The sequence below is a fragment of the Exiguobacterium sp. QJM3NY_9 genome (assembly GCF_056173545.1).
The window spans coordinates 2,334,070-2,449,412 of the sequence record NZ_CM149679.1 but is presented as its reverse complement, the minus strand read 5'-3'; the positions used below and the strand labels follow the sequence as shown (position 1 = coordinate 2,449,412).

The following is a 115,343-nucleotide window of genomic DNA, read 5'->3' as shown; positions in this document are numbered from 1 at the left end:
TATCGTAAGAAATTTAGACAATTCCGTCAAATCTTTTTCGAGAATAAGGTTTACCTATTGTACGAAAGGGAATTTTATTATTATCGCATACATAAAGGAGGAATCAGCATGAAACGAATCGCAATGACAGGACTATTAATTGGGGCATGTCTGATTCCGGTGACGGCCTTTGGTGCGACGAACGTCTCTTATCAAAAAGGGATGGTTCAAAACAAACAGCTTGGTTATACCGTCAAGGCGACAGAAACGCTGAAGAAAGCAATCGCGCAAGACAAAGTCGAGCTGATCAAAAACAAGACGGTCAAGACGAAGTACGGTACCGTGACACGAAGCGGAACGTTTTCGCTCTACTATAAGGTGAAGGGAAAAGATCAGTTGCTCGTCAACTTGAACTACGAACCGAAGAAACTGTCGAAAAAACAGTTCGACCGTCAAGTCGGGTACGGCACGTATCTTGGGACGAAGGGCAATAAAACGTACTATTATGTCCAACCGACGGAAGCCGTTAAAGGTGCGGTCGGGAACAAAACAATCGAACGCTTGATCACATACCACGTTCCGCGGATGATGAAAACATTTAAACTGCAGTAAGCATTAGCTTTTGCTAGTGCTTCTTTTAGTGGTTCGCTATAGTAAAGGTTGAGGTGAAGAGAGATGGAATTTACAGTAACGAAAGTCTTACAAACGACAGATGTCTTGCAACTTGAGAAATGTGTCAACGATCATGATGGAATTGAATTGAAGGTGGCGGCAGATTATGTCGGCGAGAATGATTTTGCTGTCTACGACGGCTCAAAATTGATTGGCTACCTGCAAGCCTTCGCGTATCTACCGACAGAATGGGAAGTCAACGTCTTCGTTGATCCCGATTACCGGCAGCAAGGGATTTTTAAATTGCTCGTCGAAACGGCGGCTGGCGTAGCGCGCGAAACGGGCGCGGAAGCCTTTACGTTCGTCATTGATGATGCAAGTCAATCCGGTAAAGCAGTCTTGGGCAAGCTTGGGGCAGAGTACCGGATGACGGAATACAATATGGTGCTGAAAAAAGCGCAATTGTTCTTAAAAGCAGATCCTGATTTCGAATTACGCGAAGCGACGGCATCGGACCGTCCGTTCATCGTCGAGACGCTCGGACAGTCGTTCGGAAATACAGCGGACGAGGCAGAAGCGATTTATCAAGCGATTGAGACAGAGGATCGCGTCACGTATGTCGGTGTCACGAACGGTCTGCCGGTCGGTGTCGTCCGTGCATATTTAGCATCCGAGACACAAGCGAGCATCCATGCGTTCGCCGTTCGTCCGGAAGCGCAGGGCAATGGCTACGGGAAGAAGATGTTGAAACTGATGGTCCAAGCGATGTTCCGGACAGGTCGGACGCAGCTTGAACTCGATGTCGAGACGGATAACGCCCGCGCACTGGATCTCTATAAAGATGCTGGGTTCGTCGTCGGTCGCGGTTATCAGTTCCACGTGCTTGAATTATAAGAAGGTTGAACGAAAGTCCACGGGAGTGGGCTTGTTTATGTAATCGTTATAAAAGGCATAGGCGTTTGGGTCTTACTACTCTTTTAAAAAATAGGATGTCGTATCCTATCGTCCGTTGGCGCGCTTTCCTCGGGCGGAACGCAAGCCGCGATCGACTTGCAGCCGACCGGGTCTTGCCTGTTCCTGACGGAAGGGACGAGCCCTTCCTTTTCCCGTAGGAGTCGCGCCCGGACGACGGAAACTGTTTTGTTAGGAATCCAGTGATAAGGAGAGAAGGAAACCACGTAAAAAAATAAGTTCATAATCTAAAGGAAGTCTGAAACCTCTCCCGTGTTTTGTCGTATACTAGACATATGGAAAAATAGAGGAGGCGACGACATGAATGATCGACAGGAATCATTACGGACGTTGAAGTGGGTGTCAGGTGGTTTAGAGGCCATCCTCGGGATTCCGTTTCTCGGTGGATTGATTGTTCTCGGGTCAGGGTATAACGCGTTATGGTTGATGCTTGCGTTCCACATCGTAGTTGTGGTGTTGACGGCACGGGCCGGCAACGTCTCAAAAGGGAACATCGTCGGAATCGTCGCGTCAACAGTCGGTGTCATTCCGGTCGTCGGGATGTTGTTGCACATCGCAGCGGCGATCACGATTTTACTCGACGCGGCATTCGGGAACCGGATCATCACGCGGACACACGTCGAGCGGGTCGAACCGATTCGTCCCCGTCCGGTCCGGAAAGAACAGGAGAAACAGGAAGATCATCCGTTTTGAGCACTTTTGATTGACAGTGAAATCCGAGCCGTGTAAAGTAAAGACCAAGTTAAGCCATATCAAACAAATCAACGACGCGGAGTAAGTACCGTCAACACTGCCGACAAAGCGAGTCAGGAAAGGTGAGAGCCTGACGCGGTAAGCTGATTAGGGAATGGACCGCTGAGAGCCTGTTGAACGATTGCAGTAGACAGGACGGTTGCCCCCGTTACAGGGCTAGCTGGTTGTTGGACCAGCGACAAGAGGAGACATTTGTCTCAACTAGAGGTGGCACCGCGCGGATACAGGCGTCCTCTATGCAGCAGCTTTTGCTATGCATAGAGGACGTCTTTTGTTTTACGTCAAGGAACGCCGAATCATCCAACGCACATTATCTTTAGGAGGAATTTTTTATGAAAAAGACATTGATCGCGGCGGCAAGCACGGCGTTCCTACTCGCAGGATGCTCGACGACAGACACAGAACAGGCAGCACCAAACGAAAACGAAAAGAAAGTCCTGCACACGATGGAAAGTTATGATCTCCTGTCGGTTGACCCGGCAGATGCGATCACGTCGAACATCTTCAACCAGATTTATGAAGGACTGTACCGCTTCGATGAAAACAATGAACTCGTCCCGGCAGCTGCCGCGTCACACAGCGTATCGGAAGACGGTAAAGTCTATACGTTTAAGCTTGACCCGACGGCGAAATGGTCTGACGGAAAACCCGTTACGGCAGAAAACTTCCGCTATGCCTATGAGCGCGTCATCGAGACGAACTCACCGTTTGCGTACTTGCTTGAGCCCGTCAAAGAAACGAAAGTCATCGACGACGAAACGTTACAAATCGAACTGAAACGGCCGACGCCGTACTTCCTCAGCATGACGACGTTCGGGACGTACATGCCGGTCCGTGAAGATATCGTTGAAGCACAAGGCGACAAGTTCGGGACGGATCCTGAGACGAATGTCTACAATGGACCGTTCACGTTCAAGAAGTATCAAGCGGAGCAAGGCTACACGCTCGCGAAAAATGCTGACTACGCCGACCAAAAACAAGTCAAGATTGACGAAGTCGACGTCAAAATCATCAAGGACCCGATGCTTGCGATCAACTTGTTTGAAACAGGCGAACTCGATGTCGCACCGCTCAACTCGGAAAACGTCATCAACTATAAAGATAAAAAAGAGTACAACACGTTCAGTGATTCACGGATGTTCTTCATCCGGATGAATCAAAAAACGGATGCTTTGAAAGACAAGCAGACCCGCCAAGCGATTGACGCTGCTTATAATAAAGAAGCGTTGACGGAAACGTTACTCGGAAACGGTTCGTTACCGGCCGATTATATCGTCCCGCAAGAGCTTGACCCGCAGTACGATAAAACACGTCAAATCACGTCATCATTCGACGAAGCGAAAGCGAAGAAAGTCCTCGAACCGCAAAATCTAGAATTGACGATGATCATCGAGGACGATGACGTCTCGAAAAAAATTGGGGAGTATATCCAAGGAACGTTGAAGCGTCAAAACGTCGACGTTAAACTCTTGCCACTGCCGAAGAAGGAACGTCTTGCCCGTGAAGGACGAGGGGACTACGATTTATCACTCGCGAGCTGGGCACCGGACTATCAAGACGCGACGACATACTTGAACTTGTTCATGACGGGAAATCCGTTCAACATGATGGATTACTCGAACAAAAAATATGACCGTCTCTTGCAACAGGCAGAAAAAGAACTCGATCAAAATAAACGGTTGGAACTGTTGAGTCAGGCTGAATCGCTGTTACTCGACGATCAAGCGATTTCGCCGGTCTACCAACGCAAAAACGCCTTCTTGCAAAACACGGAAGTCACGCACCTCGCCCGACACAACGTCGGGACAGACATCTCGTATAAGTACGTTGAAATTGATCGTAAGTAAAACATCAGCCGTTCGCCTTGTCATGTTCAGATGACAAAGCGGACGGTTTTTTTGTTTCAGGAAGAGTTTTTCTAAACGGGTATTGTCATGTTGCGCTTCCTTACCTCGACGCGTCTTCCAAGCGGCAATCTTCCGCATCGTTTCACTGCAGGGTTGCGACTGATTGATGTTAGCGGTTTAAAGCGATTCAAGACGGAATGTGTTCTAAACCGTCTGGATGACTGGATTTCCGTCACGCTATTCCCTAAAAAGCGTCACGTTTCGTTGACTCCTACGGGGAAAAGTGCGTTTTTAACGCACTTTCAGAGGCAGGTAAGCCGTTGCTCATTGTCCGTGAGGATCAAGGAGCAACGGCTTGCGCCTCGCCCGAGGAAAGCAACGAAAAAAAGACGCTCGTTATTACCTGATGTTCCTTTGTCTACACGCTGCTGTACTAATTTGTCGTTGGCATAAATCAAATTATTATTTTGTGACAAGTAAATCATTTAACTGACTTTGAAATCAGGTCAATTCTATTAAAGCGTTCTCATGTCTTGCCGATAAGGAGAATGTTGAGAAAAGAATCAGGAAGGGAAGTTACGGATATGAGCAAGTTACGTAGCAATTTAAAGATTCGGTTATTTGTATGGGTTCTCTTGATTTCAATCATTACAGGCGGAATTTCTGCCCAGCTGACATTATTCCTCTCGCGTGGAGTCGACGTCGCGGAAAATCAGGCGATTTTATTTGGAGCGGGTATCGGATTAGTCTTGTCGATTCTCGGATCACTGTTGATTCAATTGATTCTCCGTCAGCCGATCAAAGCAATCGAAAAAGCGACACAAACGGCACGCGAAGTCGCGAACGGGAACTTTGATGTGGATTTCGAAGAAGCGAAGCGTGGTGACGAAGTCGATCAATTGATGCATGAACTTGAAGTGATGGTAGTACATATCCGCAAGCAAGCGACACAGATGGGCAGCTCAAGCGATAAGCTGACGGCATCAGCCCAGGAAATTGCGGCAGCTGTCCAGGAAGGCAACGCGTCAGGTGAAAGCATCCGGACTGCAATGGCGGAGCTGTCGACGAAGATGAACGAAAACGTCGATCAAGCCTACCTCTCGATGGATGCACTCGGTACGGTCAAACGAACGATGGATGAAGTCGCAAAGGAAATGAATGAAGCTTTGAAATCAGCGACTGTCATGCAGGCAGAAGCTGAAAACGGTAAGACACTCGCGACGGATTCCGTTGAAGCGATGCATATGATTTCTAGTAAGATGGAACAATCCGCGACACTGAACGGGCGTTTGACGGATATGACAGGTGAAATTTCACGAATCACGGACGTCATCAGTGACATTTCAGCACAGACGAACTTACTCAGTTTGAATGCCTCGATCGAAGCAGCACGTGCCGGAGAAGCCGGTCGCGGTTTCGCCGTTGTTGCGGCGGAAGTCAAGAAGCTTGCTGAACAAACAGCGACGTCAGCAAAAGAAATCACCGACTTGATTTCTGGTGTGAAACGTCTCGTCAACGATACAGCGAATGCAATGACGGACGTCCAAAAAGAAGTCGCGACCGGTGTCGGACTCGTCGAACAAGCAGGGTCGTCATTCGAAGAGATTCACCATTCGACAGAACATGTTTATTCACGCGTTAAATCCGTCGATCAACTTGTCGTAAAATCGGACAAAGAAATCGATCAAGTCGGTTTGACGACGGCGAATATCCTGGCGATGGTCGAAGAAGCGTCAAAACATGCAGAACAAGTTTTACAAGCTTCAAGCCATCAGGCAGCATCACTCAGTGAAGTCAACGGTGCGATGGAAGAGTTGGTCGCAGTCGCAGAACAATTGCAGGAAGAAACAGGAGCAACGCGTCTCTAATATAAGAATCGCAGGCGGAAGTCCCGTCTGCGATTTTTCTTTTGAATTTTTTTTATTTTTTTTGAGAGAAACTGTTAAACATTTCGGCACGGCGACGATATATAGAGTGGAAGCAGTCATCGACTACAACCACCGCGCTACTCTTGGGCCGGCCAGGGGGCGCATCTCGGCGAAGATGGATCTTCAAAGAGACAAAAAAAATTATTCCTATGGAGGGAAACTACGAATGATTATCAATCATAACTTAAACTCAATGAACGCACATCGTAACATGACAGCGAACACTGCTAACTCAGGAAAATCTATGGAGAAACTTTCTTCAGGACTTCGCATTAACCGTGCGGGCGACGATGCTGCTGGTCTTGCAATCTCTGAGAAAATGCGTGGACAAATTCGTGGTCTTGATCAAGCTTCACGTAACGCACAGGATGGAATTTCATTAATTCAAACAGCTGAGGGTGCTTTAAATGAAACGCATTCAATTCTTCAACGTATGCGTGAACTTTCTGTACAATCTTCAAACGATACAAATACGGACGCAGATCGTGCGGAACTTCAAAAAGAAGTTACTGAATTGACTAGTGAAGTGTCAAGAATTGCAAACAATACTGAATTTAACACTAAAAAATTAATGGATGGTAGCCGAGTTGCTTCATCAGGAGTAGCAGCATCAACTGGTGTTTCTGCTATCCCAGCAACTGAAGGTCTTAAGTTCCATATCGGTGCTAATACTGGACAAAATATCACTCTAGAAATCGGTAACATGACAGCATCTGGTCTTTCAGTTGCAGCTGTCAATATCGCTACGCAATCAGGTGCTAATTCAGCTATTACAACAATTAACACTGCGATTGAAACAGTATCTTCTGAACGTTCAAAACTTGGTGCAACACAAAATCGACTTGAACATACAATCAATAATTTAAATGTTGGAGCTGAAAATCTTCAAGCGGCTGAATCACGTATTCGTGACGTTGACATGGCTAAAGAGATGATGAGCTTTACTAAAAATAACATCTTGAACCAAGCAGCACAGGCAATGCTTGCTCAGGCCAATCAACAGCCGCAGGCTGTACTCCAATTATTACGTTAATCTTGGAGTAGCTTAAAAAAGGGAACAGACAAATTGTCTGTTCCCTTTTTAAATAACTTTAAGACTGTATCGAAAATATATCAAATAGAATGTATACTAAAAATTAAATAAGCTTTTAATAATTATAAAATATTCAAATGGGGACATAAAAATGAACTATAACGATGTATTACATGAACTAAAAAATATTGAAAAACAAATAATAAATTTTTCGGAATATAGTTCTCCAGAAGTTATAAATGAAATTTTAGAACTAATTCAAGTGTTTGGATTTAAAATAAATTCTAGTGGTATAAGAACAAAACAGGATATTTCACAACTTCAAGCTATGAAACTTGAAAATTCTAGTGTATTTTTGAACGTATTACACGATAATCTATGTTTGCTGATAACGGAATATGAAAAACTAGTGTTTTTTGAAAATGAGAGTAATTTAGTTGTTCCCTTTGAATATCTAGGTAATTACATGGCTTTAGTAAAAGATGAGAATCAAAATCATTATTTTATAAATGAAACATTTGAAGAATGTAAGAAAGTTGTAGAAAGAATCCATAAGGAAACGGAAGCCGTAATACTTATAGGATATGGAGGCGGTATCCTACATGCAATGTTATTAAAAGATTATAATGTATTGACTGTAGATCCGTTTTCTATAGTTACTAAAAATAAATCTGAGTTTGTTTTCGAAAATTTAAATCAAAGAAACAAGAAGTCTCTTCATCAAAAACTAGATACATTCATAGGAATAAAGACGGAAGTGATTATTCATCCATTGTACGTACATTCAGAAAAAGTCATTGAAGTTTTAATCTCTATAAGAAATCTTCTTCAAGAAGATAATATTAACTTAAATACTCGTGTTTTATATACTGAAAAATGGTATAAGGAAACTTTTTTAAATGCTATATATTTGAATAATAATACTCACAAAGTATTTGATATCGAATTACTTAAAGGTAAATACAAAGGAAGCTCTGGTTTGATGATTGCAGGTGGACCATCTCTTGAGGAGTGTTTACCGTACCTTCAAAAGGCACAATACTCACATTACATTATAGCTATTGGTCAAACTGTAAAAGTTCTACTTAAAAATAATATAACTCCGGATTTTGTGATTTCAATTGACGCAGGAGAGGCAAATGCTTTTTTTTTCAAAGATATACAACTCAAGGTACCGCTTGTATATTCATTGCAAGTGAATCATCAGATACCTAAACATTCAGAAGGATTACTTATTCCTTATGCCGATGCAGCATTAACACATGAGCTACTTTCATATTCATTTACTAGATTTGATTCAGCTCCAACAGTTGCTATTTCTGCAGTAAAATTTATGAATTTTTTAGGATTTGATAAGATTGGATTAATTGGTCAGGATTTGTGTCTTAGAGAAGGAGAATATTATAGTTCTTCTGTAAAAGAAGTTTCGTCAAATAATGGACAGTTTGATAAAAAACTTTATAATATAACATTAAATAACGGAGAAATTGGAAAAACAACACAAGTTCTCACTAATTTTTTAAAAAGTTATGAGTCTCTACTAGATAATTATCCTGATTTAAAATTAAAGTTAGTAAACTATGCTGAAAAAGGAGCAAAAATTGGATCGATTCCGTATCAATCAATCGAAACGATTAAAATGACACCTATAAAAAAACAAATACTAGATAAAAAATCAATGCAAACTTCTATTGATATACCAATAGAATATGTAAAAGATATTTTTTATGATGCAAATATAAATATAAAAAAGGTCAGTCAATTCATACAAAAATTTTCAAATAAAAAAGCAATCACAATAAAAGAATTTGAGAAAATACTTAGATATTGGGATCTTATGATAGAATCGCCTAATTTTAGAACGCATATAATGCCTCTTCAACTGGTAAATCTATTGATAATTCAAAATAAAATAAAGCTACATAATAGATGTCGAACATCAAATGACATGAGATTAATTATTTTAAATTTGATGTTGCGAATGACTAACCGATTAATTGAGCAGATTAACGATTTAACTTCAATTAACGTTAAGGAATTAGGTACAGATGCTGATTGACAATTAAATATAAGTACATCAAGAAATTTAATCATATTTTCAAAAATGGAAAAATAATATATATATTACTTTAATTGGAAGGGAATAATAGTATGTTCAAAAATCAAACGATTTTAATAACGGGAGGAACAGGTTCATTTGGCAAAAAGTTTGTTTCTGCCATATTAAAGCAAGGTGTAAAAAAAGTTATAGTTTTTAGCCGAGATGAATTGAAACAGTATGAAATGGCACAAGAATATACAGATTCACGCATTCGTTTTTTTATTGGTGATGTCAGAGACAAAGAGCGACTTTATCGGGCTTTTGATGGTGTCGACATCGTTATTCATGCGGCTGCAATGAAGCATGTCGGAGCATGTGAATATAACCCATTTGAAGCGGTCAAGACAAATATTCATGGTGCACAGAATATTATTGAGGCAGCTATCGATTGTGGCGTCAAGAAAGTAATCGCATTGAGTACCGATAAAGCGGCTAGTCCGATCAACCTCTATGGCGCGACGAAATTAGCATCGGATAAATTATTTGTTGCTGGAAACTCGTATGCAGGTGATAAAGAAACCCGTTTTGCGGTCGTTCGCTATGGCAACGTAGTTGGAAGTCGAGGGAGCGTCGTCCCATTTTTTAAAAAACTGAAGCAAGAAGGTACTACAGTCATTCCCGTTACAGATGAGCGCATGACTCGATTCTGGATCACATTGGAAAAAGGCGTGCAGTTCGTCATCGATAGTCTGGATCGAATGAAAGGCGGCGAAATCTTCATTCCGAAAATCCCAAGTATGAATATCCTTGATTTAGCTAAAGCAGTCGCACCTGAGTGTGACATTGAAATTGTCGGAATCCGACCAGGTGAGAAATTGCATGAAGCGATGATTACAGAGGATGATGCACGGCATACGTTAGAGTATGATGATCATTTTGTCATTCAGCCAGAGTTTCCTTGGTGGAGCAATGAACACTCAAATGGGGGGGGATCGCTAGAAGAAGGATTCACATACGTCAGTAATGTGAATGAACAGTGGCTCACGGTAGAGGAACTAAGAGAATTAATCAAAGATTGAAGATGATGCGGGACTGGGTTTATTGAGAGTGAAAGGAAGTTTACATTGAATGATCAACCTGTGAGAGATACTTTTTTACCATATGGTAAACAGTGGATTGAAGACGATGATATCGAAGCAGTAGTCGACGTATTAAAGGGTGACTTCTTAACGACTGGTCCAGCCGTTGCAGAATTCGAACAAGCAGTTGCTCGTTACGTCGGTGCAAAATATGCCGTTTCGTTTTCAAATGGAACGGCAGCGCTTCATGGAGCATGTTTTGCGGCAGAAATTGAAGAGGGTGATGAAGTCATCACGACGCCAATGACATTTGCAGCTAGTGCGAATTGTGTCTTATATCAAAAGGGAATTCCAGTTTTCGCAGATGTCGATGACGCAACCTATAATATCGATCCTGCTCAAATCGAGCAGTTGATAACGCCGAAGACGAAAGCCATCATTCCTGTTCATTTTACAGGGCAACCGACCGCATTGCAGGAAATCCATCGTCTAGCGGAAATGTACAATTTAACCGTAATTGAAGATGCTGCCCATGCTCTAGGTGCGAAGTATAGTGGAGAGCGCATCGGTGGATTGAGTGATATGACGATGTTTAGTTTTCATCCTGTAAAGCACATTACCTCAGGAGAAGGCGGTATCATTACGACGAATAGTGAGGTTTATTATCAGAAATTACTACAGTTTCGCACTCATGGGATTACTAAAAATAGTGACCAACTTATAGATATCCACGGACCATGGTATTATGAAATGCAGTTTTTAGGATTCAATTACCGAATGACGGATATTCAAGCAGTTCTAGGTACGAGTCAGCTCAAAAAAATTGAACGCTTCATAGATCGACGCAAACAATATGTCGGGCTATACAATCAAGCATTTCAAGATATTCCTGAAATTGAGATACCGTATCAGCATCCGGATGGAGAATCGAGTTGGCATCTCTATATCATTCGACTCAATTTAGAGAAGCTCACAGCGACTAGAAAAGAAATTTTCGAGGCATTGATAAAAGAAAACATCGGTGTAAATGTTCATTATATTCCTGTTCACTGGATGCCATATTATCAGGAATTGGGATATTCAAAAGGAATCTGTCCGAATGCTGAACAGTTATACGAAGAAATCATCACACTTCCTCTTTTTCCTGCGATGACAACAGAGGATGCACACGATGTGATTGATGCAGTAACAAAAGTCATGAATCGATATAGGAAGTGACGAAAATCAATGAAGACTGTGGCAATAATTCAAGCAAGGATGGGATCAACGCGATTACCCGGTAAAGTAATGAAGCAATTAAAGGGGAAAAGCGTACTTCACCATGTAATCGAACGAGTTAAGCAAGCAAAAATGATTGACGAAATTGTTGTAGCGACTACGACGCTTGAAGAGGATGATATTCTTGCGGAAAAGGCGAAGCAGTATGGAGTTCGTGTGTTTCGAGGGAGTTCAGAAAATGTGTTGAGTCGCTATTACGCAGCTGCAAAAGAAAGTAAAGCAGATGTCGTGATAAGAATCACATCTGATTGTCCTCTGATTGATCCAAAAATTATTGATAAAGTTATTACTCATTATTTAAATTATGAAGTTGATATTGTAACGAATGCAGGTAATTCAAATGATGAAAGAACTTTCCCTAGAGGCCTTGATATAGAAGTTTTTTCATTTAAAGTATTAAAACTTGCGTTTATGAATGCTACTGAAAGTTTTCAACTAGAACATGTAACACCTTATATTTATAAAAATAGTAATCATGCATATTTTTACAAAAATAAAATAGATTACTCAAAGTATCGTTGGACTTTAGATACTACAGAAGACTACAAATTTATGGAAACTATCTATGAGAAGCTTTATAGTAACAAGCATAACTTTTATTTTCAAGATATAGTAGATATATTGGAGGCTAATCCCGGTATAGCTTTGATTAATGAACACATAGAACAAAAAAAAATCAATAATTAAATCAGAAGCTCTTTAATAGCTGAGGTAAATACATGAATATAAGTTTTAGAGTAGATTCATCAACGGAAATTGGAATTGGTCATGTAATGAGATGTTTAACGCTTGCTGATGAAATGAGAAAGTATAATATTAAGTCTTCTTTTATATGTCGAGAATTAGAAGGAAATATAATAAAAACCATTAAACAAAAGGGATATGAGGTTTTTGTATTGCCATTCGAAGAGACTCATATATATATAAAAAAAAATATGTTTTCTTCTGAAGAATATAACTTTTTTTGGGAACGTGATTTAAAACAAACGATCAGTGTTCTAAAAAGCTGCAAAAGAAATGATTGGTTAGTAATAGATCATTACGGATTAGAGGCAAGATGGGAAAAATCAATACAAAATTATGTAAATAAAATTTTAGTTATAGATGATTTAGCAAATAGAAATCATGACTGTGATGTATTAATCGATTCAGCTTATGATGAAGTTGGAGAGAGATATAAAGAACTATTATCTGATCGGACGATAGGTCTTTTCGGAATTAATTACGTAATGTTAAGATCTCAATTTACAAAATTCAAAAAAAAATGTTTTTCTAATGGTAAAAAAATAGATATTCATCTTTTTTTTGGAGGAAACGATACAAATAATTATACAACTAGATTCAGTGAATTACTTCTTGAAAATTTCCAGGATATTTATATAAATGCAGTAGTAGGTGAAAACAACTTATTTAATTATGATTTGAATCGAATAAAAAATAAGTATCATGAACGTTTTGTTTGGGAACAGAATATTTTCAATATGGCTGAACACATGTCTAAATGTAATCTTGCAATAGGAGCGGCAGGTACAACTACATGGGAAAGATCTTGTATAGGATTACCAGCGGCATATTTAATAACTTCTTCTAATCAAAAAAAAATACTGGAAAATTTAGCAGAAAAAGAATTTTGCGTATTGTTAGGAGACGCTAGAAGTATAACTGATGAAGAGTTTATTTTTTTAATTGATAATTTCTTGCGCGATAAGCAAAAACTAGAGCGTATTTTTTATAATGGGGTAAATAATATTGATGGCTTCGGTGTGAAACGTACTATTGATATACTTTTATCGTAGAAAGGATGAGCCGTGTGAAGTTTTATTTATCCTATAATAACGTTAAATTAATTCCTTATGAAAAAGAACACGATAAAAAAACAGTTCGGTGGCTTAATGATCAAGAAACAATGAAGCAATTTGGATTGACACGAGAAGTTACAAAAGATAAACATCGAGACTGGATTGATCACTTACATGATACATATGTATGGGCGATTTACGATATTGAAACGTCGATACATTGTGGAAATATACTTTTATTTATTAACTCTAAACATCAATCTGCTTTTTTTCAAATTTATATTGGAGACGAAACATCACGTGGAAAAGGAATTGCAAAATCTGCACTATATCTTATCTTAGATTTTTCGTTCCACCAATTGAATCTTAATAGAGTTTGGTTGCACGTATTTCCAAATAACACTAAAGCTATATCTATATATGAGAAAATCGGTTTTTTAAAAGAAGGAGTTGAAAGAGAATCTCACTTTTTTAACGGTGAGTTTAAAGATCAACTTAGATATTCATTATTAAAAACAGAATGGCGAAAAAAAAGTGAGGTATTATCTTTATGAAATGTGCAATTATGCAACCAACTTATATTCCTTGGTTGGGATATTTTTCGATGATTGATCGAGTAGACAATTTCGTTTTTTTAGATGATGTTCAATTAGTAAAAAGAAGTTGGCAAGTACGAAATAAGATTAAAAATGGTAATAATGAATTAATGTTATCGATTCCAATAAAAAAAACAACAGAAGAAAAAAAAATAATAAATGAAACTATTTGTAATGATGAATTAAATTGGAAAGAATCTCACTTAAAATCTATTCAATACAGTTATTCTAAATCTTTATATTATAACGAGGTGATTTCATTTCTTACAAAAATATACGAGAAAAAACATAAAAATTTATCCGAATTCAATATTGAATTGATTTCTTGTATCTGTAAGCGTATTGGAATAAGTACTTCTTTACAAAAATCTTCTTCCATACTAACAAAATATGGTGCAAAAGATTTACTTCTTTCTACAATTTGTGTAGCGATTGGTTCGGGATACTACTTATCGGCTAAAGGTTCAGCTCATTACATAGAAGCTAATAGTCCAGGTGGAGAATTTACTAAACAATCTGTCGAAGTTTACTATCACATGTATAATCATCCTATTTATAGTCAGTTAGGAAAGAGTTTCATTTCACATTTGGGAATTTTAGATTTACTTTTTAATGAAGGATTCTCGAATGCACTCCATATCATACGAAGTGGGAACCAAGATGATATGTCTTATCATGAATATCGAAAAATTTTAACAAAGGATGATGACGAATGTACATATCAGCATTTGAAATAAGTAAAGATAAAACATTCATTATTGCGGAGATATCAGCGAATCATGGAAATAATATTGAGATTGCTAAGAAAACAATCAAAGCTGCGAAAGATGCAGGTGCAGACGCAATAAAGTTGCAAACATACACTGCTGATACTATTACTATCGAATGTTACAAAGATTATTTTAAATTAAATAATGGATCTATTTGGGATGGTATGTATTTATATGATTTATATAAAGAAGCGTATACTCCTTGGGAATGGCATGAGGAATTAATAACATATGCAAATGAATTAGATATTATTTGTTTTTCAAGTCCGTTCGACTTTTCTGCTGTTGATTTATTGGAAAAACTAAACGTACCTGCCTATAAGATTGCATCATTTGAAATTACTGACATTCCATTAATTGAATATATAGCTTTAAAAGGTAAACCAATACTTATTTCGATCGGCATTGCTACTATTAGTGATATAAATGATGCTGTGGAAGCTTGTAAAAGAATGGGGAATAATCAAATTATATTATTGCAATGTACATCTGAATATCCAGCAAAAATCGAAGACGCGAACCTGTTAACGATACCAAACATGAAAGAGACCTTCGGTGTAGAAGTTGGATTATCTGACCATACGCTAGGAATTACAGTCCCTATAGTAGCAGTAACGTTAGGTGCTAAGGTCATTGAGAAACACTTCATTTTGGACAAAGCAATTGGTGGACCGGATGCAAGTTTTTCTCTTGAACCTACAGAGTTCAAAGCTATGGTAGACGCGGTACGAGAAGCTGAAAAGTCGCTAGGACATGTCGATTATCGACTTACAGAGAAGAAAATAAAGAGTCGAGAATTCGCACGGTCCTTATTTGTTGTGAAAGACATTAAAGCAGGCGAAATTTTGACTTCTGATCATGTCAAATCTATCCGACCAGGTCATGGCTTAGCACCAAAACATATTCAGTCTATACTTGGAAAAGTAGTAAGAACGGATATTGAACGAGGAACACCGGTCCATTGGGACTTAATTGAATGATCCATCTGGTCTTGGGGAGGCGATGATAAGTCGTCTCTCTTTTTCTTGAAAAGTATAAGAAACGTGAGAAGGTTAAAACATATTGATTATTGGTCGATATAAGAAGTGAGAACAAAACATGTGAAGGAGAAGCCTATGAATCCGACATTATCTGAAGTCAGACTTCACTTACCTTCTTCTGTCTTGCCGTACGAACAAACCAAAAATGTTTTTGTAGAGGCAAATCAAGAACGACTTGCTGATGAAGGTATCGTCGTCTTGCCAACTCCTCAACACATAACAAAACTAGAGACGGCAGTAGAGAAGGCGAATATTATACTGGAGCAACAGCGAACGGGATTGAAATTCGTGAAACATGAAAAGTTAAACGATTACTACATTCAAATCGTCGATTCCCATAACGAAGTGATTCGAGAAATCCCTAGCAAGAAGTCACTGGATTTTTTTGCGGCTTTTATGGAATTTAATCAATTGTTTGATAAACGCGTTTAAAGGAGGAAAATGATGACATCACCTATTCGATTTGGCGGGTTAGCCAGTGGTATTGATACAGATAGTGTAATTAAACAGCTAATGCAGGCAGAACGAGTACCAGTCGATCGCCTCGAACAAAAAAAACAGGTCACTGAATGGAAACGAGATGCGTACCGTGAAATCAACCGGTCACTTTTAACGTTACGTAGCGCTGCGGTTGATTTAATGTTCAGTCGAAATTTTTATGCGAAAACTGCGACTTCTTCTGATGAAGCACGGGCTACCGTCGTAAGTGGACCCTCTAGTGGGAACACAGCAATCGCGATTCAATCCGTCAGTCAATTAGCGACTTCACCATCTCATGTGACAGAAGTGCGTAGTGGAGGAAACTTGGTCACGAATGCGACAGCAGTCTCGTCGCTCGGACTGGATGTCGGGCAACGAAGCCAGACATTATCTACTACCGCAAAAGAAGTAACATTAAAGCCGATTCCGAATGCTGCGCCAACATTTAAAGATAAAGACGGGAATGCACTGACGCTCGCACATACATATGATGTTGCGACTGGAAAAATTACTTTCGATGATGGGGTGGTCGTTCCTGACGGGGCTAAAGTCTATTACGAAGCAGGCTATCAAATTCAACTCCGCAACAAAGTAGGCGGTGAATTGCAGACGGTCTTCCTTAATCAGAATGCGACGTTTAAGGATGCTGTGACGGCTTTGAACGGAACGACGACCGGGGTCAGTGCATTCTTTGATGAAACATCAGGTAAGATTTCGATTACTGGAAAATCAACAGGTTCGACATCTGTTATTGAATTTGAAGGTAACGCGGAGAAGTTGCTATTCAACTTAGCAACAAACAAAACAGGTGGAGATGCCTTAATCAATGTTAACGGAATTGATTTGACGAAAAGTTCAAATACGTTCACGATTGACAATATGACAATCACGCTCAAATCTACATTTACAGACGGTAAAGCAGTTAATCTCTCTTCAGCGACCGATACTCAGAAAATTTTTGACAATATCAAAGGTTTTGTCGATAAATATAATGCTTCGATTGACTTGATGAATAAAAAGACACGAGAAGAACGTTTCCGTACCTTTACACCCCTTACTCAAGCGCAGCGAGAAGAACTGTCAGAAGATGAAATCAAGAAGTGGGAAGAAAAAGCTATGAGTGGGATGTTAAGAAGCGATACGATTATCCGAGGTTCGATGGATAATCTTCGGAGTAAATGGTCTTCTTCTTCAGCAACTACGAATAGTCCAGAAGCCAGTCATTTGTATCAAATCGGTCTGGCGACAGGGTCTGACTTTACAAATGGTGGAAAGATTGAGCTCGATGAAGAAAAGCTTAAAGCAGCAATCGACCGTAACCCCGAAGAAGTCTATCAACTCTTTACTGATTCGGAAAATGGCTTATTGTCTCAAATTCGTGATACAGCAGGAGACGCGAGGACCAGTATCACACGGATTTCTGGATATGAAGGTGCAGGATCGCCGACTTATTCAATGGGTCGTGAAATGACAGAAATCGATTCTCGAATCAAGCGATTAAACAATTTATTAGCAGATAAAGAGAATTCGTATTACCGACGGTTTGCAGCAATGGAAAAAGCGATGAATCAAGCGAATAGTCAATCTGCATCGCTAGCTTCCTATTTAGGACAATAAGGAGAGAAACTGATGAACCCATACGCAACGTATCAAACGAATTCAGTGACGACGGCCTTACCCCAAGACTTGACGCTCATGTTGTATGAAGGATTGATCAAGTTCTCGATGCTTGCGAAACGGGCAATCGAACAAGGCTTGATTGAACAAAAGAATACGAACGTCCAAAAGGCTCAAGCAATCATTAGTGAGTTGCAACTGACACTTAATCAATCGATAGGCTTATCGAAGGATTTGAATGTTCTTTATGATTTTATGCAGAGTCGCTTGATTGACGCAAATATCAAGAACGATGTCGTTGCAATCGACGAAGTGATTGGGTTTGCGGAAGAGTTCCGTGAAACGTGGAAAGAAGCGATGAAGCTCGCCCGTCAGCGATGAGTCCACTTGATCCGCTTCGCCTAAAGACGAAACACTTGATGGACTTGCTTGAGCAGACACCGGAAGAAGAAGTCTATGATGAATGGCTCAGCAAGATTCAAAACTTGCTGAATGAACGGGAAGCGTTCATTGCCGCTCATTCGAACTTACTTGCCGGCGCCAACCAAGCGGTCATTCAAGAACTCGTCGCCGAAAGTCGGAAACTGGACTTGAAATTATCTGAAGAAACCGCTAAATTAGGGGTACAAATCAATCAACTCCGACAGACGAAAGTCAGTCGGAAATCGTATGTCGATCCGTACGAAGAAGTGGAAGGTAGTTTTTCACCATATTTTGATTCTCGTCAGTAACTTTCTTATTTTAGGGAGGGGTCTTGCGTGACTAAACGTGAAGAGAAAAAACGTACCGTACCAAAACCGTTTTACCGCTCGGATGGTTCATATGATCAATTCATCGAACCGGACGTCGAGTCGGAGTCATGGGAAGAGGCGGAACGTCCGATTTCTGACGAACCCGACGCCTATGAAGAAGAAAAATATCGACGTGAGTCGTAAGCAGGAGGGTATCCGTGATGGATGCCCTCTTCTCATGCAAAAGCCACCTCGTTCGCCTGCGCACAATAGCAGAAGCGAACGAGGTGGCTTTTGTTAACGTTGAATCGTCAGGTTAGACGCGGTGCTGTTCCCGGTACAGTTCCCAATGTTCCCGCGCATCTTTTTTGATGCGATCAGAAATCTTTTGACTTTGGAAGATGAGGCTGTACCATTGTTTGGCATCATCCGTCCGCTCAAGGCTCGCATACAGATCGGCAATCCGTAACAATAAAACATCATGCGGAATCCCCGTCCGGACAGCATCCGTATAATTGAGATAAAGTGCCTCGTACTTTTCGACAGACCGTTCCATCCAAAGCGACTCTTGGTCCTTGTCTTCGAGCAACCGATTTAACCAGGCGATCCTTATCCCGAGCATTGCCTGGATGCTTTCCTTTTGCTTCGTTACCTGAGCGGTGTAGAGACAGAGTTTATAAAGCTGTAACGCCTGCTCCATTGTCCGTTCTGTCTTCGAAAATGGTAAGGCAGGGAGTGCTGGTAGGATGTTCGCCGCAAGGGCCTCACGGGCATCTGGACGGAGTTTCTCAAATGCTTCGTGGAAGATGAAATGACAATGCTCGCATTGGACAGGTTCGTAATAATAAACATTCGGTCCTTGATAATGAATGAACCCATCCAAGTCTGTTTTTTCAATTCGGATATGTCGACTTAGAACACGTTTTGTCTCCGTTTCCTTTAAACAATAAAGACACTTGCACTTTTTTGAATAGATTTCGGCCATGGCGCTGGCTCCTTTTGATTATGGAATTTACACGAATACATTGACGAGCATGCCTTTGATTTCCCCGACTTGATCGAGAATGTCGAGACGGCGCGATTCACCGGAGATGACGGTGTTTGTCAGCTCGAGCAGTTTCGCATCGACTTGCTCAACGACCTTGTAGATTTTCGTCCGTCCACGGCGATTGAAACCGCGTTTTTCTTCAAGTTGTTGCGATTGATCGAGGGCATCTTTTAAGAAGTCCTTAATTTTCTCTTTGTAGCTCTCAAGGTTCTCGATCGTCTGACTCTCGGCGAGCAGTTGTCCGTGTTCTTCGACGAGCGTCAACTTTTGTTGGAGCCGTTCGTACCCTTTATGTTCGCGTTTGTCCTGCATTAACGCAGAAAATGTCGTCGACGCCTCGACCTCGCGTGGTCCGGTCTTTGGTGTCTGTAAGCGGCTCGCTTCTTGGATGCGCCGGATGTCCATAGCTGTCGTCCTCCTTGATTAGTTGAGTAGTTGTAAGACGCCTTGTGGTAAAGCGTTCGCTTGGGCAATCATTGCCATTCCGGATTGGTTTAAGATATTGTATTTCGCGTACTCCATCATCTCGTGTGCCATATCGGTATCGCGAATCCGTGATTCAGCCGCGGTTAAATTTTCACGACTGATGCTTAGGACAGCATTTGTCGCTTCAAAGCGGTTTTGAATGGCGCCGAGTTTAGAACGCTGTGCTGAAACTTGATCAATCGCTTTCGAGTAGAGACTGATTGCTACACTCGCACTGTCACTCGTCATGACACTGAGGGCGTATTCTGGTGTTGCGGCGTCACTTTTGTTAACTAAGGCAACGCTGTCTGCCGTCGGTTGAGTTGTCGTACTGATCGCTAGGTTTAAAGCCTGCATGTCCTCGACCGAAATCGTGATCCCTTCGTTGGCACCGGCATTCGTCTGAATGTAGAGGCCCTTTGTCGGATCTGAAAAGTCTCCAGTCATGATGGTTTTCCCATTAAATTGCGTAGTTTGGGCGATTCGAGTCACCTCGTTCGTCAGTTGGTCAATCTCGGACTGAATCGAAGTACGATCTCCCGGTGCAAGCGTACCGTTACCGGCTTGGACGGCGAGCTCGCGCATCCGTTGTAATAAGTTATGTGTTTCACTCATGCCGCCTTCAAGTGTCTGAACCATCGAGATCCCGTCGAGGACGTTTTGCTCCGCTTTATCAAGCCCTTTCAGTCGATTGCGCATTTTTTCAGAAATCGCGAGACCGGCCGCATCATCGGCACCGCGGTTGATTTTTTGACCGCTTGATAATTTATCCATCGTCGTTTTGACGTTCAGTTGGTTGGCGCTTAAGTTTCGGTACGCTTTTAGTGCCTGTACGTTATTTGTGATCCGCATTAATAATCCATCCCTTCATAGCGTTCATGGTGTGTTGCCCGGACGAGCGGGCGTTCTTTTTTTAAGCTGGCCGCTTGCCACGTGACGAGTAACTCTTCTGCCAGTTGGAGTAGTTCCTCTAAAATGGTTGGCGTCATGTAAGCATGTAGTGTCTGTTCGGCTAAGTAGTGATAGAGTGCGTCGAGCTGACCGGTGATGATGCCACCGTCGTCATGGAGTCCTGCCTGGAGCTTCGTCAAGAGTTGATAGGCTTTTTGTAAACGTTCGTTGATTTCGTCGAACCGGCGAGCGTCGCGGGCGAGTAACGACCGGTCGTATTGTAAGACGAGTCCTTGCAGCATCGCTTCCGTCAGTTGTTGCGGTGTCATTTGAAACAGTTCTTGTTCTGTCATCGGTCCCGTCCTTTCGCATGATCGAGTTCTTCAATCAATAACAATAATTCGGCCATCACGTCGTAGAGTTGCGGCGGGATGGCTGTTCCGAGGTCAAGATCGAGTAAGTGACCGAGCAGCGATGTATCGTGTTCGATCGCGACGCCGCTCGCGCGTGCTTCTTGTAAAATCCGGTCCGCTGCTTGTCCGGTCGCCCGGGCGACGACGATCGGTGCGCTGCCTGCTTGTTCATCATACCGTAGGACGGCAGCGGATTTCCGATGTTTTAAATCGATTTTTTGATACATGGTTCCTCCTTAAATCCGGTAGTCGTATCCGGCAGGTGTGTCGGCTGGTTTGACAGGTTCTGGTGTCGTCTGTTCTTTCGTAAACGGACTGAACCGAATCCGGACGTCTTGAAATCCGGTCGCTTGTAACGCGTCCGTCGTCCGGTCGAGGAACGGTGTCGCGAGCCGCTCAAGGATCGGTAAATCATTTTCGATCGTGATTTGCATCTTGCGGTTGACGGTTTCGACGCGGACGCCGATATCGCCGAGCCGTGGTGTCTCGAGCTGGACGTACAGTGTATTGTTTTCCCAGTCGATCACTTCATCCGGGCGTTTATTTTGCAGGTGGACATGTAATCCGGCCGTCCCTTCGACGAGTTGGACGGGTAGTGCGAGCAACAGTTGTTGGAGTTGTTGACCGGCGTCCGGTTTATTGATTTGTTGTTGTGTCGTCAAGAACGTCTGCAGTTTCGCTGCTTCCGGGTTCGCGGCTGGTGTCGCGAGCTTCAACTCGGCTGTCTGCAGTTGGAGTGTTTTTTGGATCGTCTCCTGTAAGACGCGTGGGCTGTTTTGGCTTGGTTCATATGGCAGCGGGCGGCTCGGTATTTGTGAGGTCTGTGTTTGTCCGCTGACAGGACGAACCGGTTGATTGAGCTCCGGTAAGTACGCCGTCCGGACGTTCGCCGGTGTGAAGCGGAACGCTTCGAATCCGACCCGGACTTCCTGGAGAAGTGCTTTTGCTTCCGTTCCGCGACCAGTCGCGGCAAGATCGGCACCGCGCTCCAGTTTCGAGAGCCACTGAATCAATTGTTTTTCATCCCGCATCGACGTATGTAACATTGCATCCGTCTGTTGGAACGTTTGGCGAAGCCGGTTCGCCGTACTCTCGATGACTTGTGCCATCTGTGCCGGACGCCCTTCGACGAGTGGTTCAATCTGTTTGAGTTGTGAGACGATCGTCCGCTGATTACTGCGGAAGTCGTTCGTCATCTCGGCCAGTCGTGGCGTGACTTCGCGGACGACCGTTAACGCCGACCGGACGGGTTCCGTCGTCTGGCGCGCAGCGGTCAATGCCGTTAACTGCTCGAGCTTCGTCGGTTCCGGCGCTTCGAGCGTGACGGGGAAGTGCGGGCGCAGTTGCTCCCGTGCCTGCGTCAACGCACCGCGTTCGATTGTTTCGACAATCGCGGCTTGCTCGTTCAGGGGCAGGTGGTTCACGATTTGCCGAAGTCTTGGCGCATTCGCTTGCTCGATGTCTGCTTGTGTCGGCAAGGTCGTTCGAGCAACATCGAGCGCGATGGCAGTGCCGAGTGTCGGTTTATCGACGACGGCCTGACGTTCCGGTAACAGGTCGACGAGTGAATCCGTTTCAGTCAGCAGGCTGCTGATCAACGCATCGACGTCCGTCGGCAAGGCACTGTCGGAAGGGCGTGAGACGAGAGCGACGACGAGATCTTTGTACGTTCCCTGAAGAGCGGCGACGAGCCGGGCGACGGTTTCCTTCGTTTGCGGCAATTGTCCTGTCGCAAGCAGTCGGGCGACAGCTTGTTTTAATTCTTGTGGCAATTCGTCGAGCAAGGTCGGATCAATGCCAGTTGCATCGGTCTTGACGGAGCCTGTCGGCGCTATGTCCGGGGTATCCGTCAATTGTTCAATCAAATAGCCTTCTGCTGTCGCTCCCTTTACCTTAAACTGGAATTCTCCTGTTGGGACGTCACCTGTGAACGTCATCTCGATTTGGTCACGTCCTACTTGGACTAGTGCCGTATTCGGTCCTGTTTTTTCAAGAACGGTCCCACTATAGGCTTTTTTGTCGGACAACGTCGTTGGTGTCGACGAAACGGCTGGACTGCTTGGTTGCAACTGGATGTTCATCGAAGCACCTCCTGTTCAATAATTTCTTCATCTTATTATATATCGGCATAAACAAAAAAGGATTGAGCGAAATTATCGCCCAACCTGTTTTTTTTAATGTTTAATTGAATTAAAGCGTTCCTCTAGTGTCATCGTGTTCAATTGTTGGTAACGAGCCATCAGCTCGCCAGTTGCTTTCATTTGGTTACGGACGATGTAAGGAGAGGCATTTACAGGAAGGATCATGCCATTACGAGTTTGGAGTTTCGTTTGTCCGTCTTCCTCGATGATGTCGGACATGTGGCTCCAGGCGTACCACTCGCAATCATCACGTTTTGGTGATTTGGTAGGGAAAAAGACAAGGCCGAGCGTCGGTTCGATGACGACTGGAACTTTTCCTTTGACAGAAGCGACTCGCTTTGCAACGACAATTCGTTCTTCGATGGAACTGTTGTACTGCCTACAGGACAGCTGCAGGAGTTGATACGGACGAAGCGGGGTCTTGATCGTTGAACCGTCTTCTAAAACGATGATGGATTGTTTCATCATGTCGTAGCAGGGCAAAATAGCAATGGTTTTTCTGGTGATTTTGTACTTTTCGTCATTTTGGAATGGTCGCATTCGACTACATCCTCCTCGATAGGACAATGGATAAAACAGGTAAATACTAAATATATAATACAATATTACAAATGTAATGACAATGTAATTTTTTGAAATGTAGAACAATGAAATAGACATCAAATTCTTTCGGAGAAATACTTAATGAAATAATCAGAATTTTCAATTGTCAATAATTCCTTCTTTTGATAGACTAAGCGGTAGGGAGCTTGCTCTCGAACTCTGGTTTGCGAAGGGAACGTGAATTCGAATGGAACAAGGTAAAGTAAAATGGTTTAATGCTGAAAAGGGTTACGGCTTCATCGAGACATCGGACGCAAAAGACATTTTCGTCCACTTCTCAGCAATTCAAGCAGACGGCTATAAGTCACTTGAAGAAGGCGAAGAAGTTGAGTTTGAAGTCGTTGACGGCGATCGTGGCCCACAAGCTGCGAACGTTACAAAACTTTAATCCGAATAGCAGCCGCCACCGTCTTTAGGCATTGTCTAAAGGCGGTTTTTTTGTTTCGATTTAGTTTCGTAAGGGTATATACGCTAATATCACCACACAAAACTATTATAGTACGCTAAAGATTGAGGGGGATGTTCAACAGAATGTCATCGTTTTCATTTCCTTGTATCATTTATCGTGGTATAATAAATACGAACCAAAAGAATTTTGAATCTTCAGAAGGAAACGACTGAAGTTTAGCGAATTCATAGGTTCAACCGGTTACTTAAGGAGGAGTTTACATGATCTACAACATTCGCGGTGAAAACTTGGACGTCACAGATGCTCTCAAGGATTACGTCGAGAAAAAGCTTGAAAAGTTAACTCGTTATTTTACAACTCCTACGGAAGCGCAGACGGCTTATGTCAATCTCAAAGTCAACAATGAGAAACAGAAAGTCGAAGTGACGATTCCAATGCCAAATCTCTTGCTTCGTGCAGAGGATGTAAATGGCGACATGTACGCAGCAATCGACCTCGTCGTCGATAAGCTCGAACGTCAAATCCGGAAACATAAAACGAAAATCAACCGGAGAGGACGCGCCAAAGAAGGCGGCATTGGCGAATACTTTAAAACGCTCGAAGGACCGGAGGCAGAAGCACCTGTCTACGAAGAGGATGAAGCGGAACTCGAACTCGTTCGAACAAAACGTTTCACACTCAAGCCGATGGATACGGAAGAAGCGATTCTTCAAATGGACATGCTCGGTCACACGTTCTTCGTCTTCTCAGACGCTGAAACGGGTAACACGAACGTCGTTTACCGTCGAAAAGATGGTCGTTACGGCTTGATTGAACCAGAATAATGAATGTACAAGGGACTCGCTCTTAGGAGTGGGTCCCTTTTTGATATGTTAGAAAACTATATCTTAAGTCGATGCGTATGCTACATAGATCGAACAGGACGAGACGTCACGTCGTCCGCTTGTTGAAATTTGACGCTGTATTCGGTACACTGAATAAAGGAAAAATCTCGGAATTCTGTTCATATAAAGAATCGTTCGAAGTAAGGGGACTGTATGGCATGGCTAATTTTCTAAAAGAGTTATTCGCACCGACGAAACGTGTCCTGAAAAAAGCAGAAAAAGTGGCAGACGCCGTCGAAGCATTCGAGGAACAAGTGGGTGCTTTATCAGATCAAGAATTAGAAGGTAAAGTGGTGGAGTTCCGGACGCGTCTTGCGGGCGGAGAAGATTTAGATGATATCTTACCGGAAGCATTCGCCGTCTGTCGTGAAGTTTCGACGCGTGTCTTAGGCATGCGCCATTATCGTGTCCAATTAATTGGAGGATATGTCCTTCACAACGGTGATATTGCTGAAATGAAGACAGGGGAAGGGAAAACGCTTGTCGCGACGCTTCCTGTCTATTTGAACGCACTCGCCGGCAATGGCGTCCACGTCATCACCGTCAACGAATACTTGGCGAAACGTGACCGTGACATCATGGAGCCGCTCTATGCGGCGCTCGGTCTATCGGTCGGTTTGAACCTGTCAAGCATGTCGCGTCAAGAAAAACAAGCAGCCTATAGCTGTGATATCACGTACGGAACGAACAATGAGTTCGGTTTCGACTACTTGCGTGACAACATGGTCCTGTATAAAGAAGACCGTGTTCAACGTCCGCTTTCTTATGCTGTCGTCGATGAAGTCGACTCGATCCTCGTCGATGAAGCACGGACACCGTTGATCATTTCAGGTTCTGCTGAGAAATCGACGGCCCTTTACTCACAAGCAGATACGTTCGCGAAGATGATGAAGGCAGATGAAGACTATACGGTCGACATCAAAACGAAAAGTGTGCTCTTGACGGAGCAAGGCATCGACCGCGCTGAAAAATACTTTGGCATCGACAACCTGTTTGGTCTCGAGCACGTCGCCCTTAACCATCACTTGAGTCTCGCGCTCCGTGCGAACTCCGTCATGCACCGCGACGTCGACTACATGATTCGGGAAGATGAGGTCATGATCATCGACCAATTCACGGGTCGTGTCATGGAAGGACGTCGTTACTCAGAAGGACTGCACCAAGCGATTGAAGCGAAGGAAGGCGTCGAGATTCAACGTGAATCGATGACACTTGCAACGATCACGTATCAAAACTTCTTCCGGATGTATACGAAGCTTGCCGGTATGACCGGTACGGCGAAGACGGAGGAAGAAGAGTTCCGGAACATCTACAACATGCATGTCGTTCCCGTTCCGACGAATAAGCCCGTCATCCGTAACGATCAGCCTGATTTGATTTTCAAGACGATGAACGGGAAATTCGCTGCTGTTGCAGACGAAATCGAACGTGCCAACCGCGAAGGACAACCGGTCCTTGTCGGTACGGTCGCCGTCGAAACGTCTGAGCTCCTCAGCGGGATTCTCAAGAGACGCGGCATCCGCCACGAAGTCTTGAACGCGAAAAACCATGCACGGGAAGCAGAAATCATCGAGAACGCGGGACAAGCGAACTCGGTCACGATCGCGACGAACATGGCCGGACGCGGTACCGACATCAAGCTCGGTGCAGGTGTCATCGAAAAAGGCGGTCTCTACATTCTCGGGACAGAGCGTCACGAATCACGCCGGATCGATAACCAGTTACGTGGTCGGGCCGGTCGTCAAGGTGACCCGGGGGCATCCCAGTTCTATCTTTCACTCGAAGATGAATTGATGCGCCGTTTCGGTTCCGATTCCCTGCAATCGATGATGGATCGTCTCGGAATGGACGACTCGCAACCGATTGAAAGCCGGATGGTCTCACGTGCCGTCGAGTCCGCTCAAAAACGGGTCGAAGGAAATAACTTCGACGCACGGAAACAAGTCCTCGGTTATGATAACGTCATGGCTGATCAACGGAAAGTCATGTACGCGGACCGGGCAGCGATTCTTGACGCCCAGTCTGTCTCAGACATCGTTCGTCCGATGATGGAACAAACGATTGAATCAGGTGTCCATCAGTACACGCCAATCGAGTTCGTACCGGAAGAGTGGAGCATCGGTGCACTCGCGGATTGGTCGAACCAGACGCTTGCCGTCGAAGAAAAAGTGACGGAACAAGAGTTGTTCGGCAAAGAACGCGAAGAAATCATCGAACTGCTCAAAGAGCGGACGTTCGCACACTACGAACACAAACGGTCGGAAGTACCGGCTGAAGCGTTTGACGAGTTTGAAAAAGTCATCGTCTTACGTGCCGTCGACCAACACTGGATGAACCACATCGATCAGATGGATCAGTTGCGTGAAGGGATTCACCTTCGTGCTTACGGTCAAAACGATCCGCTGCGGGAATACCAGTCGGAAGGTTCAATGATGTTCGATACGATGAACGCGGCAATCGCGGAAGAAGTGACACAATTCGTCCTTCGTGCTGATCTTGACCCGAACTTGAAACGCGAAAAAGTCGTCAAGGATGAAGTCGCCGTCTCAGGCAAAGAGGACAAGGTCGTTAAAAAAGCGCCTGTCCGCAAAAATCCGAACGACCAAATCGGACGCAACGACCCATGTTGGTGCGGATCCGGTAAAAAATATAAGAACTGTCACGGCCGTCAGGCATAAGTGATGAATCGACTGAAAGAGGCGGGAGATTCCTGCCTCTTTTGACGGAAAGAGAAGGTGGAACACAATGGAATTAGCAGAAATACGCAACACCGCCGAGTGGATGGAGAAGAAACTCGGAGAATATAAGGCATCGCTTGATTTAGAAACGAAGATTTCCCGGATCGAAGAGCTCGAAAACGAGATGACGTTCCCGGACTTCTGGAACAATCAAGAAGAAGCCCAAAAAGTCATCGACGAGTCGAACGGTTTGAAGGCGATGGTCGATAAGTACCAACACCTCGCCGATGGACACGAAAACATCGTCTTGACGTATGAATTGATTAAAGAAGAGCCGGACGTCGAGTTGCAAGAAGAACTCGAGTCGGAACTCGGAGACATCAAACAGAAGTTCGACGAGTTTGAATTACAAATCTTGTTGAACGGCGAATACGACGCAAACAACGCAATCCTTGAGCTGCACCCGGGTGCGGGTGGGACCGAGTCGCAAGACTGGGCTTCGATGTTACTCCGGATGTACCAACGTTTTTGCGACAAACAGGGCTGGAAAGTCGAGACGATGGACTACCAACCAGGTGACGAAGCCGGTGTTAAATCGGTCACGCTCCGTATTCAAGGGCACAATGCCTATGGATACTTGAAGGCGGAAAAAGGAATCCACCGTCTCGTCCGGATTTCACCGTTTGATTCGTCAGGCCGCCGTCATACATCGTTCGTTTCATGTGACGTCATGCCGGAGTTCAACGATGACATCGATATCGACATTCGGACGGAAGATCTTCGTGTCGATACGTACCGGGCGTCAGGTGCCGGTGGACAGCACATCAATACGACCGACTCAGCCGTCCGGATCACGCACGTGCCGACGGGCGTCGTCGTCTCGTGTCAACAAGAGCGTTCGCAGATCAAGAACCGTGAAGCGGCGATGAAGATGTTGAAAGCGAAACTCTACCAACGTGAAATCGAGGAGAAACAAAAGAAACTCGATGAAATCCGTGGCGAAAAATCGGATATCGCGTGGGGTAGCCAAATTCGTTCATACGTCTTCCATCCATACAGCATGGTCAAGGATCACCGGACGAACTATGAAGTCGGGAATACGCAAGGGGCAATGGATGGAGACATCATGGGCTTCATCGATGCCTACCTTCGTTTACTCAATATGTAAGAAGCACCTACCGTCGACGGTCAAGTCGGCGGTTTTTTTCAAAAAGGAGGACATGAGATGATCATTCGTCAGGAAAAATTTAAGGATGCAGCCGCGATTCGCCGCGTGCATGAAGCAGCGTTCGAACAGGCGGCTGAAGCGGATTTAGTCGACGCCTTACGGGAAGATGACGAGGCGGCACCACGTTTCAGTCGGGTCGCCGTCGCTGATCGGGGAGAAATCGTCGGGCACGTCTTGCTGAGCCGGATTTACATCGAGGACGTCCCGTCGCTCGCCTTGGCGCCGGTCGGCGTCATGCCGGTCTGGCAACGAAAAGGCATCGGGTCAGAGTTGATCCGCCAAGTCATCGAGGACGCCCGGGAAGCGGGGGAACACCACATCGTCGTGCTCGGTCACGACAGTTATTATCCGCAGTTCGGATTCGAACGGGCGATCGATTACGGGATTGAAGCACCATTCCCGGTCCCGGCTGAAGTATTTCTCGTCATGCCGCTCGTCCGAAATGGCTTAACGGGCGTCAAAGGGGCGGTCCGTTATCCGAAACCCTTTAGTGCGGTATAAGAGAACCACTGCGAGTTGGTCGGACGGGCTAGTCGTCACTTCCCTTTTTGCGCTAAAATAAAAAACGGGTTCTAGATTTTAAGGTAAGGGGAAATGCAACGCCATGACATCAACGCGTCAGGAAGTCGTTCGCGACTATGTTTATTTATTATTAGGTTCATTATTCGTCGCCAGTGCGTTCAGTCTGTTTCTCGCACCGAATCAACTCGCCTCAGGAGGCGTCAGTGGGCTATCGATTGTCTTGAATGATTTATTCGGGATTTCACCCGGACTGTTCCAGCTCGTTGCGAACGTCCTATTGCTCGCGATCGGCTGGATGATTCTCGGGATGGGGTTCGGCGTCAAGTCACTCGTCGGATCGATTTTTTTGCCCGTCGTCATCTTGATTTATGAACGGTTCGAGGTCCCGGCAGCGACGATGAATCCGATGCTCGCTGCGATTTTTGGCGGGGCCGGCGTCGGAATTGGACTCGGTCTGATTTTTAAAGGTCGGGCGTCGACCGGCGGGATGGATTTAATCGCCCAGATTTTACACCGGTTTACGAAGTTACCGATTCATTTGTGCATTGCCTTGCTTGACGGGACAATCGTCATCAGTGCCGCGATTATCTTCTCGCTCGAAATTGGTCTGTATGCGCTCGTCGCTTTGTTCATCACGATTAAGATGATTGATATCGTCCAGCTCGGAATCACGAACGATAAGCTGGCCTACATCATTTCTGATCAACGGGAAGCCCTTGTTAAAGAGATTTTCCAGACACTCGATCGCGGGGCAACGGAAATCGAGGCAGCGGGTGCCTATACACGGAAACGGAAACCGATGCTGATGGTCGTCGTCCGTCAAGGTGAAATCACGACGTTGAAAGAAATCGTCAAACACATTGATCCGGAAGCGTTCCTTGTCGTCAGTGAGGCCCATGAAGTACTCGGACTTGGCTTCACGGATGACAAACGGTATCACAATGTTCCGTAAACACATCGAAAACGTGAAGTTTTTGTGAAATCACGCTTAGAAAACATCAAGAACGGTTATACTCTAATAGGTAAGAACGTTGATTGGTATTTTTTAAGGGGGGTATACGGATGAAGTTAAAAAATCTTTTACTCGCGGCAGGACTTGGCGCGACACTCGTACTCGGCGCTTGCGGCAGTGATGATTCCAGTTCATCGGATACAACGAAAGAAGACACGTCGATGAATGACGATTCGTCAATGAACGATGATTCTTCAAAAACAGAATCAGCGGTCGACGCGGAAAAAATCTTCGCGAATAACTGTGCCTCATGTCACGGGAACAATTTAGAAGGAAATGTTGGACCAAACTTAACAAAAGTCGGTTCAAAGTATTCGTCTGAAGAGATCCAGGACATCATCAAGAACGGTAAAGGGCAAATGCCTGCCGGAATCCTGAAAGAGGACGAAGAAATCGTTGATGTTGCTGATTGGTTAGCAGAAAAGAAATAAGCATAACTATGTGAAAGTATGGGGTAAGAGATGACAGACACGACATGTGTTCGTCATTTCTTATCCCTTTTTTTATGAAAATCAGCCGGAATTGACATTTGATTGTAATGTGGTTTTTTTTTATGACTGTTATAATGGAAATCGGTAGGTTTTAAGACCTAGCTGATCACCCCCAGTAATCAAATAAGGATGTGAAGTAAGTGATCAAGATGCAACAAGTTAGTAAAATATACCCGAACGGAGTCACTGCACTTCGTGAGGTCAATTTGACGATCAATCAAGGTGAGTTCGTCTATATCGTTGGACCTTCTGGAGCCGGCAAATCAACATTCATGAAGATGATGTACCGCGAAGAGAAACCGACGAGCGGTTCATTTTTGTTTAAAGGAATCGAAGTCGGTAAATTAAAAAACCGTCAAATTCCAGAACTCCGTCGCCAAATCGGCGTCATCTTCCAAGACTTTAAACTCCTCCCGTCACTGACGGTGTATGAAAATGTCGCATTCGCACTCGAAGTTGTCGGAGACGATAAAGCGCAAATCCGTAAAAAAGTAAACGAGGTCCTCGATCTCGTCAAACTCAAACATAAAGCACGGAACTATCCGGATGAGTTATCGGGTGGGGAACAACAACGGATTTCGATTGCCCGAGCCATCGTCAACCGTCCGTCACTCGTCATCGCTGATGAGCCGACAGGAAACCTTGACCCGGATACGGCATGGGAAATCATGGAGGTCTTCGAAGAGATTTATCGCCGTGGGACAACGGTCGTAATGGCGACACACAATCGAGACATCGTTAACAAAATGCGTCATCGCGTACTGGCGATCGACGGTGGAAAAATCGTCCGTGACGAAGAGAAAGGAATGTACGGCTATGAAGTTTAATGGATTCCGTCATTTACGGGAAGGGTCGAAAGGTCTTGTCCGAAACGGCTGGATGACATTCGCCTCTGTCAGTGCCGTAACCGTGACATTATTACTCGTCGGAATTTTCGCGATGGTCATGTTCAACGTCAACAAGATTTCAGACAACGTCGAAAAAGACGTCGAAATTCAAGTGTTCGTCGAACGCGAGGCCGATCAAGCAAAAATCGACGCCGTTGGTTCAAAATTAGAACAGATGCCGGGTGTCGCGTCTGTCCGGTACAGTTCAAAAGAAGATGAACTGAATCGTTTTAAAGAACAGTTAGGAGAAGGATCGCAGGCGTACCAGTCGGTCGAGAAGGATAACCCGCTTCACGATCGCTATATCGTCAAAGCAACTTCCCCAAATGAGACAGAAACTATTGCAAATACAGTCAAAAAAATGGAAAATATAGATAGTGTCGAGTATGGCGAAGATTACGTCGAGAAGATGTTCAACTTCCTTGAAGGGGTACGCGTCGGTGGAATCATCTTAATTGTCGGTCTGACCTTCATGGCGATGTTCCTCATCTCGAATACGATCAAAGTAACGATTTTCTCGCGTCGTCGGGAAATCGAAATCATGCGTCTCGTTGGAGCGAAAAACGGCTTCATCCGTGCACCGTTCTTCGTCGAGGGACTCTTGATGGGTGTACTCGGAGCATTGATTCCAATCGCTGTCGTCTATTTTGGTTATGAAGTGACATACAATGCCCTTCAACCACAACTCGTATCTTTAAATGCATCAATCTTTAATTTGATTCCACCTGGTGAACTATCCGTTCAAGTCGCATTGATTTTACTTGCGCTCGGTGCCTTCATCGGAGTATGGGGATCAACGACGTCACTCGGACGTTTCTTAAAAGTATAAGTTACGAAAAAACAAAATATAGAGGAGAGATGCTTCTCATGAAGGTTCGATTCTGTTCAGCTGTGCTCACCTTGGCCCTGGTTGGTTCAAGTGTATCCGTTCACGCCGTGTCTAAAGAAGAATTGTTGAAGGAACAACAGGAGGTCGAGTCCCGTCTGCAAGAGACGGAACGATCACAGGATCAGACATCTGAGAAGTTAATCTTGACGAAAAAAGAACGCCGCCTCGCAGAGGAGCGTTTGGATGAAGTCAACAGCCGTTTGGATGATTTAGCGAGTGAAATTGCAGATCAACAAGCGGCTGTTTCTGCATCAAAAGAAGAGTTGCAAGCGATCGAAGAAGCGATTAAACAAACATTGTCCGAGTTACGGGCGCAGGAAGATTTACTTGGGAACCGGCTTCGTGCCGTTCAGCGGGATGGCGACATCAAATACATCGAAGTGTTGCTCGACTCAAAAGATTTCGGCGATTTAATCTCGCGTTTTAGTACTGTCAGTGAAATCATTAAACAAGATGATGGTGTTTTGAATGCCTATAAAGCAAATGTCACGGAATTGACGGAGCAACGCGCAAGTCAAGAACTCATCCTCGGTCAGCTTAAAAAAGACCAGCGGAAACTGTTGATTCTTCAGACGCGGATCATTGCGGAATCTGAGTTGAAACGAAAATTGGTCGTCCAATTGAACGATCAGGTCAAACAATTGAAGCAGGAGCAGTTCACGAAGGCGGAAGAAGCCCAAATCTTAGCGGATCAGCAACAATTGATTAGCACGCAACTGACGGAACTCGAAGAAGCCGCACGTGCCGCTGAACAAGCAAAGATAAAGGCGGAAGCAGAACGTCTCGCCCGTATCGAAGCAGCGAAACGTGAGCAAGCGGAAGCGGACGACGCGCAGGCGGCGGACCGGACGGCATCGCCAACGACGAAAACGCAGCCAGTACCATCTGCGACGGATCATGCAAAGCCATTTCAATTACCTGTCTCCGGTTACGTGTCCAGCCCGTTCGGTCCACGGAACAATCCGTTGACCGGCAAGTCGGAGATTCATACGGGCATCGATCTCGTTAATGCTAAAGGAACACCGATTCAGGCAGCGGCAGGTGGTATCGTCCTGCGCGCCGGAAGTGCGACAGGATACGGGAATGTCGTGATGATCACCCATCTGATCGACGGGAAAGTCTGGACGACGGTTTACGGACATCTTGATTCCGTCGCCGTGAAGGCAGGGCAAACGGTCATGCCGGGGACGGTCATCGGAAAGTTAGGTTCGACAGGCTGGTCGACTGGTCCTCATCTTCACTTTGAGATTCATCAAGGGGAGTGGGCGGTCGGACAACCGAACGCGGTCGATCCAGCCCCGTACATCTTTTGATTGATCTATAGCTCTTTAGCGAAAAGATAGGGTAACCTATCTTTTTTTGCTATACTGAAAAAAATAGCAGGTTTACACCGGAAACGAGGAATCAAGCGTGAAAAAATCTACAACGGCAGTCATAGCAGTCAGTACATTCGGACTTGGCCTAGGGGCAGGCGCAGTCGGTATGTTAGCAACAGGTGGTACCGACACGGTGACGACCAGTTCATCGGGCGAATCGGGGGACTGGAAAAAGGTCGATCAAGTCCGCCAGATGATTTCACAGTATTACCTAGAAGATGTCACGGATCAAGAATTGCTTGAAGGAGCACTCAGTGGGATGACGGAAGTGCTTGACGATCCCTACTCGGTCTACATGGATGAATCGGAAACTGCGTCGTTCAACACGAATCTGTCTTCATCGTTTGAAGGAATTGGCGCGACACTGGAGCAAAAGGGTGAGGCAATTGTCATCGTCGCTCCGATTAAAGGGGCACCCGCTGAAAAAGCAGGAATCAAGCCGGGTGACGTCATTATAGAAATCGATGGCAAGTCGACGAAAGGTCAAAAGACGGATCAAGCTGTCAAAAAGATTCGTGGTGAAAAAGGGACGGAAGTCGTCTTGACGATTCAACGCGGGGGACAAGACCCGATGAAAATCACGATTGAACGCGATACGATTCCGATTGAGACCGTTTATTCGGAAACAGAACAAGTGAACGGGAAAACGATTGGTGTACTCCAAGTGACTCAGTTCTCTGACCCGACTGCAGAAGAGTTCGAAAAGCAACTCGCTGCTCTCGAAGCGAAGAATATCGATGGACTCGTCATTGACGTCCGGGGAAACCCGGGCGGACTGTTGACGGCAGTTTCGAAAATGATTGCGCCATTCATTCCGAAAGATACACCGATTTTCCAGGTCGAAGACAATAAAGGCGACCGGACGCAGGAATTCGGGAAGGCGGACGCGAAGAAACCTTATAACATCGTCGTGTTGGAAGATAGCGGTTCCGCGTCAGCGTCAGAAATTTTAGCCGCTGGTCTGAAAGAAGGCGCCGGTGCAGAAGTCGTCGGTACAAAGTCATTCGGTAAAGGGATCGTCCAAAGTGCGTATGACTTAAAAGATGGTAGTGACCTGAAGCTGACAACGAACAAATGGCTGACGCCAGACGGGAACTGGATTCACAAAAAAGGAGTTAAACCGACCGTTGAAGTCAAACAACCTGCGTATTTCAATGTCACGAAAATATTGACGGATGACAAAGCGCTCAATGTCGGGGACTATGGAAAATCTGTCGAGAATGCACATCTCGTGCTCGAAGCGATCGGTTACGATCCGAAAGGGCAGGATGGGTATTATGGCGACACGATGAAACAAGCAGTCGAACAACTTCAAAAAGATGCCAAGCTCGAAGTCACGGGTAAGATTGACCCGGTGACGGCTTCCGAGATGGAGACACGTCTCTTGAAAAAGTTAGAAGACTCGAAAAATGATGTACAACGCATCAAGGCACTTGAAGTTGCCGCTGAATAAATCACGGAAAGAGGTCTGAATGGGCGTGGAATTATTCGATGGAATCGGTTGGACAGTGATTAGTCTTATCGCTAGTCCAATCCTGTGGTTAGCCATTCTAGTCAGTGTTGTAATCGGTATTCGTCGCGTCAGGCGAGAACGGAACTTGTTCCGCTCGAAATCACGCGATCAACGGACCGACATTTTTGAGACATTGCTGCCCGGTCTGCTCGTCGGGATTGTCTTATCTGCAATCAGTTTGAGTTTACAGGTGACCGTCAGCCCGGTCTTCATTGTCGCCTTTACGGCGCTCGCCGCCGTGACATTGGTGATTGGCGTCGTCCGGTTTAACTTGCCGCTTTGGCCGCTCAGCGTTTTGGCACTTATCGGGTGGTTCGTGACGGATGAACGGATGGACGGGATTAAAGAGGTCGACGCGACGACGTTGCTGTTGCTTGCGAGCTTGACGTTGCTGGCAGAATTGACGCTCGTCGCGTGGCGCGGTCAAAAGCAGTTGTCCCCATCACTCGTCTTATCGAAGCGGGGGCGTTTCATCGGTGGGTTGTCCGCGAACAAACTGTGGTTGATTCCGTTGCTCGTCATTGTTCCGGGCAGTAGTCTCGAGGAATGGTTTCCGCGGTTCACTTTTCCGGAGTACGTCCCGCTCGTGCTCTTTTTCCCGCTCGGCTTCAGTTTTCTGTTCACAGGAAAATTACCGGCTGAGTTGATGCGTCCATTGATTCGGGGTCGCGTCATCACATTGTTACTCGCGGTCTTGTTGACACTGGGTGCGTACGTGACGAACCGGGAAGAATGGTTATTCGGTCTACCGCTCCTGCTCGTCTTGCACATCATCTTGCACCAACGGGTCAAACGTTTGAATCGTTCAGAGACGCCGATTTTCCTCAATGGAAAACGGGGTGTCGTCATCTTGGGGACGTTCCCTGGATTACCGGCATCAGAAATGGGGCTCGTACCCGGAGAAGCCATCTATAAGGTCAACGGTGATTTTGTTGATTCCGAGACGAGCTTCTATGAAGCGATTCAAAAGCATAAACCGTACTTACGTCTCGAAGTGATGAATCATAATGGAGATGTTCGGTTTGCACAACGGGCTTTTTATGAACAAGATCATCATGAACTCGGCATCATGTTCGTCAGTGAGCCGGGGAATCGCCGGACTAAAATTCGAACGCTTCAATAATGAGCATCCTCTATCACGTGAGTGGTAGGGGATGTTGTTGTTTCTTGAGTGAACTTTATCTTTTTCAGAGATAATCCGTACTGGGACTTTTTCTTTTTTGGAAAAACGGGTAACTTCCTAGAAGGAGCACTTCATAATCGAATGTTTGTTCGTAAAGTGATACAATAAAAATAGATTTTTTACGGAATGAGGGGGAAGTTAGCGATGGATTTTGAGTTAGTGTCACCATTTGAACCAGGCGGCGATCAGCCGGCTGCCATTAAACAATTGGTCACCGGCGTCAAGAACGGCGAGCGGCATCAAACGTTGCTCGGAGCGACCGGAACCGGTAAGACGTTCACCGTCTCGAACGTCATCAAAGAGATTAAAAAACCGACGTTAGTCCTGGCGCATAATAAAACACTGGCCGGGCAACTGTACTCGGAGTTCAAAGAATTTTTCCCGAACAACGCGGTCGAGTACTTCGTCAGCTTTTATGATTACTACCAACCGGAAGCGTATGTCCCGTCGACGGACACGTTCATCGAAAAAGACTCGTCCATCAACGATGAGATTGATAAACTCCGTCACTCGGCGACATCTTCCTTGTTTGAGCGAGATGACGTCTTGATCGTTGCTTCCGTCTCGTGTATCTACGGTCTCGGTAACCCGGAAGAGTACAATAATCATGTGTTATCGCTTCGTGTCGGCAATGAGATGGGGCGTAACGAGATGCTCCGTCGCTTGATTGACATTCAATATGAACGAAATGACATCGACTTCCAGCGCGGGCGGTTTCGTGTCCGTGGTGATGTTGTCGAGATTTTCCCGGCGTCACGAGACGAACAATGTGTCCGTGTCGAATTTTTTGGTGACGAAATCGAACGGATTCGCGACATGGATCCGTTGACAGGTGAAATCATCGCCGACCGTGAACATATCTCAATCTTCCCGGCGTCCCACTTCGTGACGGGGGACACACGTCTTCAAAAAGCAATCGCGAACATCGAAGTCGAACTTGAGACGCAACTCGCGAAGATGCGTGAAGACGGGATGTTACTCGAAGCGCAACGTCTTGAGCAACGGACGAACTACGATCTCGAGATGATGCGTGAAATGGGTTACTGCTCAGGAATCGAAAACTATTCCCGTCATTTAAACCTGATGCCGGAAGGATCGACGCCGTATACGCTCATCGATTACTTCCCGAAAGACTTCTTGCTCGTCGCCGATGAGTCGCACGTCACGTTACCGCAAATCCGCGGGATGTATAACGGTGACCAGGCGCGGAAACAAGTCCTCGTCGAGCATGGTTTCCGTTTACCGTCAGCGAAAGATAACCGGCCGCTTCGTTTTGAAGAGTTTGAAGAGAAGGTCAGTCAAGCAATTTATATCTCAGCGACGCCGGGACCTTATGAGCTCGAGCACTCAAAAGAGATGGTCGAACAAATCATTCGTCCGACGGGACTCGTCGATCCGACAATCGAGATTCATCCGATCACGGGGCAAATCGATTACTTGATGGACAACATCCGGGACCGCGTCGCGAAAAATGAACGGGTTCTCGTGACGACATTGACGAAAAAAATGTCGGAAGACTTGACCGATTATTTAAAAGAGAACGGTGTCAAGGTCAACTACATGCATTCGGAAATTAAGACACTCGAACGGATTGAAATCATTCGCGATCTACGGCTTGGTAAGTATGACGTCCTCGTCGGGATCAACCTGCTTCGTGAAGGGCTCGATATTCCGGAAGTGTCGCTCGTTACGATTCTCGATGCAGATAAAGAAGGTTTCTTGCGGTCCGAGCGATCATTGATTCAGACGATCGGACGGGCGGCCCGGAACTCGGAAGGGCACGTCGTCCTGTTTGCAGACAAGATTACGGATTCGATGCAACGGGCGATGGATGAGACGGAACGTCGGCGCAACATTCAGCTCGCGTTCAATAAAGAACACGGCATTACGCCGAAAACGATTCAAAAAGACGTTCGCGGTGTCATCAGTACGACGATTGAAAGTGATGATACGGTCGAAAAACTGGAGAAATTCAATAAACTGAAAAAACCGGAGCGCGAAACGCTACTCGAACAGTTGGATCAAGAGATGCGACAAGCAGCGAAAGACATGCAATTCGAGCGCGCAGCAGAGCTTCGAGATCTTATATTAGAATTGAAAGCAGGTGCCTAAGTTGGGAGACAAGAAAAATAAGATTATCATCAAAGGCGCTCGCGTCAATAACCTTCAAAATATCGATGTCGAAATCCCGCGCGATCAGCTCGTCGTCTTGACGGGCTTATCGGGATCCGGGAAGTCATCACTCGCGTTCGATACGATTTATGCGGAAGGGCAACGACGTTATGTCGAAAGCCTCTCCGCTTATGCACGCCAGTTTTTAGGGCAGATGGATAAACCGGATGTCGATGCGATTGAGGGACTTAGTCCGGCAATTTCAATCGATCAAAAGACGACGAGTAAAAACCCCCGCTCGACTGTCGGGACGGTGACGGAGATTTATGATTACCTCCGTCTGCTGTATGCGCGAATCGGCAAACCGATCTGTCCGAACCACGGGATTGAGATCTCGAGTCAAACGATCAGTCAGATGGTCGACCAAGTGATGGAGTTACCTGAGCGGTCACGGTTGCAGATTTTGGCACCGATCGTTTCCGGACGAAAAGGGGCGCATGTCAAAGTCTTTGAAGATTTGAAAAAAGAGGGCTTCGTCCGTGTCCGTGTCAATGGCGATACAATTGATTTAACGGATGACATCGCACTCGAAAAAAATAAGAAACACTCGATTGAAGTCGTCGTCGACCGTGTCGTCGTCCGACCGGACGTCGAATCACGGCTCGCCGACTCACTCGAAACAGCACTCCGCCTTGCGGATGGACGTGTCATCGTCGATACGATGGATGGCAATGAGCTACTTTTCAGTGAGCATCATGCGTGTCCCATTTGTGGTTTCTCAATCGGAGAACTCGAACCACGGATGTTCTCGTTCAATTCGCCATTCGGGGCCTGTGCCTCATGTGACGGACTCGGGACGAAACTTGAAGTCGATGTCGATCTTGTCGTACCGCATGCAGACAAGTCACTCAACGAAGGGGCAATCGTCGCGTGGGAACCAACGAGCTCACAATATTATCCGCAACTGCTCAAAGCAGTCTGTGAGCACTTTAAAATCGACATGGATACGCCGTTCGAACAGTTGTCAGACGAACAACGCGACATCATCTTAAACGGCAGCACGAAAGAAGAAATTCACTTCCGCTATGAAAATGACTTTGGCATGGTCCGCAACACGGATCTGTTCTTTGAAGGTGTCTTGAATAACTTACAGCGTCGTTACAAGGAGACGTCATCGGATTTCATCCGCGAGCAGATGGAAGGATACATGGCGAAAAAAGCATGTCCGACCTGTAAAGGGCATCGTCTGAAACGCGAATCGCTTGCCGTCAAAGTATCCGGTATCCACATTGGGGAAGTGACGAAGATGTCAGTCAAGCAAGCCGTCATCTGGTTCGAAGAGTTGCCGGCGAAACTATCGGAAAAAGATCAAACGATTTCACGGATGATTGTTCGCGAGATTCATGAACGGTCATCGTTCTTAGAAAACGTCGGTCTCGATTATTTGACGATTTCCCGTGCTGCCGGTACATTGTCCGGTGGGGAAGCGCAACGGATTCGTCTCGCGACACAAATCGGCTCCCGTCTGACAGGTGTCCTCTATGTCCTTGATGAACCGTCAATCGGCTTACACCAACGTGATAACGACCGATTGATCAGTACGCTGAAAACGATGCGCGATCTTGGAAATACGTTGATCGTCGTCGAACATGATGAAGACACGATGATGGCAGCGGATTACCTGATTGATATCGGACCCGGTGCCGGTGATCACGGCGGCTTCGTCACAGCGGCCGGTCGACCGGAAGAATTGATGAACGACGCGAATTCACTGACCGGACAATATTTGTCGGGGAAGAAGTTCATTCCTGTGCCGACTGAACGGAAACAACCGGACGGACGGGCGTTACGAATTAAAAAAGCGTCAGAAAATAACTTAAAAAATGTCGACGTCGATATCCCGCTCGGCTTGTTCGTTGCCGTGACCGGAGTATCAGGTTCCGGGAAGTCGACATTGATTAATGAAATTCTCTACAAGACGATTGCACATGAGATGAACCGGGCAAAAGAAAAGCCGGGAGCGCATAAAGGCATCACAGGACTCGACCAAATCGATAAAGTCATCGACATCGACCAATCTCCGATCGGTCGGACACCACGTTCGAACCCGGCGACGTATACAGGTGTCTTTGACGACATTCGTGATGTTTTCGCTTCGACGAACGAAGCGAAGTTACGCGGCTATAAAAAAGGACGCTTCAGTTTCAACATCAAAGGTGGACGGTGCGAAGCGTGTCGCGGAGACGGGATCATTAAAATCGAGATGCATTTCTTGCCGGACGTCTACGTTCCGTGTGAAGTCTGTCACGGGAAACGGTATAACCGCGAGACGCTCGAAGTAAAATATAAAGGTAAAACGATTTCGGACGTTCTTGAGATGACAGTTGAAGAGGGACTCGAGTTCTTCGAAAAAATTCCGAAAATCAGCCGGAAGCTGCAAACGATTGCTGACGTCGGATTGACGTACATGCGTCTCGGACAGCCGGCGACGGAACTGTCGGGCGGTGAAGCACAACGCGTGAAGCTTGCTTCGGAACTGCATAAGCGGTCGACCGGGAAAACGATTTACATTCTCGACGAACCGACGACGGGACTGCATGTCCATGACATCGCCCGCCTGTTGAAAGTCTTGCAACGCCTCGTCGACAACGGCGATACGGTCCTCGTCATCGAGCATAACCTCGACGTCATTAAGACGGCGGATTACTTGATTGATCTTGGTCCGGAAGGTGGCGATGGTGGAGGTATGATCGTTGCAACAGGAACACCGGAAGACATCGTGCAAGTCAAGGAATCGTATACAGGACATTACTTGGCACCTGTTTTGGAACGGGACGCAGCCCGAATCGAATCATGAAACTTTTTTGACGGAGGATTCGTAAAAGGGAAGTAAGGGAAGTAGAACGAAAGAGTGAATAAGTTTTCCTGCGTCATAGCGTGTTCAGAAAATAGGAGGGGAATGTTCATGAAACAAGATATGCGTCAGTTGATACTTGAACAGGTAAAAGAAGGAAAGTTGACGATCGATGAGGCACTCGATAAGCTCGAACGCCTTGAAGCACTCGATCAACAACAATCGACGACAGCAAGTAATCATAAGTATGTCGATGAACCGGAACAGTACGACCGCGTCGATCATTACACGGTTGATTCACTGACGTCGAAAGTGATGTCTGCTTTTGATGGTCTCGTCAACCGGATTAAAGAGAGTGATCTCTCATTAAATCAGACGTCCGGTCCGAACGTCACGTACGTCAAACAATTCCCATTCAGTGGAGAGACGATTCATTTGGATTTATTTAATGCCAATGCCGTTGTCGAACCAAGTGATTTAGAGGAGTGTGAGTTGACGGTGACGGGGCGTCCGCTTCGCCAAGTCAATGAGGAGCAAGCGCTCGAACAACTTCAAGCGTCGCTTCAACATTCCGTCTCCGCTAACACGCTATCGATTCGCTTGAAAGATAAACGCGTCCGGGCGACGATCCACTTAAAAGTTCCGCGTCGTCACTACGAGGCGTTCGTGTTACAGACGTTGAATGGTGAGATTACGTTGTCGTCGCTTGACGCGACGAGCGTTCAACTGATGACAGCGAACGGACGGATCCATGTCCGCGATCTTTACAGTGAGGATTTGAAAGCTTCGACGGCGAACGGTTCGATTGAAGTCGAAGAGTCAGAAGTCAAAATGTTAAAAGCGAAGACGGCAAATGGTCAAATCATCGCGAACGGGGTTTTTGAACGTTCTGAGCTGAAAACCGCGAACGGCAATGTCCGTTGTGAACTCAAAACAGCCCACGACGCGAAGATTCAAGCGTCGTCACTCGCGGGAAGCATCGCTTTGATGTTGCCGCATGGCGCTGAAGTATATGGTGAGCTGGAAACAAACTTTGGTGGGTTGAATTGTAACCTCGATGAGATGGAAGTGATTCGCGACCAAAAAGATGTCGTGAACCGTAAACTGCATTTCGTCTCCGGTCGTGACCGGACGCCGAAGATTGAAGTCGAAGCCGATACGAAAACGGGAACGATTTCCGTGACGCACGGTGTTCACTTAAGTCCACAAGCGTTCTAATCAAAAATCCCGCCTGCTTCCTGAAACCGGAGCCGGCGGGATTTTTTTATCGCTTCCTGATGCAAATGTATGATTAAGCATCGCAATCAAAAAATAATGTGTGACTACAGTCAAAAAGGAGGGGATGCCATCTAAATGATGCGCATCCCCTTCTTTTTGATTAGTAGTTATAGTCTTCATCCATCATTGGTTCGTCCCAGTTCATATTGTCGAAGTTGTTCATGTCGTACCCGAATGAAATGAATGTGATGACACCGACGATAGCGAGGACGATTGCGGCAATAATTAAGCCGATTCCCATCCAACTTTTGCTGCGCGCCCGGTTCCAATAAAAGACGATTGCGAGAATGAGTGAAATAAATGGACCACTTAGCACGATTCCGACCAGTGAGATGATGAAAAATAAGAGCGATGTCTGATTTTGATCACGCGAATAGGACTTCCACATATCGATTAACGAGATGATGATGTAGACGAGTCCGAGGATTGCAAGGATCCCGCATAAAATCATAATGATGATCATTCCGATACCACTACCTGACATATTCATCATTATAAAACCCCTCCTTTGATTTGTTCCTAACTGTATTCAATTCCCAAGATGGTAAGCTTCTAATCGAATTCATTGATTTTAGCAAAAATATGGTACAATACTTCAAGTGAAAGGGGCTGATTGAGCGTGCAAGCAAAAGTGCGAACAGCTGAAATCGTAAAGCAATTCAATTTAAAAATTGTCACCGGAGAAGAAGGACTACATCGTCCGATTTTGACGGCTGATCTCTGTCGACCAGGCCTCGTCCTCGCTGGTTATTATGCGTATTATCCGGCAGAACGTCTGCAAGTCCTCGGGAAAACAGAATTGACGTTTTTCAACAACCTGACGTATGAGGAACAGCTCGAACGAGCAAACGTCCTCTGCACGGATGAAACACCAGGGATTTTAGTGACGCGCGGGTTTGAGGTACCGGAAGCGATCATCAAAGCAGCTGACGAAACGAACGTACCGCTCTTGACGACGAAGGGACATACGACATCGGTCGAATCTCAAATCACGAACTTCCTCGAAGCGGAACTCGCCCCGACGACAGCGATGCACGGCGTCCTCGTCGATATTTACGGAGTCGGCGTCTTCATCAAAGGGGCAAGTGGTGTCGGTAAATCCGAAACGGCACTCGAACTCGTCAAACGGGGACACCGCCTTGTCGCGGACGACTCCGTTGAAATTCGTCAGACGGGTGACGGCATCTTGGTCGGGACAGCGCCGAAATTGATTCAGCATCTCCTTGAGATTCGCGGAATCGGCATCATCGACGTCATGACGTTGTTCGGTGCAGGTGCTGTACGGTCGCATAAAAAAATCAGCCTCGTCTGTAATCTGGAAATTTGGGATCAAACGAAAGTCTATGACCGCGTCGGTCTTGATCAAGAGACGTTACAAATCATCGATACGGAAATTCCGTTTTTGACGATTCCGGTTCGTCCCGGGCGTAACCTTGCCGTCATCATCGAAGTCGCGGCGATGAACTATCGTCTGAAAAATATGGGCATCAACACAGCAGAAGAATTCGCCGGACGTCTCGCGCAAGCGATCGAAGACGGGAACGGTGGTCTATGATGGGGACACTCGCAACGGTACAACCGACATTCGACCGCGTCGCGATTGAGCTCGGTCCGATTCCAATCTATTGGTATGGTGTCGTCATCGCCTTGGGCGCAATCGTCGGCTTGATGATCGCGATCTTCGAATCGAAGCGAATCGGCTTCAACGAAGAATACGCGGTCGATGTCGTCATCTGGTCGATTCCGATCAGCATCATCTGTGCCCGGATTTACTATGTGGCTTTCGAGTGGCAGTATTACGGTCAACATCTCGATCAAATCATCAACATCCGCCAAGGCGGAATCGCGATTCACGGTGCCATCATCGGGGCGATTTTGACAGTCATCCTGTATACGCGAAAGAAAAACATTTCGTTTTGGCAAATCGCCGATATCCTGGCACCGTCACTCCTGTTCGGTCAAGCGGTCGGACGCTGGGGTAACTTCTTCAACCAAGAAGCGCACGGGGGAGAGACGACATGGTCGTTCCTGCAAGATACGTTGCACTTGCCGAACTGGATCGTCAATCAGATGTATATCGACGGCGTCTATTACGTGCCAACGTTCCTCTATGAGAGCATTTGGAACATCATCGGCGTCATCTTGTTGATTGTCTGGCGGATGAAGTTCAATCCGCGTCGCGGCTACGTCTTCCTCGGTTATCTCGTCTGGTACTCGATTGGACGTTACTATATTGAAGGACTCCGGACGGATAGTCTGTTGATGGGGGACGGACTGCGGACGGCACAAATCGTCTCGATTTGTTTAATCGTCTTCGGACTCGTCATGATGGTCATCCGGAAAAATGCTGTCCGCTACTTGGATGGAACGACACGGGAGGCGAAGTAAAACGATGATTAATACGATTCTATTTGATTTAGACGGTACGTTGATTGATACGAACCCGTTGATTCTAAAAAGTTTTGAACATACGCTCAGTTACTACTATCCGGAACGGACGTTTACGGAGGCAGAATTGCTTCCGTTCATCGGTCCGACACTGGAAAAATCATTTTCAGAGCTCAACGCCAAGCAGTGGAAAGAAATGGTCGCCTTTTACCGCAGCTATAACATCGCGATGCATGACGCACTCGTCCTTGAATATCCGGGTGTCCTCGACGGTTTACGCCGCTTGAAGGAACAGGGCTACAAGATGGCGGTCGTGACGTCAAAAAGTCGTCGCGTCGCCTTAAAAGGGATTGAGCTGTTCGGACTGACGTCACTGTTTGAGACGATCATCGCAGCAGACGACGTGACGGAAGAAAAACCAGCCGTCGAACCATTCGAAAAAGCGATGGCACTCCTCGGTTCGACAACAGACGAGACAATCATGGTCGGGGATAACGACACGGATATCAACGGCGGGAAAAATGCCGGGTTGAAAACCGTTGCGGTCGGCTGGGCAATTAAAGGACGTCCGTATCTCGAAGCATTAGAGCCAAGCGTCATCATCGACTCGATGGAACACTTGAGTGACTGGATCGAGGCGCAAAATGGCACGGCGGACTGATCGCTATCACGTCGGGGCGACGAATCCGTTATGGCACATGTACCGGACGGTTTCGTTCTTCAAGGTCATGTGGTGTTTCCTCATCATTACAATCGGGCGATTTTCGCCGTCGCTCCGCTTTAAGAATGGCTTGTACCGGACGTGTCTCCGGATGAAGATCGGCGACCGGACGGCGCTTGCCTTGATGGTGATGCCGGACACGATGTTCCCGGAACGAATCTCGATTGGCTCGAATACGATCATCGGCTTCAACACGACGATTCTCTGTCATGAGTATTTGACGACCGAGTACCGGATTGGCAACGTGACGATCGGTAGTGACGTCTTAATCGGCGCGAACGTGACGATTTTACCAGGGGTGACGATCGGGGACGGTGCTGTCATCGGTGCCGGTTCCGTCGTTCACCGGGACATCTTACCGAACGAACGCGTCTCGAGTCAGCCGCTTCGCCGGCATGAAATGTGACGAAACTGTGAGAAGGAGGTCGATCCGCAATGAATTATATTCGCTTCACCTATAAGACAGGAAAGTATTTCGGAAGATTATTCGCAGAACGTCCACAAGGTCTCGTCGTTGAAGTCCTCGCCGTCGAGAAACATCCGACGCAAGGTGATCTGCATCAACCGAACCAAGTTGACGTACCGCTCTTCCATATCCGTACCGCCTTACATCAACACGAAAAAATCACGGTTTCTCCAAGTGTCGTCTATGCATATGACGGAGAGATTCCAGCGTATTCCGACAGTTTACGCCAAGCATTCGAAAAAGATGTTGAGCGTCTGCAAAACAAGAATCCGCAAGAAGATGCTTTTGTACGAAAATGCTTAGAGAACTACAAGGAACTCGAAACCATTTATGCGAAACGTTGGGCGTAAACCCCGGCGTTTTTTTCTGTTGCAACGCTATCCGAGATAGGTTATTCTTGTCTCTGCAACTACGAAACTAGATTTATATTATGGGGGCTTGAATCACTATGGAATTAACGGAATACAAAGCAGACCCCTTTGCGATTACAACGCGCCAAGCGGAACTTTTTTATTTTCGCGGACGGAAGGCGCATCGGGAAGGGAGACTCGAAGAGGCGGTCTATCATCTTGACGAAGCGACGACGCTTCAACCAGAAGATGTCCGTTACCTACTACGTTACGCACGTGTCCTGTTCGAAACGGGAGAAATCAATCATGCGAACGATGTATTGAAACGTGTCCGTGCACTCGATGAGTCAAATACCGAATCACTCTTTTATTTAGCGAATAACTATGCGCACGTTTCTTTATATGAAGAAGCAAAAGAATATGCGCTCGAATATTTAAAACATGCGCCGGCAGGCAAACACGCAGAGGCATCGGCCGCACTCGTGGAATTGATTGATCTTGAGCAAGAGCTTGAGGATGACGATGAAGATGAGTTGATTCGTCTCCATGCACAAGCCCAGCGCCAAATCGATAAAGGGATGTTGTTTGCAGCACAGGACACACTCGAGTCCTTGATCGCGACGTACCCGACATTTTGGCCAGCCTACAATAACTTGGCAATCGTCGAATTTTATCTCGGTGAAAATGACCGGGCTTTCCATTCGCTTGAACGCGTCTTAGAAGGAAATCCGGGAAATCTCCACGCGCTTTGTAATACGCTCGTTCTCTTACATGAGATGGGGCAGGATGAAGAAGCGCACCGTCTGTCACGGAAGCTCGAACACGTTCGTTCCGTCAATCTTGAAACACGTTATAAAGTCGCATCGACTCTTGCGATCATCGGTCGTCATGACTTAGCGTACGAAGAATTGAAATTGCTCGAACGCCGTGGCTACCGAGGCGACCCACTATTCGGTCACTGGTTATCGATTTCTGCATTCAAAACGGGACATATCGAAGAAGCCGCAGCCTTCTTACAATCAAAAGAAGCCGCGAGCTTACGGGAAGAACAAGAGGCATACGACATTCGTCATAACCTTCAGTTTCGTTCCGCCTTGATTCAAGCGTTGAAAACGGAAGATGATGTCTCACGCATTTTCACGGCTTTGTTACTCGGGAAACTAAATGACGAGGAAGCACGGTTGGCCCTTTCGATGATGCCGGAAGTAACGGATCACGAAGATGTCCTGCAGCTGACAGAACAAATTTTGCATGAGATGAATGGACGGAGCGATATCGTCGATGAACGGATTCATCGTGCCTTACAGACGATTCGTCTCGCAGAACATTACGTATCTGACGAAGAGCGGATGAGCCTCGAAGGCGATTTTTATGAACGGTTTGCCCGACTCGTCCTCAGTGGCGAAACGTTCGACTCGGTTGAAGGTTCAGCCGCTGCATTAATCCATCTGTTTCATGAATTGCGTGAAGGAATGTTGATTGAAGAGTGTGCCGAACTGGTCGATGTCTCCTTTGACGAGGTGGCGATGACGATTCGTGCCTACAAACAACACCTGACACCTGCTCGGGCAAAATGTTAGACGTTTGCCATATTCTCACCTATACTCAAATTACAATGAAACTTAAGATGGGGTGGAAACATGACAGAAACTGCTGAAAAAATTTATGATGTCATCATCATCGGCGCAGGTCCTGCCGGAATGACGGCAGCACTTTACGCATCACGCGCAAACCTTTCAACATTGATGATCGAACGCGGTATTCCAGGCGGTCAAATGGCCAACACGGAAGATATCGAGAACTATCCGGGATACGACAGCATCCTTGGACCGGACCTTTCACAAAAAATGTTCGATCACTCGAAAGCATTCGGCGCAGAATACGCGTACGGTGACGTCCGTAGCATCGAGGATGGACGTGCTTTTAAAACGGTCCATGCACACAACAAAGATTATCATGCGCGTGCGATCATCATCGCATCGGGCGCACAATATAAGAAAATCGGTGTACCGGGCGAAGAAGAGCTCGGCGGTCGTGGTGTCTCGTATTGTGCCGTTTGTGACGGAGCTTTCTTTAAAGAAAAAGAATTGTTCGTCATCGGTGGTGGGGATTCAGCGGTCGAGGAAGGTGTCTACTTGACACGTTTCGCGAAAAAAGTCACAATCGTCCACCGTCGTGAAGAATTACGTGCACAAAAAATTCTTCAAAAACGTGCGTTCGATAACCCGAAAATCGATTTCATCTGGAACCATACCGTCAAACAAATCAACGAACAAGACGGTAAAGTCGGTTCAATCGATTTAATCAATACGAAAACGGCAGATGTGACGACACATCCAATCGATGGTGTCTTCATCTACATCGGAATGAACCCGATCACAGGTTACGTCCAAGATCTTGGTATCTTGAACGATCAAGGATATGTTGTGACGAACGAAGGCATGGAGTCAAACATCAAAGGAATCTTCGCAGCTGGAGACGTCCGTGAGAAAACGCTCCGTCAAGTCGTTACGGCAACGAATGATGGTTCGATTGCTGCTCAAAATGCACAGCATTATATCGAAGCGTTACTCGAGGAATTACAGGAATCATCACAGGTGTAAGACAGGAACCAGCTTTGTTGGAGGGGACTTCAATGAGGCTGGCTCTTTTTTTATGCTATACTGAATTTGGAATAAAAAATACACGCGGAACTGTTGTCTGGAGGGCGAAAAGATGGAAGAGAATCAACCGCAATTGGTCATCATCACGGGAATGAGTGGAGCTGGAAAGAGTGTCGCCATGAATAGCTTTGAGGACTTAGGCTACTTCTGTGTCGACAATCTCCCACCGACGTTACTGCCGCAATTGATTGAAGTGATTGGGCAAGTCCGTCCGAAAATTGCCGTCGCCATCGATACACGTGCTCGTGATTTTATTGATAGTTTCTTTGTCGTTTACGAAGATTTGAAAAAAACGAACCTGCAGATTCGGATGTTGTACTTAGACGCACGCAATGACGTCCTCGTGCGCCGCTATAAAGAGTCGCGGCGTTCGCATCCACTGGCGCCGACTGCGTCACCACTGATTGGTATCGAGCGAGAGCGGACGCTGCTCGAAGGATTCCGTGACAAGGCACAGATGCTGATCGATACGAGTGACATCAAACCGCTTGCACTGAAAGAACGCTTGCTCAAAGAATTTACGGAAGGGGAACGGATTCCCTTTACCGTCAATGTGATGTCGTTTGGTTTCAAGCACGGTCTGCCGCTCGATGCCGATCTCGTCTTTGATCTTCGTTTTCTGCCGAACCCGTTTTATATTCCGGAGTTACGTCCGAAAACGGGACTCGATCTCGAAGTGTCGTCATACGTCATGAAATGGCCGGAAGCGAAATTGTTCTATAAAAAGCTCGTCGACTTGCTTGAGTTCCTGATTCCCCAGTACGAACGGGAGGGAAAATCGCAACTCGTCGTCGCCCTCGGCTGTACAGGCGGTAAACACCGCTCGATTACGTTTGCGGAAGCAATCAGTAAAGAATTTGAAAACCAGTATCACGTCGTCACGAATCACCGGGATTATGTTCACGCGAAGGAGGAAAAGTAATGAAATGGGAACGGAAAGTCGTCGCGATTGGCGGTGGAACGGGCTTGTCGACTCTTTTGCGTGGACTGAAGCATTATCCGCTCGACATCACGGCCATCGTCACGGTCGCGGATGACGGGGGGAGCTCGGGGCGCTTACGGACAGAGTTCAACATGTTGCCGCCGGGTGACATTCGAAACGTCATCGTCTCGCTATCGAAGTCCGAGACATTGATGGACCGGATCATGCAGTACCGTTTTGAAACGGGAGAAGGACTTCACGGTCACTCGCTCGGAAACTTGATGCTGACGGCTGCGACGCAGCTCTGTAACGGCTCGTTCGTCGAGGCGATTGGCGTCATGGGACAACTGTTGAATGCGGAAGGGAAAGTCTATCCGGCGACGGAGCGGACGATTACGTTATGTGCCGAGTTCGAAGACGGGACGATTGTCAAAGGCGAGTCGTTGATTCCGAAAGTCGGAAAGGTCATCGAGCGGATTTATTTGGAAGAAGAAGATGTCCGTCCGGTACCGGAGGCGATTCAAGCAATCCTTGAGGCCGATGTCATCGTCCTCGGACCAGGGAGTCTCTACACGAGTATCATCCCGAACGTCTTGATTGATGAAATCCGGGAAGCGATTAAACAATCGCTTGCACCTGTCGTCTATATTTGTAACGTCATGACGCAACCGGGTGAGACGACGGCCTTCACGGCAAATGATCACTTGACTGCGCTCGAACGTTTTCTTGGTCAAGGTGTCGTCGATACAATCATCGTCAATAACGAATCAATCGATGCAAGCTATTTGCGAAAATACCAAAAAGATCATGCCGATATCGTCACTTACGATGATGAACGTTTCGTCGAGGCGGGAATTGAAGTGCTCGCGGACGATATCGTCGACTATAACCATCATTTCATCCGTCATGACGCGGACGCGGTCGCGAGCCTCGTCATGCGGAAAGTATTATCGATTCGACGGGTGCGTCAACTCGAAGGGAAGGAGGAATTGACGTGAGTTTTGCTTCAGAAGTTAAAAAAGAATTAACACAGATTGCCATCACGGATCACGAGATGAAGGCAGAATTAGCGGCGCTCGCACGGATGAACGGTGCGATTTCGTTCGGACTCGGCCGCGGATTGACACTTGATATTTCGACTGAAAATGCGTCGATCGCGCGACGGATTTATTCATTATTAAAACGGGCATACGGGGTCCATCTGGATTTACTCGTCCGAAAGAAAATGCGCCTCAAAAAAAATAACGTCTACATCGTTCGCGTGAAGCAACAAGCCGATAAGATTCTGCAGGATTTAGGTATCCTCGGCGAAGGATTCACGATGATTCGTTCAATCAGCGATACGATTTTAAAAGATGAACGGCGGGCACGTGCCTATTTACGGGGGGCGTTCTTAGCCGGAGGGTCACTGAACAATCCGGCGACGTCGTCGTACCATTTAGAAATCTTCAGTCTCTATGAGGATCATAATGCGGCGCTTCGGAGTTTGACGAACCAATTCGATTTGAATGCAAAAGCAATCGAGCGTAAGAAAGGGCACATCCTCTACATCAAGGAGAGTGAAAAAATCTCTGATTTCCTCAAGGTAGTCGGGGCGACCCATTCGATGCTTCGTTTTGAAGATGTCCGGATTTTAAAAGATATGCGGAATTCGGTCAATCGTCTCGTCAACTGTGAGACAGCGAACCTCAACAAAACGGTCGGGGCAGCGCTCCGCCAAGTGGAGAACATCAAATTTCTCGAACGGACGGTCGGACTCGATGTCTTACCGGACAAGTTACGGGAAATCGCGATTTTACGCGTGACGCATCAAGACGTGACGCTGCAAGAGCTCGGCGAGATGGTCGAGAGCGGCTCCATCTCAAAATCAGGGATCAATCATCGATTGCGGAAAATTGATCAAATCGCGGACAAACTCCGGAATGGTGAGTCGTTGACAGGTGCGCTCTAAAGGGGAAACTTGCGAGATGAACCATAGTCTACTATAATATATAGTCGGTGCAACTAAATGTTCGAATTAAGGAGTTTTTGAAATGGCTAACGAAAAAAAACGTATTTCGCTGACAGTCGATGCGAAATTTGATGAAGTCTTGACGAAAAAAGCAAAATCAATCGGTGTACCGAAAAGTACACTCGTGACATTCGCAACATCACTCTTCCTTAAGCAATTGCAAGCAGAAGAAGAGCTTTCACCACATGCGAACGGGATTTACACATTGATTCGTGAAAACCACGACATCGTGTCTGATATTACAGATCTCATCGACTAACACAAACGATCCTTTTCAGGTTCGGGACGAACTTTCATGATTCAATGAAGTTCATGCCCGGCGTGGAGAGGATTTTTTTTTGAAGACAACAAAAAAACGACCGCTGATGTAAAAACATCAACGGTCGGTCGGGTTAACAGATTAAGCGCGCTCCATGACGCGGTCGATGAGACCGTAGTCAGCTGCTGCTTGAGCAGACATGAAGTTATCACGCTCTGTATCGCGTTCGATGACTTCAAGTGGTTGTCCTGTGTTTTCTGCCATGATTTTGTTTAAGTGTTCACGCATTTTGATGATACGTTCTGCATGAATTTTAATGTCTGACGCTTGTCCTTGTGTGCCGCCGAGCGGTTGGTGAATCATGATCTCAGCGTTTGGAAGGGCAAAACGTTTTCCTTTTGCGCCTGCTTGTAAGAGGAACGCACCCATTGAAGCGGCCATTCCGATACAAATTGTTGAAACTTGTGGTTTGATGAAGTTCATCGTATCGTAAATCGCCATACCCGCCGTGATTGAACCGCCCGGGCTGTTGATGTAAAGCGAGATTTCTTTATCTGGATCCTCTGCTGCTAAGAAGAGCAACTGGGCAACGACTGAGTTGGCGACGTTATCGTCAATCGCGCTCCCGAGAAGAATGATACGATCCTTGAGCAAACGTGAATAGATATCGTAAGCACGTTCCCCGCGGTTGGTTTGTTCGATGACTGTTGGAATTAACATAGTCTTTGCCTCCTTATGATGGTATGTAGCTCATATTTGACTTATTCCTATCATAATCCTTTGGTCAATATTGGTCAAAAGATACGATGCGACTTTTATGTATTTTTCCTGAATGGCATTGAATTAAACATATCAATATAGAAAAAAGGCAATACCGCGAACGGCATTGCCTGTAGATTCAAAGATGGTACACCCGGAGAGATTTGAACTCCCGACACCTGGTACCGGAAACCAGTGCTCTATCCCCTGAGCTACGGGTGCATGTTTTTTACTGAACAATTAATAGTATACCGACATTTTTTCAGGAAAGCAATACTCGATTGATAAATTCAACATTTTTTTTCGGGCGAAAGATGCTTAAGGAGGACTTTCTAGACGGTCGGAAGATTTTTTTCCTCTATACTATATAGAAGAGTTAAAGATGCAATGGAATGAAGGGAGATCCGACGATGGAACAGCGCCAGGAACAGACGCAACGGATGACGTTATCGACGTCCCAATTGTTTCAGTTGACGATTCTTGAAGAATCATTTGCTGAACTCGAAGAACATGTATACCGAATCATACGCCGGACAAGCGCTTATCGGAATAATCTCAGTAAAACAATCGACATTGATTTTGGCCGCGTCGCAGACCGTGTCGCTTCATTTGAAGCGACGCTTCTTCAGCAAATACGTTTAGAATCGGTCAGACAGGAAATAGGATATATGGCGGAACAACTCATGACGTACTTAGATACGGATGGATTATTGCGGACGACGGATGCGCAACTGGCAACATTGTTAGAGGTGGACGTCAGTCTCGTAAAACAAGCACGACACGTTTTACAACGGTGTGAACCGACGGGAATTGCGGCACGTTCCGCGCACGAATGCCGGTTGTTGCACGCGCTCGAACTAGATGACGCGTTATTGATTGATGTCGCGACGGATTTGAATGAAGGAATTGCTGTCAAACAAGTACTTCAAGACATCGATGATGCAACAGACCGGATACGGATCAAAGCGGCGCTCGATCGGTTACCAAAAGCACCGGTCCTTCCGGAGACGACCGTTCTGACAATTCCGGAAGCAGACATCGAATTCCGTGACGGCGAGTTGACGATCAACTGGTCTGATCTCGAAATCGACCGGAGCTGGGCGGACCTCGATGAAGCAAAACCGTTCTTGAGTGCATATGAACGGAGACGGACGACGCTTCGGGCGATTCTGGACGTCATCATCGAGCGACAGGTCAATTGGTTTAAAGGAAAGCTCGAGCTCGCGCCACTGACGAAAAAAGAAGTGGCGGAAGTGACGGGGCATCATCCGTCGACGGTTGGACGGGCGATTGCGAACAAAACGGTCAAGACGATTCAGGGCACGATGTTACTCGAAGATTTTTTCGTCTCACGGACGACGACCGGGACGTCGAGTTTCTTAGTTAAGGTCCGGATCGCTCAACTGCTCGAAGCCGCACCTGTTCCGATGAGTGATCAACAATTGACGGACCGTCTCGCAGCGGAGGAGATTACGGTCGCGAGACGAACGGTCGCGAAATATCGGGCAGCCCTTGGTTTGACCCAAGCGGACTTCGAGAGACGAGAGGAAAATTCATGATGCGAACAAAAGAAAACATGCACTTAACACTCTATTCACGTCCGGGTTGTACACTATGTGAGGAAGCCGCCATCTTGCTCGATTTTGTATTAGATGAATTTCCCGAATGGACATTCGAAGAAATCAACATTGACAACGATGCGGCGCTCAGTCTGAAGTACCTCTACGAAATACCGGTTCTCGCACATCAAAACGAAATCTTAAGTTATGGAAAATTTGAGACAGAGGCGGTAAGAAATCGTTTACTTGAAAAAAGATGACGGTCGAGACTTGAAACAAAACCAAGGTACTGTTATGATAGCAATGTACCAAGTGGGACAAGATATGACACGCGGGACGTAAAGTGTCCAGCAATTTGAGAGGAGCGGGAGTTACATGATTCGGCAGTTAGTACAGATCCAAAAGCGAATCGTGCCTGATCTGATTGAAGAAATGCAGACACGTTACGACATTCTTCACTATGTACGCCTGATGCAACCGATTGGACGACGAACACTTGCGACGAGCCTTGGCTTGACGGAACGCGTTCTACGCCGGGAAGTCGACTTCTTAAAAGAACAAGACTTACTGGAAGTTGCGACGCAAGGCATGTCCTTGACGGATGAAGGGCGGACGGTATTACGAAGCATGCACAGTGTGATGGCGGAACTCGCCGGGATCTCCGATATGGCGAAAGCCTTAAAAGAGAAGCTTGGTGTAAAAGACGTCGTCATCGTACCGGGTGATTCGGATCAAACCTTCTGGGTGCAACGCGATATGGGACGGGCGACAGTTGCCCGCTTAAAACGTGAACTTTCAAAAGACCACAATACGATTGCAGTTACAGGTGGAACGACGATGGCTTCGGTCGCGGCGATGATGTCGCCCGATAAGGAAAATCGTCCGATGACGTTTGTACCCGCACGAGGCGGTCTTGGCGAAACGCTTGAACTTCAAGCGAATACGGTCTGCTCACGCATGGCTTCACGTGCCCAAAGCGACTATCATCTGCTTCACATTCCAGACATGGTCAGCACCGAGACATTCGTCAAGATGGTCGAGGAGCCGAGCATTAAAAATGTCTTACAGATGATTAAAGATGCTTCAATCGTGGTACATGGAATTGGTGAGGCAAAAACGATGGCAAAACGTCGTCGTGCTTCGACAGCTCTTTTGGAACAGCTCGAAGACGAGCAAGCCGTCGCAGAAGCATTCGGATATTATTTTGATCGGGACGGAAACATCGTCCACCGTGTCAAAACGGTCGGACTACAACTCGACGACTTGAAAAAAGTCGAACACGTCGTGGTTGTCGCCGGTGGTCATTCGAAAGCAGAAGCGATCAATGCCTACGTCAAACAGTCTCCAAACATCATCCTCATCACGGATGAAGGAGCCGCAACAACGATTTTGAAAGGGTAGCCCCCTTTTGAATAATAGATAACTCGCTTTACACTAAAAGGAGGAAAATTATCATGGCAGTAGTAAAAGTTGGTATTAACGGATTTGGACGTATCGGGCGTTTGGCACTTCGTCAAATTCTTCAATTTGAAGGAATCGAAGTAGTCGCAATCAACGACCTCACAGACACTAAAATGCTTGCACACCTTTTAAAATATGATACGACTCAAGGTCGTTTCGACGGAGAAGTTGAAGTACACGACGGATACTTCCTCGTAAACGGTAAAGAAATCAAAACACTTGCTAACCGCAACCCAGAAGAACTTCCATGGGGCGAGCTCGGTGTTGACATCGTTCTCGAATGTACTGGTTTCTTCACAGACAAAGAAAAAGCTGAACTTCACTTGAAAGCTGGAGCTAAAAAAGTTGTTATCTCAGCACCTGCTACTGGCGACATGAAAACTGTCGTTTACAACACGAACCACGAAATTCTTGACGGAACTGAAACAGTTATCTCTGGTGCTTCATGTACTACGAACTGTCTCGCTCCAATGGCGAAAGTTCTTCAAGATCAGTACGGAATCGTTGAAGGTCTCATGACAACTATCCACGCTTACACTGGCGACCAAAACACACTCGACGCTCCACACCCTAAAGGTGACTTCCGTCGTGCACGTGCAGCAGCTGCTAACATCGTTCCTAACTCAACTGGTGCTGCTAAAGCAATCGGCCTCGTTCTTCCAGAACTTCAAGGTAAACTTGACGGATCTGCACAACGTGTACCAGTCGCTACAGGTTCACTCACTGAGCTCACAACAGTTCTTGAGAAAAAAGTTACAGTTGAAGAAGTTAACGCAGCTATGAAAGCAGCAGCGAATGAGTCTTACGGTTACACTGAAGACGAAATCGTTTCTTCTGACATCGTTGGTATCTCTTACGGATCACTCTTCGATGCAACACAAACTAAAGTTGTTACTGTCGGTGACAAACAACTCGTTAAAACAGTTGCTTGGTATGACAACGAAATGTCTTACACTAGCCAACTCGTTCGTACACTCAAACACTTCGCAGAAATCGCTAAGTAATTCGAGCAATTAAATAGCAATTGAATAAGAGCGGAAACTACCAGTCTCCGCTCTTATTGCGAAAAAAAGTCTGGAGGGGCGTCACAGCCCCTCACTATACGTATGAGACGGAGGACGAATGTATGAATAAGAAATCAATTCGCGACATCGATGTACAAGGTCAACGCGTGTTTACACGTGTCGACTTCAACGTACCACTAGAAGACGGTAAAATTACGGACGACACACGGATTCGTGCGGCACTTCCAACAATCAAACATTTGATGGATGGCGGAGCGAAAGTCATTCTCGCAAGCCACATGGGACGTCCTAAAGGCGAAAAAAATCCTGAGTTCTCACTTGCACCAGTCGTAGCACGCCTCAGCGAATTGCTTGGTAAAGACATCAAGCTCGTTGAAGAAGCGTATGGCCCGGTCGCTGAAGAAGCGGTCAGCAAGCTTGAAGCAGGAGACGTTCTCGTTCTTGAAAACGTTCGTTTCTACCCTGGAGAAACAAAAAATGATGCTGAACTCGCTGAAGGATTTGCGAAACTCGCAGATATCTTCGTCAACGATGCATTCGGTGCAGCTCACCGTGCACATGCTTCTACAGAAGGAATCGCGCACCATGTCGATACTGCTGTAGCAGGATTGTTGATTGAAAAAGAACTTCAAGTTCTCGGGAAAGCGATCTCGAACCCGGATCGTCCGTTCACTGCAATCATCGGGGGATCGAAAGTAGCCGACAAAATCGGTGTCATTGATCACTTGCTTGATATCGTCGATACGTTGATCATTGGTGGGGGATTATCTTATACATTCCTCAAAGCTCAAGGTTATGAAGTCGGAACGTCGCTTCTCGAAGTAGACAAAATCGACCAAGCGAAAGAATTCATGAAAAAAGCAGAAGACAAAGGCGTCAAGTTCTTAATGCCGGTCGACTGTGTCATCACGAAGGAATTCGGCGAAGAAACATATGTAGGACCACGCGATATCGACAGTATCCCAGCGGATCACATGTCACTTGATATCGGACCAAAAACAGTCGAACTGTATGCGGAAGCAATCAAGAACTCGAAACTCGTCGTCTGGAATGGACCGATGGGCGTATTCGAACTTGATAAATACGCAAACGGAACGAAAGGTGTCGCTCAAGCACTTGCTGATAGCGACGCATACTCAATCATCGGTGGTGGGGATTCTGCTGCAGCAGCTGAGAAATTCGGTCTTGCAGACAAGATGAGCCATATCTCGACTGGTGGCGGAGCGAGCCTCGAGTTCATGGAAGGTAAAGCCCTTCCTGGTGTCGAAGCGCTTAACGACAAGTAATCCAATAGTTCACAAGGGAGTGTTTCTCAATGCGTAAACCAATCATCGCAGGTAACTGGAAGATGAATCTAACTCTGAAGGATGCAGTCGCATTCGCAGAAGAAGTAAAAGGCAAAGTACCAGCTGCATCGACTGTCGATGCTGCTGTCTGTGCACCAGCTGTATTCCTTGCTCATTTAACGGAAGCAGCAGCTGGAACTGATCTTAAAATCGGTGCTCAAAACATGTACGATCAAGAAAGTGGTGCATTCACAGGCGAAATCAGCCCTGTCATGCTAAAAGAGCTTGACGTGACATACGTCATCCTCGGTCACTCTGAACGTCGTGAGTACTTTGGTGAAACAGATGCATTCATCAACAGCAAAGCGAAAAAAGCGTTCGAGCACGGTCTCGTTCCAATCGTTTGTGTAGGTGAAACACTTGAAGAGCGCGAAGGCGGCAAGTTCGAAGACGTCATTCGTGAACAAACGACAAACAGCCTTAAAGGCTTGACTGTCGACCAAGTGAAAAATCTCGTCGTCGCATATGAGCCTGTCTGGGCAATCGGAACAGGTAAATCAGCGACAGAACAAGATGCACAAGATTCTTGTAAATTCGTTCGCGACGTCGTCGCTGCTGAATTCGGTACAGAAGCTGCAGAAGCAGTTCGTATCCAGTACGGTGGCAGCGTCAAGCCGGAAAACGTCAAAGAATATATGGCTCAACCTGACATCGACGGAGCACTCGTTGGTGGAGCAAGTCTTGAGACAGGATCGTTCCTCAAACTGTTGGAGGCGATTTAAATGAAAAAACGTCCAGTCGCACTTATCATCCTTGATGGTTTCGGTATGCGTGATGAAGAATTCGGGAATGCTGTGACAGCAGCGAACAAACCGAACTTCGATCGTTTTTGGAACAAATATCCGCATACGTTGTTGAATGCGAAAGGGGAATACGTCGGTTTGCCTGAAGGTCAGATGGGGAACTCAGAAGTGGGTCACCTTAACATCGGGGCAGGTCGCGTCGTCTACCAATCGCTATCCCGAATCAACAACGCCGTCAAAGATCGCTCGTTCTTCTCGCGTCAAGCGATGAACGATGCGGCAGGTCACGTGAAGAAACATGATTCAGCACTCCATATCTTTGGTTTAGTATCTGACGGTGGAATCCACAGTCACATCAATCACTTGTATGCTGTTCTTGAATTCGCGAAACTTCACGAAATCGAAAAAGTCTACTTGCATGCCTTCACGGACGGCCGCGATTGTGATCCACAATCGGGTGCTGGTTTCCTTCGTGACGCGCAAGCGAAGATGGATGAGTTACAAGTCGGTCAATTCGCAAGTGTCTCTGGACGCTATTATGCAATGGACCGCGACAACCGTTGGGAGCGCGTCAAGAAAGTCTATGACGTCATCACATACGGTGAAGGCCCGACAACAAAAGACCCAATCGGCATGGTAGAAGAATCATATACGAAGGACGTTACGGACGAGTTCATCGAACCAACCGTCGTCGTGCAGGAAGACGGTACGCCAGTCGCACCGATCCACGACAACGATGCAATCATGTTCTTTAACTACCGCCCTGACCGTGCGATTCAACTGGCGAAGGTCTACAAAGAAAAAGCTGGCTTCACAGGATTCGAACTTCCGGACAATGCACCGAAGAACCTGCTGCTCGTCTCCATGACGAAGTACTCGGATGCGATTGATACGGATATCGTCTTCCCGCCAGAAGATATCAAAAACACGCTTGGAGAAACGCTCTCGAAGCAAGGCTTAAAACAATTACGGATCGCGGAAACTGAAAAGTATCCACACGTCACATTTTTCTTTAACGGACAACGTGAAGAACCGTATGAAGGCGAAGATCGCATCTTAATCCCGTCGCCGAAAGTCGCAACATACGACTTACAACCAGAGATGAGCATTTATGAAGTAACGGATGCGCTTGTTGAATCAATCGATTCCGAAAAACATGATGCCATCATCCTGAACTTCGCGAACCCGGACATGGTCGGTCACTCGGGCATGCTCGAACCGACAATCAAGGCAATCGAAGCAGTTGATGAATGTCTCGGTAAAGTCGTTGACTTGATCATCAGCAAAGGTGGCGCAGCAATCGTGACTGCTGACCACGGAAATGCCGATAAAGTGCTCAATAAAGATGGCAGCAAGATGACGGCCCATACGACAGAACCGGTACCATGTATCGTGACAGTCGAAGACGTCGAGCTTCTCGAGCCACTTACAGGCGCATTAGCGGATTTAGCACCAACATTACTTGATCTACTTGGCGCAGATCAGCCGTCAGAAATGACGGGTAAATCCATCGTATTAAAGAAATAATCCCGTCGATGGAAGAAACGTCTAACAAAGCAACGCACACTATTTTTTCAACTAAAAGGAGCGAATTTAAATGTCAATGATTACAGAGATTTATGCACGCGAGATTCTTGACTCACGCGGTAACCCAACAGTAGAAGTAGAAGTATATACAGAAGACGGCGGCTTTGGTCGCGCACTCGTCCCATCAGGCGCATCAACTGGTGAGCACGAAGCAGTAGAACTTCGTGATGGCGACAAAGCACGTTACCTCGGTAAAGGTGTCTTGAAAGCAGTTGACAACGTCAACGAAAAAATCGCACCTGAAATCATCGGTTACGATGTTTTCGACCAAGCTGGAATCGACAAAAAAATGATCGATCTCGACGGAACAAAAAACAAAGGTAACTTCGGCGCTAACGCAATCCTCGGTGTTTCGATGGCTGCTGCTCGTGCTGCTGCAGATGAGCTTGGACTTCCACTTTACACGTACCTCGGTGGATTCAATGCGAAAACACTTCCAACTCCAATGATGAACATCATCAACGGTGGATCACACGCTGACAACAACGTTGACTTCCAAGAGTTCATGATCATGCCTGTTGGAGCTCCAACATTCAAAGAAGCACTTCGTATGGGTGCTGAAATCTTCCACGCGTTGAAATCAGTTCTTAGCGGAATGGGTCTTAACACAGCAGTTGGTGACGAGGGTGGATTCGCTCCAAACTTGAAATCAAACGAAGAAGCAATCACAGTTATCCTTGAAGCAATCGAAAAAGCTGGCTACAAAGCAGGCGAAGATGTTTACCTTGCAATGGACGTCGCTTCTTCTGAGTTCTACGACAAAGCAGCTGGAACATACAACCTCGCTGGCGAAGGCAAAGTCCTTTCTACAGAAGAGCTTGTTGAATTCTACGCACAACTCGTCGACAAATACCCAATCATCTCAATCGAAGATGGCTGTGACGAAAACGACTGGGATGGCCACAAACTTCTCACAGATCGTATCGGACACAAAGTTCAACTCGTTGGGGATGACTTGTTCGTAACAAACACAGAAAAACTTGCTGAAGGTATCGAAAAAGGCATCGCTAACTCGATCCTCATCAAAGTTAACCAAATCGGTACGTTGACTGAAACATTCGACGCAATCGAAATGGCTAAAAAAGCTGGTTACACAGCAGTTGTTTCTCACCGTTCTGGTGAAACAGAAGATTCAACAATCGCTGACATCGCTGTTGCGACAAACGCTGGTCAAATCAAAACGGGTTCACTTTCACGTACAGACCGTATCGCGAAATACAACCAACTTCTCCGCATCGAAGACATGCTTTCAGATGTTGCTGTCTACGATGGTATCAAATCATTCTACAACCTCAAGAAGTAATTTACGGATTGAGTCGACAGTCTCTCGCTTAGCGAGGGGCTGTTTTTTTGTTGATGATGAGAAGGAAGAATCAAGCTCAAGCATTACTCCGCTCGCTTTTCTAGGGCGGGACGCAAGCCGCGGACATCTTAATCAGATGTCCGGGTCTCACCTGTCCCTGACGGAAGCTAAGCTTCCTTTTCCCTTAGAAGTCGAGCGGGATATGCTTTTCGCTTTTGTATGCATTGATTAACAGAGTTGTACTCTGGCTCACGTTTCTATCGCAGGACACAATTTGTTAAACTTCTAGCAGGTAGCAGAGGTCTAGGTGTTCTCTATCCTAAAAGGTCGGGTACGGGTCTATTTTGTTGGTATAGATCCTGTCAGATAAGATGGAAACTACGATAATCACTTGCTTCATGTGACTCCTACAGGAAAAAGCGCAAGTATCCTTGCGCTGTCAGAGACAAACAAGACCCGATTTCCTGCGCTTTAGGCAGGAAAACTGGCTTGTGTCTCGCCTGAGGAAAGCATATGAATGGCAAGTGAGTGAGACGTAGGTGCTTCCCTAACTTTTTTACGCAGAAAAAACGAGATCCGACTCAATGTCGAATCCCGTAATAATAAAATGAAATTTTACGCTTTGAAATCAATCCTCAATAAACGTAACGAGGTAATGATACGGTGAATACAGTGGTGCTTTCGTGACAAAAAATTCGGGTAAATCTGTGTCGATGTCAAGATTGCGCAAGGTCTCCGGATCCAGGCATTCTTGCACAAGTCGCTTAATATCACTCAGTAATTCATCATGAAGATTGGTTTCAACAGGAAATGATCGTTTTGCTCCATCTTTTAGCAACAAGACGACGGGTGGAAGTCCACGCAGTAAATCGACTTCGAGTGGTTCTTTGTTGTTTTTAAAAAAATCATTTAAACAGCTGACGACTTTCATTGAATATTCTTCTTTCACCGAAACCCCCAACTTTCTCTTATATCCTTGATTTAACCTCTATCCTCTAGTTTAGTTCCCTAAATTAAGCTAGGATATGCAGTCAAGTCGCAGTTGTTGCATTAATCGAATCAATAACCGGGTACAGAAGAAAGAACGGGGAGGGAAGAATCATGTTGTTTCGTTATTTATTTCTAGGAATGGAGACATCGATTGACGATATTCCGTTACGTATCATCTATTTCACGGAATTGATTCTATTCATCGGACTTTATCAAATCACGAGTCGTTTCTCACGACAAAGTTTAATCATCGGAACCATCCTGGGTGTCGGGGGATTGATTGCCTTACTACCGGGTGCGATTTATATCTTACGGTACAATCCGCAAGATGCCATCATCGATGTTACATTTTTGCTGATCTACTTATTCGAACCGCTCGCGATCCTCGCGTTCGTCATTGCGATCCTTCGAAGAGCTTTCAAAAAACGACACCAACACTCTTGAAAAGTACGGAAAACGTTCGTATGAAACGTTTTTTCGTACTTTTTTGCTATGTATGGAGTTTTAGAAAGTAAGCGGAATAAAATAAATAAAATATATTTTACGGAAAACGGTTGATGTGTAACCGGTTACACAATATGATACATATTGTAAGCGTTATCAAAAGAAAGAGGTGGCGAAATCATGTCGACCATCCGGGAAGTAGCGAAAGTGGCAAATGTATCAGTCGCAACGGTATCACGCGTCATGAATGAAAAAGGATATGTCAGCGAAAAAGCGCGTGTGGCGGTGCTTCAAGCGGTTAAACAGCTTGATTATCGACCGAATCGTGTCGCCCGTTCCTTGTTTCAAAAACGATCAGGATTGATTGGATTGATCGTACCGGACATCACAAACCCTTATTTTCCCCAACTGGCACGTGCCGTCGAGGATATGGCACATAAGCATGGATATCAAGTGATTTTGTGTAACACGGATGAACAGTTTCAGAAAGAACATGAATATATCCAGTCTCTCGAAGCGATGCATGTCGATGGATTGATCATTACGACGAACTACTCGAACAACCCGAACTATGAAGCCATCGAAGTGCCGATCGTCGCACTCGACCGGGTGTTACAAGGAGCAATCCCGACCGTCACATCAAACGGATACGACGGCGGGAAGAAGGCAGCTCAATTTTTACTCGATCACGGAGCGGATGAACTCGTCGTCATCAGTGGGCCGTCAAAGTTACCGACGATCAAAAAACGCCGGGATGGTTTTGAAGAAGTCGCAGGAAAACATCTCGTCGCAAGCATCGAGTCCCCGTTTCATTTTCAAGGCGCACTCGACGCGGCGAACTATTTGTTCGACCACTATACCTGTAACGGAATTTTTGCAGCGAACGATGTCATCGCAGCGGCAACGATTCAAGTCGCGGCAGAACGCGGGATTGCGATTCCTGAGCAACTGCAAGTCATCGGGTATGACGGAATCGAGCTCGGACAAATGATTTCACCGCCACTGACGACGATCGCCCAACCGATTTATCAGATGGGGGAACTGGCGGCGAAGTTGCTGATTCAACGAATTGAAGGAAAAGAAATCGCGGCCGTCCATCATGAGTTGACGGTCGAAGTCATCGAACGGGAAACGACGAAGCGGAAGGATGAACAAATATGAAACAAATCAGTGTAGTAGGGAGTATCTCGATGGACCTGGTCGTTGAAAGCGATCGTCGTCCGTCAGCGGGTGAAACAGTCATCGGCTCAGCGTTTCATACCGTCCCGGGTGGTAAGGGGGCGAATCAAGCAGTCGCGATTGCCCGACTCGGCGGGAGCGTCGAGATGATCGGGTGCATCGGTGACGATGCGAGCGGGACAGCGATTCGCCAAAACTTCGAAGCGGAACACGTCGGGACGACACACCTCCGAACGATCGCGAACGAACGGACGGGAACGGCCCACATCACGCTCGCTGAAGGCGACAACTCAATCGTCGTCGTCCAGTCGGCGAACTTAGCCGTCGTCTATGATGAGAGCCAGCTCGACAGCTTGCTCGGTCAGACGGACATGATTTTATTACAGCTCGAAATTCCACTGGAAACGGTCAAACAGGTGGCGCGTTACGGAAAAGAGCACGGTATTCCCGTTATCTTGAATCCGGCGCCAGCCATCGTCCTTGACGACGAGTTGCTCGAAGACGTGACGTACTTAACACCAAACGAACATGAATGTGGCTTGATTTTCGGACAACAGCAATCTCTTGAACATTGGTTAAGCCAGTATCCGAATAAATTGATTGTAACGGAAGGCAGTCGCGGTGCCCGCTTCTATGACAGCGACGCCATCGTGACGGTCCCGGCGATTAAGACGGACGTCGTCGATACGACCGGTGCCGGCGATACGTTCAACGGGGCACTCGCTGTCGCGTTGACGGAAGGAAAGTCACTGACGGAAGCGATTCGCTTTGCGAACAAAGCAGCCGGTATGTCCGTCCGGGCACTTGGTGCTCAAGGCGGCATGCCGACACGTGAACAAATGGAGGTTGAAGTATGAAACGACACGGGATTCTGAACAGTCATATCAGTAAAGTCTTAACAGATCTCGGTCATACGGACATGATCGTCATCGCTGATTGCGGTTTACCGATTCCGACGGGCGTTGCGCGGATTGATTTAGCGCTCGAACTCGGGACACCGGCGTTTGCCGACGTCTTGCGCGTCGTCGCTGACGATATGGCGGTTGAACAGGTGACGCTGGCGTCGGAAATCAAGGATGCGAACGAAGCGGCACTCACTACGGTCAGTCAATTAAACGTGACGACGGAATACGTCTCGCACGAAGCGTTTAAAGAACTGACGAAGCAGGCGAAAGTCATCATCCGGACAGGTGAAGCGACACCTTACGCCAATGTAATTTTACACGCCGGTGTCATTTTTTAAGGGGGAAGCACGATGCACATTAAGATGACAGGAATCACAAAAGCGTTTGGTCCCGTGCCCGTCTTAAAGGGTGTCGACTTCGAACTTGCTACAGGTGAAATTCACGCCTTGATGGGTGAGAACGGAGCCGGTAAGTCAACGCTGATGAAAATCTTGACTGGTGTCCATAAAGCGGACGAGGGAACGATTCAAGTCGACGGTGTCGAACAACACTATAAAAATCCGAAACTGGCGGAAGAAGCGGGGATTGCCTTCATTCACCAGGAACTGAATATCTTGCCGGACTTAACGGTCACGGAAAATCTGTTTCTCGGTCGGGAGCTGAAATCGCGCTTCGGCATCCTCAAGCAAGCGGACATGAAACGGCTCGCCGAACGGGAACTGGCGGAACTGAACGTCTTCATGGATGTCAATCAACTGGCGCGGACGTTATCGGTCGGACAACAACAGATGATTGAAATTGCAAAAGCACTGATGACGCACGCAAAGGTCATCATCATGGATGAACCGACAGCTGCCTTGACGGAACGTGAGATTCGCGCCCTGTTCAGTGTCGCGACGGCGTTACGCGAGCAAGGTGTCTCGATCGTATACATCTCTCACCGGATGGAAGAAATCTTCGAGCTGTGTGACCGGATCACCGTCTTGCGGGACGGGGTCTCCGTTTCGACCCACCGGATCGCTGAGACATCATTTGAACAGATCGTCCGCGAAATGGTTGGACGCGAGATGGGTGAACGCTACCCGGAACGCAAGGTCACACACGGTGACACGGTCTTAGAAGTGATGGGAGCGACCGGAAAACGGTTCGAAGACGTCTCGTTTTCCGTCCGGGCCGGTGAAATCGTCGGCTTCTCCGGTTTGATGGGAGCGGGACGGACGGAAGTCATGCGTGGTCTGTTCGGTGTCGATCGCTTGAAGGCAGGAACAATCAAGCTGAATGGCAACGTCATCAACATCAAATCACCGCACGATGCGATCAAACAAGGACTTGGGTTCTTGACGGAAGATCGAAAAGGCGAGGGCTTGTTCCTCGACTTCTCACTCCGGGAGAACATCTCCTTACCGACGATCCGGTCGTTAGCGAAGTCGGGTGTCATCTCCAATCAGTCGGAGCGCCAGTTCGCGGAAGGCTATCTCAAGTCGTTATCCGTCCGGCACAGTTCGATGGATCAACCGGCGAAGTCACTCTCCGGTGGGAACCAACAAAAGGTCGTCCTCGCGAAGTGGCTCGGGACGAAACCGGATGTCTTAATCCTCGACGAACCGACACGCGGTGTCGACGTCGGGGCAAAAAAAGAAATTTACCTGATTATGAATGAGCTCGCCGCGTCTGGTGTCGCGATCATCATGATCAGTTCCGACCTCCCGGAGATTCTCGGGATGAGTGACCGCGTCTACGTGATGCGCGAAGGGCAAGTGAGCGGAATGCTCGAACAACAAGAGGCGACGCAAGAAAGTATCATGACACTTGCGACAGGAGGACAATGAGATGGAATTGATGCAAGGGAAACTGACGGAAAAGAAACCACGTCGGCTCGGAATCGGGCAGAAGCTCGGTCCGCTCGCCGGACTGTTCGCAATCGTGCTCGTCGTATCGATTATGGAACCGGACTTTTTAACACTCAATAACTTATTCAACATTTTACGCCAAGTGTCGATCAACGCCTTGATCGCCTTCGGCATGACGTTCGTCATCTTGACGGGCGGAATTGATTTATCGGTCGGTTCGATTCTCGCCTTATCGTCGGCGTTCGTCGCCGGACTGATGACGGACGGAACGTCAGCGATTATTGCCGTTCTCGCCGGACTGATCGTCGGTGCTATCATGGGTGCGTTAAACGGCATGGTCATCTCACTCGGGAAAGTCGCACCGTTCATCGCGACACTGGCGACGATGACGATCTTCCGTGGCTTGACGCTCGTCTATACGGACGGACGACCCATCACGGGACTCGGGCAAGGGGGATGGTTTGAATTATTCGGTCGGGGTTACTTCTGGATCTTCCCTGTACCGGTCGTCACGATGTTAATCGCCTTCGCGGTCCTTTACTTCATCTTGAAGAAAACGACGTTCGGGCGTTACACATATGCCATTGGTGGGAATGAAGAAGCGGCAAAATTGATGGGGATTCAAGTCAACAAAGTCAAAATCATGATTTACTCGCTATCCGGCTTGATGGCAGCACTTGCCGGTATCATCCTGACGTCACGCCTCAACTCAGCACAACCGACAGCAGGAACATCGTATGAACTCGACGCAATCGCAGCCGTCGTCCTCGGTGGGACAAGTCTTTCCGGTGGTCGCGGTTGGATCGTCGGAACATTGATTGGAGCCTTGATCATCGGAACACTCAACAATGGTTTGAACTTACTTGGTGTGTCATCGTTCTTCCAACTTGTCGTCAAAGGACTCGTCATCCTGTTCGCCGTCCTCGCAGACCGGAAACAAACGACGTAATCTCACACATTTTGAAGGAGGAAATTACAGATGAAAAAATTACTCGCACTCGTCATGATGGCATTGATGGTGTTCGCAGCCGCTTGTTCGACAGAGCAGCCAGGCAGCGACACGGAAAAAGAGAAGAAGACAAAGGACTTTAAGATTGGTCTCTCAATCTCGACATTAAACAACCCGTTCTTCGTTTCACTTAAAGACGGCGCCGAAGAAGAAGCAAAAGCACAAGGGGCAACACTGCAAGTCGCAGATGCACAAGATGATGCGGCAAAACAAGCAAGCGACATCGAAGACATGATTCAGAAAAAAGTTGATCTCATCTTGATCAACCCAACGGACTCAGCAGCAGTCGGTGCGGCTGTCCAAACAGCAAACGATGCAAACATTCCCGTCATCACAGTCGACCGGAACGCAGAAGCCGGTGACGTCATCGCCCACATCGCGTCGGATAACGTCGCGGGTGGAAAACAAGCGGGTGAATACATGATCGAACTCGTCGGTGACAAAGCAAAAGTCGTTGAACTTGAAGGGATTCCAGGTGCTTCCGCAACACGTGACCGCGGCGAAGGCTTCCACGCTGCCGTCGACGGGAAACTGGACGTCGTTGCAAAACAATCAGCAAACTTCGACCGTGCAAAAGGTCTGTCGGTCATGGAAAACATTCTTCAAAACAACAAAGACATCAAAGCAGTCTTCGCCCACAATGACGAAATGGCACTCGGTGCGGTCGAAGCATTGAAAGCAGCCGGCATGGAAGATGTCAAAGTCATCGGATTTGACGCGACAGACGATGCTGTCAAAGCCGTTAAAGATGGCAAGATGGCAGGAACCGTTGCGCAAAAACCGACAGAAATCGGGAAGATGGGCATCGATACAGCGATCAAACACTTGAAAGGCGAGACAGTCGACAAGAACATTCCGGTCGAACTCGATCTCATCAAACAATAAGTCTTCTATCATCAGTCGCACTGGAGCAATCCTTGAGCGGCTGATGTTTTTTTGCAGGAACTGGAATCCGATAAATCTATTCCTTGTTCCCGTACCTGTTTTTCTCTATAATGAAAGAAGCGTATATTATTGAAGGAGGATCATCGATGATCATTCATAACGTGGCTCTTGTCGGCCTCATCGTCGTTTCCGTTCTTCTCATCATCGTCGTTCTCTTGATGTCAGGCCGTACGGCTGGACTCGGAGCATTAACTGGTGGGGCAGAACAATTATTTGGTCGCCAAAAAGCTCGTGGCTTGGATGCGGTCCTGAATCGTGTGGCATCTGTTTTAGGAGCTTTATTCTTTATTTTGGCGTTACTCGTCGCTTTTTATAAGTGAGTATTGAAACGACAGCCGTACGTTTGCGCTGTCGTTTTTTCTTGTTTTCTCGATTTCTAAATTTTCATTTTGGGGTATAGAGTTAGAGGGGGAATCATTTTATGAAAATTACATTACCAAAACCATTCTTTTTTGAAGCCGGCAAACGTGCCGTCTTACTGTTACACGGCTTCACGGGTTCGAGTGCCGATGTCCGGATCCTCGGTCGTTACCTGCAAAAACACGGGTATACATCACTCGCCCCACAATATAAAGGGCACGCTGCCCCACCCGAAGAGCTGACGAAGACCGGGCCAGCCGACTGGTGGCAGGACGTCCTCGACGGGTACGAAGAGCTCGTCGCGAAAGGGTACGACGAAATCGCCGTCTGCGGATTATCGCTTGGTGGCGTCATGTCACTGAAACTGTCGATGAACCGTCCCGTCAAAGCGGTCATTCCGATGTGCGCACCCGCTTATATTAAAAGTGAAGACGTCATGTATGCAGGCGTTACCGAGTACGCTATCGAATTTAAGAAACGAGAAGGAAAGTCACCGGACCAAATCGAACAGGAAATGGCAACGTTCGAACCGATGCCGACCTTAAAAGATTTACAAGCGTTGCTGAAAGACACACGCGATTCACTCGAAGATGTCTACGCACCGACACTCGTCGTCCAGGCCCGCAATGATCATATGATCAATACGGACTCGGCCAACATCATCCATGATGGTGTCAGTGCCTTCCAAAAAGAGCTGATCTGGTATGAGAACTCAGGTCATGTCATTACGCTCGACAAAGAAAAAGATAAGCTCCACGGGGACATTCATGACTTTTTAGAATCGTTGAACTGGAGCAATTAACTGGAGGTGTCACGTTGGAATTACGTGAACGAATACTCGAGGTCATCACGGCGGAAGAACGTCCGCTGTCGATCGATCAATTAACGAAAAAATTAGAACTATCGGATACAACAGAATTCAAAGAATTGATCCGGACGTTGAACGCACTCGAAGAAGAGGCACTCGTCGCCCGGACCCGCTCGAACAAATACGGCACGCTCGCGCAAATCGGGCAAGTCGCCGGAAAAATCTCCGTCCACCAACGCGGATTCGGATTCGTTTCACCGGAAGACGGTTCAGCAGGCGATATCTTCCTGCCGGCGCCGGAACTCGGCAACGTCTATAACGGCGACCGTGTCCTCGTCAAAGTGTTTGCTGAATCAAACGGCGGCGACCGCCGTGAAGGCAAGTTACTCAAGATTCTTTCACGCGGACCGGCTGATTTCGTCGGGACGTTCGTCAGTCCTAAAGGACGGATTGAATCGATCGCCTACATCGAACCGGATGACTCGAAACTGACGTTCTTACCGGTCGTCGCGGACGAAGATACGCTCGGTGCCGTCGACGGCCATAAAGTCCTCGCCCGGATCACAAAGTACCCGGACGGTCGTTACGCCGGGACCGCAAAAGTCTTACAAATCATCGGGCATAAAAATGACCCAGGTGTCGATATCTTATCGATCGTCCATAAGCACGGCATCAACGTCGACTTCTCGGACGCAGCGATTGCGGAAGCGAACAACATTCCCGATCAAATCGATGAGAAGGACCTCGTCGGTCGCGTTGACTTACGGAACGAAGTCACAGTGACGATTGACGGTGCTGACGCGAAGGACTTGGATGATGCCGTCCACGTCAAGAAACTTGCGAACGGCAACTATGAGCTCGGTGTCCATATCGCTGACGTCTCACACTACGTCAAGGAAGATTCACCGCTCGACGAAGAAGCACGCGAACGCGGGACGAGTGTCTATCTCGTCGACCGAGTCATTCCGATGATTCCGCACCGCCTGTCGAACGGGATTTGTTCACTCAACCCGCACGTCGATCGGTTGACGCTGAGCTGTATCATGGAAATCGACAAGAACGGTGCTGTCGTCAACCATGAGATTTTACAGAGTGTCATCAAGACGACGGAGCGGATGACGTATACCGATGTCCGGAAAATCATCGAACGCGAAGATGAAGAAGTGGTCGCGAAATATCACGATCTCGTCGATAACTTCGATCAGATGGCGGAACTGGCTGCGATCCTCCGCGAACGCCGCTCGCGCCGTGGGGCGATCAACTTCGACTTCCCGGAAGCGAAGGTCCTCGTCAATGAAGAAGGCAAGACGAGCGAAATCCTGTTACGGGAACGGTCCGTCGCTGAGAAGTTGATTGAAGAGTTTATGCTGGCAGCGAACGAAACAGTCGCCGAGCACGTCCAACATCAAAAACTGCCGTTCATGTACCGGATCCACGATGAGCCGAAAGCAGAACGTCTCGATACGTTCTTCAAGTTCATTGCCAACTTCGGCATCAATGTTGAACGCAAGGGCGAGTCAGTCACACCGAAGACGTTGCAGACGATTCTGAACGCCGTCGAAGGCGAACCGGAAGAAGCCGTCGTCAGTACGGTCATGTTACGGTCGCTCCAACAAGCGAAATATGACGTCGAGCCGATCGGTCACTTTGGTCTGTCGACCGATTTCTACACGCACTTCACGTCACCGATCCGCCGGTATCCCGACTTGATGGTCCACCGTCTCTTGCGCGAGTACATCATCTTTAATGATAAATCGCAAAAGACACAAGACCGTTATGCGGAAATGCTGCCGGAAATCGCTGATCACGCCTCAAAACGTGAACGTCGTGCTGTCGACGCCGAACGCGAAACGAATGCCCTGAAGAAAGCCGAGTACATGGAGCAACACATCGGTGAGACGTTTGAAGGTGTCGTCAGTGGCGTGACGAACTTCGGTATGTTCGTTGAGTTACCGAACACGATTGAAGGACTTGTCCACATCCAAGCGATGACGGATGACTTCTACCGCTATGATGAAGCGAACTACCAGTTGATCGGCGAACGGACGAAACAACAATTCCGGATTGGCGACGTCGTCGAGATTAAAGTCACTGGTGTCAACATCGATGAGAAGACGATTGACTTTGCAGTCGTCGGGATGCCGGAACGCCAACCGAAAAAACGGTTTGAGTCGAAGACGATCCGCTCAAGCGGCGGACGTCCGGGACAAAAACGCGACGATAAGAAAGACGACCGTCGCGGCAAGTCGAAGCGTCCAGGGAAACCGAACGACCAGGCGAAAGGTAAAGGCTTCGCCGGGAAAGACAAGAAGGATAAACCGCCGTTCCATAAAGCGGTCTCGAATAAAAAACGGAAGCGCAAATAAGCGCTTCTGTTTAGAAATGTGGTGGAAGAGAGATGCCAAAAGGGACAAGTTCAAAAGTATTAGCCAACAACAAACGGGCGTCGTTTGATTATGCGATTGAAGATACGATCGAAGCGGGTCTCGTCTTGACGGGAACCGAAATCAAATCGGTCCGTAAAGGAAAAATCAGTATCGGTGACGCGTTCGTCCGGTTCGATGGCGGGGAAGCGATTCTCTGGAACTCGAACATCGCCCACTTCGAACAAGGAAACCGGTACAACCACGAACAGCTCCGTCCGCGGAAACTGTTGCTGCACAAAAAACAAATCGCCAACTTGATGGGACTCGTCTCGCGCGACGGCTACACGATCGTGCCGCTGAAGGTCTACATCAAGAACGGTTACGCGAAATGTCTGATCGGACTTGGCCGCGGGAAGAAGAAATTCGACAAGCGTGATGATCTGAAGAAGAAGGATGCGAAGCGGGATATCGACCGTGCATTACGCGATAAGCAAAAGTATTGAACCCGTAACACTTTTCTGCTATTATAATAGTATTCGGAAAGCCCCAATTTTATATCTTGGGGACGTTACGGATTCGACGGGGGTAGTTCGGTCTTCTGTGGCGTGTCGAGGGGTCGGCCTCGTTAAAACGCATCAGCCATAACTGGCAAAACTAACACACAACTCGCAGCAGCTTAATAGCTACTACGGATCCTAGCAGCCGTCGCCTGGTCGGCTGATTTCTAGGGTCTCACTTTAAACAGGCTACGCTTGGACCCTTCCGTCTGGAGGGAAAGAGAAGAGATGGAATCAGACTGGTCGGACGGACGCCTGTCAATTGGCAGCCTGACGACGAGATCCCAATAAATTGACTACACACGTAGAAGCTTAAGTATACGATGCCTTCGGACGTGGGTTCGACTCCCACCGTCTCCATACGACGAAATCAGTGGATTTCAAAAAAAGTACTGACATTAACAAATGTTAGTGCTTTTTGTTTTGTTAAATGTATAAGTAAATATTTTAATTTTTGAGGAGGCGTAAACTAATGATTAATAACACTCTATATAATTTTAAAAATCCATTAAGACATTTTCTAAACATAGATGAAGTTGAATGTGAGGACGCAATGAAAGATGCGGATATTAGTAAACTTAGCTGGTCAGAACCTATTAAGTTTAGAATTTGGAAAAGCGATGAAAAATATAGAGTATTAAAATTACCTAATATATTAAATTTTTTAAACTCTATTGAAGTCTTTAAAGGTTATGACAATTTTTTGTCTCCACATAAATTTGATGAAAATCATAAAAGGTTGATTCCTAATTTAAATACTGGGGATTTTGAGGCTGGAGTATATGATACTCAATTAGAAAATGATTTTTACCTTTTAAGTGTATATGAAAATTTAATAAAATTAGATATTAAAGCATATTATGAGAGAATTTATACGCACGATATTACTTTTAATAATGGATCAAAAGAAGAAACTTTTTTAACTAATCTTAATTCAGGAAATACGAATGGATTGATAATGGGTAACTATATATCATTATTTTTCGCTGAAAAATATTTGGCTGAAATAAGTAAAGATATAGAAAAGGAGTTAGGGGATAAGGGAATTGATTGTGATTTTTCTTATTTCTCTGATGATTTTTATTTTTTTTGTGACGTAATTGACAACAATACTATAATAAGTGTGTTTGATAAAGTATTAGAGAAATACAATCTCGAAAGAAAAGACGATGTAGTCGTATGGGATTATGTTGAATATAATGAACAAAATTTATCAGAACGTTACTGGAAAAAAATAATAAGTGAGAGTAAACAAAGATTTAAGAATGAAATTGATGACAATAAGTTATATTTTACAAATCAATTAATTTATAGGTTATCTAAAATTAAAGAAAAAAAATATAAAATGACATTTCTAAATACATTTTTTAAATCCAATTTTTTAAACCAGTTACCAATAGAGAAATATGAATTCCAGTTCTATAACTTCCATAATTTATGTTATATATTTAAATTGTCTCCAGAAACACTGATTTATTCTATTAACATTATTAAGAATCAAGAGTTGTTTGAAGGTGAAAAATTTAAAAAGTTTTTGGAAACAAGGTTCAAAGCAACCTTAATGAAGCAATTTAATGATCATCAATTATATTATTACTATACAATCAAAAGCCTAGGATTCAAATCTATTTTAAGAAAGTATAGAGAATTGGTTATGGAAAGTGACAACCAAATACTAATTAGTTATTATCTGAAAGATAAACTCTTTACAAAGAAACATGTGGATTTTTTGAAAACCAATAAAGAAGAAAAGTACTGGTTCCAAAATTATCATTTGATATTGTACACTGATTTGTTTGATTCTTTAGAAAGTAGTATAGAAAAGTATTTAGTACCAATATACGCAAAAAAAGATAAACAAAAAAGTAGTTATAAATTGTTTTACAAATTGAATTTAGAGAAAAAAATTCCTTTAATAAATGATATAAAAGATGTCGAGAAAAAAATTTCAGATTATAAGTTACTCTTAATGAGTGAAAGAGAAGAAGTGTTTAATCAAGATTAAATAAACTTTAATTTTAATTAAAATAACAAGGAGCTGACATTTATGATACGACGAGCCACATTGATGGACGGAAAAGCCTTATCGGACTTAATGAGACGCATTGATCGGGAAACAAAATACATGTTGTATGAGCCGGAAGAACGTGTCCTTTCAACGGAACAGGCGGAGGCGTTCATCGAGAAGTTTGGTCAGGCTGCGAATTCGGACATCTTCGTCGTTGACGTCGACGAGCAACTTGTCGGTTATGTGCTCGTCGTTGGTGGTGAACCAAGCCGAATCCGTCACCGGGCAAATCTTGTCATCGGCTTGCTCGATGCCTACACGGGTCGTGGTCTTGGTGCGGGACTGCTTGAAGCAGTTGATGCCTTTGCGATTGAAGCGGGACTCATCCGACTTGAGTTGACGGTTCGCAAAGACAACCTGCGGGCAATCGAACTCTATCATAAATTTGGCTTCAACATCGAAGGAACACGGATCGCATCACTCTTTATTGACGGCGAATACGTCGATGAACTGGCGATGTCGAAAATCTATACGACGGAAGAATCCTAAAAAAGATGCTCCGTGGACTTATCTCTGAAAAGAGACAAGTCCGCGAGCATCTTTTTTATTGCGATAATTTTTGTTGGTCGAACTCGACTTCGAGGACATTTTTGGCGTAATCCTTGCCCCAGTCGTACATCGCATCTAAAATCGGCATCAGGCTGTAGCCGTGTGGCGTCAATGAATACTCGACCTTCGGTGGTACGACCGGATAGACTTCCCGGTGAATGATGTGGTGGTCTTCCAGCTCCCGTAACTGATTGACGAGCATCCGTTGCGTAATGCCGGGCATCAGACTTTTCAGTTCTCCGAAACGTTTTGTACCTTCTTTCCCGAGGTGCCAAAGAATCAGCATCTTCCATTTCCCCCCGATGATCGATAGGGTCAATTCTTTTTCACAATTAAACTGACGGTCTTCAAAATGTGGCATCGTTCCACCTCCTTTTTCAGTATAGCCCTCTTGTCAGCGACAGTATACTTTTCCGCACTATGTATGAAAAACCGCACTATGTAAATTAAAAGTGCGTACTTCCCAAGTTCGTCTATGAGGATTATATTTAGTCCTGTTCCTTCACGAACGTCAGAAGGAAGTGCCAGGATTCATAAATAGAGAGAAGAATGGGAGAGATCAATTATGAAATTACAACTCGCGATCGATTTAGTCGATACAGCAGGTGCCATCGCTTTAGTCAAAGAAATTGGTGAAGAAAACTTAGATATCGTTGAGATCGGGACACCGGTCGTCATCAACGAAGGGCTTCGCGCCGTTAAAGAAATGAAAGCGGCATTCCCGAACTTAACGGTTCTCGCTGACTTAAAAATCATGGATGCTGCCGGCTATGAAGTCAGCCAAGCTGTCGCACACGGTGCCGACATCGTGACGATTCTTGGAGCTGCGGAAGATATGTCGATCCAAGGTGCGGTTGAAGAAGCGAAAAAATCAGGCAAGAAGATTTTGGTGGATATGATCGCTGTCAAAGATATCGCGACACGTGCGAAAGAACTCGATGAACTCGGTGTTGACTACATCTGTGTCCACACAGGTTATGATCTTCAAGCCGTCGGTCAAAACTCGTTCGAGGATCTCGCGACAATCAAATCGGTTGTTAAAAACGCAAAAACAGCAGTTGCTGGTGGCATCAAGATGGAAACATTACCGGAAGTCATCGCAGCGCGTCCAGACCTGATCATCGTCGGTGGCGGAATTACCGGACAAGACGACAAACAAGGAACAGCGTCAACGATGCGTCGGATGCTGCAAGAGGCGTAAATGACACATATTCAAACGATTTTACAAGAGCTGACGTCGACGGTCGAAGCGATTGATCAAGCCGAGACGACGCAACTCGCGGAAGCCGTTCTAAAGGCAGACCGGATCTTTCTCGCTGGAGCCGGTCGCTCCGGCTTGATGGGCAAAGCGTTTGTCATGCGCCTGATGCACATGAACTTTGATGCGTACGTCGTCGGTGAGACAGTCACGGCGAACTTGCGCGAAGGGGACTTGTTGATCATCGGATCAGGATCCGGTGAGACAAAAACACTTGTCCCGATCGTCGAGAAAGCGAAACAGATCGGTGGAACCGTCGCGGTCGTCACGATTGAGCCGACGTCGACACTGGCGAAGTTAGCGGACTTAACCGTCAAGCTGCCGGGCGTGCCGAAAGAACGGACAGCCACGGCAGACGAAACTGTTCAGCCGATGGGATCGTTGTTTGAACAAACGATGTTGCTGTTCTATGATGCCTTGATTCTCCACATCATGGCGGCGAAACAACTCGATTCAAAAACGATGTACGGCAAACATGCTAATTTAGAATAAAAGAAGTTATAAGACCGGTAGACGTGTGGGATACGTTTACCGGTCTTTTCAGTTATTATTGAATAGTTAGTTATTTATAAGACGAATTGTAATATTAAGTGCAACACCTAACTGAAAACACAAAAAACGCCATAACGACTCAGTGTAGAATAGTGTTACTACAAAAAAATCAACGGAGGAGTTGCTGCATTGATGTAGTCTGCTATTCGAGCATTGTATCTCTATTTCCAAAAGAGAACGTTCAAGAACTTGCTTTGATTATCATAAGAGCAATAGAAGAAAAGTACATGATTCATTTCGAAATTTAATTTTTGAAAGGTCTGATTAAAATCGAAACGAAATTGATTATTTTACGTGGGAATTCTGGAAGTGGGAAAACAACAATTGCAAAATTGCTTCAAAAACAATTAGGGGAAGAAACATTGCTTGTTTCGCAAGACGTTGTACGACGCGAGATGTTGATGGTATCGGATTTACAAGGCAATATGTCAATCGAGTTGATTAAAAGAATTACGGAGTTTGCTAAAGGTACGTGCAAAGTGGTTATTTTAGAGGGGATATTGAAAAAACAAGTTTATGAAGAATTACTACTTAATCTCATTGACTACTTTGATCATCACGTATATGCCTATTACTTTGATTTACCTTTTACAGAAACGGTCGAGCGACATAAATTGCGTTCTTCTGCAAAAGAGTTTGGAGAAGAACGTTTAAATACTTGGTGGATTCCGAATGATCAGTTGGGAATAAACGGAGAAATGATGCTCACCAGCGATATGAGCCAACAAGACATCGTGGACGTAATTTTTCGTCAAATCAAAAAATCGTCCCGTTCATAAAAAGGGTAATGTACGGGAGTACGCTTATACTACTTAAACGACACCTTTGTTGATTAGAAATATAGTGCAGTACAATCCAAGATTTCAAATAGGGTTACGTGTTATGTTTGAATAAAGTACACTAATTCGTCGTTGATGTCGATGAACAGCTCGTCGGCTATGTATTGGTCGTTGGTAGCAAACCAAGTAGAATCCATCCGTCACAGGATGAACCTCGTGATCATTTTGATGTATGTCCATACGGAGCGTAGGTTTGGTGTCGTGTTACTTAAAGCAGTTGATGACTTTGCTATCGAAGCAGGACTTATTTGACTCGGATTGACGGTTCGTAAAGACAACCTGCGGACAATCGAACTCTATCACAAGTTTGTTCAATATCGAAGGAACACGGATTGTGTCACTCCTCATCGGTGTTGAAGGTTTTTACAGAAGCTGAATACCTTGTAATTGACCAGTCGGATTTGTCCGACTGGTCTTTTTTGATATAAATTTTAGTGTTTTCAGTCTAAATAAAAAGGAAAACATTTACTTATTTTTAGATAAATGATAAGTGTGAAAAGTTGATAATTAATATAATTAAAAAAGAGTCATCAAATTTGTTGTAAAAGGCGGACGATTAAAATGAACGAAATAAATGAAGAAATTAAGATAGCTGAAAAAGTTAAGTTTTGGGAAGAACAAGAACAAATTAATAACCTGATTGTTGAAAGACTTGTTGATTTAAGAAAAGAGACTGCAATTCAGGCAGTAGAAGCGGAAGTAATTAAAAACGAATATATTAAATACAAATCTGAAAACGAAAAAAATCTTCATAGAATTACGGACATCGAGAATTTAAATCAAGTATTTAGTAATAAAATAGAAGACCAAAATAAACAAATAAACGATTTAATTGAGCGACCAAGATTGAAGTCGAAAAAAGAAGAAAGACTAGCGATTATTGCTATAACTCTATCTTTAGTCTCAATTTTAATAAGTATTCTATCCATAGCTATTTTTTAAGGAGATTTTATAAATGTTACTTTCACACATAATCGAAGAACTTACTGTTAATGGAACAGGTGTAATTTCTAAAAGTGTATTAAAAAGTGTATTAAAAGATAATAGTGTTTGGCAACGAGAAAAATACAAGGAAGCCATATCTGAACATATTTTCAATGAAGAAAAGTTTGGACCTAATGACATATTGGCAAATGTAGCAGAACAAGTAGAGGGATTTACACTTTCTATCATTGACCAAATGCCTGATTTCCCTGAAATTTTAGATATGAATTTAGATTTTAGCTTTGTCACAGATTCTATGGAAGAAATCGAGAACGTGATGTCAAACATGATGGGCATCGATTTACCCGAGGGCCTAGATTTACTTCCGGGCGCTTCTGAACTTATTTTAGGGATAAGATTATTATTAGATATAAAAGCAGTAAATAAAGAATTCACAGGAATGCCGAATGATAAAAAGAAAAACATAATGGCTGCGAAAGCACTTGTTACAATTTCTAAATTCGGTGTGACCACTACACTCACTTCTGTTGGAGCTATAGCAGGAGGTGCAGTAGGTGTTCATTTTGCAGGAATTGGTGCTGCGATTACAGGACCAGCGGGTGCGATTGCCGGAGGTTTTGCTGCGAGAAAAATTAATAAAACGATAGCGCCACATGCCCAAGATATTGCTTATCAATTACTTGACCTTAATAAAGTCGATATTTTTTACTTTAAGAATAAAGTTCGCATCGATGATATAGGAATTGGACTATTAAATATGAAAAAACGATTAATTACAGAATTCAATTAAAAAAAGATTGATGAATGTAAAAGACTTAAAGCCGACATTCTAAGATGAAATGTCGGCTTTAAGTCTTTTACCATTTCATATCAAAATCAGCCCCGACATCTTTCGCGAGATGCGCATCCGATCCGTAAACGAGCGGAATCGATAAAGACTGCGTGACTTGGAGGAGTTCCGGGTAAGGATAGGAAAGACCACATAACGGTTTACGGAGGCCTGCCGTGTTGACGTCGAGCGTGAAGTCCGCCTGACGGATTTTCCGCAACGTATCGTCAAGGTTCGCCGGGTTTGACTCAAGCGGATAGGCTTGGATGAACTTCGTCGGCAACGTCAGGTGACCGAGGCGCTTCGGTTGGTGTTTCCCTAAGTCCGTCATGACGAGTGCCTGGATGCCTTCATAGTAGCGCTCGTGGGCGGCTGTGACGCTGCCGAGTTTCGTGACGATTTCACCAAAACTCTCTTTACTGAAGTCGACCATGTAATAACGGTCTTCGATCCAGAGGTAATGCAGCGACAGGATGCCGTCCGTCAGCTCGGGACCGTAGCGGGCGATGATGTCACGCGTCCCGTCGACGTCATGCTCCCAGTAGTCAAACTCCATCCCGATCCGGATCTCGATGTCGTTTTTATATGTCTCGCGTAACGTCTTCAGTTCCTCGATGTAACGTTCGGCCGTCGCAAACGACATCCCGGAGTCGTTATCGGGTGCCGGGTCGGTGAGTCCTTCCGGCAACGGGGCGTGCTCCGTGAAACTGATCCGTTCGAGACCTTGTAATAGGGCGCGTTCGATATACGCTTCGAGTGGATCCTTCGTTCCGTGCGGACAATACGGGCTGTGGACGTGACCGTCCCATTTCAGTAAATGCATGACAAAACCTCCGATATGTTTTTTTAACGTAGTAAAACAGGCAAAAGGATTGACAATCGGACCACAAAAAAGGTATCTTATCGTTAAATAATTTAGCGTGGTACAGTGATAATAAGATAAAGGAGTGGCGACATGCAATCATTTTCTACGATTCGACTCAAGGACGGGGCGACAGACTATGTCGGACCGTCAGCAGAACGTCTGCAACGGGTCATCCGTCAGCTTGAGGATGGACTCGAACAATCTAACTATACCCGATTAATCACACCTTTAATTGAAGAAATTGGTGGACGGGAACAAATTCGGATGGACTTTACGACAAGTGTCGCCCGCGCCCTCAGTGAGCGTGGCCGTGAACAATATAAGCGTGTCTTTTACAGCGGTTCGGTCTTTCAGCCGGAAGAGAAGTTCCAAGTCGGGTTCGAGGAACGGGGCGAAATCGCAGCCGTCGAAGCGATTCAACTGGCCGTCCGCTTGATTGAAGAATTGACGGGCAAAGCAGTCACGTTATCGATCGGCGACGCCGGACTGATTGAACATTTGATTGAGACACGGGTCGGTGATCACCACTTGCGCGACCAAGTGACGCAAATGTTGCGCTTACGGAACGTGATTGAATTGAAACAAATCGCTCGCGAACTCGATGATGAATTGCTGGCAAAACTCCCGCTGTTATTCGGACGTGAAGGCGCAGAAAAAATCTTACCGTTCGTTGATGAAACACGGTTGAACGCCGTCCTTGATTTAGCGGACGCTGTCAATGCCGATCTCGACTTCGGACAGATGGGCTTACAGACGTATTATGACGGCGTGACGATCCACGGCTTCATCGATGGTGTAACGGAGCCGGTCTTAGTCGGCGGTCGTTACGACCGGTTATATGAACAGTTTGGTCAACAACAACAGGCGTTCGGCATCGGATTTTCGGTCGAACGGCTTGCGGAGGTGCTGTAAATGCGAATCGGAATCACGAAAGGACGCCTGTCGAAAGCCACCGAGCGTTACTTAAAAGAAGCGGGCGTCGAGACATGGGGCGCGATTGAACGTGAATTGATCGTCAAACGGGGCGAGCATGAATTCGTCTTCATGAAAGGATCGGACTTAATCCCGTACGTCGCCCAGGGCGTCCTTGACGTCGCGATCACCGGCAGTGACATCTTACTCGAGTCGGATCAAGAGTTATCGGAACTGACGGAGTTACCGTTCGGCGTCTGCCGGATGTCGGTCTGTGCGAAGGAGCCGCTCCAGTTCGAAGGCGGACGCCGGGTCCGGATCGCAACGAAGTATCCGGTCATCGCAAAACGCTACTTCAGTGAACTCGGCGTCGACGTCGATATCGTCCCACTGAACGGATCGGTCGAACTGGCACCGCTCCTCGGACTCGCCGATGCGATCGTCGATATCGTCGAGACGGGCGAGACGTTACGGGCGAACGGACTGAACGAATATGAAAAAATCATCGACATCAGTGCCCGGTTCTTTACGAGTGAATGGACACTGAAACGGAAACGGGTCGAAGTGATTCAACTACTGGAACAGCTGACAGAAGGAGTGACACGGTAATGGCAACGACAAAAAACTTCAGCGTCGACCGCGAGACGGAACAGGCCGTCCGGGCGATCCTTGAAGCGGTCGCAACTGATGGCGACGCAGCAGTCCGTCGCTATACGGCACAGTTCGACAACATCGAGCTGACGGATTTACGATTAGACGAAACACGGATTCAACAAGCATTCGAGCAAGCGGACACGAATTTAATCGACTCGCTCAAATTGATGGCGACACGCCTCGTCGAGTGGCACGAACAAGAGTTACCGTCCGACATCGAACTCGTCGAAGCCGACATCACACGGCGCCAACGGTTTCTTCCCGTCGATTCGGTCGGGATTTACGTCCCGGGTGGCGCGGCAAGTTATCCGTCGACCGTTTTGATGAATGCAATCCCGGCAAAAGTTGCCGGTGTTGAACGGATTGTCATGGTGACACCCGTGACAGGACTGACGGATGAAGTCTTGGTCGCGGCTCAAATCGCCGGTGTGACGGAAATCTATACGATCGGTGGTGCGCAAGCCGTCGCCGCATTGACATTCGGAACGGAAACGATTGGTGCCGTCGACTTGATCGTTGGACCGGGGAACCGGTTTGTTGCCGAAGCGAAACGCCAAGTCTACGGGATCGTCGGGATTGATTCCGTTGCCGGACCGTCGGAAGTCGTCGTCATCGCGGATGAGACGGCGCACCCGGACCGGATTGCCGCTGATTTACTTGCCCAGGCAGAACACGACCGGGACGCGGTCGCGATCGCCTTCGTCCCGACGGAAGCGATGAAAGCAGACGTCGATGCCAACATCGAAACACGCCTGCAACAACTGCCGCGTCAGGAAATTGCACGCCGGGCGATGGAAAACGGCGGGGTCTTCGTCGCCTCGCTCGAGCAAGCAATCGAGGAAGCGAACCGGCTGGCAGCCGAGCACTTGGAACTCGCCGTCGCCAATCCGCAGGACGTCGTCAAATCGATTCGTCACGCCGGGATGATTTTCCTCGGTCACGAAACGCCGGAGACGCTCGGGGATTACGTCGCCGGAACGAACCACGTCTTACCGACGTCCGGGACGGCGCGCTTCGCGTCCGGTTTATCCGCCCGAACGTTCCTGCGTCACCAGACGATGCTCGAAGCGACACGCGAAGGTGTCCAGCGTCTTGCCAATGCCGCGAAGACCGTTGCCCGGGTCGAAGGACTCGAAGCACACGCACAAGCGATAGAAGTGAGGGAAAACTGATGCGACTCCACCAAAATGAACGCTTTACTGCTCATAGTACAGTCGGAATCGAGACGATTAAACAACTCGTCGAGACGTTTCCGTTAAACGAATATCCGGTCGAGATCATCGACCAAGTCAAAACGTCTTACAGCACCTATGCCGGTGTCCGCCCGACACAACTCGTTGCCGGAAACGGCTCCGATGAACTGATCGGTTACCTTTGTGCCCGCTACGCTGGTCCAGAGTCACCGGTCATCGCCTCGCAACCGGACTTCGTCATGTATCAGTTTTATGCCGACCGGGCACGGGCCGACTTCAGTAAAGTACCGCTCCTCGACGGGATGGAACTCGACGTCGACGGCTTGATTGCTGCACCGGGGAACATCATCTTCATCAGTCACCCGCACAATCCGTCGGGGATTTTACGAAAAGAAGCCGACGTGCGCCGGTTACTCGACAGCGGGAAATACGTTGTCATCGATGAAGCGTATATCGACTTCGCCCTCGAGCAGTCGATGGTCGGCTTACTCGAGGAGTATCCGAACGCCATCATTCTCCGGACCTTATCAAAAGCGTTCGGACTTGCGTCACTGCGGCTCGGATTCCTGATCGCTAGTGAAGCGATTGTCGCGGAAGTCGAACAAATCAAGTCGCCGTACAATGTATCGGGTCTTTCGGCAGCCGTCGGAATCGCCATCATGGCCGAACCGGAACTTGATCTTGTCTTAGAGGAAACGTATGCGAGCCGGGACACGATTGCCCGTCTCGTCGAGCCGCTCGGAACAACCTATCCGAGTGTCGCGAATTTCGTTTATGTCGAATATGATGAAGCGGAACGTTTTACTGAACGGTGTGCGAGCGCCGGACTGCGGATCCGCTTGTTTGACGGAGCGTTCCGGATCAGTTGTGGTTCGGTTGAAGCAATGGACGTACTAGAAAGATGTGTAGAGGAGGAAATGCAATGCGTCGTGGGACAAGCGAACGAGTAAGTTCAGAATCAGAAATCAAGGTCGCGGTCGATCTCGCGGGAGGCCCGGTCGAAATCAAAACTGGGGTCGGCTTCTTTGATCACATGTTGACGTTATTTGCTTTTCAAGCGCGAATCGGACTCGTCATCGAAGCGAAGGGCGATCTTTGGATCGATGCCCACCATACGGTTGAAGATACAGCGATCGTCCTCGGGGCTGCCTTGACGGAAGCACTCGGTGACAAGGCCGGGATTGAACGCTACGGCGAATCGCGTGTACCGATGGATGAGACACTCGCGTCCGTCGTTCTCGATTTCAGTGGACGTCCCTATACGGTCTTCCGCGCTGAATTCAAAAATCCGAAGCTCGGTAATTTCGATACGGAGCTCGCGGAAGAGTTTTTCCAAGGTCTGTCGCGGAGTGCGCGGATGACGATTCATGCCGAGGTCCTCTACGGCTCGAACACGCACCACATGATTGAAGGTTTGTTCAAAGCACTCGGACGGGCAGTTCGCCAAGCGATCGCCGTGACGAGTGAAGGCGTGCCCTCGACGAAAGGACTGATTGATCAATGATCGCAATCGTAGATTATGGCGTCGGGAATATCGCGAACATCGAACGGGCGTTAAAAGAACTCGGTGAAGCTGTCATCGTCACGAGTGACATCGAACTGCTCGGACAGGCGGAAGCACTCGTCTTGCCCGGCGTCGGTGCCTATGCCCCGGCGATGGCCCGGTTAAAGGAGACTGGCTTGATTGACTTCTTGCAGGACCAAGCGACCAAAAAACCATTCCTCGGGATTTGTCTCGGGATGCAGTTATTGTTTGAATCGAGTGACGAAAACGGTCAGACGCAGGGACTGGGCATTTTACCGGGAACGATCGAGAAGTTACCGGAAACGGTCCGCTTACCCCATATGGGCTGGCACGAACTGACGAACCATGGTGAAGCTGTTTATTTCGTCCACTCGTACGGTGCCGTCTGCGAACCGGACTGGATTATCGATTCCGTCGAATACGGTCGCCTCGTCCCGGCAATCGTCCAAAAAGACTTAGTGACGGGGATGCAGTTCCACCCGGAGAAGAGCGGCGAAGTCGGACTGAAATTACTTAAGGAATGGAGAGAGACGACATGCAACTCTACCCAGCAATCGATTTAATGAGCGGACAAGCCGTCCGGCTCAAGCAAGGTGATTTTCAACAGCAGACTTTTTTCGGGGATGCGCTGACCATCGCGAAACGGTTTAAGGACGACGGCGCGACAGCGATTCACCTGATTGACTTAGATGGGGCGAAAGCAGGCGAACCCTTGCACTTGAGCCTGATCGCCGATATCAAAAAAGAAACAGGACTGTTCGTTGAAGCAGGCGGCGGCGTCCGCAACATCGAGACGGTCGAAGCGTACGTCGGTGCCGGGATTGACCGGATTTTGATCGGGACGGTCGCCCTCGAGGACGAAGCCTTGCTCGAACAGATGATTGAGAAAGCCGGTGACAAATTAGCGGTTGCCCTGGATGCGAAAAACGGCATCGTCCAGACACGCGGCTGGCTCGAAGCAAGTGATTGGACGCTCGAACGGGCGATCGAACACTTGATTCAAAAAGGCATCAAGACGTTCTTATATACCGACATCTCGCGCGACGGGATGATGCAGGGACCGGATGTCGACGGACTCGACCGCTTGAAACGGGACGGCGTTGAACTGATTGCTTCCGGTGGCGTGACGACGGTCGAAGATGTCGCCCGCTTAAAAGAAATCGGGATGGACGGCGCCGTCATCGGCCGTGCCTTACTCGACGGGTCGCTCTCGTTGAAAGAGGTGCTGACTGTATGTTGATGAAGCGAATCATTCCCTGCCTCGACGTCAAGGAAGGGCGTGTCGTCAAAGGTGTCAAGTTCCAAAACTTACGTGACCTCGGCGATCCCGTCGCCGTCGCGAAGTACTACTATGAACAAGGGGCGGACGAACTCGTCTTGCTTGATATCTCGGCGACACAAGAAGGACGGGAGACGATGCTCGATATCGTCGAGCGGGTCGCTGAAGTCATCTACATGCCGTTTACGGTCGGGGGCGGGATCAAGACACTCGAGGACGCCAAACGCCTGATACGAGCCGGTGCCGATAAGGTCTCCCTCAATTCGTCAGCTCTGCAGAATCCGCAGCTTGTCCATGACGTCAGTCAGTTGTTTGGTGTCCAGGCGACGGTCGTCGCGATCGACGCCAAACGGACGGGCGACTCGTGGGGGGTCTTCTCACACGGCGGGACACAGGCTGTCGGGCGAGATGTCATCGAGTGGGCGCAGGAAGTTGTTGCGCTCGGCGCCGGTGAGTTACTTGTCACGTCGATGGACGCGGACGGGACGAAGGACGGCTATGACCTGGAACTGATTCAACGGTTACGCGACGTCGTCAACGTACCGATCATTGCGTCCGGCGGTGTCGGGACACTTGAGCATTTAGCCGAGGGTCTCGAAGCAGGTGCCGACGCTGCACTTGCCGCTTCGATTTTCCACGAAGCGACGTATTCGATGCCGGAGACGAAGGACTACTTGAAGGCGAGAGGAGTCGACGTCCGATGATTGAACTGAATTTTTCAAAAGGACTCGTTGCGGCGGTGATTTTAGACGAAACGACGAACGATGTCTTAATGGTCGGGTTCATGGATCAGGCCGCTTACGACAAAACGCTTGCGACTGGACTCGTCACGTTTTTCTCGCGGACGAAAAACCGGCTCTGGACGAAAGGAGAGACGAGCGGACATACGCTTGAGCTCCGTCGCATGTGGATCGACTGTGACCAGGATAGTCTGTTGATCACGGTCAAAGCGAATGGTCCGACGTGCCACACCGGCAACCGGACATGTTTCTATACTGAAGTGGAGGTGCCCCATGCTACATGAATTAGAACAGACAGTAAAAGAAAAAATCGCAGCGAATGAGGACTCTTCGTACACGAACTATCTCGTCCAGTCTGGGCGCGAGAAAATCGCGAAGAAGTTTGGTGAAGAAGCATTCGAGGTCGTCCTCGCAGGCGACGACACATTAGCGGAAGAAACGGCAGACCTGCTGTACCACTTGACGGTCTTGCTTGCTGACCGCGGTGTCTCGTATAAAGAAGTCGAAGCGGTGCTGAACGAACGTCACGGTACGAAATCGACGTTCAAAGATCGTCCCGATATCGAACGGTGGTAAGATGAGCTCTTCTAGGCTAATGATAAAATTATGTTGGGTGCTTCTTGTGTGATGTTTACATGAGCTTCGTCGCTTACTTCCTTCTCGAATCGTCTCCTAGCAGCAATCTTTTGCGCCGCTTCGCTTCGCTGCAGGGTCGCGCTTGATTGCTGTATCGCTAGGAAGCGATTCAAGTCGGAGATTGCGACGAAATGTAGGAACTCGAGAGTGTTATTCAATGGAAGCATCCCCTGACAATTGGTTCATTTCTCGTGACTTCTTGCGCTTCATCCGAGAAAAGCACGAGAAGGAAAAAGCGTTTGTCAGACAGCTCTTTCATCAAAACAAAATCATTTTATCTATAAGCTGTACGAAATCCACATTCCTTTACGGGAAGTGGATTTTTTTGATGAAAAATCGGGAATAGATTACAGTGCCCAGGACGTCATCAAATTGACAGAATGTTTTAATAGGCAGTCTTGCTGTTCGGGCGTATAATCAAGGGCATAGTCTGTCTTGTTTAGAAAGTAGGTGTTTGTTTGATCACAAAAAAAGAAATTACGAAAACGATTAAGGAACAGTCCAAAGAAACGCTCGAAGAGTTACTCGCAAAAGGGGATTCCTTGAAAGAAGAAATCGCCAGTGCGGTTACGCACGGGCTCGGTGTCATCTTCAGTATCGTGGCACTCGTGTTGCTTGTGTTACAGGCGACAAAATCCGGTAGTGCATGGAACATCACGGCGGTCAGCATCTTTGGCGCGACGATGATTTTACTTTATCTGTTCTCGACATTGATGCATTCGCTGATGCATACGAAAGCGAACAAAGTCCTGCAAATTCTCGATCACGCAGGCATCTATCTCTTGATTGCAGGGAGTTACACACCGTTCGCGTTGATTACGTTACGCGGACCACTCGGTTGGACGTTGCTCGGCATCGTCTGGGGCGTCGGGACGCTCGGGATGATTTGGAAACTCTATTCGACGGGGAAACACGTCTGGATTTCGAACGTTTCTTATTTGGTGCTCGGCTGGTGTTGTCTCTTCGCCATTAAACCGATCTATGAAGCACTTGGTTTACAAGGGTTCTTGTTACTACTCGGCGGTGGACTCGCGTACTCACTCGGCGTCATCTTTTACGTTTGGGCTCGTTTGCCGTACAATCATGCGATTTGGCATCTGTTTGTTCTCGCAGGAAGTGTCTTGATTTTCCTCTCGATTTTCTATTACGTGGCACCGGCACCGATGTCATGAAGAAACTTCGCTTGCGGGACTGGCTTCCCTTTTCACTTTATTTATTGTTCGGACTCGGATTGCTCCTTTATTTCCGCTTGTCGGGGATGATGGAGCAATTTGATTTAGAGGCGTTGTCGAACTGGATTCTCGCGCAAGGCTTTCCCGGCATGCTCCTGTATGTCCTCGCCTATACGATCCGTCCACTCGTCTTTTTCCCGGCGAGCTTACTGACGATGTTCGGCGGTTATACATATGGTCCGTGGCTCGGCACGTTGCTTGACGTCATCGGCGCCGGGACAGGCAGTTTACTCAGTTTTTGGATTGCCCGTCTGCTCGGACGGCGCGCTGTCGAGAAAATCATTGGGACCGGTAAGCTGACGGTATTCGACGACCGGATTGCTTCGAATGGTTTTACAGTCGTGTTGCTCGTCCGCTTGATTCCATTGTTTCCATTTGATGCAATCAGTTATGCGTCCGGTCTATCGAAAATTAAATTTAAGCAGTTTGCACTTGCAAGTTATCTCGGTATCATTCCTGGGGCGTTCGTTTACAACAACATCGGGGCGAGTCTGCGCGATCCATTTTCGTGGCAATTTTTCTTAGCTGTCTTTTTATACGTATTGTTTTTTGCAGTTGGCTTTTTTGCACAACGAACCTTACGAAAAAAACAAAAGAGAGAGCATATGTAAGCGCTTTATGTCATAATATGAGTGCAGTGATGTGAACCGATACGGTAAAACAGCCTAGCATTTATTTAGGGGGAATAATGAGTGATGGAACGAGTACTACGGGATGGTTTTATCTTCTTATCGCAGAATAAGACATTGAACGGATTAGCGAAACGATATGGTCTGAAATTTGGGGCCGGTCGCTTCGTGGCGGGGGATTCACTCGAAGCGTCGAAACGGGCGATTCAAGATTTGAATGCAAAAGGATTATGTGTGACGATGGATCACCTCGGTGAGTTCATCTCGACTGGAGCCGAAGCGGAGATGATGACGCAAGAATGTATCCGTGCCGTCGAAATGATTGCGGAAGAGAAATTAGACTCGCAACTTTCACTAAAGTTAACGTCACTTGGCCTTGATATTTCAGATGAATTAATTCGGTCGAACATGGAACGGATTCTGACACGGGCGAAAGAGCTCGGCGTATTCGTGACCATCGACATGGAAGATGAACCACGTTGTGAAAAAACGATTCAGTTGTTCGAAGAATTGCGTCAATCGTTTGATAACATTGGTACCGTCATTCAGTCTTACCTGTATCGTTCAGAAGACGACATCAAACGGGTCGGACGGTTTGAAACGAACCTCCGCATCGTCAAAGGGGCATACAAGGAGCCGGCGACGGTCGCCTTCCCGGAAAAAGAAGATGTCGACCACAACTACATCAAACTCGTAAAACTTCAATTGTCACTCGGAAATTATGCTGCGGTCGCGACGCATGACGACGCGATGATTGAACAAATCATTCGCTACGCGAAGGAAAATGGGATTGGAAACGATAAGTTCGAATTCCAGATGCTTTACGGCATCCGCGCTGAGCGTCAGCTTGAGCTCGTGAAGCTCGGTTATAAAGTCCGCGTCTACGTCCCGTATGGTCGTGACTGGTACGGCTACTTCATGCGTCGTTTGGCAGAACGTCCGGCAAACGTCGCGTTCGTCCTTAAAGGAATGGTCAAAGGGTAATCGAAACAACAGGGATGGAGCTGTCATGGCTTCATCTTTTTGTTTTATTGTTTGAATTTTTTTTCTATCCCCGTGCTTTTCGTAGCTAATCTGGCTGGGAGACTCAAAAGAAATCACTCGTTATTCATGCACTTTCCTCAGGCGAGACACAAGCCAGATTTTGCTATTCGCAAGTCGGGTCTTGTTTGTCTCTGTCAGCGCAAAAAAATGCGCTTTTTCCTGTAGGAGTTGCATGAATCGAGTGATTTTTTCTACTTGATACGTGTCAGCAGATGAACGATTATGTTGAATGGGTTATCAGCAAACAGACGTGTCCACTCGACTTCTACGGGAAAAGGAAGCGTAGCTTCCGTCAGGGACAGGCAAGACCCGATCATCGCTAGATGGGCGCGGCTTGCGTCCCGCCCGAGAAAAGTGAGTGGACAACCGTCTGTTTTAAAACTTATGATTCTTTAACACTCAATCCATTTACCGTGTCCGAAATGCAAACAAACACGAGAACGCATGCGCTTGATCGAGTAACCGATGACCGGTCAAAACAGCCCCTTCTTTTTGAATGACCGCTTCGTCGAGCAATGTCCAGCCACGTTCTTCTGCCAGTTGGACGAGTTCCCACGGCATCATCGTATTGCCCATCGGTGCATCTTCCGCGTACAGCCGACGATAGGCTAAAGCCCGCGGTGCTGCTGTCGGTCCGAGCAGACTGATGACGACAATTGGTGCAACCCGCTCGATTTCCTGAAGGACTGCGAGCGGACGCGTCGACCACTCGAGTGAGTTGACGGCGAGGACGGCGTCAAACGCATCATCTACAAACGGTAACGCTTCACCGGTGCCGACGACAAAGTCGAGGGTCGGTGATTTGTCACGGGCAATCCGAATCATTTCCTCCGATAAATCAAGTCCCGTCATGTCAAAAGAATCCGCCAGCAGTCGACAGGCTGCCCCGTCGCCACATCCTAAATCAAGCATCTTGCCAGCGGTGATGACCGACTTTAGGAAAGGGATGATCGTTTTACGACTCCCTTGTGTCCACATCATTTCCGAGCGTTCCGCCCAGTCCGTTGCCTTCTGATCCCACAGCTGTTCCGTCTGTTTCATGACATCTCCCCCTTGTTTCTTTTAGTCTAACAGGAAAATTTGACCAAAACGTGTTTTTTTATTGCTACTGAACCATTATTCATTTATGATGGAGAGGTAGAAGGAGCAGGGGAAAGATTGATGGGCTTCTTTTTTTGTCAGAATAATGAATGGTTGTTCATTCAATTACGAATCAGGGGGTATATCATGGCGAGTCAGATCGGTCAGCCGACCACACTTAAATTGACGAAAGATATTCAATTCGCCGTCATCATCGGTTCAGGGGTCATGGGTGCAGGAATCGCGGCACACCTCGCGAATGCGGGAATTCGAACATTGATGCTTGATATCGTACCAAAAGAACTTACGGCGCAGGAAGAAAAACAAGGACTTACGCTAGCGGACAGAGCCGTCCGAAACCGGATCGCACGGGAAAACCGTCAAAAGTTGCTGAAACAAAATCCAGCACCGCTCGCATCAAAAAAATTGATCGACTTAATCGAAGTCGGTAATCTCGAAGACGACCTCGAACGCTTGAAGGAAGCGGACTGGATTGTCGAAGTCGTCGTCGAACGTTTGGATGTCAAACAACAACTGTTCGCGACGATTGAACCGTTCCTCCGTGAAGATGCGATCGTCAGCTCGAATACGTCAGGGATCTCGATCGAAGCGATGCGTGAAGGACGCTCGGCATCATTTAATTCACGGTTCCTTGGCACACACTTCTTTAACCCACCACGTTACCTCAAGCTACTCGAATTGATTCCGACGACGGACACGAATCCGGAAGTCGTCCGCTTCATGAAACAATTCGCGGAAGAGCGTCTTGGAAAAGGTGTCGTCATCGCGAAGGACACACCGAACTTCATCGGCAACCGGATCGGGACATATGGTCTGCTCGTGACGATGGAAGAGATGAAAAAAGGCGGCTATACGATCGGAGAAGTCGACTCCGTGACGGGACCGTTACTCGGTCGTCCGAGCTCGGCGACATTCCGGACGCTTGACGTCGTCGGAATCGATACGTTCGTCCATGTAGCGAACAACGTCTATGACCTGTTACCGGAAGGTCCTGAAAAAGATACGTTTGAAGTCCCTGCAGAAATGAAGCGACTCGTCGCAGAAGGTTCGCTCGGTGCTAAATCAGGACAAGGTTTCTATAAGAAAGTCGGGAAACAAATCCTTGAACTCGATGTGAACTCATTTGAATACGTTGAAAAGAAAGCGCTTACTGAACCGTCGATTGGTCAGGCGAAAGCTCTTCCCGGTGCCAAAAATAAATTGAAAGCCGTTGTTTTTGCGAACGACCGTGTCGGTGCACTCTTGTGGCCAATCCATGCGAAGACACTGCTCTACTCGGCACAACTGACACATGAAATCGCGGATGACATCAAAGCAATCGATGAAGCGATGAAATGGGGCTTCGGTTGGAAGATGGGACCATTCGAGACATGGGACGCACTCGGTGTCGAAAAGACCGTCGCGAAAATGAAGCAAGATGGTTACGACGTCCCGGCATGGGTCGACGAGATGCTTGCGTCAGGCAACACAAGTTTCTACAACGAAAATGGTCAGCATTATGATGCGACGAGCAAAACGTATGTCGGCAGCGAACAGAACCCGAAAGAAATCCGCTTACGTGACGTCCGCAAGTCGAACGGCGTCTTGCTTGAAAACAACGGAGCCCGTTTACTGGATGTCGGAGATGACGTGGCAGTGCTTGAGTTTACGTCGAAGAGTAATGCAATCGGCGTCGACATCATGCAGATGATTGAACAATCGATTGACCTCGTCGAAAAAAATCACCGTGGACTCGTCATCGCGAACGACGGTAAAAACTTCTGTGTCGGTGCGAACCTCGCGATGATGCTGATGGAAGCAGAAGATGAAAACTGGTTCGAGCTGGACTGGATCATCAATAAATTCCAGCAATCGATTCAAAAGATTCGTTACGCGTCACGCCCGGTCGTCGTAGCACCACAAGGGATGACGCTCGGTGGCGGAACGGAGATTTCACTTCCGGCAGCCCGCTTGCAAGCAGGACTCGAAACTTACATGGGGCTCGTCGAAGTCGGTGTCGGCCTGATTCCAGGTGGTGGCGGAAACGTCAACACGTACCGTCGTTTACTTGAAAATACGCCGGATGGTTTAGTGAATATCGAAAAAGCAGCGCAAAAGACATTTGAAAACGTCGCGATGGCAAAAGTCTCGAAATCAGCGTTCGAAGCACGCGAACTCGGCTATGTCCGCTCTGTCGATCAGATTTCGATGAACCGGGATCACTTGACGTATGATGCGAAACAACTTGTCCTCGAACTCGACCGGACAGGCTATACGCCACCTGCTAAATCCTTGATTCCAGTCGTCGGACGGACAGGGAAAGCGACGCTTGAGCTGGCAACACGGGAAATGTTCTATGGCGGTTATGTCTCGGAGCATGACTTGAAGATCGCGAACAAGTTAGCGCATGTCATCGCGGGTGGGAACGTTGCGTTCGGTACACACGTCGATGAGCAATATATGCTCGACCTTGAACGGGAAGCGTTCTTGAGCTTGATCGGTGAGATGAAAACACAACAACGGATGCAGCATATGCTTGTCAAAGGCAAGCCGCTTCGTAACTGACTGGGGGGATTCGAATGAAAGAAGCAGTAATCGTCGCTGGTGCGCGGACACCAGTCGGTAAAGCAAAAAAAGGGTCATTTAAAGCGATGCGTTCTGATGAACTCGCAGGAATCGCGATTAAGGAAACGTTGAAGCGTTCAAAATATGAGGGAACAATCGATGATGTCATTCTCGGTTGTGCTCTTCCGGAAGCAGAGCAAGGGATGAACATCGCCCGCTACGCGTCCGTTCTTGGCGGCTTGTCACACGAAGTACCGGCCATCACGATCAACCGGTATTGCTCGTCCGGTCTGCAATCGATTGCTGATGCGTCGATGAAGATCATGACCGGTCAAGCGACGGCCGTCATCGCCGGCGGTCTCGAGTCGATGAGTCAAATCCCGATGCCGGGACACGTCGTTCGTCCGAACCCGTCAATCGTCGAATCGGAACCTGAATATTATATGAGCATGGGGCATACGGCAGAGCAAGTCGCAGCGACGTATCACGTCTCACGTGAAGATCAAGATGCCTTTGCCTTACGCAGTCATCAAAAAGCAGCAGCCGCAATCGCAGCCGGGAAGTTTACGGATGAAATCGTCCCCGTCACGGTGACGGAATACGTCGTCAACGATGACATGAAGGTCGAAGAAAAATCCTGGGTCGTTCAGCATGACGAAGGCGTCCGGGCAGACTCTTCAAAAGAAGGCTTGGCAAAACTCCGCCCGGTCTTCCGGCTTGGTGGCAGTGTCACAGCCGGGAACTCGTCACAAACATCAGACGGGGCAGCAGCCGTACTCGTGATGGAGCGTGAGGAAGCAGAGCGTCAAGGCCTGCCGATTCTCGGGAAGTTCAAGTCGTTTGCCGTCGGCGGTGTCCGTCCGGAAGTCATGGGAATCGGACCGGTCGTCGCGATTCCGAAGGCCCTCGAACTCGCAGGGATCACACTCGAAGAGGTTGGCTTGATTGAATTGAATGAAGCTTTCGCTTCTCAATCCCTTGGTGTCATCCGTGAGCTCGGTCTCAACGAAGACATCGTCAACGTCAACGGGGGAGCGATCGCACTCGGTCATCCACTTGGCTGTACGGGAACAAAACTGACATTATCACTCTTACATGAAATGAAACGCCGCAACGCGAAATATGGTGTCGTCTCGATGTGTATTGGCGGCGGCATGGGTGCTGCCGGTGTATTCGAATTAGTTGAAGGAGGAACAGGACAATGAGCCAAACGACGAACGAATTGATTAAAGGTGGAAGTTTTGTACTGGATGAATTAAAAGCGGAGCGTCTCTTTACACCGGAGGATTTTTCAGAAGAACATAAAATGGTCGGTGACATGACGGCGAAATTCGTCGAAGATCGTGTCGTTCCGGTGCTTGACCGGATCGAAAAACATGAGTTCGAACTTTCAGTCGGTCTCTTGCGTGAAGCAGGCGAGCTCGGTCTTCTCGGGGCAGACGTTCCGGAAGAATATGGCGGTTACCAAATGGATAAAATCTCGTCTTCAATCATCACAGAAAAATTCGCACGTGGTCGTTCATTCGCCCTCAGCTACGGGGCACACGTCGGAATCGGTTCACTGCCAATCGTCTTCTTCGGAAACGAAGAGCAAAAACAAAAGTACTTGCCAAAACTCTCGTCAGGTGAGTGGATCGCGTCATACGCATTGACAGAACCAGGCTCGGGATCAGATGCACTCGGTGCGAAGACGACAGCTGTCTTGAACGAAGCCGGGACACACTATATCTTGAACGGTGAAAAACAATGGATCACGAACGCCGGTTTCGCTAGTCTGTTCGTCGTCTATGCGAAAATCGATGGCGATAAATTCACGGCATTCCTCGTCGAGGGTGAGTACCCGGGCGTCTCGACAGGTCTGGAAGAGCAAAAAATGGGCATCAAAGGGTCATCGACACGGACATTGATTTTAGAAGATGCGGAAGTACCGGTCGAAAACGTCCTCGGTGAAATCGGCCGCGGGCACGTCATCGCCTTCAACATCTTGAACGTCGGGCGTTACAAACTCGCTGTCGGTGCCGTCGGTTCATCAAAACGCGCGATTGATCTCGCCGTTCAGTATGCGAACGAACGGAAACAATTCAAAACACCAATCAGCTCATTCCCATTGATTCAAGAGAAACTGGCGACGATGTCAGCCCAAACGTATGCGATGGAAAGCTCAGTTTACCGGACAGGCGGTCTCTTCCAAGATAGTCTCGATCAGCTGTCGGAAGAAGAAAGTAAAGACGGTAAACGCGTCGCTGATTCGATTGCCGAGTACGCGATTGAATGTTCGATGAACAAAGTCTTTGCGTCAGAGACATTTGATTATGTCATCGATGAGGCGGTTCAAATCCACGGCGGATATGGTTTCATGGCGGAATATGAAGTCGAAAACATGTACCGTGATTCACGGATCAACCGGATCTTCGAAGGAACAAACGAAATCAACCGTCTGCTTGTTCCTGGTACGCTCTTGAAGAAAGCGATGAAAGGCGAGTTACCACTCTTAGCGGAAGCGCAGCGCCTCCAACAAGAAGTCATGAGCTTCATGCCGACAGAAGTCGGAACAGAACCACTCGACCGGGAACGTCACTTGCTCGCGATGATGAAAAAGATTTTCTTATTGACGGCTGGAACGGCTGTTCAGAAATATCAAGATAAGTTACAAGGCGAACAGGAAATTCTCGCGAACACGGCCGATATCATGAGTGCGATCTATGCGCTCGAGTCAGCCATCGTCCGGACGGAAAAAGCGATCGCTTCGAAAGGCGTCGAGAAGAGCGAACTTAAAATCCGTTATACGGAAGTCTTCGCCCAACAGGCATTCGAAGGTGTTGAACGTGACGCGAAAGAAACACTCTACGCAGCAGCAAGTGGAGACGAGTTACGGATGTTGCTGTCGGCACTGAAGAAATTCAGCCGTTACCAACCAATCAACTCGATCGGCACGAAACGTGCGATTGCGAAACGTTTGATTGAAGCTAACAAATATCTCGTCTAAGTCAGGTTTACGAGTTCGCCTTTGCAGGGAAAATCTCTGTAAAGGCGAATTTTTTTGAGGAGGGAATAGCGATGCGTGAAGATGTAAAAGAACTTCAGTTTGCAGTCGACTACTACAAATCGCTCGAGCGTTTATCGGATGAAGAGTGGCAGTCGCCGCTCGCGATCGATAAATGGACGGTACAGGAGTGTGTCGGCCATTTGTTCCTGTGGGACCGGTATTACCTCGATCATGCTGTCGCGAAGCTCCCTGACGATCGACTGACGTTAGTTGAGACGGACTTTGATGAGTTCAACCGGTTAGCGGTCGAGTATGCGCATCATGTCGACGCATTGACGTTACTGAAAAAAGCAATCGCGGTTCGAAGCGAACTCGTGACGCAACTCGGACGGTTGACGGACGCGCAGTATGAACAGACGTATGAAGGGCGCTTTTGTCCCCGTGAGTTCGTCGCGTCGTTCATCGCCCACGATCACCATCATCAAGATCAAATTGATGCGGCACTCGCGCGCTTGAAGGAACACTGATTTATCTGCTAGTCTTAAAGGTGAGGTGATGAAACATGGTAACGATGTATGGCTATCCAAAGTGCAGTACATGTGTCAAAGCGAAGAAGGCGCTTGAAAACAACGGCGTCGAAGTCGATTACAAACACATCGTCGACGAGACACCAAGTGCCGCGACGATTCGCGAACTCCATCAAAAAAGTGGCGAACCGCTGAAAAAATTCTTTAACACGAGTGGTCAATCCTATCGTGCGGCTGGTCTGAAAGATCGTTTACCCGACTTGTCGGAAGAAGAGCAGTATGCTTTGCTCGCAAGTGACGGCATGCTGTTGAAACGTCCAATCGTCACGGACGGGACAGATGTCACACTTGGATTTAAAGAAGAGATGTATCAAGGAAAATGGTATTAAGAAGCCGATTGAATTTGGTATACTAAAACCGTTAGTCCACTATAGAACACAGGGGGAATCGCAAATGAGTCAAGTCAAAGACAATCTACGGTATTCGGAAGAGCATGAATGGGTCGAAGTAACAGGCAACAAAGCACGAATCGGAATCACGGATTTCGCACAGCACGAACTCGGTGATATCGTGTTCGTTGAGCTTCCAGAAGTCGGAGATACGATCTCAATCAACGAGCCATTCGGTTCGGTTGAATCGGTCAAGACGGTTTCAGAGTTGTACGCACCGATTTCAGGGAAAGTCGTTGCAATCAATGAATCACTCTCGGATTCCCCAGAACTCGTTAACGAATCACCATTTGAAGGTGCATGGATGGTTGATATCGAGCTAGAAGATGAGTCACAAGTTGAAGCATTGATGGATGCTGCGGCATACAAATCAATGATTAACGAGTAATACTTAAGGTAAGACGGACAGGGGTGAAACGATTTCGTTTCATCGCTGTCCTTTTTTTTGTATACTGGCTTCAGAAGCACGGGATAACAGGAGGGGTCAAGATGAAGGAAGTAACAGAAGTACCGGCAAACGGGTTGTTGTATGTCTATGCACCGATGTGCGGCACATGTGCCATCGCCAGTCGGATGCTCGACATCGTCGAAGCGACGAAAGACGAGGAATGGATCCAAAAAGCGAATGGAAATTTCATTCCTGAATTTCTAGAGCAGGCGCAAGTCATGAGTGTGCCGGCATTGCTCAAAGTAAAGGATCATCAAGTCGTAGAGCGGTTATATGCGTTCCAAAACGTCCAAAATGTCTTTGCGTTTTGTGCAGAATAACAAGAAAAATCATAGGATGATTTTTCTTTATGTTAAATTGTCGGAATATTTACAATAATTCATTGACAATGACAATTTATGAATGGTATATTCATATCAACTTCTAGAAATGCTTTTATAGGAAGTCTGGCAGAGGTATAGAACCTGATGTTTCTCGTATTTAGAACCATTCAATGACATCCTAAATCTTTTTTTCTGTTTCCCCTTAAGTCGTCCCCCAAAGACGAAGCGGTTCAAAAAAGAGGTGGTGGATTCGAATGGTCGATCTGACTACTGTGACATCTTGCTTTTATAGTTCGAAAGGGCGCCGTCCTCTGATGTGACGAACGAAGAAGTTCGCATCAGAGCTGGGTTTTCCTTCGTTGCATTTCTAACCACATTATTCGTGTTGTCGGTTCTCCGGCAACGCCTTTTTTTTGTTTCCGAAAGATTTTGAAGCTGTCGCCTTGCTAATCAGAATTGTCCCTGCTACAATGCGATTAAGGAAAAATACTTTAATTCATATCCGATTAGTCGGAATTAAAAGCGGGATGCGGAGGACGAAAAGGCATGACAGTACGTTTCATGGATGTATTTACAGAGTGGGCGTCATCTTACGACGACACAGTAACGGGGCAAGATCCGGAGTACAAAGAAGTCTTTCGCCGTTATGACGAAATATTAGAGACGGTCGCTGAAAAAGCGATGTCACCTGTTGCCGAATTTGGCGCAGGAACAGGCAACTTGACGCAACGTTTGCTTGCGCGTCATGAGCAGGTGCTGGCGATTGAACCAAGTCCGGAAATGCGCGACATCTTAATCAATAAAATTCCGGCGCTGGCTGTTCAAGATGGTCATTTCTTATCGTTTGAAGCAGCAGAGGCAAAAAGTTTTGTCTCGACTTATGCGTTTCATCATTTGACGGATGAAGAAAAAGGACAGGCCGTCGATTTGATGGCAGCGATTTTACCGGCAGACGGAAAAATCGTCTATGCCGATACGATGTTCGTTTCTGAGGCAGCACGTCTAGAAACGATTGCAGAAGCAAAAACTCAAGGGTTTGACAACCTTGCAGAAGATTTAGAACGCGAATTTTATCCACTGATTCCAGTCATGGAACAGATTTTTACGTCACGCGGATTTGACGTGACATTCACACAATACAATCACTTCGTCTGGCTCGTAGAAGCCGAGAAAATGGGGGAATAAATCATGACAATCAAAAAAATGAACGTAGAAAGCTTTAACTTGGACCATACGAAAGTCAAAGCACCATATATTCGTGTAGCAGGCTATAAAGAAGGTAAAGTCGACCAAGTCGTCAAATATGATATTCGTTTCACACAACCGAACGTCGAGCAAATGCCGATGCGTGCGATGCACACACTCGAACATTTACTTGCTGAAAACATCCGCAACTATTCGGACGACGTCATCGATGTTTCGCCAATGGGCTGCCAAACTGGTTTCTACATGGCGATGATGAACTTTGACTCAGTCGAAAAAATGAGTGAACTGGTCGAGAAGACACTGAACGACGTCTTAGCGGCTGAAGTGATTCCGGCACAAAACGAAACGCAATGTGGGTTTGCGAGCGCACATGACCTTAAAGGAGCGAAGCACTATGCCGAGAAAATGCTTGCCGGTCGCGACGAATGGGACATCGTCTTCGGATGATCGCGAAGTCAGTCCGAGACCTCGTCGGAAATACGCCACTGTACGAGATTACTTCGTTCGATTTGCCTGCTGGTACGCGGATTTTGGCGAAGCTCGAATGGATGAACCCTGGGGGCAGCGTCAAAGACCGCCTCGGTATCCAACTCGTTGATGCCGCAATCGAACAGGGGTACGTGACTCCAGGCGGAACGATCATCGAACCGACTGCCGGCAACACCGGCATCGGTTTGGCGCTCGCAGCTAAAAAATATGACTTACAAGTCATTTGTGTCGTCCCGGAAAAGTTCAGTCAAGAGAAACAGACGTTGATGCGGGCACTCGGCGCGACTGTCGTCAACACGCCGACTGAACTCGATATGCAAGGCGCAATCGATAAGGCAAAAGAACTCGGACAAACGATTCCGAACAGTTATGTGCCACTCCAATTCGAAAACGAAGAAAATTCGGTCACTTATCAGCGGACACTTGGTCCGGAGCTTGTGGCGGAACTCGGTCACATCGACTGGTTCGTCGCCGGATGCGGATCAGGTGGAACGTTTGCCGGAACGACGGCTTTCTTAAAAGAACGCTTCGGGACAAAAGGGGCAATCGTCGAACCGGAAGGCTCCGTCCTCAACGGAGGGTCAGCCGGACCGCATAAAACAGAAGGAATCGGGACAGCTAAATGGCCAAGTCTCGTTTCTCGCGACCTGGTCGATGAAATTCATACGATTTCTGATTCGGATGCTTTTACGAAGGTCCATGAACTGGCGGCACGTGAAGGGTTACTCGTCGGCAGTTCGGCAGGAGCGGCACTCGCCGCGGCGCTCGATATCGCCCAGCGCCATCCTGGAAGTACGATTGTCACCGTCTTCGCAGACAGTGCAGAACGGTATTTGAGCCAACAAATCTTTGAAAAGGTGGACGAGACACATGCGTAAAAAAACAGCGTTGATTCACGGAGGAACGGGTGTAGACAAGGCAACGGGTGCCGTTACACCGCCAATCTATCAAACGAGCACATATAAGCAAGAAAAAATCGGTCAATTAAAAGACGGGTATGAGTACTCGCGCACAGCAAACCCGACGCGGACGAGCATCGAACGATTGATTGCTGATCTTGAAGGAGGCGTCCGTGGATTCGCGTTCGGATCAGGAATGGCGGCGATTCATGCTGTCTTCAATCTGCTTCAGTCTGGCGACCACATCGTCATGACGGACGACGTCTACGGCGGAACGTTCCGCTTGATGCAACGTGTCCTACCGAAGTTCAACATCGAAGTGACATTCGTCGATACGACGGATCTCAGCGCGACGGAAGCGGCGATTCAGGACAACACGAAGATGCTCTACGTCGAGACACCGACGAACCCGTTATTAAAAGTGACGGACATCGAAGCGATTGCAGCCATCACGCGTCGTCACGACTTGAAGCTCGTCGTCGACAACACGTTCGCGACACCGTACTTGCAACAACCAATCGCGCTTGGGGCAGATATCGTGCTGCATAGTGCAACGAAATACATTGGCGGCCATTCGGACGTCGTCGCAGGGCTTGTCGTCGTCAACGATGATACGCTCGGCGAAGAACTCCACTTCATCCAAAACTCGACGGGTGGAATTCTCGGACCGCAAGACAGCTTCTTGCTTGTCCGTGGATTACGGACGCTCGGTATCCGGATGGAAGCGATTGAAGAGACAGCACATGAACTTGTCAGCTTCCTGCAAGCGCAAGACGTCGTCTCGAACATCTTCTACCCGGGACTTGCATCGCATCCCGGTCATGCGATCCAGCAAAAACAAGCGACTGGTTTCGGCGGGATGATCAGCTTTGATGTCGGTTCAGCTGCAAATGCAGAGAAACTTGTGGAAGCATCACACTTCTTCACGCTTGCTGAAAGCTTAGGGGCGGTCGAAAGTTTGATTTCCGTTCCGGCACGGATGACACATGCATCGATTCCAGCAGAACGTCGGGCGGAACTCGGCATCACGGATGGTCTCGTCCGGATCTCGGTCGGACTTGAAGATGCAGAGGATTTGAAAGAAGATTTAACGCATGCTTTCAGTCTGCTCGAAAAAGTTTCTGAAAAAACTGTTTGACAAGCAAAATAACCCCTGCTAATATTCAAAATATATTAAAAACAACTAAATACCGATAACTCTTATCAAGAGTGGTGGAGGGACTGGCCCGATGAAACCCGGCAACCGCGGAATTTATTTCCGAAGTGGTGCTAATTCCAGCAGACGAACGTCTGCAAGATGAGAGCAAATGGTTTTGTGTACTGAAAGTGCGCGCGTTTGCTCTAAAACGTGCGCACTTTTTTTATGTTTAGGAGGGACAGTAGTGATTCGTTTACAGGATGTAGGAAAGATTTATCGCTCGAAGCGCGGCGAAGTCGAAGCTGTCGCAAACGTCGATCTCACGATTGAGCGCGGCGAAATTTTCGGAATAATTGGTTATTCCGGTGCAGGGAAGTCAACCTTGATTCGCCTGCTGAACATGTTAGAAGCACCGACAAGCGGTTCGATTCAAATTGACGGTGTCGAGATGACGACGTTACGACCGAAAGAATTACGCGGCGTCCGGAAAAATGTCTCGATGGTCTTTCAGCACTTTAACTTGCTCTGGTCACGGACAGTCGAAGAAAATATCATGTTCCCGCTCGAACTCGGCGGATATCCGAGAGCACGCCGGAAAGAACGCGTCGCCGAACTGATTCAACTCGTCGGACTCGACGGCCGCGAAGGTGCCTATCCGTCGCAACTCTCCGGTGGACAAAAACAACGGGTCGGGATTGCCCGCGCACTGGCATCAAACCCGGACGTCCTATTATGTGACGAGGCGACAAGCGCCCTTGATCCGAAAACGACGGACTCGATCTTAGAGTTACTCGTCGATATCAATAAAAAACTGAAACTGACGATCGTCTTGATCACACACGAGATGCACGTCATTCAAAAAATCTGTAATCGGGTCGCCGTCATGGAGGCCGGGAAAATCGTCGAGCAGGGACCTGTTTCAGAAGTCTTCCGGCATCCGAAACAAGCGATGACAAAAGAGTTCGTCAAACAGCTGACATCGTCTACAGAAAACGAGTTGACGTTCGCGAAACTCCGTGAACGCTATCCGACAGGGAAAATCGTCCAGCTGACATTCGTCGGTTCGACAGCAGAAAGTCCGATCCTCGCAGAAGTCATGAAAGATTCGACCTTATTATTTAATATCATTGGCGGGAACGTCGGACAGACGCAAGACGGTGCACTCGGAACGTTGTTCGTCCAACTGATTGGTGCGGCACATGAAACACAAGCGGTCATCGCGAAGCTTCAAGCGAGTGACGTGGAAGTGGAGGTGGATCACCGATGAGTACATTTTTTAACGACCTTGATTGGGAAATGGTCTGGACGGCGACTGGCAGTACCGTCTATATGACAGTTGTTGCCGGAATCGCGACATTTGTTCTCGGACTGGTCATCGGTCTGTTGTTATACGCGACGAATGAAGACTTGTTGTTTAAGAACCGGGCAGTGTATTCCGTGCTCAGCTTTTTAGTCAATGTCTTCCGCTCAATTCCGTTTATCATTTTGTTGATTTTATTAATTCCGATTACACTCATCATCGTCGGGTCGTTCTTAGGGCCGACAGCAGCACTTCCGGCACTGATTCTTGGGGCGGCACCGTTTTACGGGCGGATGGTCGAACTCGCACTCCGTGAAGTCGACAAAGGTGTCATCGAAGCAGCGGAATCGATGGGGGCAACGAAGTTCCAAATCATTTATAAAGTGTTGATTCCGGAAGCACTACCAGCAATCGTCTCCGGTATCACCGTCACGCTCGTCGCGCTCGTCGGTTACACGGCAATGGCCGGAGTAGTCGGAGGAGGAGGACTCGGGGACATGGCATATATCGAAGGTTTCCAGCGTTCTCAAAACGATGTCATCGCCATCGCGACATTGTTGATTCTCGTCATCGTCTTCATCATTCAAATTATTGGTGACCTGCTCGTAAAAGCAATCGATAAACGATAATACTATTTTAGTTAACTTGGGAGGAATTATTCATGAAACTTTGGAAAAAATTCGTCGGTACAGCAGCAGTATCCGTCTTAGCAGTCAGTCTTGCAGCATGCGGGGAAGAGTCGTCAGGAGACGACGCGAAGACACTTGTCATCGGTGCTTCAAACGTTCCCCATGCTGAAATCCTAGAGCACGTTCAAAAAGAGTATGAAGCAAAAGGCTACAAACTCGAAATCAAAAAGTTCCAAGATTATGTGTTGCCGAACAAGGCACTCGCTGAAAAAGAAATCGATGCAAACTATTTCCAACACGTTCCGTACCTTGAGCAACAGGAAAAAGAGAACAAATCTTATAAATTTGAAAATGCAGGCGGCGTCCACGTTGAACCGCTCGGTGTCTACTCAAAAAAATATAAGTCGCTCGACGAGTTACCGAAAGGTGCAACGATCTTGACGAGCTCAAACGTCGCGGAGCGTGGACGTGTCTTGACGTTCCTCCAAAACGAAGGCTTAATTAAGTTGAAAGACGGTAAGACGACAGATGCTCAGCTTAGCGATATCGCGGAAAATCCGAAGAACATTGAGTTCAAAACGAATATCGAAGCGTCACTCTTGCCGCAAGCGTACAAAAACAATGAAGGCGATGCTGTCCTCATCAACACGAACTACGCGATTGATAACGGTTTGAACCCGTTAGAAGACACGATTGCCCTTGAAGATGAGTCTTCACCATACGTCAACATCATCGTCACGCGTGAAGGTGATGAAAAAGACGAGCGTGTGACGGCATTGCTCGATATCTTACACGAGAAAAAGACACAGGATTGGATTACGAAAGAATATAAAGGGGCCGTCGTTCCGGTCAGCAAATAATTCACTCGAATGATGCATTCTTCCTATATAATGGAAGGATGCATTATTTTTTTAGTTGAAGGGGGATTCTAGGTGCACCGTTTACGACAGTTACATCCGCTGACGATCGGCGTCCTGCTCGGAACATTTTTCTCACGGCTCGGGACGTTCATCACGATGCCATTCTTTGCGATTTATTTATCGACGGTGCTGAAGTTCAGCCCGGTCGATGTCGGCTGGGTCCTCAGTATTTCAGCCGTCTCGAGTCTTGTCATGAGTTTCATCGGCGGGACCTTGTCTGACCGTTACGGGCGTCGGACGATGATGCTGACCGGAACACTCGGCTTCGTTTTCGTCTTCATCGCCTTGGCACAGGTCGAGACGTTTTGGGCGTTCTTTACCTTGAGTGCCTTGAACGGCGTGTTTCGCTCCATTTTTGAACCATCCGCCCGTGCCCTGATCAGTGACACGACGGATGAAAAAAATCGACTGTTCGTCTTCAACATCCGTTATGCCATGATCAATGTCGCGGCTGCGATCGGGCCGGGGATTGCGTTATTGCTCAGTGCCGGCAATACAGCGATTACCTTCTATATAACAGCCTTTGTTTATCTCGCGTACGGGATTGCGATTTTTATCCTGTTTCAGCGGTATCCGATCACAGAGAGTCACGGCGGGAAAAAAGTTTCGTTCGGCGCAACCGTTCAACTGTTGAAAACGGACGTTGCTTTCACGTTTGCCCTCGCCGGTATCATCTTCGGGATTCTCGGCTACAGTCAGTTCAACTCGACGTTGCCGCAATTTTTGACGACGACGACGTTACTGTCCGGTGGGACTAGTTTGTTTGCTTTATTGATCACGATTAATGCCGTGACCGTATTAGTCGTCCAGTACCCGATCATGAAGTTCGGAATGAAGACGTCGCCGCTCGTCTCGATTACGGTCGGGATTGCGACCGTCGCGTTCGGTTTATTCGTCATGGGGAATGCCGGAACGGTCTGGTTGATGATCGGTGCGATGTTCATCTTCACGTGCGGGGAAGTGATGATGTTCACGATGACGGATATCTTGACCGATAGTTTTGCGAAACCGGAATTACGGGGCAGTTATTTTGGAGCGATGGGCTTAACATCGATTGGTCAGTCAATCGGACCGGTCATCGGCGGACAATTACTTTTTTATTTTGGCGCCGATCGTCCGTTGCCGATTTTTGGTTGCTTAGCCCTCTTGACATTACTCGGAATACCACTGCTCTTACTGTCACAGCGGGTTCACAGACGATCGAAGGTGGAAGAAGAGAAAGAAGTCGTATCACTTTAAAGTCATTCTCACTAAAAGGCTTCATTTTGAGAAAAAACCATGAGCGATGACGCTTGAATAATGTGGTATGATTCATTAAGATTAGAATGATACTAAATTAGTAACTCTCGTGAACTGAATCGTCAGACACGAAATGAATAGATGGAGGGATTCTACATGAAGGCTTCACACTTGAAGATTGAAGATCTACACGTCGCAATCGACGGCAAAGAAATCTTGAAAGGCGTTAACTTAGAAATCAAAGGCGGCGAAATCCACGCGGTCATGGGACCAAACGGGACAGGTAAATCAACACTCGCATCTGCATTGATGGGTCACCCAACGTATGAAGTAACATCTGGATCAGTCACACTCGACGGAGAAGATGTTCTTGAGATGGAAGTTAACGAACGTGCGCAAGCAGGAATGTTCCTCGCCATGCAATACCCAAGCGAAATCAGCGGTGTTACAAACTCTGACTTCCTTCGTTCAGCAATCAACTCACGTCGCGAAGAAGGCGATGAAATTTCACTCATGAAGTTCATCCGTCAACTTGACGCACAAATGGGACTTCTTGAAATGCCAGGCGAAATGGCACACCGTTACCTCAACGAAGGTTTCTCAGGCGGAGAGAAAAAACGGAACGAAATTCTTCAAATGACGATGCTGAAACCAGCAATCGCAATCCTAGACGAAATCGATTCAGGTCTTGATATCGATGCACTTAAAGTCGTTGCAAAAGGTGTTAACGAAATGCGTTCACCTGAGTTCGGTTGCCTCATCATCACGCACTATCAGCGTCTCTTGAACTACATCGAGCCTGATTTCATCCACATCATGATGGGTGGAAAAATCGTCATGTCTGGCGGAAAAGAACTTGCACACCGTCTTGAAGCAGAAGGATATGACTGGGTTAAAAAAGAACTCGGCATCGAAGAAGTCGAAATCGAAACAAAAGCGTAAGACGAGGGAGGAAGCATGATGACTGTAGAACTGAATCTTGCCGTAAATCGCGAGGCAGTGGCAGAACGTGCGACTCGCTTAGGGGAGCCCGCTTGGATGATTTCTAAGCGCCAAGATGCACTTGATCTTGCCCCAACGCTCGCATTGCCAAAAGTAGAAAAAATTAAAATCGGTGGCTGGAACTTCACAGAAGGCACAGCAGATCTTGAGACAGCAACAGGTCTCACGCCGGATATCGAAACATTAATCGGTGAAAACCGTGACCATATGTTGATCACGCGTAACGGACAACTTGTCCATGCGCAAAACAGTGAAGCAACGAACGGTGTCATCTTCACGACGCTTGAGGATGCGATGAAGCATCATCCGGAACTCGTTGAGAAGTATTTCATGACAGAAGGCGTTAACGTCAATGAAGACCGTCTCGCAGCACTCAACGCAGCACTCATGAACGGCGGAACATTCTTGTACGTACCTAAAGGCGTTAAGCTGACGGTACCGATGCAAGCAATCTATACGCTCGAACAAGCAGGCGGCGCACTTTACCACCACGCAATCATCGTTGCCGATCAAGACAGCGAATTGACGTATATCGAAAGCTTCGTCTCTTACGGTGAAGAAGCACATAACGTCAACGTCGTGACGGAAGTGTTCGTCGAAGCGAATGCAAAAGTTCTTTTCGGAGGCGTTGATACGCTTGCGAAAGGTGCTGTCACGTATATGAACCGCCGTGGTGTCGTCAAACAAGGTGCGAAGCTCGAATGGGCACTCGGTCACATGAATGACGGACATACGATCACAGAAACGAAAACGCATCTCGTCGGGAACGATTCGTTCTCAGATACGAAAGCCGTTACTGTCGGTCGTGGCGATCAAAAACAAAACTTCAACGTCCGGACGGATCATTTCGGTAAAGGATCTGAAGGATTCATCTTGATTCACGGTGTCCAAAAAGATTCTGCGACGTCGATCTTCAACGGAACGTCAATGATTCACCATGGTGCGTCGAAATCAAACGGAGTCCAAACGGAACGTGTGCTCATGTTGTCTGAAAAGGCACGTGGTGACGCAAACCCGATCCTCTTGATCGATGAAGATGATGTCATGGCAGGACACGCGGCATCTGTCGGCCGTGTCGACGAACTTCAACTTTACTACTTGATGAGCCGTGGGTTGTCACGTAAAGAAGCAGAACGCCTTGTCGTTCACGGTTTCTTACAACCTGTCGTCTCTGAGCTTGCGATTGACTCCGTCAAGGAACGTCTCGTTCAAGTGATTGAAGGGAAAGTAAACTAATATGGGAATCGATGCATCCATCCGCAATCAGTTTCCGATTCTTGACCAACAGGTTAATGACCGGAAACTCGTCTATTTAGATAGTGCGGCTTCGTCACAAAAGCCGCTCGTCGTCATCGAAGCGATCGACAACTACTACAAGACGGTTCATTCGAATGTGCACCGTGGCGTCCATACGCTCGGAACACGAGCGACGGATGCGTACGAAGGTGCGCGTGAGAACGTACGTCGTTTCATCAAGGCGCAACACCATGAAGAAATTATCTTTACCCGTGGGACGACGACGGCGATTAATATCGTCGCGTCCAGTTACGGAATGGAGCATGTGCAAGAAGGCGACGAGATCGTCGTCACCTATCTTGAGCACCATGCGAATCTCATTCCGTGGCAACAAGTCGCGAAAAAGAAAAAAGCGAAATTGAAATATGTCGATTTGACAGCTGATGGTCGCGTGACGATTGAAGCCGTCAAAGCACAAATTTCCGATCGGACGAAAGTCGTTGCGATGGCACATGTCTCGAACGTCCTCGGTACGATCAATCCAATCAAAGAAGTGGCGCAACTCGCGCATGCCGTCGGTGCCGTCATGGTCGTCGATGCAGCGCAAAGTGCACCGCATCAAAAAATTGACGTCGTCGATCTCGACTGTGATTTCCTGGCGTTCTCTGCCCATAAAATGTGTGGACCAACAGGAATCGGCGTCTTATATGGTAAAAAAGCATTACTGAATGCGATGGAACCGGTCGAATTCGGAGGCGAGATGATTGATTACGTCGGACTTGAAGAATCGACGTTCAAACCATCACCGTACCGTTTTGAAGCTGGTACACCCATCATTGCGGGAGCAGTCGGTCTGTCGGCAGCGATTGATTTTCTAGAAGAAATCGGTCTAGAGAACATCGAAGCCCATGAACGTGAACTCGCGCGGTATGCGATGGCACAGATGCGTGAAATCGATGGATTAACGATTTATGGTCCAGAAGAACGTGTCGGTCTCGTCACATTCAATCTCGGCGATGTCCATGCACATGATGTCGCGACGGTACTCGACATGCAAGGCGTCGCAGTCCGCGCCGGTCATCACTGTGCACAACCACTGATGCGTTGGCTCGGTGCCAGTTCAACGGCACGAGCAAGCTTCTACTTGTATAACACGCAAGAAGAAGTCGATGCCTTAGTGACAGGACTTCGTCAAACGAAGGAGTACTTCAGTCATGGATTTTAACAATCTCGATCACTTGTACCGTCAAGTGATCATGGATCATTATAAAACTCCTCGTAATCGCGGTGCGATCGAGGGAGGCGTGACGATCGATATGAACAACCCGACGTGTGGAGACACGATTCGCTTACAGCTCGCGATCGAAGACGATATCGTCCAAGATGCGAAGTTTGACGGCGAAGGGTGTTCCATCAGTATGGCGTCCGCGTCGATGATGACACAGATCGTCAAAGGAAAAACGGTCGAAGAAGCATTACAACTCGCAGAAATCTTTTCTGAGATGGTTCAAGGGAAAGACTATGATGATGAGAAGTTTGATCTTGGGGACGCAGAAGCACTTTCCGGTGTGACGAAATTCCCAGCACGTATCAAGTGTGCGACACTTGCTTGGAAAGCGCTCGAACGTGGCGTGGAAGAAGGCAAGTAACTTCGGTCAGTAAGTAAGAGGAGGAAATGAACATGGCTAAGAACATGCCTGAAATTGGCGATTATAAATATGGTTTCCACGATCGCGATATCTCGATCTTCCGTTCTGGACGTGGCTTGACGACAGAAGTCGTCGAAACGATCTCGAAAATGAAAGAAGAACCACAATGGATGCTCGACTTCCGTTTGAAATCGCTTAAGATTTTCAACGAACAAGCGATGCCAGCTTGGGGTGGCGATTTATCAGATCTTCGTTTTGACGATATCACGTATTACGTGAAGCCATCGGAACGTGCTGAAAAATCATGGGATGAAGTACCGGAAGAAATCAAACGTACGTTTGACAAACTCGGTATCCCGGAAGCAGAACAAAAGTACTTGGCAGGTGTTTCGGCACAGTACGAATCAGAAGTCGTTTACCACAACATGAAGAGTGAACTTGAAGATCAAGGGATCGTCTTCAAAGATACCGATACAGCACTCAAAGAGAACGAAGACTTGTTCCGTGAGTACTTCGGTAAATTGATTCCGCCGACAGACAACAAATTCGCTGCCCTTAACACAGCGGTTTGGTCGGGTGGTTCATTCATCTACGTACCAAAAGGCGTCAAGATGGATACGCCGCTTCAAGCCTACTTCCGGATCAACTCGGAAAACATGGGTCAATTCGAGCGGACGCTCATCATCGTTGACGAAGAAGCATCTGTGCACTACGTCGAAGGATGTACGGCACCGGTCTACACAACGAACTCGCTTCACTCGGCGGTCGTTGAGATCTTCATCAACAAAAACGCGTATTGCCGTTACACGACGATCCAAAACTGGGCAAACAACGTCTACAACCTCGTTACGAAACGTGCGATCTGTGAAGCCGGCGCGACGATGGAATGGGTCGATGGTAACATCGGTTCGAAATTGACGATGAAATACCCGGCCGTCATCTTAAAAGGTGAAGGATCACGTGGGATGACATTATCAATTGCCATCGCGGGTAAAGGGCAACACCAGGACGCGGGTGCGAAAATGATCCACCTTGCGCCAAACACGTCGTCAACGATTGTCTCGAAATCGATTTCTAAACATGGTGGGAAAGTTACGTATCGCGGAATCGTCCACTTCGGCCGTAAAGCGACCGGAGCGCGTTCGAACATCGAATGTGACACACTCATCATGGATAACCAATCGACGTCGGATACGATTCCGTACAACGAAATCCTCAACGATAACATCTCGCTTGAACACGAAGCGAAAGTATCGAAGGTCTCGGAAGAACAATTGTTCTACCTCATGAGCCGTGGGATTTCACAAGAAGAAGCAACAGAAATGATCGTCATGGGCTTCATCGAGCCATTCACAAAAGAATTGCCGATGGAATATGCGGTCGAAATGAACCGTCTCATCAAGTTCGAGATGGAAGGTTCGATCGGATAATCTAACTCCGAAAAAGAATTTTACACTCATCACGCGCTTTATCCGTTTTCCTTTAGGAATCGGGTGAGGCGCGTGATTTCGTTTAGATCAAAATCTGGTCTCGTACTTTTTTAGGCAAAGCAGGGGTGGACAAGAATAAGCTTCTTCCTTTTCCGTTGCGTTCCTCGGGCGAGGGGCAAGCCATTGCTCCTTATTCGAGCGGACAATCCGTCTGGCATACGGTCTTATATTGTTGATTGTTCTTTCCGACAACGGGTAGAGAGTAAGAAACAGTTCTCTCGAAAGGAAGGATGACCGATGCGACCGATTGTCTACTCATTTCAAGTATCGCTTGACGGCTATCTCGAAGATGGGCAAGGCTTACTCCCCTTTACACCTGACAAGGAACTCCATCGTTACTTCAATGACTACGAAAAACAGTTTGATACACATTTCTATGGACGGAAATTATATGAAATGATGCATCCGTTTTGGTCGAACGTAAGCGACACGGAAGAAGTCGCAGAAATTCGTGACTATGCACTGATTTGGACAGGAATCGAGAAGATTGTCTTCTCCCGGACATTGACGCACGTCGATGGGCATGCCCGACTTGCAACAGGGACGATTGAAGAAGAAGTCGAACGTTTACGGGGGATGCCCGGCAAACGGATATCCGTCGGTGGCGCAAATCTTGCTGCACAATTCATGCAACGTGACTTGATTGATGAATACCATGTTGTCGTCTATCCTGTCCTGCTCGGAGGCGGAAAACGGATGTTTGGACGACTCGACCAACCACTTGCTTTACGCCTCGTCGAACAACGGCACTTTGCTTCTTCCGGCTGTGTTGTCCTTCGATACGAACGAACACGCTGACGACAATCTTCGAGAAGAAGTTTTCGATTTAGCTGTGATATGATAAGAAAATAGACAGTGCAAAAAAGCCTGCGTCAAAAAAAGCGATAGGTCTTTTTTGTCGTAAGGAGGGATAAGCGGATGATTTATGTCGGCGTGACCGGTTGGGGGGATCATGATAGCCTCTATCCGACACCGCAAGACCGAAAAGAAAAACTGGCTGCCTACGCGGGACATTTTCCGGCAGTCGAAGTCGATTCGACGTTTTATGCGATTCAACCGGAACGGAACTATCAAAAATGGGTCGCAGAAACACCGGACGCCTTTCGCTTCATCGTCAAAGTACACCGGGCGATGAGCGGGCACGATCGGGACAACAAAGATCCGCTCGGTCCGATTTTCGAACAATATATCGCGTCAATTGAGCCGATGCGAAAGAGCGGGAAGATTGCTGCGATTCTCGTCCAACTGCCACCTTGGTTCGACGTTAGTAAAGTTCACCTTGAATACTTGCAAACTGTTCGTAAATCGCTTGCGGGACTCCCGGTTGCGATTGAATTCAGAAATCCGTCCTGGTACTCCGACGAATATCGGGAACGGACACTTCGTTTTTTAGCAGAGCATCAGTTCATTCATACGATTTGTGATGAGCCGCAGACAGAAGACGGTTCCGTCCCGTTTGTTCCTGTCGTCACGCAAGAAACAGCGTTCGTCCGCTTGCATGGTCGGAACAAAAACGGCTGGCTGAAAAAGCCGGGACAAAGCAGTGACGACTGGCGGAAGGTCCGTTGTTTATACCGGTACTCGGAAGAAGAATTACAAGAATTAGCAGAA

At 47.1% G+C, this 115,343-nt stretch carries 116 protein-coding genes, 1 tRNA gene, 1 other RNA gene, 2 pseudogenes, 1 riboswitch and 1 other annotated feature (1 of these 122 running past the window's edge); of the genes and pseudogenes, 106 read left to right on the top strand and 14 right to left on the bottom strand.

Annotated features, from left to right (window positions below):
- The first annotated feature begins 108 nt into the window (after positions 1 to 108).
- The 19 genes from AC0VYQ_RS12560 to AC0VYQ_RS12470 all read left to right on the top strand — a co-directional run bounded on the left by AC0VYQ_RS12560 (position 109) and on the right by AC0VYQ_RS12470 (position 18,759).
- Positions 109 to 591 carry a hypothetical protein gene (locus AC0VYQ_RS12560; protein ID WP_475403681.1) on the top strand — a complete coding sequence of 161 codons (483 nt, stop codon included), beginning with the start codon at positions 109 to 111 and terminating at the stop codon, positions 589 to 591.
- Between the two features lie 63 nt (positions 592 to 654).
- Positions 655 to 1,485, top strand: a complete 831-nt coding sequence (locus AC0VYQ_RS12555) for a GNAT family N-acetyltransferase (protein ID WP_475403680.1) — start codon at positions 655 to 657, stop codon at positions 1,483 to 1,485.
- 378 nt (positions 1,486 to 1,863) lie between these two features.
- A complete protein-coding gene (locus AC0VYQ_RS12550) occupies positions 1,864 to 2,256 on the top strand; it encodes a hypothetical protein (RefSeq protein WP_475403679.1) in 393 nt (130 codons plus the stop codon).
- A gap of 62 nt (positions 2,257 to 2,318) precedes the next feature.
- Positions 2,319 to 2,554: a binding site (T-box leader), on the top strand.
- A 94-nt stretch (positions 2,555 to 2,648) separates the two neighbouring features.
- The gene (locus AC0VYQ_RS12545) at positions 2,649 to 4,163 is read left to right on the top strand and encodes an ABC transporter substrate-binding protein (protein WP_475403678.1); all 1,515 of its coding nucleotides are present in this window, start codon (positions 2,649 to 2,651) and stop codon (positions 4,161 to 4,163) included.
- Positions 4,164 to 4,747: 584 nt separating this feature from the next.
- A complete protein-coding gene (locus AC0VYQ_RS12540; RefSeq protein WP_475403677.1) occupies positions 4,748 to 6,031 on the top strand; it encodes a methyl-accepting chemotaxis protein in 1,284 nt (427 codons plus the stop codon).
- A 226-nt stretch (positions 6,032 to 6,257) separates the two neighbouring features.
- A complete protein-coding gene (locus tag AC0VYQ_RS12535; RefSeq protein ID WP_475403676.1) occupies positions 6,258 to 7,124 on the top strand; it encodes a flagellin N-terminal helical domain-containing protein in 867 nt (288 codons plus the stop codon).
- A 151-nt stretch (positions 7,125 to 7,275) separates the two neighbouring features.
- Positions 7,276 to 9,183: a motility associated factor glycosyltransferase family protein gene (locus AC0VYQ_RS12530; protein ID WP_475403675.1), complete on the top strand. Its 1,908-nt coding sequence runs from the start codon at positions 7,276 to 7,278 to the stop codon at positions 9,181 to 9,183.
- 92 nt (positions 9,184 to 9,275) lie between these two features.
- Positions 9,276 to 10,244, top strand: coding sequence for a UDP-N-acetylglucosamine 4,6-dehydratase (inverting) (gene pseB, locus AC0VYQ_RS12525; protein ID WP_475403674.1), 969 nt, complete (start codon positions 9,276 to 9,278; stop codon positions 10,242 to 10,244).
- A 45-nt stretch (positions 10,245 to 10,289) separates the two neighbouring features.
- Entirely contained in the window at positions 10,290 to 11,462 is a 1,173-nt protein-coding gene (gene pseC / locus AC0VYQ_RS12520) for a UDP-4-amino-4,6-dideoxy-N-acetyl-beta-L-altrosamine transaminase (protein WP_475403673.1), read from the top strand.
- Between the two features lie 9 nt (positions 11,463 to 11,471).
- Positions 11,472 to 12,209, top strand: a complete 738-nt coding sequence (locus AC0VYQ_RS12515) for a cytidylyltransferase domain-containing protein (protein ID WP_475403672.1) — start codon at positions 11,472 to 11,474, stop codon at positions 12,207 to 12,209.
- A 32-nt stretch (positions 12,210 to 12,241) separates the two neighbouring features.
- A complete protein-coding gene (gene pseG / locus AC0VYQ_RS12510) occupies positions 12,242 to 13,318 on the top strand; it encodes a UDP-2,4-diacetamido-2,4,6-trideoxy-beta-L-altropyranose hydrolase (RefSeq protein WP_475403671.1) in 1,077 nt (358 codons plus the stop codon).
- A 14-nt stretch (positions 13,319 to 13,332) separates the two neighbouring features.
- Positions 13,333 to 13,875, top strand: coding sequence for a GNAT family N-acetyltransferase (locus AC0VYQ_RS12505; protein WP_475403670.1), 543 nt, complete (start codon positions 13,333 to 13,335; stop codon positions 13,873 to 13,875).
- Positions 13,872 to 14,654, top strand: coding sequence for a WbqC family protein (locus tag AC0VYQ_RS12500; protein ID WP_475403669.1), 783 nt, complete (start codon positions 13,872 to 13,874; stop codon positions 14,652 to 14,654). Before AC0VYQ_RS12505 ends, AC0VYQ_RS12500 begins: the two co-directional genes overlap by 4 nt.
- Positions 14,630 to 15,667 (top strand): pseudaminic acid synthase, encoded by a 1,038-nt coding sequence (gene pseI / locus AC0VYQ_RS12495; RefSeq protein WP_475403668.1) that lies wholly within the window; start codon positions 14,630 to 14,632, stop codon positions 15,665 to 15,667. Before AC0VYQ_RS12500 ends, pseI begins: the two co-directional genes overlap by 25 nt.
- Before the next feature lie 135 nt (positions 15,668 to 15,802).
- Positions 15,803 to 16,159 carry a flagellar protein FlaG gene (locus AC0VYQ_RS12490; protein WP_475403667.1) on the top strand — a complete coding sequence of 119 codons (357 nt, stop codon included), beginning with the start codon at positions 15,803 to 15,805 and terminating at the stop codon, positions 16,157 to 16,159.
- Positions 16,160 to 16,171: 12 nt separating this feature from the next.
- Positions 16,172 to 17,824 carry a flagellar filament capping protein FliD gene (gene fliD / locus AC0VYQ_RS12485; RefSeq protein WP_475403666.1) on the top strand — a complete coding sequence of 551 codons (1,653 nt, stop codon included), beginning with the start codon at positions 16,172 to 16,174 and terminating at the stop codon, positions 17,822 to 17,824.
- 9 nt (positions 17,825 to 17,833) lie between these two features.
- Entirely contained in the window at positions 17,834 to 18,205 is a 372-nt protein-coding gene (gene fliS, locus AC0VYQ_RS12480) for a flagellar export chaperone FliS (RefSeq protein ID WP_475404758.1), read from the top strand.
- Entirely contained in the window at positions 18,169 to 18,555 is a 387-nt protein-coding gene (locus tag AC0VYQ_RS12475) for a hypothetical protein (RefSeq protein ID WP_475403665.1), read from the top strand. Before fliS ends, AC0VYQ_RS12475 begins: the two co-directional genes overlap by 37 nt.
- Before the next feature lie 27 nt (positions 18,556 to 18,582).
- Complete coding sequence (locus AC0VYQ_RS12470; RefSeq protein WP_475403664.1) at positions 18,583 to 18,759, top strand: hypothetical protein; 177 nt, start codon at positions 18,583 to 18,585, stop codon at positions 18,757 to 18,759.
- 112 nt (positions 18,760 to 18,871) lie between these two features.
- Here AC0VYQ_RS12470 and AC0VYQ_RS12465 read toward each other — a convergent pair whose 3' ends face one another.
- From AC0VYQ_RS12465 to AC0VYQ_RS12435, 7 genes are all read right to left on the bottom strand, one after another.
- Positions 18,872 to 19,540 carry a DUF2225 domain-containing protein gene (locus AC0VYQ_RS12465; protein ID WP_475403663.1) on the bottom strand — a complete coding sequence of 223 codons (669 nt, stop codon included), beginning with the start codon at positions 19,538 to 19,540 and terminating at the stop codon, positions 18,872 to 18,874.
- Positions 19,541 to 19,567: 27 nt separating this feature from the next.
- Entirely contained in the window at positions 19,568 to 20,008 is a 441-nt protein-coding gene (locus AC0VYQ_RS12460) for a YaaR family protein (protein WP_475403662.1), read from the bottom strand.
- An 18-nt stretch (positions 20,009 to 20,026) separates the two neighbouring features.
- Positions 20,027 to 20,920, bottom strand: coding sequence for a flagellin N-terminal helical domain-containing protein (locus AC0VYQ_RS12455; protein WP_475403661.1), 894 nt, complete (start codon positions 20,918 to 20,920; stop codon positions 20,027 to 20,029).
- On the bottom strand, positions 20,920 to 21,312 hold the full coding sequence (locus AC0VYQ_RS12450; protein WP_475403660.1) for a flagellar export chaperone FliS: 393 nt from the start codon (positions 21,310 to 21,312) through the stop codon (positions 20,920 to 20,922). The genes AC0VYQ_RS12455 and AC0VYQ_RS12450 overlap by 1 nt, the downstream gene beginning before the upstream one ends.
- A complete protein-coding gene (locus tag AC0VYQ_RS12445; protein WP_475403659.1) occupies positions 21,309 to 21,599 on the bottom strand; it encodes an EscU/YscU/HrcU family type III secretion system export apparatus switch protein in 291 nt (96 codons plus the stop codon). The genes AC0VYQ_RS12450 and AC0VYQ_RS12445 overlap by 4 nt, the downstream gene beginning before the upstream one ends.
- Before the next feature lie 9 nt (positions 21,600 to 21,608).
- Positions 21,609 to 23,453 carry a hypothetical protein gene (locus tag AC0VYQ_RS12440; protein ID WP_475403658.1) on the bottom strand — a complete coding sequence of 615 codons (1,845 nt, stop codon included), beginning with the start codon at positions 23,451 to 23,453 and terminating at the stop codon, positions 21,609 to 21,611.
- A 93-nt stretch (positions 23,454 to 23,546) separates the two neighbouring features.
- Positions 23,547 to 24,053, bottom strand: a complete 507-nt coding sequence (locus AC0VYQ_RS12435; RefSeq protein ID WP_475403657.1) for a competence protein ComK — start codon at positions 24,051 to 24,053, stop codon at positions 23,547 to 23,549.
- A gap of 250 nt (positions 24,054 to 24,303) precedes the next feature.
- Here AC0VYQ_RS12435 and AC0VYQ_RS12430 point away from each other — a divergent pair, with 250 nt between their 5' ends.
- The 15 genes from AC0VYQ_RS12430 to AC0VYQ_RS12360 all read left to right on the top strand — a co-directional run bounded on the left by AC0VYQ_RS12430 (position 24,304) and on the right by AC0VYQ_RS12360 (position 43,372).
- Positions 24,304 to 24,504, top strand: coding sequence for a cold shock domain-containing protein (locus AC0VYQ_RS12430; protein ID WP_088837765.1), 201 nt, complete (start codon positions 24,304 to 24,306; stop codon positions 24,502 to 24,504).
- Positions 24,505 to 24,785: 281 nt separating this feature from the next.
- Positions 24,786 to 25,349 (top strand): ribosome hibernation-promoting factor, HPF/YfiA family, encoded by a 564-nt coding sequence (gene hpf, locus AC0VYQ_RS12425; protein ID WP_026827559.1) that lies wholly within the window; start codon positions 24,786 to 24,788, stop codon positions 25,347 to 25,349.
- 218 nt (positions 25,350 to 25,567) lie between these two features.
- Positions 25,568 to 28,087 carry a preprotein translocase subunit SecA gene (gene secA, locus AC0VYQ_RS12420; protein ID WP_475403656.1) on the top strand — a complete coding sequence of 840 codons (2,520 nt, stop codon included), beginning with the start codon at positions 25,568 to 25,570 and terminating at the stop codon, positions 28,085 to 28,087.
- A gap of 67 nt (positions 28,088 to 28,154) precedes the next feature.
- On the top strand, positions 28,155 to 29,255 hold the full coding sequence (gene prfB, locus AC0VYQ_RS12415) for a peptide chain release factor 2 (protein ID WP_034800913.1): 1,101 nt from the start codon (positions 28,155 to 28,157) through the stop codon (positions 29,253 to 29,255).
- A gap of 57 nt (positions 29,256 to 29,312) precedes the next feature.
- On the top strand, positions 29,313 to 29,816 hold the full coding sequence (locus AC0VYQ_RS12410) for a GNAT family N-acetyltransferase (protein ID WP_475403655.1): 504 nt from the start codon (positions 29,313 to 29,315) through the stop codon (positions 29,814 to 29,816).
- A gap of 103 nt (positions 29,817 to 29,919) precedes the next feature.
- Positions 29,920 to 30,789 (top strand): YitT family protein, encoded by an 870-nt coding sequence (locus tag AC0VYQ_RS12405; RefSeq protein WP_029331387.1) that lies wholly within the window; start codon positions 29,920 to 29,922, stop codon positions 30,787 to 30,789.
- A gap of 110 nt (positions 30,790 to 30,899) precedes the next feature.
- A complete protein-coding gene (cccB, locus tag AC0VYQ_RS12400; protein WP_475403654.1) occupies positions 30,900 to 31,280 on the top strand; it encodes a cytochrome c551 in 381 nt (126 codons plus the stop codon).
- A 200-nt stretch (positions 31,281 to 31,480) separates the two neighbouring features.
- On the top strand, positions 31,481 to 32,167 hold the full coding sequence (gene ftsE / locus AC0VYQ_RS12395; RefSeq protein ID WP_088837760.1) for a cell division ATP-binding protein FtsE: 687 nt from the start codon (positions 31,481 to 31,483) through the stop codon (positions 32,165 to 32,167).
- Positions 32,157 to 33,056 carry a permease-like cell division protein FtsX gene (ftsX, locus tag AC0VYQ_RS12390; RefSeq protein WP_029331384.1) on the top strand — a complete coding sequence of 300 codons (900 nt, stop codon included), beginning with the start codon at positions 32,157 to 32,159 and terminating at the stop codon, positions 33,054 to 33,056. The genes ftsE and ftsX overlap by 11 nt, the downstream gene beginning before the upstream one ends.
- Before the next feature lie 38 nt (positions 33,057 to 33,094).
- Entirely contained in the window at positions 33,095 to 34,429 is a 1,335-nt protein-coding gene (locus tag AC0VYQ_RS12385) for a murein hydrolase activator EnvC family protein (protein WP_475403653.1), read from the top strand.
- Between the two features lie 97 nt (positions 34,430 to 34,526).
- On the top strand, positions 34,527 to 35,945 hold the full coding sequence (locus AC0VYQ_RS12380; RefSeq protein ID WP_214766833.1) for a S41 family peptidase: 1,419 nt from the start codon (positions 34,527 to 34,529) through the stop codon (positions 35,943 to 35,945).
- 19 nt (positions 35,946 to 35,964) lie between these two features.
- A complete protein-coding gene (locus AC0VYQ_RS12375) occupies positions 35,965 to 37,128 on the top strand; it encodes a PDZ domain-containing protein (RefSeq protein ID WP_475403652.1) in 1,164 nt (387 codons plus the stop codon).
- Positions 37,129 to 37,332: 204 nt separating this feature from the next.
- Complete coding sequence (gene uvrB, locus AC0VYQ_RS12370; RefSeq protein ID WP_371816394.1) at positions 37,333 to 39,300, top strand: excinuclease ABC subunit UvrB; 1,968 nt, start codon at positions 37,333 to 37,335, stop codon at positions 39,298 to 39,300.
- Between the two features lies 1 nt (position 39,301).
- On the top strand, positions 39,302 to 42,157 hold the full coding sequence (gene uvrA, locus AC0VYQ_RS12365; RefSeq protein WP_475403651.1) for an excinuclease ABC subunit UvrA: 2,856 nt from the start codon (positions 39,302 to 39,304) through the stop codon (positions 42,155 to 42,157).
- A 108-nt stretch (positions 42,158 to 42,265) separates the two neighbouring features.
- Positions 42,266 to 43,372: a DUF4097 family beta strand repeat-containing protein gene (locus AC0VYQ_RS12360; RefSeq protein WP_029331375.1), complete on the top strand. Its 1,107-nt coding sequence runs from the start codon at positions 42,266 to 42,268 to the stop codon at positions 43,370 to 43,372.
- Between the two features lie 160 nt (positions 43,373 to 43,532).
- Here AC0VYQ_RS12360 and AC0VYQ_RS12355 read toward each other — a convergent pair whose 3' ends face one another.
- The gene (locus AC0VYQ_RS12355) at positions 43,533 to 43,925 is read right to left on the bottom strand and encodes an Asp23/Gls24 family envelope stress response protein (protein ID WP_215193076.1); all 393 of its coding nucleotides are present in this window, start codon (positions 43,923 to 43,925) and stop codon (positions 43,533 to 43,535) included.
- A gap of 126 nt (positions 43,926 to 44,051) precedes the next feature.
- Between AC0VYQ_RS12355 and hprK the strand changes: the two genes are divergently transcribed.
- The 11 genes from hprK (at position 44,052) to AC0VYQ_RS12300 (ending at position 53,212) form a co-directional block, all read left to right on the top strand.
- Positions 44,052 to 44,987, top strand: a complete 936-nt coding sequence (gene hprK / locus AC0VYQ_RS12350; protein WP_029331373.1) for an HPr(Ser) kinase/phosphatase — start codon at positions 44,052 to 44,054, stop codon at positions 44,985 to 44,987.
- A complete protein-coding gene (gene lgt / locus AC0VYQ_RS12345) occupies positions 44,987 to 45,820 on the top strand; it encodes a prolipoprotein diacylglyceryl transferase (RefSeq protein WP_088837753.1) in 834 nt (277 codons plus the stop codon). The genes hprK and lgt overlap by 1 nt, the downstream gene beginning before the upstream one ends.
- A gap of 4 nt (positions 45,821 to 45,824) precedes the next feature.
- A complete protein-coding gene (ppaX, locus tag AC0VYQ_RS12340; RefSeq protein ID WP_214766841.1) occupies positions 45,825 to 46,481 on the top strand; it encodes a pyrophosphatase PpaX in 657 nt (218 codons plus the stop codon).
- A complete protein-coding gene (locus AC0VYQ_RS12335) occupies positions 46,465 to 46,947 on the top strand; it encodes an acyltransferase (protein ID WP_214766843.1) in 483 nt (160 codons plus the stop codon). The genes ppaX and AC0VYQ_RS12335 overlap by 17 nt, the downstream gene beginning before the upstream one ends.
- A gap of 29 nt (positions 46,948 to 46,976) precedes the next feature.
- Positions 46,977 to 47,357: a sporulation phosphorelay system protein KapB gene (gene kapB / locus AC0VYQ_RS12330; protein WP_088837750.1), complete on the top strand. Its 381-nt coding sequence runs from the start codon at positions 46,977 to 46,979 to the stop codon at positions 47,355 to 47,357.
- 98 nt (positions 47,358 to 47,455) lie between these two features.
- Positions 47,456 to 48,937 carry a tetratricopeptide repeat protein gene (locus AC0VYQ_RS12325; protein WP_159173409.1) on the top strand — a complete coding sequence of 494 codons (1,482 nt, stop codon included), beginning with the start codon at positions 47,456 to 47,458 and terminating at the stop codon, positions 48,935 to 48,937.
- Positions 48,938 to 48,997: 60 nt separating this feature from the next.
- Entirely contained in the window at positions 48,998 to 49,960 is a 963-nt protein-coding gene (trxB, locus tag AC0VYQ_RS12320) for a thioredoxin-disulfide reductase (protein ID WP_029331364.1), read from the top strand.
- Positions 49,961 to 50,072: 112 nt separating this feature from the next.
- Entirely contained in the window at positions 50,073 to 50,942 is an 870-nt protein-coding gene (rapZ, locus tag AC0VYQ_RS12315) for an RNase adapter RapZ (protein ID WP_029331363.1), read from the top strand.
- Positions 50,942 to 51,940: a gluconeogenesis factor YvcK family protein gene (locus tag AC0VYQ_RS12310; RefSeq protein WP_029331362.1), complete on the top strand. Its 999-nt coding sequence runs from the start codon at positions 50,942 to 50,944 to the stop codon at positions 51,938 to 51,940. The genes rapZ and AC0VYQ_RS12310 overlap by 1 nt, the downstream gene beginning before the upstream one ends.
- Positions 51,937 to 52,893, top strand: a complete 957-nt coding sequence (whiA, locus tag AC0VYQ_RS12305) for a DNA-binding protein WhiA (RefSeq protein ID WP_088837747.1) — start codon at positions 51,937 to 51,939, stop codon at positions 52,891 to 52,893. The genes AC0VYQ_RS12310 and whiA overlap by 4 nt, the downstream gene beginning before the upstream one ends.
- A gap of 82 nt (positions 52,894 to 52,975) precedes the next feature.
- On the top strand, positions 52,976 to 53,212 hold the full coding sequence (locus AC0VYQ_RS12300) for a hypothetical protein (RefSeq protein ID WP_029331360.1): 237 nt from the start codon (positions 52,976 to 52,978) through the stop codon (positions 53,210 to 53,212).
- 141 nt (positions 53,213 to 53,353) lie between these two features.
- Here the strand turns inward: AC0VYQ_RS12300 and clpP are convergent.
- Positions 53,354 to 53,938, bottom strand: a pseudogene (gene clpP / locus AC0VYQ_RS12295) (ATP-dependent Clp endopeptidase proteolytic subunit ClpP); the annotation flags it as partial.
- Positions 53,939 to 54,117: 179 nt separating this feature from the next.
- Positions 54,118 to 54,193, bottom strand: a tRNA-Arg gene (locus AC0VYQ_RS12290).
- Positions 54,194 to 54,381: 188 nt separating this feature from the next.
- Here AC0VYQ_RS12290 and AC0VYQ_RS12285 point away from each other — a divergent pair.
- The 8 genes from AC0VYQ_RS12285 to eno all read left to right on the top strand — a co-directional run bounded on the left by AC0VYQ_RS12285 (position 54,382) and on the right by eno (position 62,995).
- Positions 54,382 to 55,530, top strand: a complete 1,149-nt coding sequence (locus tag AC0VYQ_RS12285) for an RNA polymerase factor sigma-54 (protein ID WP_475403650.1) — start codon at positions 54,382 to 54,384, stop codon at positions 55,528 to 55,530.
- Positions 55,527 to 55,790, top strand: coding sequence for a glutaredoxin family protein (locus AC0VYQ_RS12280; protein ID WP_088837745.1), 264 nt, complete (start codon positions 55,527 to 55,529; stop codon positions 55,788 to 55,790). Before AC0VYQ_RS12285 ends, AC0VYQ_RS12280 begins: the two co-directional genes overlap by 4 nt.
- Positions 55,791 to 55,908: 118 nt before the next feature.
- On the top strand, positions 55,909 to 56,931 hold the full coding sequence (locus tag AC0VYQ_RS12275; protein ID WP_029331355.1) for a sugar-binding transcriptional regulator: 1,023 nt from the start codon (positions 55,909 to 55,911) through the stop codon (positions 56,929 to 56,931).
- Positions 56,932 to 56,984: 53 nt separating this feature from the next.
- Entirely contained in the window at positions 56,985 to 57,995 is a 1,011-nt protein-coding gene (gene gap / locus AC0VYQ_RS12270) for a type I glyceraldehyde-3-phosphate dehydrogenase (protein ID WP_088837744.1), read from the top strand.
- Positions 57,996 to 58,117: 122 nt separating this feature from the next.
- Entirely contained in the window at positions 58,118 to 59,302 is a 1,185-nt protein-coding gene (locus AC0VYQ_RS12265) for a phosphoglycerate kinase (RefSeq protein WP_088837743.1), read from the top strand.
- Positions 59,303 to 59,331: 29 nt separating this feature from the next.
- Complete coding sequence (tpiA, locus tag AC0VYQ_RS12260; protein ID WP_088837742.1) at positions 59,332 to 60,084, top strand: triose-phosphate isomerase; 753 nt, start codon at positions 59,332 to 59,334, stop codon at positions 60,082 to 60,084.
- Positions 60,085 to 61,632 carry a 2,3-bisphosphoglycerate-independent phosphoglycerate mutase gene (gene gpmI / locus AC0VYQ_RS12255; protein ID WP_475403649.1) on the top strand — a complete coding sequence of 516 codons (1,548 nt, stop codon included), beginning with the start codon at positions 60,085 to 60,087 and terminating at the stop codon, positions 61,630 to 61,632.
- Positions 61,633 to 61,702: 70 nt separating this feature from the next.
- Complete coding sequence (gene eno, locus AC0VYQ_RS12250) at positions 61,703 to 62,995, top strand: phosphopyruvate hydratase (RefSeq protein WP_023469213.1); 1,293 nt, start codon at positions 61,703 to 61,705, stop codon at positions 62,993 to 62,995.
- A gap of 628 nt (positions 62,996 to 63,623) precedes the next feature.
- Here the strand turns inward: eno and AC0VYQ_RS12245 are convergent.
- Positions 63,624 to 63,944, bottom strand: a complete 321-nt coding sequence (locus AC0VYQ_RS12245; protein ID WP_088837740.1) for a hypothetical protein — start codon at positions 63,942 to 63,944, stop codon at positions 63,624 to 63,626.
- Between the two features lie 152 nt (positions 63,945 to 64,096).
- On the opposite strand from AC0VYQ_RS12245, the gene AC0VYQ_RS12240 reads away from it, so the two are divergent.
- The 14 genes from AC0VYQ_RS12240 (at position 64,097) to AC0VYQ_RS12175 (ending at position 76,965) form a co-directional block, all read left to right on the top strand.
- Entirely contained in the window at positions 64,097 to 64,429 is a 333-nt protein-coding gene (locus AC0VYQ_RS12240; protein WP_029331344.1) for a hypothetical protein, read from the top strand.
- 180 nt (positions 64,430 to 64,609) lie between these two features.
- Positions 64,610 to 65,590, top strand: coding sequence for a LacI family DNA-binding transcriptional regulator (locus AC0VYQ_RS12235; RefSeq protein ID WP_475403648.1), 981 nt, complete (start codon positions 64,610 to 64,612; stop codon positions 65,588 to 65,590).
- Positions 65,587 to 66,465, top strand: a complete 879-nt coding sequence (gene rbsK, locus AC0VYQ_RS12230) for a ribokinase (protein ID WP_475403647.1) — start codon at positions 65,587 to 65,589, stop codon at positions 66,463 to 66,465. The genes AC0VYQ_RS12235 and rbsK overlap by 4 nt, the downstream gene beginning before the upstream one ends.
- A complete protein-coding gene (rbsD, locus tag AC0VYQ_RS12225) occupies positions 66,462 to 66,851 on the top strand; it encodes a D-ribose pyranase (RefSeq protein WP_475403646.1) in 390 nt (129 codons plus the stop codon). Before rbsK ends, rbsD begins: the two co-directional genes overlap by 4 nt.
- A 12-nt stretch (positions 66,852 to 66,863) precedes the next feature.
- Positions 66,864 to 68,342, top strand: coding sequence for a sugar ABC transporter ATP-binding protein (locus AC0VYQ_RS12220; RefSeq protein ID WP_475403645.1), 1,479 nt, complete (start codon positions 66,864 to 66,866; stop codon positions 68,340 to 68,342).
- A gap of 10 nt (positions 68,343 to 68,352) precedes the next feature.
- Entirely contained in the window at positions 68,353 to 69,312 is a 960-nt protein-coding gene (gene rbsC / locus AC0VYQ_RS12215) for a ribose ABC transporter permease (RefSeq protein ID WP_029331338.1), read from the top strand.
- Positions 69,313 to 69,342: 30 nt separating this feature from the next.
- Positions 69,343 to 70,257, top strand: a complete 915-nt coding sequence (gene rbsB / locus AC0VYQ_RS12210) for a ribose ABC transporter substrate-binding protein RbsB (RefSeq protein ID WP_475403644.1) — start codon at positions 69,343 to 69,345, stop codon at positions 70,255 to 70,257.
- 146 nt (positions 70,258 to 70,403) lie between these two features.
- The gene (gene secG / locus AC0VYQ_RS12205) at positions 70,404 to 70,637 is read left to right on the top strand and encodes a preprotein translocase subunit SecG (RefSeq protein WP_029331335.1); all 234 of its coding nucleotides are present in this window, start codon (positions 70,404 to 70,406) and stop codon (positions 70,635 to 70,637) included.
- A gap of 101 nt (positions 70,638 to 70,738) precedes the next feature.
- On the top strand, positions 70,739 to 71,479 hold the full coding sequence (locus AC0VYQ_RS12200; protein WP_475403643.1) for an alpha/beta hydrolase: 741 nt from the start codon (positions 70,739 to 70,741) through the stop codon (positions 71,477 to 71,479).
- A gap of 14 nt (positions 71,480 to 71,493) precedes the next feature.
- Positions 71,494 to 73,851, top strand: a complete 2,358-nt coding sequence (gene rnr / locus AC0VYQ_RS12195) for a ribonuclease R (RefSeq protein WP_475403642.1) — start codon at positions 71,494 to 71,496, stop codon at positions 73,849 to 73,851.
- A 32-nt stretch (positions 73,852 to 73,883) separates the two neighbouring features.
- Entirely contained in the window at positions 73,884 to 74,354 is a 471-nt protein-coding gene (gene smpB / locus AC0VYQ_RS12190; RefSeq protein ID WP_014971147.1) for an SsrA-binding protein SmpB, read from the top strand.
- A 58-nt stretch (positions 74,355 to 74,412) separates the two neighbouring features.
- Positions 74,413 to 74,771, top strand: a transfer-messenger RNA (tmRNA) gene (gene ssrA / locus AC0VYQ_RS12185).
- A 109-nt stretch (positions 74,772 to 74,880) separates the two neighbouring features.
- Positions 74,881 to 76,413, top strand: coding sequence for an RNA-dependent RNA polymerase family protein (locus AC0VYQ_RS12180; RefSeq protein WP_475403641.1), 1,533 nt, complete (start codon positions 74,881 to 74,883; stop codon positions 76,411 to 76,413).
- A gap of 42 nt (positions 76,414 to 76,455) precedes the next feature.
- Entirely contained in the window at positions 76,456 to 76,965 is a 510-nt protein-coding gene (locus AC0VYQ_RS12175) for a GNAT family N-acetyltransferase (protein ID WP_023469196.1), read from the top strand.
- Between the two features lie 55 nt (positions 76,966 to 77,020).
- Here the strand turns inward: AC0VYQ_RS12175 and AC0VYQ_RS12170 are convergent, their stop codons facing one another.
- On the bottom strand, positions 77,021 to 77,386 hold the full coding sequence (locus AC0VYQ_RS12170) for a winged helix-turn-helix transcriptional regulator (RefSeq protein WP_475403640.1): 366 nt from the start codon (positions 77,384 to 77,386) through the stop codon (positions 77,021 to 77,023).
- Between the two features lie 204 nt (positions 77,387 to 77,590).
- Between AC0VYQ_RS12170 and hxlA the strand changes: the two genes are divergently transcribed.
- From hxlA to AC0VYQ_RS12145, 5 genes are all read left to right on the top strand, one after another.
- Positions 77,591 to 78,226 (top strand): 3-hexulose-6-phosphate synthase, encoded by a 636-nt coding sequence (hxlA, locus tag AC0VYQ_RS12165; RefSeq protein WP_026827605.1) that lies wholly within the window; start codon positions 77,591 to 77,593, stop codon positions 78,224 to 78,226.
- Entirely contained in the window at positions 78,227 to 78,775 is a 549-nt protein-coding gene (gene hxlB / locus AC0VYQ_RS12160) for a 6-phospho-3-hexuloisomerase (protein ID WP_028105789.1), read from the top strand.
- Between the two features lie 320 nt (positions 78,776 to 79,095).
- On the top strand, positions 79,096 to 79,614 hold the full coding sequence (locus AC0VYQ_RS12155; RefSeq protein WP_475404757.1) for an AAA family ATPase: 519 nt from the start codon (positions 79,096 to 79,098) through the stop codon (positions 79,612 to 79,614).
- Positions 79,615 to 80,235: 621 nt separating this feature from the next.
- Positions 80,236 to 80,616 (top strand): hypothetical protein, encoded by a 381-nt coding sequence (locus tag AC0VYQ_RS12150; protein WP_475403639.1) that lies wholly within the window; start codon positions 80,236 to 80,238, stop codon positions 80,614 to 80,616.
- 13 nt (positions 80,617 to 80,629) lie between these two features.
- Positions 80,630 to 81,409 carry a hypothetical protein gene (locus AC0VYQ_RS12145; RefSeq protein ID WP_475403638.1) on the top strand — a complete coding sequence of 260 codons (780 nt, stop codon included), beginning with the start codon at positions 80,630 to 80,632 and terminating at the stop codon, positions 81,407 to 81,409.
- A gap of 67 nt (positions 81,410 to 81,476) precedes the next feature.
- On the opposite strand, the gene hisJ is transcribed toward AC0VYQ_RS12145, so the two are convergent.
- Positions 81,477 to 82,271, bottom strand: a complete 795-nt coding sequence (hisJ, locus tag AC0VYQ_RS12140) for a histidinol-phosphatase HisJ (protein WP_475403637.1) — start codon at positions 82,269 to 82,271, stop codon at positions 81,477 to 81,479.
- A gap of 132 nt (positions 82,272 to 82,403) precedes the next feature.
- Between hisJ and AC0VYQ_RS12135 the strand changes: the two genes are divergently transcribed.
- The 12 genes and pseudogenes from AC0VYQ_RS12135 (at position 82,404) to AC0VYQ_RS12080 (ending at position 92,097) form a co-directional block, all read left to right on the top strand.
- On the top strand, positions 82,404 to 83,225 hold the full coding sequence (locus AC0VYQ_RS12135; RefSeq protein WP_214768821.1) for an ATP phosphoribosyltransferase regulatory subunit: 822 nt from the start codon (positions 82,404 to 82,406) through the stop codon (positions 83,223 to 83,225).
- Positions 83,226 to 83,834: an ATP phosphoribosyltransferase gene (gene hisG / locus AC0VYQ_RS12130; protein WP_029331313.1), complete on the top strand. Its 609-nt coding sequence runs from the start codon at positions 83,226 to 83,228 to the stop codon at positions 83,832 to 83,834.
- Positions 83,834 to 85,051, top strand: a complete 1,218-nt coding sequence (hisD, locus tag AC0VYQ_RS12125) for a histidinol dehydrogenase (protein WP_475403636.1) — start codon at positions 83,834 to 83,836, stop codon at positions 85,049 to 85,051. The genes hisG and hisD overlap by 1 nt, the downstream gene beginning before the upstream one ends.
- A complete protein-coding gene (locus AC0VYQ_RS12120) occupies positions 85,051 to 86,022 on the top strand; it encodes a pyridoxal phosphate-dependent aminotransferase (RefSeq protein ID WP_475403635.1) in 972 nt (323 codons plus the stop codon). The genes hisD and AC0VYQ_RS12120 overlap by 1 nt, the downstream gene beginning before the upstream one ends.
- Positions 85,995 to 86,576 (top strand): imidazoleglycerol-phosphate dehydratase HisB, encoded by a 582-nt coding sequence (hisB, locus tag AC0VYQ_RS12115; protein WP_475403634.1) that lies wholly within the window; start codon positions 85,995 to 85,997, stop codon positions 86,574 to 86,576. Before AC0VYQ_RS12120 ends, hisB begins: the two co-directional genes overlap by 28 nt.
- Entirely contained in the window at positions 86,573 to 87,160 is a 588-nt protein-coding gene (gene hisH, locus AC0VYQ_RS12110) for an imidazole glycerol phosphate synthase subunit HisH (protein WP_029331309.1), read from the top strand. Before hisB ends, hisH begins: the two co-directional genes overlap by 4 nt.
- Positions 87,133 to 87,837 carry a 1-(5-phosphoribosyl)-5-[(5-phosphoribosylamino)methylideneamino]imidazole-4-carboxamide isomerase gene (gene hisA / locus AC0VYQ_RS12105; RefSeq protein ID WP_029331308.1) on the top strand — a complete coding sequence of 235 codons (705 nt, stop codon included), beginning with the start codon at positions 87,133 to 87,135 and terminating at the stop codon, positions 87,835 to 87,837. The genes hisH and hisA overlap by 28 nt, the downstream gene beginning before the upstream one ends.
- Complete coding sequence (gene hisF, locus AC0VYQ_RS12100; RefSeq protein ID WP_029331307.1) at positions 87,831 to 88,580, top strand: imidazole glycerol phosphate synthase subunit HisF; 750 nt, start codon at positions 87,831 to 87,833, stop codon at positions 88,578 to 88,580. Before hisA ends, hisF begins: the two co-directional genes overlap by 7 nt.
- Positions 88,577 to 89,192, top strand: a pseudogene (gene hisIE, locus AC0VYQ_RS12095) (bifunctional phosphoribosyl-AMP cyclohydrolase/phosphoribosyl-ATP diphosphatase HisIE). Before hisF ends, hisIE begins: the two are co-directional and overlap by 4 nt.
- A 548-nt stretch (positions 89,193 to 89,740) precedes the next feature.
- Positions 89,741 to 90,424, top strand: a complete 684-nt coding sequence (gene trhA / locus AC0VYQ_RS12090) for a PAQR family membrane homeostasis protein TrhA (RefSeq protein ID WP_201302359.1) — start codon at positions 89,741 to 89,743, stop codon at positions 90,422 to 90,424.
- A complete protein-coding gene (locus AC0VYQ_RS12085; RefSeq protein ID WP_475403633.1) occupies positions 90,421 to 91,095 on the top strand; it encodes a TVP38/TMEM64 family protein in 675 nt (224 codons plus the stop codon). Before trhA ends, AC0VYQ_RS12085 begins: the two co-directional genes overlap by 4 nt.
- Positions 91,096 to 91,179: 84 nt before the next feature.
- Positions 91,180 to 92,097 (top strand): proline dehydrogenase family protein, encoded by a 918-nt coding sequence (locus tag AC0VYQ_RS12080; RefSeq protein WP_475404756.1) that lies wholly within the window; start codon positions 91,180 to 91,182, stop codon positions 92,095 to 92,097.
- 468 nt (positions 92,098 to 92,565) lie between these two features.
- Here the strand turns inward: AC0VYQ_RS12080 and AC0VYQ_RS12075 are convergent, their stop codons facing one another.
- Positions 92,566 to 93,198: a class I SAM-dependent methyltransferase gene (locus AC0VYQ_RS12075; protein WP_475403632.1), complete on the bottom strand. Its 633-nt coding sequence runs from the start codon at positions 93,196 to 93,198 to the stop codon at positions 92,566 to 92,568.
- A gap of 186 nt (positions 93,199 to 93,384) precedes the next feature.
- On the opposite strand from AC0VYQ_RS12075, the gene AC0VYQ_RS12070 reads away from it, so the two are divergent.
- The 22 genes from AC0VYQ_RS12070 to AC0VYQ_RS11965 all read left to right on the top strand — a co-directional run.
- Positions 93,385 to 95,802 carry a 3-hydroxyacyl-CoA dehydrogenase/enoyl-CoA hydratase family protein gene (locus AC0VYQ_RS12070; RefSeq protein WP_475403631.1) on the top strand — a complete coding sequence of 806 codons (2,418 nt, stop codon included), beginning with the start codon at positions 93,385 to 93,387 and terminating at the stop codon, positions 95,800 to 95,802.
- Positions 95,803 to 95,816: 14 nt separating this feature from the next.
- The gene (locus AC0VYQ_RS12065) at positions 95,817 to 97,007 is read left to right on the top strand and encodes an acetyl-CoA C-acetyltransferase (RefSeq protein ID WP_214766892.1); all 1,191 of its coding nucleotides are present in this window, start codon (positions 95,817 to 95,819) and stop codon (positions 97,005 to 97,007) included.
- Complete coding sequence (locus AC0VYQ_RS12060) at positions 97,004 to 98,788, top strand: acyl-CoA dehydrogenase family protein (protein WP_029331296.1); 1,785 nt, start codon at positions 97,004 to 97,006, stop codon at positions 98,786 to 98,788. The genes AC0VYQ_RS12065 and AC0VYQ_RS12060 overlap by 4 nt, the downstream gene beginning before the upstream one ends.
- A 71-nt stretch (positions 98,789 to 98,859) precedes the next feature.
- A complete protein-coding gene (locus AC0VYQ_RS12055; protein WP_214804317.1) occupies positions 98,860 to 99,315 on the top strand; it encodes a DinB family protein in 456 nt (151 codons plus the stop codon).
- Between the two features lie 35 nt (positions 99,316 to 99,350).
- Positions 99,351 to 99,704 carry an arsenate reductase family protein gene (locus AC0VYQ_RS12050; protein WP_088837707.1) on the top strand — a complete coding sequence of 118 codons (354 nt, stop codon included), beginning with the start codon at positions 99,351 to 99,353 and terminating at the stop codon, positions 99,702 to 99,704.
- Between the two features lie 64 nt (positions 99,705 to 99,768).
- The gene (gene gcvH, locus AC0VYQ_RS12045; protein WP_029331292.1) at positions 99,769 to 100,152 is read left to right on the top strand and encodes a glycine cleavage system protein GcvH; all 384 of its coding nucleotides are present in this window, start codon (positions 99,769 to 99,771) and stop codon (positions 100,150 to 100,152) included.
- Positions 100,153 to 100,253: 101 nt separating this feature from the next.
- On the top strand, positions 100,254 to 100,532 hold the full coding sequence (locus AC0VYQ_RS12040; protein WP_029331290.1) for a thioredoxin family protein: 279 nt from the start codon (positions 100,254 to 100,256) through the stop codon (positions 100,530 to 100,532).
- A gap of 549 nt (positions 100,533 to 101,081) precedes the next feature.
- Entirely contained in the window at positions 101,082 to 101,720 is a 639-nt protein-coding gene (locus AC0VYQ_RS12035) for a class I SAM-dependent methyltransferase (protein WP_214768806.1), read from the top strand.
- 3 nt (positions 101,721 to 101,723) lie between these two features.
- Positions 101,724 to 102,188, top strand: a complete 465-nt coding sequence (locus AC0VYQ_RS12030; protein ID WP_088837705.1) for an S-ribosylhomocysteine lyase — start codon at positions 101,724 to 101,726, stop codon at positions 102,186 to 102,188.
- Positions 102,185 to 103,108 carry a PLP-dependent cysteine synthase family protein gene (locus AC0VYQ_RS12025; RefSeq protein WP_214769062.1) on the top strand — a complete coding sequence of 308 codons (924 nt, stop codon included), beginning with the start codon at positions 102,185 to 102,187 and terminating at the stop codon, positions 103,106 to 103,108. The genes AC0VYQ_RS12030 and AC0VYQ_RS12025 overlap by 4 nt, the downstream gene beginning before the upstream one ends.
- The gene (locus AC0VYQ_RS12020) at positions 103,101 to 104,267 is read left to right on the top strand and encodes a bifunctional cystathionine gamma-lyase/homocysteine desulfhydrase (protein WP_088837703.1); all 1,167 of its coding nucleotides are present in this window, start codon (positions 103,101 to 103,103) and stop codon (positions 104,265 to 104,267) included. Before AC0VYQ_RS12025 ends, AC0VYQ_RS12020 begins: the two co-directional genes overlap by 8 nt.
- A 59-nt stretch (positions 104,268 to 104,326) precedes the next feature.
- Positions 104,327 to 104,433, top strand: a riboswitch (SAM riboswitch).
- 78 nt (positions 104,434 to 104,511) lie between these two features.
- Complete coding sequence (locus AC0VYQ_RS12015; RefSeq protein ID WP_475403630.1) at positions 104,512 to 105,534, top strand: methionine ABC transporter ATP-binding protein; 1,023 nt, start codon at positions 104,512 to 104,514, stop codon at positions 105,532 to 105,534.
- Positions 105,531 to 106,196 (top strand): methionine ABC transporter permease, encoded by a 666-nt coding sequence (locus AC0VYQ_RS12010; RefSeq protein ID WP_475403629.1) that lies wholly within the window; start codon positions 105,531 to 105,533, stop codon positions 106,194 to 106,196. Before AC0VYQ_RS12015 ends, AC0VYQ_RS12010 begins: the two co-directional genes overlap by 4 nt.
- 32 nt (positions 106,197 to 106,228) lie before the next feature.
- Positions 106,229 to 107,056, top strand: coding sequence for a MetQ/NlpA family ABC transporter substrate-binding protein (locus tag AC0VYQ_RS12005; RefSeq protein WP_088837700.1), 828 nt, complete (start codon positions 106,229 to 106,231; stop codon positions 107,054 to 107,056).
- Between the two features lie 72 nt (positions 107,057 to 107,128).
- Positions 107,129 to 108,355, top strand: a complete 1,227-nt coding sequence (locus AC0VYQ_RS12000; protein WP_088837699.1) for an MDR family MFS transporter — start codon at positions 107,129 to 107,131, stop codon at positions 108,353 to 108,355.
- A gap of 156 nt (positions 108,356 to 108,511) precedes the next feature.
- Entirely contained in the window at positions 108,512 to 109,297 is a 786-nt protein-coding gene (gene sufC, locus AC0VYQ_RS11995) for a Fe-S cluster assembly ATPase SufC (RefSeq protein ID WP_012371204.1), read from the top strand.
- Positions 109,298 to 109,315: 18 nt separating this feature from the next.
- Entirely contained in the window at positions 109,316 to 110,593 is a 1,278-nt protein-coding gene (sufD, locus tag AC0VYQ_RS11990; RefSeq protein WP_088837698.1) for a Fe-S cluster assembly protein SufD, read from the top strand.
- Position 110,594: 1 nt separating this feature from the next.
- On the top strand, positions 110,595 to 111,818 hold the full coding sequence (locus AC0VYQ_RS11985) for a cysteine desulfurase (RefSeq protein WP_029331277.1): 1,224 nt from the start codon (positions 110,595 to 110,597) through the stop codon (positions 111,816 to 111,818).
- Entirely contained in the window at positions 111,808 to 112,242 is a 435-nt protein-coding gene (gene sufU, locus AC0VYQ_RS11980; protein ID WP_029331275.1) for a Fe-S cluster assembly sulfur transfer protein SufU, read from the top strand. The genes AC0VYQ_RS11985 and sufU overlap by 11 nt, the downstream gene beginning before the upstream one ends.
- A 32-nt stretch (positions 112,243 to 112,274) precedes the next feature.
- Positions 112,275 to 113,672, top strand: coding sequence for a Fe-S cluster assembly protein SufB (sufB, locus tag AC0VYQ_RS11975; RefSeq protein ID WP_028105809.1), 1,398 nt, complete (start codon positions 112,275 to 112,277; stop codon positions 113,670 to 113,672).
- Between the two features lie 297 nt (positions 113,673 to 113,969).
- Positions 113,970 to 114,530 (top strand): dihydrofolate reductase family protein, encoded by a 561-nt coding sequence (locus AC0VYQ_RS11970; protein ID WP_475403628.1) that lies wholly within the window; start codon positions 113,970 to 113,972, stop codon positions 114,528 to 114,530.
- 120 nt (positions 114,531 to 114,650) lie between these two features.
- On the top strand, positions 114,651 to 115,343 hold the 5' portion of the coding sequence (locus AC0VYQ_RS11965; protein WP_159173439.1) for a DUF72 domain-containing protein. The gene runs 150 nt beyond the window's last position; only the first 693 of its 843 coding nucleotides appear in the window; it begins with the start codon at positions 114,651 to 114,653; the stop codon falls past the right edge of the window.

Coding starts and splice junctions, on each gene's coding strand:
- AC0VYQ_RS11985 (WP_029331277.1), top strand. CDS start 110,595: ATGGGAATCGATGCATCCATCCGCAATCAGTTTCCGATTCTTGACCAA.
- rapZ (WP_029331363.1), top strand. CDS start 50,073: ATGGAAGAGAATCAACCGCAATTGGTCATCATCACGGGAATGAGTGGA.
- sufC (WP_012371204.1), top strand. CDS start 108,512: ATGAAGGCTTCACACTTGAAGATTGAAGATCTACACGTCGCAATCGAC.
- AC0VYQ_RS12355 (WP_215193076.1), bottom strand. CDS start 43,925: ATGATGAATATGTCAGGTAGTGGTATCGGAATGATCATCATTATGATT.
- AC0VYQ_RS12240 (WP_029331344.1), top strand. CDS start 64,097: ATGTTGTTTCGTTATTTATTTCTAGGAATGGAGACATCGATTGACGAT.
- AC0VYQ_RS12065 (WP_214766892.1), top strand. CDS start 95,817: ATGAAAGAAGCAGTAATCGTCGCTGGTGCGCGGACACCAGTCGGTAAA.
- hisG (WP_029331313.1), top strand. CDS start 83,226: ATGCGAATCGGAATCACGAAAGGACGCCTGTCGAAAGCCACCGAGCGT.
- AC0VYQ_RS12430 (WP_088837765.1), top strand. CDS start 24,304: ATGGAACAAGGTAAAGTAAAATGGTTTAATGCTGAAAAGGGTTACGGC.
- cccB (WP_475403654.1), top strand. CDS start 30,900: ATGAAGTTAAAAAATCTTTTACTCGCGGCAGGACTTGGCGCGACACTC.
- sufU (WP_029331275.1), top strand. CDS start 111,808: ATGGATTTTAACAATCTCGATCACTTGTACCGTCAAGTGATCATGGAT.
- hisB (WP_475403634.1), top strand. CDS start 85,995: ATGCGTCGTGGGACAAGCGAACGAGTAAGTTCAGAATCAGAAATCAAG.
- AC0VYQ_RS12500 (WP_475403669.1), top strand. CDS start 13,872: ATGAAATGTGCAATTATGCAACCAACTTATATTCCTTGGTTGGGATAT.
- AC0VYQ_RS12180 (WP_475403641.1), top strand. CDS start 74,881: ATGATTAATAACACTCTATATAATTTTAAAAATCCATTAAGACATTTT.
- fliD (WP_475403666.1), top strand. CDS start 16,172: ATGACATCACCTATTCGATTTGGCGGGTTAGCCAGTGGTATTGATACA.
- tpiA (WP_088837742.1), top strand. CDS start 59,332: ATGCGTAAACCAATCATCGCAGGTAACTGGAAGATGAATCTAACTCTG.
- AC0VYQ_RS12035 (WP_214768806.1), top strand. CDS start 101,082: ATGACAGTACGTTTCATGGATGTATTTACAGAGTGGGCGTCATCTTAC.
- AC0VYQ_RS12300 (WP_029331360.1), top strand. CDS start 52,976: ATGGCTAACGAAAAAAAACGTATTTCGCTGACAGTCGATGCGAAATTT.
- AC0VYQ_RS12085 (WP_475403633.1), top strand. CDS start 90,421: ATGAAGAAACTTCGCTTGCGGGACTGGCTTCCCTTTTCACTTTATTTA.
- AC0VYQ_RS12515 (WP_475403672.1), top strand. CDS start 11,472: ATGAAGACTGTGGCAATAATTCAAGCAAGGATGGGATCAACGCGATTA.
- gap (WP_088837744.1), top strand. CDS start 56,985: ATGGCAGTAGTAAAAGTTGGTATTAACGGATTTGGACGTATCGGGCGT.
- AC0VYQ_RS12080 (WP_475404756.1), top strand. CDS start 91,180: ATGGAACGAGTACTACGGGATGGTTTTATCTTCTTATCGCAGAATAAG.
- lgt (WP_088837753.1), top strand. CDS start 44,987: ATGGGGACACTCGCAACGGTACAACCGACATTCGACCGCGTCGCGATT.
- AC0VYQ_RS12440 (WP_475403658.1), bottom strand. CDS start 23,453: ATGAACATCCAGTTGCAACCAAGCAGTCCAGCCGTTTCGTCGACACCA.
- AC0VYQ_RS12385 (WP_475403653.1), top strand. CDS start 33,095: ATGAAGGTTCGATTCTGTTCAGCTGTGCTCACCTTGGCCCTGGTTGGT.
- AC0VYQ_RS12005 (WP_088837700.1), top strand. CDS start 106,229: ATGAAACTTTGGAAAAAATTCGTCGGTACAGCAGCAGTATCCGTCTTA.
- hpf (WP_026827559.1), top strand. CDS start 24,786: ATGATCTACAACATTCGCGGTGAAAACTTGGACGTCACAGATGCTCTC.
- secA (WP_475403656.1), top strand. CDS start 25,568: ATGGCTAATTTTCTAAAAGAGTTATTCGCACCGACGAAACGTGTCCTG.
- AC0VYQ_RS12325 (WP_159173409.1), top strand. CDS start 47,456: ATGGAATTAACGGAATACAAAGCAGACCCCTTTGCGATTACAACGCGC.
- AC0VYQ_RS12055 (WP_214804317.1), top strand. CDS start 98,860: ATGCGTGAAGATGTAAAAGAACTTCAGTTTGCAGTCGACTACTACAAA.
- AC0VYQ_RS12040 (WP_029331290.1), top strand. CDS start 100,254: ATGAAGGAAGTAACAGAAGTACCGGCAAACGGGTTGTTGTATGTCTAT.
- AC0VYQ_RS12075 (WP_475403632.1), bottom strand. CDS start 93,198: ATGAAACAGACGGAACAGCTGTGGGATCAGAAGGCAACGGACTGGGCG.
- pseI (WP_475403668.1), top strand. CDS start 14,630: ATGTACATATCAGCATTTGAAATAAGTAAAGATAAAACATTCATTATT.
- hisF (WP_029331307.1), top strand. CDS start 87,831: ATGTTGATGAAGCGAATCATTCCCTGCCTCGACGTCAAGGAAGGGCGT.
- hxlA (WP_026827605.1), top strand. CDS start 77,591: ATGAAATTACAACTCGCGATCGATTTAGTCGATACAGCAGGTGCCATC.
- AC0VYQ_RS12375 (WP_475403652.1), top strand. CDS start 35,965: ATGGGCGTGGAATTATTCGATGGAATCGGTTGGACAGTGATTAGTCTT.
- AC0VYQ_RS12010 (WP_475403629.1), top strand. CDS start 105,531: ATGAGTACATTTTTTAACGACCTTGATTGGGAAATGGTCTGGACGGCG.
- hxlB (WP_028105789.1), top strand. CDS start 78,227: ATGACACATATTCAAACGATTTTACAAGAGCTGACGTCGACGGTCGAA.
- AC0VYQ_RS12020 (WP_088837703.1), top strand. CDS start 103,101: ATGCGTAAAAAAACAGCGTTGATTCACGGAGGAACGGGTGTAGACAAG.
- eno (WP_023469213.1), top strand. CDS start 61,703: ATGTCAATGATTACAGAGATTTATGCACGCGAGATTCTTGACTCACGC.
- rbsC (WP_029331338.1), top strand. CDS start 68,353: ATGCAAGGGAAACTGACGGAAAAGAAACCACGTCGGCTCGGAATCGGG.
- AC0VYQ_RS12135 (WP_214768821.1), top strand. CDS start 82,404: ATGCAATCATTTTCTACGATTCGACTCAAGGACGGGGCGACAGACTAT.
- AC0VYQ_RS12535 (WP_475403676.1), top strand. CDS start 6,258: ATGATTATCAATCATAACTTAAACTCAATGAACGCACATCGTAACATG.
- AC0VYQ_RS12175 (WP_023469196.1), top strand. CDS start 76,456: ATGATACGACGAGCCACATTGATGGACGGAAAAGCCTTATCGGACTTA.
- secG (WP_029331335.1), top strand. CDS start 70,404: ATGATCATTCATAACGTGGCTCTTGTCGGCCTCATCGTCGTTTCCGTT.
- ppaX (WP_214766841.1), top strand. CDS start 45,825: ATGATTAATACGATTCTATTTGATTTAGACGGTACGTTGATTGATACG.
- AC0VYQ_RS12145 (WP_475403638.1), top strand. CDS start 80,630: ATGTTACTTTCACACATAATCGAAGAACTTACTGTTAATGGAACAGGT.
- hisA (WP_029331308.1), top strand. CDS start 87,133: ATGCAACTCTACCCAGCAATCGATTTAATGAGCGGACAAGCCGTCCGG.
- AC0VYQ_RS12280 (WP_088837745.1), top strand. CDS start 55,527: ATGATGCGAACAAAAGAAAACATGCACTTAACACTCTATTCACGTCCG.
- AC0VYQ_RS12030 (WP_088837705.1), top strand. CDS start 101,724: ATGACAATCAAAAAAATGAACGTAGAAAGCTTTAACTTGGACCATACG.
- AC0VYQ_RS12285 (WP_475403650.1), top strand. CDS start 54,382: ATGGAACAGCGCCAGGAACAGACGCAACGGATGACGTTATCGACGTCC.
- AC0VYQ_RS12360 (WP_029331375.1), top strand. CDS start 42,266: ATGAAACAAGATATGCGTCAGTTGATACTTGAACAGGTAAAAGAAGGA.
- AC0VYQ_RS12450 (WP_475403660.1), bottom strand. CDS start 21,312: ATGACAGAACAAGAACTGTTTCAAATGACACCGCAACAACTGACGGAA.
- AC0VYQ_RS12060 (WP_029331296.1), top strand. CDS start 97,004: ATGAGCCAAACGACGAACGAATTGATTAAAGGTGGAAGTTTTGTACTG.
- rbsK (WP_475403647.1), top strand. CDS start 65,587: ATGAAACAAATCAGTGTAGTAGGGAGTATCTCGATGGACCTGGTCGTT.
- AC0VYQ_RS12265 (WP_088837743.1), top strand. CDS start 58,118: ATGAATAAGAAATCAATTCGCGACATCGATGTACAAGGTCAACGCGTG.
- AC0VYQ_RS12220 (WP_475403645.1), top strand. CDS start 66,864: ATGCACATTAAGATGACAGGAATCACAAAAGCGTTTGGTCCCGTGCCC.
- AC0VYQ_RS12465 (WP_475403663.1), bottom strand. CDS start 19,540: ATGGCCGAAATCTATTCAAAAAAGTGCAAGTGTCTTTATTGTTTAAAG.
- AC0VYQ_RS12410 (WP_475403655.1), top strand. CDS start 29,313: ATGATCATTCGTCAGGAAAAATTTAAGGATGCAGCCGCGATTCGCCGC.
- AC0VYQ_RS12335 (WP_214766843.1), top strand. CDS start 46,465: ATGGCACGGCGGACTGATCGCTATCACGTCGGGGCGACGAATCCGTTA.
- pseG (WP_475403671.1), top strand. CDS start 12,242: ATGAATATAAGTTTTAGAGTAGATTCATCAACGGAAATTGGAATTGGT.
- hisH (WP_029331309.1), top strand. CDS start 86,573: ATGATCGCAATCGTAGATTATGGCGTCGGGAATATCGCGAACATCGAA.
- prfB (WP_034800913.1), top strand. CDS start 28,155: ATGGAATTAGCAGAAATACGCAACACCGCCGAGTGGATGGAGAAGAAA.
- trxB (WP_029331364.1), top strand. CDS start 48,998: ATGACAGAAACTGCTGAAAAAATTTATGATGTCATCATCATCGGCGCA.
- AC0VYQ_RS12170 (WP_475403640.1), bottom strand. CDS start 77,386: ATGCCACATTTTGAAGACCGTCAGTTTAATTGTGAAAAAGAATTGACC.
- AC0VYQ_RS12540 (WP_475403677.1), top strand. CDS start 4,748: ATGAGCAAGTTACGTAGCAATTTAAAGATTCGGTTATTTGTATGGGTT.
- rbsD (WP_475403646.1), top strand. CDS start 66,462: ATGAAACGACACGGGATTCTGAACAGTCATATCAGTAAAGTCTTAACA.
- AC0VYQ_RS12120 (WP_475403635.1), top strand. CDS start 85,051: ATGCGACTCCACCAAAATGAACGCTTTACTGCTCATAGTACAGTCGGA.
- sufD (WP_088837698.1), top strand. CDS start 109,316: ATGACTGTAGAACTGAATCTTGCCGTAAATCGCGAGGCAGTGGCAGAA.
- pseB (WP_475403674.1), top strand. CDS start 9,276: ATGTTCAAAAATCAAACGATTTTAATAACGGGAGGAACAGGTTCATTT.
- gcvH (WP_029331292.1), top strand. CDS start 99,769: ATGAGTCAAGTCAAAGACAATCTACGGTATTCGGAAGAGCATGAATGG.
- hisJ (WP_475403637.1), bottom strand. CDS start 82,271: ATGCATTTACTGAAATGGGACGGTCACGTCCACAGCCCGTATTGTCCG.
- kapB (WP_088837750.1), top strand. CDS start 46,977: ATGAATTATATTCGCTTCACCTATAAGACAGGAAAGTATTTCGGAAGA.
- AC0VYQ_RS12460 (WP_475403662.1), bottom strand. CDS start 20,008: ATGGACATCCGGCGCATCCAAGAAGCGAGCCGCTTACAGACACCAAAG.
- AC0VYQ_RS12310 (WP_029331362.1), top strand. CDS start 50,942: ATGAAATGGGAACGGAAAGTCGTCGCGATTGGCGGTGGAACGGGCTTG.
- AC0VYQ_RS12490 (WP_475403667.1), top strand. CDS start 15,803: ATGAATCCGACATTATCTGAAGTCAGACTTCACTTACCTTCTTCTGTC.
- AC0VYQ_RS12405 (WP_029331387.1), top strand. CDS start 29,920: ATGACATCAACGCGTCAGGAAGTCGTTCGCGACTATGTTTATTTATTA.
- hisD (WP_475403636.1), top strand. CDS start 83,834: ATGGCAACGACAAAAAACTTCAGCGTCGACCGCGAGACGGAACAGGCC.
- ftsX (WP_029331384.1), top strand. CDS start 32,157: ATGAAGTTTAATGGATTCCGTCATTTACGGGAAGGGTCGAAAGGTCTT.
- AC0VYQ_RS12555 (WP_475403680.1), top strand. CDS start 655: ATGGAATTTACAGTAACGAAAGTCTTACAAACGACAGATGTCTTGCAA.
- AC0VYQ_RS12530 (WP_475403675.1), top strand. CDS start 7,276: ATGAACTATAACGATGTATTACATGAACTAAAAAATATTGAAAAACAA.
- AC0VYQ_RS12235 (WP_475403648.1), top strand. CDS start 64,610: ATGTCGACCATCCGGGAAGTAGCGAAAGTGGCAAATGTATCAGTCGCA.
- AC0VYQ_RS12445 (WP_475403659.1), bottom strand. CDS start 21,599: ATGTATCAAAAAATCGATTTAAAACATCGGAAATCCGCTGCCGTCCTA.
- AC0VYQ_RS12455 (WP_475403661.1), bottom strand. CDS start 20,920: ATGCGGATCACAAATAACGTACAGGCACTAAAAGCGTACCGAAACTTA.
- AC0VYQ_RS12545 (WP_475403678.1), top strand. CDS start 2,649: ATGAAAAAGACATTGATCGCGGCGGCAAGCACGGCGTTCCTACTCGCA.
- AC0VYQ_RS12025 (WP_214769062.1), top strand. CDS start 102,185: ATGATCGCGAAGTCAGTCCGAGACCTCGTCGGAAATACGCCACTGTAC.
- AC0VYQ_RS12150 (WP_475403639.1), top strand. CDS start 80,236: ATGAACGAAATAAATGAAGAAATTAAGATAGCTGAAAAAGTTAAGTTT.
- AC0VYQ_RS11970 (WP_475403628.1), top strand. CDS start 113,970: ATGCGACCGATTGTCTACTCATTTCAAGTATCGCTTGACGGCTATCTC.
- AC0VYQ_RS12550 (WP_475403679.1), top strand. CDS start 1,864: ATGAATGATCGACAGGAATCATTACGGACGTTGAAGTGGGTGTCAGGT.
- gpmI (WP_475403649.1), top strand. CDS start 60,085: ATGAAAAAACGTCCAGTCGCACTTATCATCCTTGATGGTTTCGGTATG.
- AC0VYQ_RS12050 (WP_088837707.1), top strand. CDS start 99,351: ATGGTAACGATGTATGGCTATCCAAAGTGCAGTACATGTGTCAAAGCG.
- sufB (WP_028105809.1), top strand. CDS start 112,275: ATGGCTAAGAACATGCCTGAAATTGGCGATTATAAATATGGTTTCCAC.
- AC0VYQ_RS12435 (WP_475403657.1), bottom strand. CDS start 24,053: ATGCGACCATTCCAAAATGACGAAAAGTACAAAATCACCAGAAAAACC.
- AC0VYQ_RS12200 (WP_475403643.1), top strand. CDS start 70,739: ATGAAAATTACATTACCAAAACCATTCTTTTTTGAAGCCGGCAAACGT.
- uvrB (WP_371816394.1), top strand. CDS start 37,333: ATGGATTTTGAGTTAGTGTCACCATTTGAACCAGGCGGCGATCAGCCG.
- AC0VYQ_RS12070 (WP_475403631.1), top strand. CDS start 93,385: ATGGCGAGTCAGATCGGTCAGCCGACCACACTTAAATTGACGAAAGAT.
- smpB (WP_014971147.1), top strand. CDS start 73,884: ATGCCAAAAGGGACAAGTTCAAAAGTATTAGCCAACAACAAACGGGCG.
- rbsB (WP_475403644.1), top strand. CDS start 69,343: ATGAAAAAATTACTCGCACTCGTCATGATGGCATTGATGGTGTTCGCA.
- AC0VYQ_RS12560 (WP_475403681.1), top strand. CDS start 109: ATGAAACGAATCGCAATGACAGGACTATTAATTGGGGCATGTCTGATT.